97 protein-coding genes, 1 tRNA gene and 1 riboswitch (1 of these 99 cut by a window edge) are annotated in these 115343 nt (G+C 57.0%); of the genes, 43 read left to right on the top strand and 55 right to left on the bottom strand.

Annotated elements, in window-relative coordinates; translation table 11 throughout:
• Nucleotides 1-59: 59 nt before the first annotated feature.
• The 3 genes from H9I52_RS09670 to H9I52_RS09660 all read right to left on the bottom strand — a co-directional run bounded on the left by H9I52_RS09670 (nucleotide 60) and on the right by H9I52_RS09660 (nucleotide 2447).
• Entirely contained in the window at nucleotides 60-1031 is a 972-nt protein-coding gene (locus H9I52_RS09670; RefSeq protein WP_187453691.1) for a helix-turn-helix domain-containing protein, read from the bottom strand.
• A gap of 98 nt (nucleotides 1032-1129) precedes the next feature.
• The gene (locus H9I52_RS09665) at nucleotides 1130-1903 is read right to left on the bottom strand and encodes an SDR family oxidoreductase (protein WP_187453690.1); all 774 of its coding nucleotides are present in this window, start codon (nucleotides 1901-1903) and stop codon (nucleotides 1130-1132) included.
• Nucleotides 1904-1964: 61 nt separating this feature from the next.
• Nucleotides 1965-2447, bottom strand: coding sequence for a cupin domain-containing protein (locus H9I52_RS09660; RefSeq protein ID WP_187453689.1), 483 nt, complete (start codon nucleotides 2445-2447; stop codon nucleotides 1965-1967).
• 373 nt (nucleotides 2448-2820) lie between these two features.
• Between H9I52_RS09660 and H9I52_RS09655 the strand changes: the two genes are divergently transcribed.
• On the top strand, nucleotides 2821-3723 hold the full coding sequence (locus tag H9I52_RS09655; protein WP_187453688.1) for a helix-turn-helix domain-containing protein: 903 nt from the start codon (nucleotides 2821-2823) through the stop codon (nucleotides 3721-3723).
• Nucleotides 3724-3899: 176 nt separating this feature from the next.
• On the opposite strand, the gene H9I52_RS09650 is transcribed toward H9I52_RS09655, so the two are convergent.
• From H9I52_RS09650 to H9I52_RS09635, 4 genes are all read right to left on the bottom strand, one after another.
• Nucleotides 3900-4895, bottom strand: a complete 996-nt coding sequence (locus H9I52_RS09650) for an aldo/keto reductase (protein ID WP_187453990.1) — start codon at nucleotides 4893-4895, stop codon at nucleotides 3900-3902.
• 342 nt (nucleotides 4896-5237) lie between these two features.
• Complete coding sequence (locus H9I52_RS09645; RefSeq protein ID WP_187453687.1) at nucleotides 5238-5984, bottom strand: SDR family oxidoreductase; 747 nt, start codon at nucleotides 5982-5984, stop codon at nucleotides 5238-5240.
• A 103-nt stretch (nucleotides 5985-6087) separates the two neighbouring features.
• The gene (locus H9I52_RS09640; RefSeq protein WP_187453686.1) at nucleotides 6088-6645 is read right to left on the bottom strand and encodes a hypothetical protein; all 558 of its coding nucleotides are present in this window, start codon (nucleotides 6643-6645) and stop codon (nucleotides 6088-6090) included.
• Between the two features lie 55 nt (nucleotides 6646-6700).
• Nucleotides 6701-6916, bottom strand: coding sequence for a hypothetical protein (locus H9I52_RS09635; RefSeq protein ID WP_187453685.1), 216 nt, complete (start codon nucleotides 6914-6916; stop codon nucleotides 6701-6703).
• A 388-nt stretch (nucleotides 6917-7304) separates the two neighbouring features.
• Between H9I52_RS09635 and H9I52_RS09630 the strand changes: the two genes are divergently transcribed.
• Nucleotides 7305-8072, top strand: coding sequence for a glycosyltransferase (locus tag H9I52_RS09630; RefSeq protein WP_187453684.1), 768 nt, complete (start codon nucleotides 7305-7307; stop codon nucleotides 8070-8072).
• Between the two features lie 15 nt (nucleotides 8073-8087).
• On the top strand, nucleotides 8088-8726 hold the full coding sequence (locus tag H9I52_RS09625; RefSeq protein ID WP_139517216.1) for a lipid-A-disaccharide synthase N-terminal domain-containing protein: 639 nt from the start codon (nucleotides 8088-8090) through the stop codon (nucleotides 8724-8726).
• Between the two features lie 88 nt (nucleotides 8727-8814).
• Here the strand turns inward: H9I52_RS09625 and H9I52_RS09620 are convergent, their stop codons facing one another.
• The gene (locus H9I52_RS09620) at nucleotides 8815-9798 is read right to left on the bottom strand and encodes a GDP-mannose 4,6-dehydratase (RefSeq protein ID WP_187453683.1); all 984 of its coding nucleotides are present in this window, start codon (nucleotides 9796-9798) and stop codon (nucleotides 8815-8817) included.
• A gap of 134 nt (nucleotides 9799-9932) precedes the next feature.
• Between H9I52_RS09620 and H9I52_RS09615 the strand changes: the two genes are divergently transcribed.
• Nucleotides 9933-10922, top strand: coding sequence for a glycerophosphodiester phosphodiesterase (locus tag H9I52_RS09615; protein WP_187453682.1), 990 nt, complete (start codon nucleotides 9933-9935; stop codon nucleotides 10920-10922).
• A gap of 39 nt (nucleotides 10923-10961) precedes the next feature.
• Nucleotides 10962-12704: an ArnT family glycosyltransferase gene (locus H9I52_RS09610; RefSeq protein ID WP_187453681.1), complete on the top strand. Its 1743-nt coding sequence runs from the start codon at nucleotides 10962-10964 to the stop codon at nucleotides 12702-12704.
• Nucleotides 12705-12807: 103 nt separating this feature from the next.
• Here H9I52_RS09610 and H9I52_RS09605 read toward each other — a convergent pair whose 3' ends face one another.
• From H9I52_RS09605 to H9I52_RS09580, 6 genes are all read right to left on the bottom strand, one after another.
• The gene (locus H9I52_RS09605; RefSeq protein WP_187453680.1) at nucleotides 12808-13836 is read right to left on the bottom strand and encodes a hypothetical protein; all 1029 of its coding nucleotides are present in this window, start codon (nucleotides 13834-13836) and stop codon (nucleotides 12808-12810) included.
• Between the two features lie 1147 nt (nucleotides 13837-14983).
• Nucleotides 14984-16123 (bottom strand): tetratricopeptide repeat protein, encoded by a 1140-nt coding sequence (locus H9I52_RS09600; protein ID WP_187453679.1) that lies wholly within the window; start codon nucleotides 16121-16123, stop codon nucleotides 14984-14986.
• Nucleotides 16124-16212: 89 nt separating this feature from the next.
• The gene (gene gyrA / locus H9I52_RS09595; RefSeq protein WP_187453678.1) at nucleotides 16213-18777 is read right to left on the bottom strand and encodes a DNA gyrase subunit A; all 2565 of its coding nucleotides are present in this window, start codon (nucleotides 18775-18777) and stop codon (nucleotides 16213-16215) included.
• A 124-nt stretch (nucleotides 18778-18901) separates the two neighbouring features.
• Nucleotides 18902-19144, bottom strand: a complete 243-nt coding sequence (locus tag H9I52_RS09590; protein ID WP_187453677.1) for a hypothetical protein — start codon at nucleotides 19142-19144, stop codon at nucleotides 18902-18904.
• A 43-nt stretch (nucleotides 19145-19187) separates the two neighbouring features.
• The gene (locus H9I52_RS09585) at nucleotides 19188-19898 is read right to left on the bottom strand and encodes an HD domain-containing protein (protein WP_187453676.1); all 711 of its coding nucleotides are present in this window, start codon (nucleotides 19896-19898) and stop codon (nucleotides 19188-19190) included.
• A gap of 108 nt (nucleotides 19899-20006) precedes the next feature.
• Nucleotides 20007-20552 carry an RNA 2'-phosphotransferase gene (locus H9I52_RS09580; RefSeq protein ID WP_187453675.1) on the bottom strand — a complete coding sequence of 182 codons (546 nt, stop codon included), beginning with the start codon at nucleotides 20550-20552 and terminating at the stop codon, nucleotides 20007-20009.
• A gap of 369 nt (nucleotides 20553-20921) precedes the next feature.
• Between H9I52_RS09580 and H9I52_RS09575 the strand changes: the two genes are divergently transcribed.
• From H9I52_RS09575 to H9I52_RS09560, 4 genes are all read left to right on the top strand, one after another.
• On the top strand, nucleotides 20922-21374 hold the full coding sequence (locus H9I52_RS09575; protein ID WP_139517206.1) for an antitoxin Xre-like helix-turn-helix domain-containing protein: 453 nt from the start codon (nucleotides 20922-20924) through the stop codon (nucleotides 21372-21374).
• Between the two features lie 3 nt (nucleotides 21375-21377).
• On the top strand, nucleotides 21378-21842 hold the full coding sequence (locus H9I52_RS09570; protein ID WP_187453674.1) for an RES family NAD+ phosphorylase: 465 nt from the start codon (nucleotides 21378-21380) through the stop codon (nucleotides 21840-21842).
• Between the two features lie 52 nt (nucleotides 21843-21894).
• Complete coding sequence (locus H9I52_RS09565; RefSeq protein ID WP_187453673.1) at nucleotides 21895-23022, top strand: glycosyltransferase family 4 protein; 1128 nt, start codon at nucleotides 21895-21897, stop codon at nucleotides 23020-23022.
• A 504-nt stretch (nucleotides 23023-23526) separates the two neighbouring features.
• Nucleotides 23527-24891, top strand: coding sequence for a L,D-transpeptidase family protein (locus tag H9I52_RS09560; RefSeq protein WP_187453672.1), 1365 nt, complete (start codon nucleotides 23527-23529; stop codon nucleotides 24889-24891).
• A 29-nt stretch (nucleotides 24892-24920) separates the two neighbouring features.
• On the opposite strand, the gene H9I52_RS09555 is transcribed toward H9I52_RS09560, so the two are convergent.
• Together H9I52_RS09555 and H9I52_RS09550 are read right to left on the bottom strand one after the other, a co-directional pair.
• Nucleotides 24921-25298, bottom strand: coding sequence for a cupredoxin domain-containing protein (locus H9I52_RS09555; RefSeq protein WP_139517202.1), 378 nt, complete (start codon nucleotides 25296-25298; stop codon nucleotides 24921-24923).
• A 21-nt stretch (nucleotides 25299-25319) separates the two neighbouring features.
• Nucleotides 25320-27656 (bottom strand): heavy metal translocating P-type ATPase, encoded by a 2337-nt coding sequence (locus H9I52_RS09550; protein WP_187453989.1) that lies wholly within the window; start codon nucleotides 27654-27656, stop codon nucleotides 25320-25322.
• 321 nt (nucleotides 27657-27977) lie between these two features.
• Here H9I52_RS09550 and H9I52_RS09545 point away from each other — a divergent pair, with 321 nt between their 5' ends.
• Nucleotides 27978-28808, top strand: coding sequence for a phosphatase PAP2 family protein (locus H9I52_RS09545; protein ID WP_187453671.1), 831 nt, complete (start codon nucleotides 27978-27980; stop codon nucleotides 28806-28808).
• A 54-nt stretch (nucleotides 28809-28862) separates the two neighbouring features.
• Here the strand turns inward: H9I52_RS09545 and H9I52_RS09540 are convergent, their stop codons facing one another.
• The 14 genes from H9I52_RS09540 to H9I52_RS09470 all read right to left on the bottom strand — a co-directional run bounded on the left by H9I52_RS09540 (nucleotide 28863) and on the right by H9I52_RS09470 (nucleotide 43991).
• Nucleotides 28863-30194 carry a sensor histidine kinase gene (locus H9I52_RS09540; protein ID WP_187453670.1) on the bottom strand — a complete coding sequence of 444 codons (1332 nt, stop codon included), beginning with the start codon at nucleotides 30192-30194 and terminating at the stop codon, nucleotides 28863-28865.
• 130 nt (nucleotides 30195-30324) lie between these two features.
• Nucleotides 30325-30450 (bottom strand): hypothetical protein, encoded by a 126-nt coding sequence (locus tag H9I52_RS23030; RefSeq protein ID WP_262385995.1) that lies wholly within the window; start codon nucleotides 30448-30450, stop codon nucleotides 30325-30327.
• A 53-nt stretch (nucleotides 30451-30503) separates the two neighbouring features.
• Nucleotides 30504-31892: a sigma-54-dependent transcriptional regulator gene (locus H9I52_RS09535; RefSeq protein WP_187453669.1), complete on the bottom strand. Its 1389-nt coding sequence runs from the start codon at nucleotides 31890-31892 to the stop codon at nucleotides 30504-30506.
• Nucleotides 31893-32003: 111 nt separating this feature from the next.
• Nucleotides 32004-33200 carry an FtsX-like permease family protein gene (locus H9I52_RS09530; RefSeq protein ID WP_187453668.1) on the bottom strand — a complete coding sequence of 399 codons (1197 nt, stop codon included), beginning with the start codon at nucleotides 33198-33200 and terminating at the stop codon, nucleotides 32004-32006.
• A 28-nt stretch (nucleotides 33201-33228) separates the two neighbouring features.
• Nucleotides 33229-34479 (bottom strand): ABC transporter permease, encoded by a 1251-nt coding sequence (locus H9I52_RS09525; protein WP_187453667.1) that lies wholly within the window; start codon nucleotides 34477-34479, stop codon nucleotides 33229-33231.
• Nucleotides 34469-35068, bottom strand: coding sequence for an RNA polymerase sigma factor (locus tag H9I52_RS09520; RefSeq protein WP_139517195.1), 600 nt, complete (start codon nucleotides 35066-35068; stop codon nucleotides 34469-34471). Before H9I52_RS09520 ends, H9I52_RS09525 begins: the two co-directional genes overlap by 11 nt.
• A gap of 57 nt (nucleotides 35069-35125) precedes the next feature.
• Nucleotides 35126-35794, bottom strand: coding sequence for an ABC transporter ATP-binding protein (locus tag H9I52_RS09515; RefSeq protein ID WP_187453988.1), 669 nt, complete (start codon nucleotides 35792-35794; stop codon nucleotides 35126-35128).
• A gap of 472 nt (nucleotides 35795-36266) precedes the next feature.
• Entirely contained in the window at nucleotides 36267-37766 is a 1500-nt protein-coding gene (locus tag H9I52_RS09510) for a TolC family protein (RefSeq protein WP_187453666.1), read from the bottom strand.
• 15 nt (nucleotides 37767-37781) lie between these two features.
• On the bottom strand, nucleotides 37782-39029 hold the full coding sequence (locus tag H9I52_RS09505) for an efflux RND transporter periplasmic adaptor subunit (protein ID WP_187453665.1): 1248 nt from the start codon (nucleotides 39027-39029) through the stop codon (nucleotides 37782-37784).
• Nucleotides 39030-39286: 257 nt separating this feature from the next.
• A complete protein-coding gene (locus tag H9I52_RS09500; protein WP_187453664.1) occupies nucleotides 39287-39493 on the bottom strand; it encodes a hypothetical protein in 207 nt (68 codons plus the stop codon).
• A gap of 106 nt (nucleotides 39494-39599) precedes the next feature.
• Nucleotides 39600-40037 carry a hypothetical protein gene (locus H9I52_RS09495; RefSeq protein WP_187453663.1) on the bottom strand — a complete coding sequence of 146 codons (438 nt, stop codon included), beginning with the start codon at nucleotides 40035-40037 and terminating at the stop codon, nucleotides 39600-39602.
• A gap of 2313 nt (nucleotides 40038-42350) precedes the next feature.
• The gene (locus tag H9I52_RS09480; protein WP_187453660.1) at nucleotides 42351-42824 is read right to left on the bottom strand and encodes a hypothetical protein; all 474 of its coding nucleotides are present in this window, start codon (nucleotides 42822-42824) and stop codon (nucleotides 42351-42353) included.
• A 5-nt stretch (nucleotides 42825-42829) separates the two neighbouring features.
• Complete coding sequence (locus tag H9I52_RS09475) at nucleotides 42830-43450, bottom strand: acyltransferase family protein (RefSeq protein WP_187453659.1); 621 nt, start codon at nucleotides 43448-43450, stop codon at nucleotides 42830-42832.
• A gap of 292 nt (nucleotides 43451-43742) precedes the next feature.
• Nucleotides 43743-43991 carry a hypothetical protein gene (locus tag H9I52_RS09470; protein ID WP_187453658.1) on the bottom strand — a complete coding sequence of 83 codons (249 nt, stop codon included), beginning with the start codon at nucleotides 43989-43991 and terminating at the stop codon, nucleotides 43743-43745.
• 51 nt (nucleotides 43992-44042) lie between these two features.
• Here H9I52_RS09470 and H9I52_RS09465 point away from each other — a divergent pair, with 51 nt between their 5' ends.
• Nucleotides 44043-44852 carry a hypothetical protein gene (locus H9I52_RS09465; protein ID WP_187453657.1) on the top strand — a complete coding sequence of 270 codons (810 nt, stop codon included), beginning with the start codon at nucleotides 44043-44045 and terminating at the stop codon, nucleotides 44850-44852.
• Nucleotides 44853-45456: 604 nt separating this feature from the next.
• Here the strand turns inward: H9I52_RS09465 and H9I52_RS09460 are convergent.
• The 3 genes from H9I52_RS09460 to H9I52_RS09450 form a co-directional block, all read right to left on the bottom strand.
• Nucleotides 45457-45529: transfer RNA gene (locus H9I52_RS09460), tRNA-Thr, on the bottom strand.
• A 224-nt stretch (nucleotides 45530-45753) separates the two neighbouring features.
• Nucleotides 45754-48255 carry a DUF349 domain-containing protein gene (locus H9I52_RS09455; RefSeq protein ID WP_187453656.1) on the bottom strand — a complete coding sequence of 834 codons (2502 nt, stop codon included), beginning with the start codon at nucleotides 48253-48255 and terminating at the stop codon, nucleotides 45754-45756.
• A 51-nt stretch (nucleotides 48256-48306) separates the two neighbouring features.
• Complete coding sequence (locus H9I52_RS09450) at nucleotides 48307-48873, bottom strand: YqgE/AlgH family protein (RefSeq protein WP_139517178.1); 567 nt, start codon at nucleotides 48871-48873, stop codon at nucleotides 48307-48309.
• 292 nt (nucleotides 48874-49165) lie between these two features.
• Here H9I52_RS09450 and pdxH point away from each other — a divergent pair, with 292 nt between their 5' ends.
• From pdxH to H9I52_RS09430, 4 genes are all read left to right on the top strand, one after another.
• Nucleotides 49166-49816: a pyridoxamine 5'-phosphate oxidase gene (gene pdxH, locus H9I52_RS09445; RefSeq protein ID WP_187453655.1), complete on the top strand. Its 651-nt coding sequence runs from the start codon at nucleotides 49166-49168 to the stop codon at nucleotides 49814-49816.
• Between the two features lie 97 nt (nucleotides 49817-49913).
• Nucleotides 49914-51239, top strand: a complete 1326-nt coding sequence (locus H9I52_RS09440) for a DUF1015 domain-containing protein (protein WP_187453654.1) — start codon at nucleotides 49914-49916, stop codon at nucleotides 51237-51239.
• Entirely contained in the window at nucleotides 51205-51789 is a 585-nt protein-coding gene (locus H9I52_RS09435; protein WP_187453653.1) for a Maf family nucleotide pyrophosphatase, read from the top strand. The genes H9I52_RS09440 and H9I52_RS09435 overlap by 35 nt, the downstream gene beginning before the upstream one ends.
• Nucleotides 51790-51921: 132 nt before the next feature.
• Nucleotides 51922-52368: a carboxypeptidase-like regulatory domain-containing protein gene (locus H9I52_RS09430; RefSeq protein ID WP_187453652.1), complete on the top strand. Its 447-nt coding sequence runs from the start codon at nucleotides 51922-51924 to the stop codon at nucleotides 52366-52368.
• Nucleotides 52369-52436: 68 nt separating this feature from the next.
• Here the strand turns inward: H9I52_RS09430 and H9I52_RS09425 are convergent, their stop codons facing one another.
• The 4 genes from H9I52_RS09425 to H9I52_RS09410 form a co-directional block, all read right to left on the bottom strand.
• A complete protein-coding gene (locus H9I52_RS09425; RefSeq protein WP_187453651.1) occupies nucleotides 52437-54104 on the bottom strand; it encodes a catalase in 1668 nt (555 codons plus the stop codon).
• 309 nt (nucleotides 54105-54413) lie between these two features.
• Nucleotides 54414-54842: an EamA family transporter gene (locus H9I52_RS09420; protein WP_139517167.1), complete on the bottom strand. Its 429-nt coding sequence runs from the start codon at nucleotides 54840-54842 to the stop codon at nucleotides 54414-54416.
• A gap of 13 nt (nucleotides 54843-54855) precedes the next feature.
• Nucleotides 54856-55251 (bottom strand): DUF4259 domain-containing protein, encoded by a 396-nt coding sequence (locus H9I52_RS09415; RefSeq protein WP_187453650.1) that lies wholly within the window; start codon nucleotides 55249-55251, stop codon nucleotides 54856-54858.
• Between the two features lie 112 nt (nucleotides 55252-55363).
• Nucleotides 55364-56353: an NAD(P)H-dependent glycerol-3-phosphate dehydrogenase gene (locus H9I52_RS09410; protein ID WP_139517164.1), complete on the bottom strand. Its 990-nt coding sequence runs from the start codon at nucleotides 56351-56353 to the stop codon at nucleotides 55364-55366.
• Nucleotides 56354-57010: 657 nt separating this feature from the next.
• On the opposite strand from H9I52_RS09410, the gene H9I52_RS09405 reads away from it, so the two are divergent.
• The 4 genes from H9I52_RS09405 to H9I52_RS09390 all read left to right on the top strand — a co-directional run bounded on the left by H9I52_RS09405 (nucleotide 57011) and on the right by H9I52_RS09390 (nucleotide 63215).
• Nucleotides 57011-58075 carry an NAD-dependent epimerase/dehydratase family protein gene (locus H9I52_RS09405; protein ID WP_187453649.1) on the top strand — a complete coding sequence of 355 codons (1065 nt, stop codon included), beginning with the start codon at nucleotides 57011-57013 and terminating at the stop codon, nucleotides 58073-58075.
• Between the two features lie 69 nt (nucleotides 58076-58144).
• Nucleotides 58145-59680 carry a glycosyltransferase gene (locus H9I52_RS09400; protein ID WP_187453648.1) on the top strand — a complete coding sequence of 512 codons (1536 nt, stop codon included), beginning with the start codon at nucleotides 58145-58147 and terminating at the stop codon, nucleotides 59678-59680.
• A 47-nt stretch (nucleotides 59681-59727) separates the two neighbouring features.
• Nucleotides 59728-61446, top strand: a complete 1719-nt coding sequence (locus tag H9I52_RS09395) for a glycosyltransferase family 39 protein (protein ID WP_187453647.1) — start codon at nucleotides 59728-59730, stop codon at nucleotides 61444-61446.
• Between the two features lie 53 nt (nucleotides 61447-61499).
• Nucleotides 61500-63215: a glycosyltransferase family 39 protein gene (locus H9I52_RS09390; protein WP_187453646.1), complete on the top strand. Its 1716-nt coding sequence runs from the start codon at nucleotides 61500-61502 to the stop codon at nucleotides 63213-63215.
• Between the two features lie 80 nt (nucleotides 63216-63295).
• Here H9I52_RS09390 and H9I52_RS09385 read toward each other — a convergent pair whose 3' ends face one another.
• From H9I52_RS09385 to sdaAB, 3 genes are all read right to left on the bottom strand, one after another.
• Nucleotides 63296-64717, bottom strand: coding sequence for an efflux RND transporter periplasmic adaptor subunit (locus H9I52_RS09385; protein WP_187453645.1), 1422 nt, complete (start codon nucleotides 64715-64717; stop codon nucleotides 63296-63298).
• A gap of 150 nt (nucleotides 64718-64867) precedes the next feature.
• Complete coding sequence (locus H9I52_RS09380; protein WP_139517154.1) at nucleotides 64868-66415, bottom strand: TolC family protein; 1548 nt, start codon at nucleotides 66413-66415, stop codon at nucleotides 64868-64870.
• 99 nt (nucleotides 66416-66514) lie between these two features.
• Complete coding sequence (sdaAB, locus tag H9I52_RS09375) at nucleotides 66515-67195, bottom strand: L-serine ammonia-lyase, iron-sulfur-dependent subunit beta (RefSeq protein ID WP_139517152.1); 681 nt, start codon at nucleotides 67193-67195, stop codon at nucleotides 66515-66517.
• A gap of 208 nt (nucleotides 67196-67403) precedes the next feature.
• On the opposite strand from sdaAB, the gene H9I52_RS09370 reads away from it, so the two are divergent.
• From H9I52_RS09370 to H9I52_RS09360, 3 genes are all read left to right on the top strand, one after another.
• On the top strand, nucleotides 67404-68384 hold the full coding sequence (locus H9I52_RS09370) for a tryptophan 2,3-dioxygenase family protein (protein ID WP_139517912.1): 981 nt from the start codon (nucleotides 67404-67406) through the stop codon (nucleotides 68382-68384).
• Between the two features lie 550 nt (nucleotides 68385-68934).
• The gene (locus H9I52_RS09365; protein ID WP_187453644.1) at nucleotides 68935-70806 is read left to right on the top strand and encodes a CocE/NonD family hydrolase; all 1872 of its coding nucleotides are present in this window, start codon (nucleotides 68935-68937) and stop codon (nucleotides 70804-70806) included.
• A 109-nt stretch (nucleotides 70807-70915) separates the two neighbouring features.
• Nucleotides 70916-72208, top strand: coding sequence for a metal-dependent hydrolase family protein (locus tag H9I52_RS09360; RefSeq protein ID WP_187453643.1), 1293 nt, complete (start codon nucleotides 70916-70918; stop codon nucleotides 72206-72208).
• Nucleotides 72209-72327: 119 nt separating this feature from the next.
• On the opposite strand, the gene H9I52_RS09355 is transcribed toward H9I52_RS09360, so the two are convergent.
• Nucleotides 72328-72930, bottom strand: a complete 603-nt coding sequence (locus H9I52_RS09355) for a DUF2911 domain-containing protein (protein WP_187453642.1) — start codon at nucleotides 72928-72930, stop codon at nucleotides 72328-72330.
• Nucleotides 72931-73162: 232 nt separating this feature from the next.
• Between H9I52_RS09355 and namA the strand changes: the two genes are divergently transcribed.
• The 4 genes from namA (at nucleotide 73163) to H9I52_RS09335 (ending at nucleotide 77537) form a co-directional block, all read left to right on the top strand.
• A complete protein-coding gene (namA, locus tag H9I52_RS09350; RefSeq protein WP_187453641.1) occupies nucleotides 73163-74236 on the top strand; it encodes an NADPH dehydrogenase NamA in 1074 nt (357 codons plus the stop codon).
• A gap of 191 nt (nucleotides 74237-74427) precedes the next feature.
• Nucleotides 74428-74940 carry a hypothetical protein gene (locus tag H9I52_RS09345; RefSeq protein WP_187453640.1) on the top strand — a complete coding sequence of 171 codons (513 nt, stop codon included), beginning with the start codon at nucleotides 74428-74430 and terminating at the stop codon, nucleotides 74938-74940.
• A gap of 101 nt (nucleotides 74941-75041) precedes the next feature.
• Nucleotides 75042-75145, top strand: a riboswitch (SAM riboswitch).
• 369 nt (nucleotides 75146-75514) lie between these two features.
• The gene (locus H9I52_RS09340) at nucleotides 75515-76513 is read left to right on the top strand and encodes a RimK family alpha-L-glutamate ligase (RefSeq protein ID WP_187453639.1); all 999 of its coding nucleotides are present in this window, start codon (nucleotides 75515-75517) and stop codon (nucleotides 76511-76513) included.
• Between the two features lie 4 nt (nucleotides 76514-76517).
• On the top strand, nucleotides 76518-77537 hold the full coding sequence (locus H9I52_RS09335; protein WP_187453638.1) for an LLM class flavin-dependent oxidoreductase: 1020 nt from the start codon (nucleotides 76518-76520) through the stop codon (nucleotides 77535-77537).
• An 83-nt stretch (nucleotides 77538-77620) separates the two neighbouring features.
• Here H9I52_RS09335 and H9I52_RS09330 read toward each other — a convergent pair whose 3' ends face one another.
• From H9I52_RS09330 to H9I52_RS09310, 5 genes are all read right to left on the bottom strand, one after another.
• Nucleotides 77621-78445, bottom strand: coding sequence for an SDR family oxidoreductase (locus H9I52_RS09330; protein ID WP_187453637.1), 825 nt, complete (start codon nucleotides 78443-78445; stop codon nucleotides 77621-77623).
• Nucleotides 78446-78593: 148 nt separating this feature from the next.
• A complete protein-coding gene (locus tag H9I52_RS09325; protein ID WP_187453636.1) occupies nucleotides 78594-79235 on the bottom strand; it encodes a gluconate 2-dehydrogenase subunit 3 family protein in 642 nt (213 codons plus the stop codon).
• Nucleotides 79236-79255: 20 nt separating this feature from the next.
• Nucleotides 79256-80998, bottom strand: coding sequence for a GMC family oxidoreductase (locus H9I52_RS09320; RefSeq protein WP_187453635.1), 1743 nt, complete (start codon nucleotides 80996-80998; stop codon nucleotides 79256-79258).
• 16 nt (nucleotides 80999-81014) lie between these two features.
• Nucleotides 81015-81701, bottom strand: coding sequence for a DUF1080 domain-containing protein (locus H9I52_RS09315; RefSeq protein WP_187453634.1), 687 nt, complete (start codon nucleotides 81699-81701; stop codon nucleotides 81015-81017).
• Nucleotides 81702-81865: 164 nt separating this feature from the next.
• Nucleotides 81866-83158: an MFS transporter gene (locus H9I52_RS09310; RefSeq protein ID WP_410403027.1), complete on the bottom strand. Its 1293-nt coding sequence runs from the start codon at nucleotides 83156-83158 to the stop codon at nucleotides 81866-81868.
• A 574-nt stretch (nucleotides 83159-83732) separates the two neighbouring features.
• Here H9I52_RS09310 and H9I52_RS09305 point away from each other — a divergent pair.
• On the top strand, nucleotides 83733-83996 hold the full coding sequence (locus tag H9I52_RS09305) for a hypothetical protein (protein WP_187453632.1): 264 nt from the start codon (nucleotides 83733-83735) through the stop codon (nucleotides 83994-83996).
• A 71-nt stretch (nucleotides 83997-84067) separates the two neighbouring features.
• On the opposite strand, the gene H9I52_RS09300 is transcribed toward H9I52_RS09305, so the two are convergent.
• Nucleotides 84068-84838 carry a hypothetical protein gene (locus H9I52_RS09300; RefSeq protein ID WP_187453631.1) on the bottom strand — a complete coding sequence of 257 codons (771 nt, stop codon included), beginning with the start codon at nucleotides 84836-84838 and terminating at the stop codon, nucleotides 84068-84070.
• Nucleotides 84839-85070: 232 nt separating this feature from the next.
• Here H9I52_RS09300 and H9I52_RS09295 point away from each other — a divergent pair, with 232 nt between their 5' ends.
• The gene (locus tag H9I52_RS09295; RefSeq protein WP_187453630.1) at nucleotides 85071-85643 is read left to right on the top strand and encodes a hypothetical protein; all 573 of its coding nucleotides are present in this window, start codon (nucleotides 85071-85073) and stop codon (nucleotides 85641-85643) included.
• 147 nt (nucleotides 85644-85790) lie between these two features.
• On the opposite strand, the gene H9I52_RS09290 is transcribed toward H9I52_RS09295, so the two are convergent.
• Both H9I52_RS09290 and H9I52_RS09285 read right to left on the bottom strand, forming a co-directional pair.
• Nucleotides 85791-86702, bottom strand: a complete 912-nt coding sequence (locus H9I52_RS09290; RefSeq protein ID WP_187453629.1) for a hypothetical protein — start codon at nucleotides 86700-86702, stop codon at nucleotides 85791-85793.
• Nucleotides 86703-87057: 355 nt separating this feature from the next.
• The gene (locus H9I52_RS09285; protein ID WP_187453628.1) at nucleotides 87058-89157 is read right to left on the bottom strand and encodes a glycoside hydrolase family 97 protein; all 2100 of its coding nucleotides are present in this window, start codon (nucleotides 89155-89157) and stop codon (nucleotides 87058-87060) included.
• Nucleotides 89158-89386: 229 nt separating this feature from the next.
• Between H9I52_RS09285 and H9I52_RS09280 the strand changes: the two genes are divergently transcribed.
• Nucleotides 89387-90961: an NAD(P)/FAD-dependent oxidoreductase gene (locus H9I52_RS09280; protein WP_187453627.1), complete on the top strand. Its 1575-nt coding sequence runs from the start codon at nucleotides 89387-89389 to the stop codon at nucleotides 90959-90961.
• A 19-nt stretch (nucleotides 90962-90980) separates the two neighbouring features.
• Here the strand turns inward: H9I52_RS09280 and H9I52_RS09275 are convergent, their stop codons facing one another.
• On the bottom strand, nucleotides 90981-91655 hold the full coding sequence (locus H9I52_RS09275) for an RNA polymerase sigma factor (RefSeq protein ID WP_187453626.1): 675 nt from the start codon (nucleotides 91653-91655) through the stop codon (nucleotides 90981-90983).
• Between the two features lie 156 nt (nucleotides 91656-91811).
• Here H9I52_RS09275 and H9I52_RS09270 point away from each other — a divergent pair, with 156 nt between their 5' ends.
• The 7 genes from H9I52_RS09270 to H9I52_RS09240 all read left to right on the top strand — a co-directional run bounded on the left by H9I52_RS09270 (nucleotide 91812) and on the right by H9I52_RS09240 (nucleotide 102220).
• Entirely contained in the window at nucleotides 91812-92213 is a 402-nt protein-coding gene (locus H9I52_RS09270; protein ID WP_139517118.1) for a DoxX family membrane protein, read from the top strand.
• 87 nt (nucleotides 92214-92300) lie between these two features.
• Nucleotides 92301-92669 carry a CoA-binding protein gene (locus tag H9I52_RS09265; RefSeq protein ID WP_139517117.1) on the top strand — a complete coding sequence of 123 codons (369 nt, stop codon included), beginning with the start codon at nucleotides 92301-92303 and terminating at the stop codon, nucleotides 92667-92669.
• A gap of 216 nt (nucleotides 92670-92885) precedes the next feature.
• Complete coding sequence (locus tag H9I52_RS09260; RefSeq protein WP_165699449.1) at nucleotides 92886-95702, top strand: caspase family protein; 2817 nt, start codon at nucleotides 92886-92888, stop codon at nucleotides 95700-95702.
• Between the two features lie 166 nt (nucleotides 95703-95868).
• Entirely contained in the window at nucleotides 95869-99300 is a 3432-nt protein-coding gene (locus tag H9I52_RS09255) for a CHAT domain-containing protein (protein WP_187453625.1), read from the top strand.
• A gap of 319 nt (nucleotides 99301-99619) precedes the next feature.
• Entirely contained in the window at nucleotides 99620-100195 is a 576-nt protein-coding gene (locus H9I52_RS09250) for an RNA polymerase sigma factor (RefSeq protein ID WP_139517111.1), read from the top strand.
• On the top strand, nucleotides 100176-101048 hold the full coding sequence (locus H9I52_RS09245) for a hypothetical protein (RefSeq protein WP_187453624.1): 873 nt from the start codon (nucleotides 100176-100178) through the stop codon (nucleotides 101046-101048). Before H9I52_RS09250 ends, H9I52_RS09245 begins: the two co-directional genes overlap by 20 nt.
• A 29-nt stretch (nucleotides 101049-101077) precedes the next feature.
• On the top strand, nucleotides 101078-102220 hold the full coding sequence (locus tag H9I52_RS09240) for an outer membrane beta-barrel protein (protein ID WP_187453623.1): 1143 nt from the start codon (nucleotides 101078-101080) through the stop codon (nucleotides 102218-102220).
• Nucleotides 102221-102322: 102 nt separating this feature from the next.
• Here H9I52_RS09240 and H9I52_RS09235 read toward each other — a convergent pair whose 3' ends face one another.
• A complete protein-coding gene (locus H9I52_RS09235; RefSeq protein ID WP_187453622.1) occupies nucleotides 102323-103066 on the bottom strand; it encodes a TrmH family RNA methyltransferase in 744 nt (247 codons plus the stop codon).
• A 14-nt stretch (nucleotides 103067-103080) separates the two neighbouring features.
• On the opposite strand from H9I52_RS09235, the gene H9I52_RS09230 reads away from it, so the two are divergent.
• Nucleotides 103081-105579 (top strand): BamA/TamA family outer membrane protein, encoded by a 2499-nt coding sequence (locus H9I52_RS09230; protein ID WP_222940443.1) that lies wholly within the window; start codon nucleotides 103081-103083, stop codon nucleotides 105577-105579.
• 84 nt (nucleotides 105580-105663) lie between these two features.
• Here H9I52_RS09230 and H9I52_RS09225 read toward each other — a convergent pair whose 3' ends face one another.
• Nucleotides 105664-107790 carry a thiamine pyrophosphate-dependent enzyme gene (locus H9I52_RS09225; protein ID WP_187453620.1) on the bottom strand — a complete coding sequence of 709 codons (2127 nt, stop codon included), beginning with the start codon at nucleotides 107788-107790 and terminating at the stop codon, nucleotides 105664-105666.
• A gap of 216 nt (nucleotides 107791-108006) precedes the next feature.
• On the opposite strand from H9I52_RS09225, the gene hemF reads away from it, so the two are divergent.
• Nucleotides 108007-108984, top strand: coding sequence for an oxygen-dependent coproporphyrinogen oxidase (gene hemF / locus H9I52_RS09220; protein WP_187453619.1), 978 nt, complete (start codon nucleotides 108007-108009; stop codon nucleotides 108982-108984).
• The gene (locus H9I52_RS09215; RefSeq protein WP_187453618.1) at nucleotides 108968-109546 is read left to right on the top strand and encodes a phosphatase PAP2 family protein; all 579 of its coding nucleotides are present in this window, start codon (nucleotides 108968-108970) and stop codon (nucleotides 109544-109546) included. Before hemF ends, H9I52_RS09215 begins: the two co-directional genes overlap by 17 nt.
• Nucleotides 109547-109709: 163 nt before the next feature.
• Here H9I52_RS09215 and H9I52_RS09210 read toward each other — a convergent pair whose 3' ends face one another.
• Nucleotides 109710-110300: a riboflavin synthase gene (locus H9I52_RS09210; protein ID WP_187453617.1), complete on the bottom strand. Its 591-nt coding sequence runs from the start codon at nucleotides 110298-110300 to the stop codon at nucleotides 109710-109712.
• A gap of 103 nt (nucleotides 110301-110403) precedes the next feature.
• Nucleotides 110404-111822, bottom strand: coding sequence for a sugar transferase (locus tag H9I52_RS09205; RefSeq protein WP_230471189.1), 1419 nt, complete (start codon nucleotides 111820-111822; stop codon nucleotides 110404-110406).
• Between the two features lie 156 nt (nucleotides 111823-111978).
• Here H9I52_RS09205 and H9I52_RS09200 point away from each other — a divergent pair, with 156 nt between their 5' ends.
• The 4 genes from H9I52_RS09200 to H9I52_RS09185 all read left to right on the top strand — a co-directional run bounded on the left by H9I52_RS09200 (nucleotide 111979) and on the right by H9I52_RS09185 (nucleotide 114742).
• On the top strand, nucleotides 111979-112632 hold the full coding sequence (locus tag H9I52_RS09200; RefSeq protein WP_139517093.1) for a protein-L-isoaspartate(D-aspartate) O-methyltransferase: 654 nt from the start codon (nucleotides 111979-111981) through the stop codon (nucleotides 112630-112632).
• 71 nt (nucleotides 112633-112703) lie between these two features.
• Nucleotides 112704-113381: a hypothetical protein gene (locus tag H9I52_RS09195; RefSeq protein WP_187453616.1), complete on the top strand. Its 678-nt coding sequence runs from the start codon at nucleotides 112704-112706 to the stop codon at nucleotides 113379-113381.
• Between the two features lie 77 nt (nucleotides 113382-113458).
• The gene (locus H9I52_RS09190; RefSeq protein ID WP_139517910.1) at nucleotides 113459-113977 is read left to right on the top strand and encodes an acyl-CoA thioesterase; all 519 of its coding nucleotides are present in this window, start codon (nucleotides 113459-113461) and stop codon (nucleotides 113975-113977) included.
• 27 nt (nucleotides 113978-114004) lie between these two features.
• The gene (locus H9I52_RS09185) at nucleotides 114005-114742 is read left to right on the top strand and encodes a hypothetical protein (RefSeq protein WP_187453615.1); all 738 of its coding nucleotides are present in this window, start codon (nucleotides 114005-114007) and stop codon (nucleotides 114740-114742) included.
• 239 nt (nucleotides 114743-114981) lie between these two features.
• Here the strand turns inward: H9I52_RS09185 and H9I52_RS09180 are convergent, their stop codons facing one another.
• Nucleotides 114982-115343: the end of a TlpA disulfide reductase family protein gene (locus H9I52_RS09180; protein WP_187453614.1), read on the bottom strand. It continues 790 nt past the right edge of the window; the window shows 362 of its 1152 coding nt (coding positions 791-1152); its start codon lies off the right edge, out of view — the gene reads right to left on this strand; it ends in the stop codon at nucleotides 114982-114984.

Genomic DNA, 115343 nt, shown 5'->3' with positions numbered 1-115343 from the left:
TAGCAGGCCCTACCGGGCGCGGTAGACTACTGCCCACATGATGTCCGCTACAATTGCCTTTAAAGGGCGGTCGGAGCCTGGGCGCGGCGGTAGGTAAGCGGCGTGGTGCCGGTGTGCTTCTTGAAGAAGTTGTTGAAGTAAGTGGGGTAGCCAAAGCCGAGGCTGTAGGCAATTTCGCCCACGCTCCAGTCGGTGTGGGCCAGCAGCAGCTGGGCTTCCGTCACCAGCCGCTCGTTGATGTGCGTGGTGGTGGATTTGCCCGTCACCTCCTTGACCATGGCGTTGAGGTGATTCACGTGCACGGCCATGCGCTCGGCGTAGTCGCTGGCCGATTTGAGCACCGGCTCGCGCAGCTGGGCTGTGACAGGAAACTGCACCTCCAATAGGTTCAGAAACAGTGACGTAATGCGCTCGGCCGCATTGGCCGGCGCGTGCTGGGCCGTGGCCGGCTCCAGCAGGGCCGCCTCGTGGATGATAATGGAGAGCTGGTTGCGCAGCAGGTCTTCCTTGTGGGCATAGGCCGACTCCAGGTCGCGCCGCATGCGGGTGAAGGCGTCGGTGAAGTAGCGCGCCTGCTCGTCGGTGAGGGTGTACACCGGGTTGCCTTCCACTCTGTAAAGCACCGTATCCTTCAAACTCACGCCGCGCATGGCCGAGTGCAGAAACGACTCGGAAAAGCAGCTCAGGTAGCCTTGTTGCTCGTGGAAGCCCTCGGGTATTTCCCAGGCGTAGGGAATCAGCCGGTTGGTGAACACCAGCGCGGGCCCGGTGATGCGGAAGCTGCGGGTGGCGTAATGCAGCTCGTTTTCCCCTTCCAGCACCAGCACTACCTTGAATTTGTCGCGGCGGTTGAAGTTGCCCAGGCCGCACCGGGCCTCGTGCATGGTGAGCACCTCCACGTCTTCGCCGAGGTGGTAAGGAGACGGCGAGGAAACGGGGCGGGCTTCGGTTATCGGATTGCTCAGCGCTTTGAGCAGCGGCGGCTGTAGCCCTTTAACTGACGCAGAAAGTGGAGGTTTTGTTGCAGTCATACAAGTAGTTACGGGTAGCTACTCCACCGGTCCGGCAGTGCCAGGCCGGTGGAGTAGCGGGAGTGGTAAGGGAAGATAAATTGGAGTGGTCAGGGTGTTTACCGTATGGTTTGGCCGCCATCCACCAACAGCGCGTGCCCGACCGTGAAGGAAGCCGCATCTGAGCACAGCCACAGCACGGCATTCGCAATTTCTTCGGGCTGGCCCATCCGACCAATCGGCTCTTCCTGGATTACTTTCTCGCGGCCTTCTTCGGTGCCGCCCGTGAACCGGTCCATCATGGGCGTGTCGATGTAGCCGGGGCACACCACGTTGATGCGCAGGTTCTGGGCCGCGTAGTCGAGGGCCGCCGAGCGGGTCATGCCAATGACGCCGTGCTTGGAGCCGGTGTACGCCAGGCTGTTGGGCACCCCAATCACCCCGGCCCCCGACGATACGTTGACGATAGCCCCGCCGCCCTGGGCAAGAATAAGCGGAATTTCGTGCTTGAGGCAGAGATACAGCCCGCGCATATTGGTGTTCATGATTCGGTCCCACTCGTCCTCTTCCAGCTCGGCGGCCGTCGCTTTTTTCTGCTCTACCCCCGCGTTGTTGAAGGCGTAATCCAGACGACCAAACGCCTCAATGGTTGCCGCCAACGCGGCCTGCACGTCCGCCGCCCTGGTTACGTCGCAGCGCACGGCAATGGCCTGGCCGCCTTGCTGCGTCACCTGGCGCACCGTTTCCCGGAGGTCGTCCTCCGTTACGCCGGCCGCGGCAACGCTTGCTCCCTCGCGGGCAAAGGCCAGCGCCGTGGCCCGGCCGATGCCGGTGCCCGCACCGGTGATAAAAATTGTTTTACCGGCGAAGTGGCCTGTTTGATTGGATGCCATCGTGCTGAAAGATGAAGTGGTTTTTAGGGAAAGCGAGGCGGTGGTCAGGCCTCGGGCAAGCTTACTTGAAGCTGTTGTATTCCTGGTCGGTCACGGCCCGGCCCCAGTCCACGATGCCTTGCTCGGTGTTGACGTTGAGGGCAATGTGCGTCATGCCCTGCCGGGGCGAGGCGCCGTGCCAGTGCTCCACGCCGGGCTGGGCCTGCACCACTTCCCCCTTGCGCAGCAAGCGGATGGGCTGGCCCTTTTCCTGGTAGTAGCCTACGCCCTCGGTGACCAGCAGAATCTGGCCGGCCGCGTGCTTATGCCAGTGCGAGCGTGCCCCCGGCGTAAACGTGACGTTGCTGCTCGCGCAGTTGAAGGTTGCATCGTTTTTTACCAACGTGTGCACGTACACTGCGCCCGTGAAGTTGGCCTCCGGCGCCCGCACGCCCTTCGGGAAGGGGCCGCTCAACTGCCCGGCAGGCGCTTTTGGCGTGGTTTGGGCGAAGCTTGTCAAGGCGGTACTGAGGGCCAGAGTGGTGGTCAGGATGATTCGTATCATGGCATGGGACTTTCTGGAAATGGGAAAGTTGAATTCTGCGGTGGCGGGCGATGAAAGGTGCTTGACCACCCCTGCCCACGAACAACGTGTTGATGCACCAGCGCCACAACATCATCGCCAAGGCCGGGAAGCCTAAGCCGCTTCCCGGGGCATCCTTTGCTGGCGGCGGGCACTGGGTCCAAGCTGGTCGTGTTGTCGGTTTACATGACTTTCACAGGACTTTGTAGTGAATACTACAAAGGTATTTGGCCCTAAAAGGGCTATTCTACCCGGGTTACGGTTTTACCTACCAGTTTTACCGCTTTGCCCGCCCGGGCTGGTTTTCGCCGGCCGAAGCGGCTAATTTTGAAGGAGTAACAGCCCGCTGAACGCCATGAAAACCGTCACCAACCTCGACTCCATCCGGCAGTACAATGCCCTAGTCGGCCGGGAAACTCTGCACCCGCTCGTGGGCGTGCATGACTTCACCACCACCCCGGGCGGGGAGCTGCCGACGTCGCTCAACTACGGGTTCTACACGGTATACCTGAAAACGGAGCGGGTGTGCAACCTGCGCTACGGCCGCAGCAACTACGATTACGACGCCGGCACCCTGGTCTTCATCGCGCCCGGCCAGGTCGTGACCGTGGAAAGCGAGAGCGACACCGTGCAGCCCATCGGCCACGCTCTACTGTTCCACCCCGATTTGCTCTGGGGCACTTCGCTCGCGCAGCACATGAAGGACTATGGCTTTTTTTCGTACGAGGTGCACGAAGCCTTGCACCTGTCCGACCAGGAAAGGCTCATCGTGCTGGAATGCTTCCGCAAGATTGACTATGAGCTGCGCCATGGCGTTGATAAGCACAGCCGTAAGCTTATCGTCTCCAATATCGAGTTGTTCTTAAACTACTGCGTGCGCTTCTACGACCGGCAGTTCATCAGCCGCGAGCCCACCAACGCCGGCATCGTCGAAAAGTTTGAGCAGGAGTTGAACCGGTATCTGGCCTCCGAACAGCCGCAAGTCGAGGGTATTCCGTCCGTCGCGCACTTTGCCAGCCTGCTGCACCTTTCCGCCAACTATTTCGGTGAACTCATCAAGAAAGAAACCGGCAAAACGCCCCTGGAATACATTCAGGGAAAGATGCTGGAGGTGGCGAAGGAAAAAATCTTCACGCCGGGCAAGTCGGTCAGCGAAGTCGCCTTTGAACTCGGTTTTAAGTATCCGCAACACTTCACCCGGTTCTTCAAGCAGCAGGTGGGGCGCACGCCGCACCAATACCGGAACTCCTTGAATTGAGGATAGCAGGAAGCCGGAGGAGGGAAGCAGAAAGTGTAACCAAGTTGATAAGATGCAACTGAGGCTTGTCATCCCCGCTGCCGCTGCTGGCCCCGGGGATGACAAGCCTCTGCTGTAATGCGGTGCCTGAGAAGGAATGTGGAAGTACTGGTTGAAAGCCTGAATGCCACTACCGCTTAGCGGTTAATCATCTTCTGTTGGGCTTCGGCGTAGCGGGCGCCCTGCACGGGGATGCGGGCGGCAGCCTGCCCGATTTCTTGCAGGTCGTCGGCCGAGAGCTCCAACTCGACGGCGCCGAGGTTCTCTTCCAAGCGGTGCCGCTTGGTGGTGCCGGGGATGGGCACAATCCAGGGCTTTTGGGCCAGCAGCCACGCCAGGGCAATCTGCGCCGGGGTCACCTGCTTGTCCTGGGCCACGCGGCCCAGCAGCTCCACCAGGGCCTGGTTGGCCTGGCGGGCTTCGGGCGAGAAGCGTGGCACGGTGTTGCGAAAATCCGACTTGTCGAACTCGGTGTGCTCGTCAATCTTACCTGTTAGAAAACCCTTGCCCAGCGGGCTGAAGGGCACGAACCCAATGCCCAGCTCTTCGAGCAGGGGCAGGATTTCCTGCTCCGGCTCGCGCCAGAACAGCGAGTACTCGCTCTGCAGGGCCGCTACCGGCTGCACGGCGTGGGCCCGCCGGATGGCCTCCACCCCGGCCTCGCTCAGGCCGAAGTGCTTGACCTTGCCTTCGGCGATGAGGTCTTTTACCGCCCCCGCTACATCCTCCATGGGCACCGCCGGGTCCACGCGGTGCTGGTAGAGCAGGTCGATGCGGTCGGTGCGCAGGCGCTTGAGCGAGTTTTCCACCACCTGCCGGATGTGCGCGGGCTGGCTGTTGAGCCCGCCCAGGTTCTGGCCGGTGGCCTGGTCGATGTCGAAGCCGAACTTGGTGGCAATGACTACCTGGTCGCGCACGGGCTGCAGGGCCTGGCCCACCAGTTCCTCGTTGGCCCAGGGGCCGTACACCTCCGCCGTGTCGAAGAAGGTGACGCCCTGCTCGACGGCGGCGCGAAGTAGCTGAATCATTTCCTGCGGGTCGGGAGCCGGGCCGTAGCCAAAGCTCATGCCCATGCAGCCCAGGCCCAGGGCCGATACCTGTAAGCCGTTAGTGCCTACTGTGCGTTGTTGCATATCCTTGATTAGCAAAGAGTTAGAAAGAATTAAACGCGCTGCTGTCGGCAGCATGCCTTTTGGGGCTGGTGGCCAGAGGTCAAACCGAGCCCCGCTCATCCACTGTACGATGACGGGGACGCGGTGGTCGAAGAAGGCACTGGCCCTGATTTCCTGCGTGGCAATGGCCGCCAGTTCCTCCGCGCTCAGCCCGAAGTCGAACAGGCCGCACCAACTTGAGGAGGGCGACCGCGCCCCGCAGGAGTAGCCAGCGCTGTACGATTTGCACCCCGCTGCGTTGGTGAGTAGCCGCCCAGGCATTGTTCGTTCAGAGAAACATAGCCTCCCAGGGATTATTTTATTTTAAAGCTCCTGGGATGTTGGTCGAAAGATGACCTCGTTAATGTCTACATCTTCCGGCTGGCTAATGGCAAAAGCAACCACCCGTGCAAAACTGTCCGGGCTGATTCCGACTGCGCCCACATACTCCTGGTTCGCTTGCTGGATGTCGGCCTCCGTGATGTGCTCCAGCAGCTCCGTTTTTACAGCGCCGGGGCAAACGATGGTTGTCCGGATATTATACGGTTTCACCTCCATCCGTAAGCCTTCTGTCAAGGCACGGACCGCATATTTGGTCGCCGAATAAACGGCCGAGCCCGTAAACACCTTGTGGCCCGCCACCGAAGAAGTATTGATGATTTGACCGGACTTCTGGTCTTTCATGTAGGGCAGAACGGCGGCAATGCCATTCAGCACCCCTTTGATGTTGACGTCAATCATTTTATCCCACTCCTCCACATTCAGGCGGTCCATGGGCGACAAGGGCATGATGCCGGCATTGTTTAGGATGACGTCTACCCGCCCAAATTGCGCAACGGTCGCCTCTACCAGGTTCTTTACCTGGTCTCTCTGCGTGACATCCACCGCGCGGGCAAGGGCCTGCCCGCCATTCGACTGAATCTCCTTGGCCAGTTGCGCAATTCTGTCTGCTCTCCTTGCACCTAGTACGACCGTTGCGCCAAGGGCCGCTAAATGCTTCGCTGCCGCTTCGCCCATCCCACTGCTGGCTCCCGTAATGATTACTACTTTGCCTTTGATGTTATTTTCCATGGTTTGTTCTTGTTTTAGGTTAGAATGTTGCTGGATCAATCATGTATGGTACAGCGCTTTCAGTTTCCGTGAATGGCGGGCGTTGCTTACGCCCGCTTAAGAATTAACGCTTGCCCCGCTGCCGGCTCCGCCAGCTTGAATCGAGTCCACGCGTCACGCTTGGCCGCCGGAAGTAATACCGGAAGCAGCGGGTAGGGGCCGGCTGCTGCAGGCGGGTGGCTTCGTGTAAAACGAGTTGCAGGTAGCTGCGGAGCAGCTCCTGTTTAAAAACATACGTGGTCTGTTGCTCCAGCAGCATGCGCTCGAACAGAAGGGTGAGGTAGGCTGCCTGCTCTTCGGGCAACGAGTACGAACACGTGCCTTTGTAGTCAAGCAACGCCCGTGGCAACGCTTTGGGGTCCGCTGCATCCTCGCACTCGTTGACGAAGGCTTCCGTGAACAGGCAGCAGTACCCGGTCTGGCGAGTGGCTGCCGTTTCCGGGGTGCCTACTTTCTGCGGAGCCCCGAAGCACAAGCGGGTGCCGGCCTGTACCGCCTCCTGGTCGGCCCGGTGTAGGTGGCGCGGGCCGGTGAGCAGGTAAATCGTGTACAGGTCGCGTCGGCCACTGGGCTGAACCGGCCCGGTGGCGGTGTCAATGGTGAAAACCTTGAAGCCTCTCATACAGGTAGGCTGCTGGGTGAAGTGTTCCTGGAGGATGGGCAACTGCCGGAACAGTTCAGTAGCCTTGGCTCGCTGTCACGACCAGCAGCTGCCCGGCCGGATGCCGGTGCCAGTTGTTGCGGGCGGCCGGCTTGAAGGTCACGTCCCCGACGGTGCAGTCAGTCGGATTCTCGCCGGCCAGCATGGTGACCCAGGCCGTGCCGGTAAAATACTCAGCCGGGCCACGCTTTGTGCCGGCTGGCGTGCTGGGGTTGTTGGTGGGCTTGCTCATAGTAGTTTGCACATACTCCGCTGCGGTATGCGGGAGTTGGCTATACAAAGGTCTGACAAGCAAGTCCCTGTATAAATAAGCTTTTCAAAGGAGTTCTTATGAATATCAAACAGGTAGGCAAACTCAAGAAACTGGCCCTGATTGCCGTCTGCAATAACCACCTCAGCGAGGGCCGTGTAGACCGGGGAGAAGTGCGCCGGATTGTGCTTACCGGATGATTACCGGACTGGCCAATTGCGGCGGTGCACAGTAGGGAATCCCGCCGGCAGAACTAGGCGAACAAACCGTACTAGAATGGTAGTCGGCTCTGCCTGAAGGCCCTGGGGTGCAACAACACGGCGATTGCCGTGCTTTCTGCCTACCTTGCGCCCCGTTTTTAGCTGTTTCTATGCCTGCTACCCCCGATTACCTGGCCCTGCAATCGCTGACCGTGCTGGTTCCCGTTTACAACGAGGAAGAAAGCCTGCGGCAGTTTGTGGTGGAGATGAACAAATTCCTCGAACAGACGCCGGTGGCCACCACCGTTCTGTTCGTCAACGACGGCTCTACGGACGGTTCGTTGACCATTCTGCGCGAGATCTGCCGCCACGACACGCGCTACGAGTTTATCTCGCTGAGCCAGAACCGGGGCCTTTCGACGGCCATCAAGGCCGGCGTCGACCACTGCCGCACCACGCTCCTCGGCTACATCGACTCCGACATTCAGACTTCGCCGCTGGATTTTCTGAAGTTCTTCGAATTCTTCCCCGAGTTCGACATGGTCAACGGCATTCGGGCCAAGCGGCAGGACACGCTGGTCAAGAAGCTCTCCTCGAAAGTGGCCAACACCGTGCGGCGCACGCTCATCAACGACGGCATTCAGGACACGGGCTGCCCGCTCAAGATCCTCAAAATCGAGTATGCCCGTCGGCTGCCCTTGTTTCACGGCATGCACCGTTTCCTGGGGGCGCTGGTACAGTTGCAGGGCGGCCGCGTCAAGCAGATTCCGGTGCAGCATTTCCCGCGCTTTGCCGGCACGGCCAAGTACAACCTCTGGAACCGCGCCTGGAAACCCTTGGTCGACACGTTCGGCTTCCGCTGGATCCGTTCGCGCTGGAAAAACTACGAGATCGGGGAGCAGCAGCGCGGCGCGGGTGCGCCCGGTAGCCGTGCGTAGTCGGGGGTGGTGAGCATGTCGACGCAAACCCTAGCCCTGGCCATCGGGCTGATTTCGCAGCTGCTGTTTTCGAGCCGCATTGTGCTGCAGTGGGTGCAGAGCGAGCGTGCCCGGCGCGTGTTGGTGCCGACGTTGTTTTGGCAAATCAGCCTCGTGTCGTCGTTTATGATGATCGTGTACGGCATTCTGCGCCACGATCCGGTTATCCTGGGCGCCCAGATCATCAGCTACGCCATTTACATCCGCAACCTGCAGCTGCTGGGCGAATGGCGCAAGCTCCACGGCCTGTTCCGGGCGGGCGCGTACGCGTTTCCGTTGGCCATGCTGGCGTGGTTTGCCGTGGGCAATCAGCATTTTAGCCTGCGCAGCATGCTCGACGCCCGCATTCCGCGGGGCGTGCTGGTGCTGGGCGCGGTGGGCCAAACCATCTTTCTGCTGCGCTTCGTCTACCAGTGGCTGTATTCCGAGCGCAAGGGCGAATCGGTGCTGCCGCTGGGGTTCTGGGTGGTGAGCTTTGTGGGCTCCGTGCTGATTTTGCTGTATGCCTTCCTGCGTGTGGATGCCGTGCTGATTCTGGGCAACGTGTTCGGTACCGTGGTGTACGCCCGCAACATCGTGCTGCTGCGCCGCGAGCAACAAGCCAAGGCCGCATAAGAACGCAGCAACAAGGAAAATCAAAAAGGCCTCTTCACAAGTAATTGATAATCAATTACTTGTGAAGAGGCCTTTTCTTGTTAAAACCTTATAGAAGTTGTGCCTGGTGCGTTTCGGCCAGCCACTGCACAAACTGCCGCAGGCCGTCGGCGAGCGAGGTGCGGGGCTGGTAGCCGAGCAGGCGTTGGGCCTTGCTAATGTCGGCGTAGGTAATGTCGACGTCGCCGGCCTGCATGGGCAGAAACTCCAGCCGCGGCGTGATGCCTACGGCTTTGCCCACTTCCTCAATGAGTTCGAGCAAGGGCACCGGGCGGTTGTTGCCCAGGTTGAGGGTTTCGTACACATTCTCGTGGTCGAGCAAGTACTGCACGCCGCGGGCAATGCCGTCGACGGTATCCAGCACGAAAGTGTAGTCGCGGGCGGTGGTGCCGTCGCCAAATACCGGAATCGGCTGGCCGGCGCGCAGCAAGCGCACGAACTTATGAATGGCCAGGTCGGGGCGCTGGCGCGGGCCGTACACGGTGAAAAACCGGGCATTCAGCACGTCCAGCTGGTACAAGTGGTGGTAAGTGTAGGTCAGCTGCTCGCCGGCCAGCTTGGAGGCTGCATACGGCGAAATACAGGCCGAGAGCAGGTTCATGTCTTCGCGGAAGGGCCGCTCCGGCGTGTTGCCGTACACCGACGACGACGAAGCAAAGAACAGCTTCTTGATGTCGCGCTGGCGCATCCATTCCAACAGCTGCGTGGTGCCGAGGACGTTGTTTTCCAGGTAGGCAATGGGCTGGCGCACCGACGGGCTGACGCCGGCTTTGGCGGCCAGGTGCACCACCACGTCGATGGGGTCGGCGGGCAGGGCATCGGCCAGGGCTTCGGCCCCGTGGCGCAGCTCGACTTCGTGAAACGAGAAGTGCGGGTGGGAGAGCAGCGGCGCCAGGTTGGCGAGCTTGAGGGTGCGGTCGTAGAACGGGTCAAAATTGTCGAGTCCCACGACGCGGTGTCCATCGGAGAGCAGGCGCTGGCACAAGTGCGACCCGATGAAACCTGCGCAGCCGGTCACCAGAATAGAGGGCATAAGCAGCGGTAGAATGAAAGGAAAGAACCCGCCGAGAGGGGGCGGCAAAGGTAGTGCGATTTAACAATCTGGCGTCGGAATCGTTTAGCTAGGGTGGCCGTATAGCTTTTACCTTTTTTATATACCTATCGCGGATGCATTTGTTACCTACGTTATTGGTTGCGGGGCTGTTGTGTGTCGCCGCCGTCCCGACGATTCACCAAGTTTTTCGACCGCCTTCCGCGGCCTCGCAGGCCCGGCGCCTGCTGGTGCTGGGGCATGCCGGCTCGGGGTTTTTTACGCCAATCAATCCCTTTAATGCCTTGCCTCCGAGTAGTTTAGGGGGCATTCAACGCGCCTTGGCGCGGGGCGCCGACGGGGTGGAAGTGGACATTCAACTCAGCCAGGACAGCATCCCGGTGCTCTACCACGACCAGACGCTTGCCTCCATGACCGACGGTACGGGCTGCGTGAGTCAGCAGTCGGCCGCGGCCCTGACCCGGCTCCACTACCGTGGGGGCTGGCCCTACGATTGGTTGCAGCACGAGCAGCCCATTGCCCTCGAAACGTTGCTCGCCACGTTGGCCAAGCGCCGTAGCTACCCGCATTTGCACCTGGACCTGCACGAACTGGACGAGTGTGCCCCGGACGGTGCAGGGTATGCCCGCTCACCGGCCCTGGTCCGGGCATTAGTACGGGCGTTGCAACAATACAACGTGCCCCGCGAGAAAGTCCTGATCCTGACCAACCGTGTAGAAACCTTGCGTTTGTTTCGCGCGCAGTTGCCGGCGGCGGCGCTGGCCCTCGAAATCACCGAAGATTTTGACCAGGGCCTGCCCGTGGCGGTGGCCGAACACCTGCAAGGGGTGGTCATTCGCAAGGATGTGGCCACGCCGGAGCGCGTAACCAAGGCGCAGCAAGCGGGGCTGCAGGTGGTTATCTTCGGGGGGCGCTCGGGCAAAACTCTGGATCGGCTGTTGGCCTGTCACCCCGACGCCATCGAAGTCGATAACCTGGAAGGACTGCTCACCAAGCTGGGCCGGCCGACTTCCGAGGAGGAGCGACTGCCGGCAACGGCCGACGCCGACGCTGATGACGAGAGTGAAGCAGAAGTCGAAGCGGAAGCTAAGCAGCAGATAGACTGATACTTACGCAAATTCTACTGAACCCCATACAGACCGGCATTGGACACTACAACTATTTTTCGCCGCTATGTACCGCGGCAACGCGTGTTCTGGGTGTTGCTCGTCTGCCTGTTCAGCTTCTTTGTGCATTTGGGCGCGCCCGAAGTAAGCCTGATGGAATCCCGCAACTTTGTGGCCGCCCGCGAAATGGCCGCCGGAGGCTCTTGGCTTATTCCGACCATGAACGGGGAGTTGCGCCTGGCCAAGCCGCCGCTCCCAACCTGGGCCGTGGCAGCACTGCTGAAAGTCGTCGGCCCGACCCAGAATCTGGCCGTCCTGCGCCTGCCGGCCGCCCTGATGGCCACGCTGCTGATTTTCTTTTTCTGGGGCCTGGCCCGCGAACTGACCCGGGAGCAGCCGGCCGAAGCCGCGGCTCCCGGTCGCACAGCTTGGCTGGCCGCGCTGGTGCTGGCTAGCAGTCTGTTGCTGGTGACCACGGGCCGGGAAGGGCAGTGGGACATCTTTTCCAATTGCTTTATGGTTGGGGCCCTCTGGCTGCTCGTGCGCGGGCTGAACTCGGCGGGGGCCAGCTACGGCTGCTTTGTGGGAGCAGGTGTGTTGTTGGGGTGTTCTTTTCTGAGTAAAGGCCCGGTTGCTCTCTACGGGTTGCTGCTGCCTTTTGCCGCCTGTTACTGCATACAGCGGCTGAATCCTGCGGGCCGTGCGCGCCTGCGCGCCCATCGTGGCGGGCTGCTGGTGGCCTTGCTGATAGCTGTATTAGTAGGAGGGGCGTGGCCCTTGTATATCTTTGAGCACGTCCAGCCCGCGGCGCTAGCCGTAGCCCAGACCGAAGTAACCGCTTGGCGAGAGCGGCACGTTCAGGCTTGGTGGTACTACCTAAACTTTCCGGTATTTGCCGGCGTTTGGGCCGTAGTTGCTCTGGCGGCCTTGGCTGTGCCGTATGCTCGCCGACGCAGCGAAGCCTATATTCCGTATGTTTTTGCCTTGGGGTGGCTGTTGGTTACGTTGGTGCTACTCAGCGCCGTGCCGGAGAAAAAGGAGCGTTACATGCTTCCCCTGATGCCGCCGCTTGCCTTGTTGATGGGCGGAATGCTCCGCCACTGGGAAACCAGCCGGACGCTGCCCCGCTTGCGTCCGGCCGATGGCGTCTGGCTGCGGGTCTGGGCGGGGCTGCTGTTGTTGGTGTGCCTGCTGGTACCCGTTGCAATGGTGGTCATTAAGTTGCCCGGCTTTGAGCCGGCCACGCTGCGGTTTGGGGCGGCTTTGGGGGTGTTTGGCAGCTTGGCGGTGCTGGTGTGGCGGCAAGGCTGGCAGCGTCGCCAACCCGTGCACCTGACGGGGGCTTCCGCGGCTGGCATGGCGGCGGTTTTGGCGTTGCTGATGCCGGCATACCCGGTCTGGGAAGCTCGGAAAGGCGATGGCTCCCTACGTCACATTTCCGACGTGCGGGAGCGGGCCGACCTGCAGCGCCTGCCTTGGGTGGGGCAGCAGGAAGTGCACATTAAGCAGGTCTGGAATGCTGGCCGGGCCATCCCCACTTGGCACCCCGACACCACGGCCGCAGAGCTGCCGCCGCTTCCAGTAGTGGTTTTCTCTTCTGACCCGCATGTGCTCGAGAAACTGCCCCGCAAATGGCGCGCCCGCCTGCGCAGCGAACGCATCGATAGCTTCTTCCTCGGCCGCACAGCGAAAGACGGCTGGTGGATGGTAAGCTTACTTCAGCGAAAGGTTAATGTAAATGAATGTCAATCAATTAGTTACATTAGTAATTGCACCCGATAGTTTATTAACATAATATTTACACGGATTGTTGAATTGTATTTTTATCCCAACGGCCTCTTCGTGTCCTTGCGCACAACGGGAGGGGCCGTTGGGGTAATTTCACTTACCGAGTGAGCTGTTTGCGGATCTTTTCCAATAGAAAGCCGACGATTTCTAAATCATCAGCGTCCTGGATCTGCAACTGCGTATCTATGCCGGGCCCGTTGATACGGATGGCATAGGCCCGTTCGCTCGTCTGGTCGGTGGAAACGGACGGCGTAAGTGCTCTTTCAGGTGTTGCCGTCTGTTGGGTAGACGCAGGTTCGTTTGTGGTGCCGTTAATCGCTGTAGATGGCGGAGATGGAGCAGCGCGGGTTGTATCCGTAGCATCTGGTGTGGTAAAGACGTTTGCAGGCCCGCCATTGGGTACAAACTCTGGTTTAGTCTCCTGGTCCAGATCGTCGGTGTCAAGTCCAAACAGACTGGAGATCGCATCCCGCGTCCGGCTGCTGGGTACAAGCGGGTTATCAGGTTTTATGCCATTGGTAGAAAGTACTCCTGAATCGGGCGATACAGTTGTCGCCGGGTTGCTTGCACTGCGCGTGGGTTCTGGAGACCGAAAAGCATTGATCGGCATTTCAGTACTGGCTAGTTCTCGACGCGGCTGTTGTTGGGCCAGTTGGTCAATGTCGGCTACTACGTTGCGTTCATCCAGAATGCCTACCATCCGAGCGCCGTCCACGAAGGCTTTGGAAACGTTCTGAGCATTAATTTCTTCGACTCCGAATTCTCGGATCAGCATCACATCAAACATATGGACCGGCAGTTCCCGATTGCGAAACTTCCGGCAGATTTGCGTGAATAAGGGAGGATGGAGGAAGGCCTCGCGATGAAAGATTTTCTCTTCCTGCTTATCGTAGGCGTGTTTGATGCGTCTGAAGAGATTTGTCGTGGTGAGCAACTCTCGCTTGCTGGTTAACAAGCCAAACTTAACGGCTGAGCCTATTATTGCTTTAAATGAACCGCTGACCTTTCTGTTAAGCTTACGTGCACACGTTTCAAGTGCACATTTACCACCGGTGTCATCAACAACTTCTGCTACTTCCCAAGCGCCTATGTAACTAGTGCGGGGGTAGTCTATAGTCTTCGGCATATTATTAGGAGGATGTCTTGTTGGGTATATACGAAATAAAGTGCAACAAGTATATAAACAATAAGCATATAATAGTAGCATAAAGTACAAAAAAGTACAAAATGTTAATTATAATATATACTTTTTTGTACTATCATATACGTACTTATACTTTTTTAACACATCCCTTAATTATACTGCAATATCAATTACTAATTACCTAAAAGATAATACTACCCATACAGTCGGGCGCCTGGGGCAAGCAGTAGGAGCTTTGAGTGATTTTAATGCCGTCTGCAACGCCACTGGCGACACATCTAGATTCTTATAGAACTTTTGCATTTATATATACAAGTGCGGCTAGAAGGCAGTAAATACAGGAGAATGAAAGTTCACGGCAAAGTTTCTGATTCTGATAGACAGGAGGGAACCCAAAGCGCCAGAGTATTTTCTAACCAATATAGAGCTAAACATCTTCGTGAAATTTCTACTAACCGCCGAGGTCACGACTCCGAGGTCACGACTCCGAGGTCACGACTCCGAGGTCACGACTCCGAGGTCACGACTCCGAGGTCACGACTCCGAGATCACGACTCCGAGATCACGACATGGTAATCATAGCGCTGCAAGGACATCTACATGCCATGGGCGGTCCAACAATGAATAGATTCCCAATACTTATCTAACGCAGCCGTCTGTATTGCCCAAGCACACCAGTTGCCGCTTCGACTTCTGACTCAGCGTGGCCACTAGGCATTGATGATGTGATAATGCAACAAAAAGCTTTGACGAGATGATGAGCACTTTAACGAAACCATCTTTGCAAACCAGCAGGAATTACATCTAGCCACAATCGGTGGCGCGCACTTAACAATCTTACATGTCTAGGTTTAACTGCTCTAGATTCTGTGATTTCCGATTTATAACGCGCCGAATTTCAACTGCTTTAAGACACGTGGAAACACAGGGACTTGTCATGCGTCCTAGTAGCTTAAAATCGCTTAAAGCATATATGCAAAGCGTGGAGACCACCGCAAATTGAACAAAGCCATTTGTCTTATAATTTATATTATGTTAAGTAGATCTTCCAAGAAATAGCCCGAACAACGAATTCGGGCTATTTCTTGGGTTTTATACTCCCCCGCTTTCACAGGGTAATCGCACTAATTTATTTAAGCGCGCTGAGCTTGGCGTTCATCTTGTCGGCATCGGCTGTGCGACCCAAGCGGAAATACACTTTCTGCAACGAACTGATCGTGGCACGATCGTTTGGCTGAAGCTGGAGCGCTTTCTCGAAATACGGCACCGAATCCTGGAAGTATTTCTTGCCGTCGGCTTCCAGCTTCTTGCCGGACTTCTGGTACGAAGCCAAGTCCATCTTGCTGGCTTTGGTATACGCATCGGCGGCCTTGTTGTAGTTGTACACGCCAAGGTTAAATTGCGCATCAAAGTTGTTCGGATCGATCTCAACTGCTTTCCGGTACGCAGCGAGCGCTTGGTCGGATTGCTTGTTTTGGTCATAGATCGAACCCAACACCGCGTACAAGTTGGAATTGGTGGGGTCAGCAGCAATGGCGCGGTTGATTTTGTCAATAGCATCCTTGCCACGACCCGCCGTCAGGTCCATGTTCAGGTCTTCCAACAAAAAGGCTTTGTTGTTGGGATATGCCTGCAATGCCTGCTGAATGATTTGCTTGGCTTCAGCATCGTTCTTTTCCTGACGCGCGATCTGCAACAACCGGCCGTACACCTGTGGCGACTTGTAATTCAAGGCCATCAGCTTCGAATAGTTGCTTTTAGCCGAGGCGAAATCCTGGTTGGCTTCGGCAGCATAAGCCGCGTACAAATACGCGGTAGTGTCGGCCGGCCGGATTTGCTGCGCCATCTGGTAGGCTTTTAGGGCCTCGCCGTAGTTCTTGCCGTTGTAGTTTTCCACGCCAGCGTTCAGCGCCGCGCCGTACAGGTTGTCCAGCTTGGCAGTAGCCAATTTGCCGTACTCACCGTCTTTGCCGTCGATTTGAATGGCCTTCTGATAGGATTCAAAGGCAATTTTAGTGCCTTCGCCTGGCTGAAGTGCTTTACCATATATAGGGCTATCCACCATGCCCTGATACACATCGCCCCGGGTATACCAAGTCTTGGCTTTGCCTGAGGTTTTCTCGTTGGTGATGGCCTTGTCGATTTCGGTGCGAGCCTTGTCGAGCGTGCCTTGTTTCTGGAACAGAATGGCATTAGTTACTGCCGAGTTCTGCGCCGAAGCGGTATGCAGCGCGGCAGCAGCCACGAGCGTCAGAAAAATCTTCTTCATAGGTTTTTGCTGAAGAATAAGTAGGGTGAGTGAAAGGAAGGAATTGCTACGCAAACGGCAGAACCCGAAATCGAGTTCTGCCGTGGAAATTAATTTGCGCTAAGGGTCTCTGGATCGGTTAAGGCGGCCAGATCATCGGCTGCGGCGACGTCTACCACTGGCCCCTCCCCGTCCGGATTGCCATTGCCGTTGAGTTCGGCCTCGGCTTCTTTTTCATCGGCCGCGACTTTCGCAACCGACGAGATCTCGTCGCCTTCGTTGATCTTGAGCAACCGCACCCCTTGCGTGGCCCGGCCAATTGTGCGCAGATCGGCTACGCGCAGACGGATGGTGATTCCCGATTTGTTGATGATCATCAGGTCGTCCGTATCGTTGACGTCCTTAATTGTGACCAACGCACCGGTTTTTTCGGTGATCTTCATGGCCCGAACCCCTTTGCCGCCCCGGTTGGTCACGCGGTATTCTTCCAGCTCCGAGCGCTTGCCGTAGCCGTTTTCCGATACCACCAACAGCTCCTGTGACGAATCAGAAATGCAGACCATGCCCACTACGCGGTCCTTTTCGTCGGAAAGCGAAATGCCGCGAACCCCGGCTGCATTGCGGCCCATCGAGCGCACTTTGCTTTCGGAGAAACGCACCGCCCGACCCGAACGCAACGCTACCACCACTTCGCTGTTGCCAGTGGTGAGCTGTACGTCGAGCAGCCGGTCGCCTTCGTTGATGGTGATGGCATTGATACCCGCCGCCCGCGGACGAGAATACGCTTCCAACGGCGTTTTCTTTACCGTGCCCTGTTCGGTGCAGAACATCAGGAACGTATTCTCCAGATAATCAGGATCACGCAACCCTCTGACATTCAGCACACTACGAACAGCGTCTTCACGCGGAATTTCGATCAGGTTTTGGATAGGACGGCCTTTGGCGTTCTTCCCTCCTTCTGGCACTTCGTACACTTTCAGCCAGAATACGCGACCAAGTTCAGTGAAGAACAAGAGGTATTCGTGCGTGGTGGCCACGAACAGGTGTTCCGTAAAGTCATCCTGCTTGGAGGCTGCGCCGCGTGCGCCAACCCCCCCGCGGCCTTGGGCCCGGTACTCGTCGAGGGGGGTGCGCTTGATGTAGCCTTCGTTGGAGATCGTGATTACCATGCTCTCGTCGGCAATCATGTCCTCCATCGAGAAGTCGCCGCCGGCATACTCGATGCCGGTACGGCGGGCATCGCCGTAGCGTTCCCGAATGTCGATGAGCTCGTCTTTGATGATCTGCCGCTGCAACTCGTCCGACGCCAATACAGCGTTCAGGTGGTCGATCAGGCGCATCAGCTCCTCGTATTCCTTTACAATCTTATCACGCTCCAGGCCCGTAAGCCGCTGCAAACGCATGTCGAGGATAGCGCGAGCCTGCACTTCACTCAGGGCAAAACGCGCAATCAACTCAGCACGAGCCACTTCCGGATCTTTCGAACCGCGAATCAAGGAGATCACCTCGTCGAGATGATCGAGGGCAATGAGAAGGCCCTCCAGAATGTGAGCCCGCTTTTGTGCCTCAGCCAACTCGAAACGCGTACGGCGAATGATTACCTCGGCGCGGTGCTCGACGAAGTACACGATCAGCTCGCGCAGGTTCAACGTCAGGGGCCGGCCCTTAACAAGCGCCACGTTGTTGACGCCGAAGCTGCTTTGCAGTTGGGTGTACTTGTACAGCTGGTTGAGCACCACGTTGGGCATGGCGTCGCGCTTCAAATCGTACACGATGCGCATGCCGTCGCGGTCCGACTCGTCGCGCAAGTCGGCGATGCCTTCGATCCGCTTTTCGTTGATGAGGGCAGCCGTCTTTTCGATCATCGACGCCTTGTTCACCATGTAGGGAATCTCGGTGATGATGATCTGCTCTTTGCCCGAAGGCAAGGTTTCAAACTGCGCCTTGGCCCGCACCACAATGCGGCCGCGACCGGTTTCGAACGCCTGTTTTACGCCTTCGTAGCCGTAAATCGTGCCACCGGTCGGAAAGTCCGGGGCCAGGATGTGCTCCATCAGCTCCGGAATGGTGATTTCCGGGTTTTCGAGGTAGGCAATGATGCCATCCACAACTTCCGTCAGGTTGTGCGGCGCCATGTTGGTCGCCATACCCACGGCAATACCCGACGTGCCGTTGACCAGCAGGTTCGGGAATTTGGCCGGCATTACGCTGGGCTCTTCCAGCGAGTCGTCGAAGTTGGGCTGAAAATCAACCGTTTCCTTGTCCAGGTCGCCCAGCAGCTCGTCGGCCAACCGCTTCAGGCGGGCTTCGGTGTAACGCATGGCCGCCGGCGAGTCGCCGTCGATCGAGCCAAAGTTACCCTGCCCATCTACCAGCGGGTAGCGCAAGCTCCAATCCTGGGCCATGCGCACCATGGTATCGTACACGGAGGAGTCGCCGTGTGGGTGGTATTTACCCAGCACTTCGCCCACGATACGAGCACTTTTCTTATAGGATTTGTTGTAAGAGACGCCCAGCTCGCTCATGCCATACAGCACGCGCCGGTGTACGGGTTTCAAACCATCGCGTACGTCGGGTAAAGCTCGGGAGATGATAACCGACATCGAGTAATCGATGTAAGCCCCACGCATCTCGTCTTCAATGTTAATCGGAATGATCTTTTCGCCTTCCGCCATAGGGACAAATGAGTCGGCCGGCGGCCCCCGAAAGGGCCGTTCCGGCGCCGGTGAATGAGTACTACGTTAAGCCTGCAAGATACGCAAAAAAGCCCGTTTTACCTAGTATTTCGCCCGCTTTAGGCTACTTCAGGCCCTTGCTTTTATCGTTCTTGTGCCGGCCGGTTTCCTGCTTGTGTACCTTGATCTTTTCGCCAATTGCGGGGTTCTGTTTTTTGAACCACGGTTGCCCGTGATACTTGGTGCCGTCGTGCAAATGCACCTTGCGCGTGTGGCAGGAAGCAATCGGACAAGTGCGGCACGAAGCCACCGTCAGGAGCAACAGCAGCGGCAGCCCAAGCCGGGTAAAAAGTAAGCGTGATTTCATCCTTCAAAAGTACTAGCTCTTCGCTAGCAGCGTGTAGTGGTTTTTACTTGACCTCGCCGGTGGCAGTGATGGTGGGCTGATTACCAGCCCCTGCACCTACGTCTTCGCTGTTCCATTCACGCAGGAATTGCGCCAGAAAGATTTCCATAAAGCGATGGCGCTCCTCGGCCACGGCGCGGGCCGCGGGCGTGTGCAGGCGATCGCGCAGGTGTAAAAGCTTTTCGTAGAAGTGGTTGATCGTGGGCGCCACATTCTGTTTGTAGCTCGCAAATGACTCGTGCGCAACGGGCGGCACCGCGGGGTCGTGCAAGGGACGGCCTTTGTGCCCGCCGTAGGCGAAGGCCCGCGCCACCCCAATTGCCCCGATGGCATCGAGGCGGTCGGCATCCTGCACGAGTTCGCCTTCCAGGGTGCTCATGGGCGTGGGCACACCGAGGCCCTTGAAGGAAATCTCCCGGATGATGGCTTCGACCCGCTGCATCACGGCTTCCTCCACCGCCAGGCTACTCAACCACTCACGGGCGGCCCGCGGACCGGCTTCCTCGTCGCCGCCATGGAATTTCCAATCGGCTACGTCGTGGAGCAAGGCCCCAAGCTCGGTAACTACCATATCGGCGCCCGGCGTGCTAACTGCCAGTTGGCGAGCTACTTGCCACACGCGCCGAATATGCTCCCAATCGTGGCCGGAACCTTCGTGAAGAAATTTTTGCCGAACAAATTCGGCTGTACGCGCAATGATTTCCTGTGAGTCCAAGGGAAGTAAAGTAAAGGCGATGGTATGCTTGCGCCGCGTCGAGGCTGAACTAGGCGCACCACAAAGCAACGATTCTATCCGCAAATACTTGCCTTCGGCCGGCGGTTACTACGCTTCCCGTAAAAACTCCGGCGGCACTTGGTCCACCAGCCACACGCCGTTGCCCGATTCATAAAAGACAGCTCCACTTTCGTACAGCCCCGCCGCATCCACTACCAAAACCACGGGTTGGCCGCGGCGGCTCGCTACCCGGCGTGCAGTTTCTGGGTCGGGCGACAAATGGACGTGGTGGCGATTCATTTTGCGCAGGCCTTCGCCCCGAATGGCCGGCATGGCGGCGGCTACGGTGCCGTGATACAGCTCGGCCGGTGGCTCAGAAGGCATTAGTTCCAAATCTACCGCTACGCTGTGCCCCTGTTGGGCGCGAATGCGGGTACCCGTTTCGTCATAGGCGAAACGCTGTTTGTCACTTCCCCGCACCAGTTCATCCAGCTGGGCTCGGCTGATAGCCTGACCTTTGCGGATGCAGGCGGCGAGCAGCTCCTCCACTCCTACCCATCCCCCGGCCTGCAAGGCCAAGCCCAACGCTTCGGACCGATGCCGCAAGTGCAGGCTGAGAAATTTGCTGAGGCGAATGGCTTGGGCGGGATTCATGAAGTAAAGGAGGTCATAATTTCTTGTCGAAGCGGCCGTCGGTAACGATCACCGAGTCGCAGCCGGGTTGGATAAGCTTGCATAACCTCAGCGAAAAGCAGGAATGGCAAATATTCCACGCCGGTACTTCCGAAGCGAATCAGCTTTTACAGAAATTGAATATGAATACAACACGCTTTCTAAATATAAATATTTGATTATAAACCACTTATACACACAAGTTCAGACATTATAGCTACTCCTTCTTTTTCACTTACAATGCTTTCCACTCCGCTGAATAACCCGCAACTCGCTATCCCGGAATCTTTCGCAGGGCGTTCGCCGTTCATAGCGTATATTGCCGTCAAATGACGGTTTGAAACTATGCAAATGACAGCGCTTCGTAAAACTCCGGTGGCCAACATGGTCGATTTGATGGGCGGCGGCACCGTGATTCCGCAGCCGGTGCACAACGAGCTCGACTTATTGGCCGTGGCCATCAAAGGCTTGCCGGTACGCGCCCTGCGGGCGTTGCAGCAGCATTTGCGCTTCACCAACAAGGAAATCAGCGCCGTGCTCGACATTTCGGAAAGCACCCTGGCCCGCCGCGAACAGGCCAAAAGTCCGCTGACCCGCGACGAAGGCGAGAAAACCATTCAGCTCTCGGGCGTGCTGCTCAAAGGCCTGGAAGTATTTGAGAACGAAGACGATTTCAACCATTGGCTCTCCACGCCCAACGTGGCCCTGGGCAACATCCGGCCTAAGTCGCTGCTGAGCTCGGCCATCGGGCGCGACCAGGTGCTGGCCGTGCTGTTTCGCATCGAGTACGGCATGTATTCGTAAGCCGTGCTGCTGTACCGCCTGGGCAAACAGGCCCGCATCCGCGACCTTTCGGGCAGCGGTGGGTTGTACGCCCCCGCCCGCTGGCACACCAAGGGCACTCAAATTCTGTACACCTCCGAGCACCTGTCGCTGGCCAAGCTGGAAGTGCTGGCCAACGCCTCGTCGCTGCCCCAGAACTACTACGCCCTCACGCTGGAAATCCCCGACGACGCCTCGGTCCGGCAGGTCACGGTTGCGGAACTGCCCGCCAACTGGCAGGAAATTCCGTATCCGCAGGAGCTGGCCGAAATCTCGCGCCTCTGGATACTGGAAGGCCGCTATTGGCTGCTGAAAGTTCCGTCGGCGCAGGCGCCCAGCGAGTGGAACTACCTGCTCAACCCGCTCCACCCCGACCACGTGCGGCTGCGGATCGTATCGGTGGAGCCCCACCCCTTCGATCCGCGCCTAAAGCCACTGGATGAGCAGTAACTTCTTTTAAATAAGTAATTGCTGCTCAATTAATTACGCAATAGCATAACTCATGAACCTACTATTTTCCGGCTTATTCATTTACCCTGGCAAAGTGGGCGGGGCCGAGAATTTCTTTATCAACCTGGCCAAAGGCTTCCGCGACCTGCCGGCTGCGGACCACGTTACGTTGCTGCTGCAAGAGCAATTTCGCGATTATTTCGAGGCGCAGTACCCTCAGCTAGACAAGCAGTACGTGAAGGTGCCGTTTAACCGTGGGATCTACGAAATGATCTCGCCGCTCGTGCTGGAGTCGGTTCGGAAGGCGGAGGCGGTGTTCTACCCTAACTACGTGACCGGCTTCAACTTCGGGCGGCGGCGCAAGTTTTTCACCACCCTCCACGACCTGCAATACCTGCACTACCCGGAGTTTTTTTCCGCCCCCAAGCGCCAGTGGCTGCGGCTGGCGCACTTGCACTCGCTCTACCACGCCCGCAAGGTGGTCTGCATTTCGGAGTTTGTGAAAAACGACGTACTCGAACGCTACGGCGCCCGCTACGCCGACCGCGTCACGGCCATTCACAACCCCATTGATTTCGAGCGTTTTGAGCTGTATTTCAAGCCCGACTTGATGCCGCCCGCCCGGCCCTTCATCCTGACGCTGGCCGCGCATTACCCCCACAAGAACATCCTGACGCTGCTCAAAGCCTTTCAAATTTTCAACGCCCGAAACCCTGATTTTCAATTGGTGCTCGTGGGGCAAACGGCCGACAAGCTCATCGGCGGCGATTATTCGGCTTATCACCGCCAGATCAACGAAGCCGTGGCCCAAAACCCAAACATCAGCTTCACGGGCTACATCGACAACCAGCGCCTCACCGACCTGATGCGAACGTGCTCGTTTTTCGTGTTTCCCTCGCTATTCGAAGGCTTTGGCATGCCGCCCGTGGAAGCCATGGGCCTGGGCATCCCAACCATCACCACGGCGCGCACGTCGCTGAAGGAAGTAACGCTGGGCCAGGCCCTTTACGTCGGCGACCCCGAAAACCCGGAGTCCTTCGTCGAGCAGATGCAGTTTTGCACGGATAACCTAGCCGAGCAAAAACGCCTGTTTCAGCAACGGGCCCCGCAGGTACGGGCGGCGTACAGCCCCGTCACCATCGCGCAACAGTATCAGAAGGTCTTTCACGAAGAAAAATAACCGTTTTCAACATAAGCATTTGATTATTAACAATTTATACCAAAAACGCCCACTTAAAGCTTTGTTAAGGCCCACCAAAATGACAGATATACAGATCTTTTCTAGGCGTTTGGGCGAAAACAGGGCGGCCGCTCAATCGAGGAGAAATCGTATTGGTTGAACTACAGCCGAAAACGACTGCCCAATCCATTTCTACTCAAATAAGTAATAAGCCAGAAAAAATTAGCTTTTATCTGGTGCTTTGAGTAACTTCTGACATCATTCCGCTCTGACTTTTCCCGACTGCAACCGGACTTCTCGTCTGTCTCCTGCCTATGCTTTAACTGATACTGCTCAGCATTTTCCGACTCTTCTGGCCCTATTCTCATGACCTGGCTAAGAAGCAGTGTGCGGTCTGCTTGTTTACTGGTGACCTTCGTCGGCTGCGCGCTCCCCTTACTGGCTTGGCCAGCGGGAGACGGCGAAAGGCACGTTTCCGGCTCGGCGGCGAGCCTGGCGGAAACGATGCAGCTCAAAAAGCTGCTTGACACGGCTCCCCTGGGGCCCGTCGCGACCTACCAGCGGCTCGGGTTGCACACCGGCTCGGCGGTGCAGGATTTCTACACCCAGCGGCAGTACCAACCCGTCTGGACGCAAGCAGCCGGCTGGAATTCTTCGGCAACGGCCGCGCTTTCCTTCCTCAGCACGGCCGCCGAATACGGCCTGAACCGCGATACCTACGGCTGGTCGCAGCTGAGCGCCCTCCCCGACTCCCTGACGTTGCGCGCCACTGCCGACGAGCGCGCTCATCAGCTGGCCAGCTTCGAGCTTCGCCTCACCGACGCCTTGCTGCGCTATACCCAGCACCTGCACCAAGGGCGGCTACAGCCCGGCACCTTAGCGCCCACCGATCAGGATTCGCTGGCTACGCGCCGCGCCGTGGGGCGGCTATTGCAGGCCCTGGGTAGCCAAGATCTGACCGCATCACTATTGCACGAGCAACCGCAAAGCCGGATGTATGTGCAGCTGCAACGCACCTGGAGCCGCATGCTGCGCGCTTCACCTGCCGACTCCCTGCGGCTGATGAGCGGCGAGCAAACCGAATTTCGGCGCGTGGCCATCAACCTAGAGCGCCTGCGCTGGGAAGCCGCTGCAGATTCGGAGTACGTACTGGTCAACATTCCGGCCTACCGGCTGCAAGTAATCAAGCGAGGCCAGGTGCTCCAGACGCACCGCGTGATCGTGGGCAAGCCCGTCACGCCCACCCCGCTCATCGACAGCCGCATTATTGTATTCGTGACGGCCCCGGAGTGGCGCGTGCCCTACAGCATCGCCGTCAATGAAATGCTGCCGGAACTCCAACGCGATCCGAGCTACCTGGCCGACAACAACTACCGCCTCTACAACTACAAAAACCAACCCGTGAATCCGTGGCGGGTTCGCTGGAGCAAGGTCACGCCCGAAACCTTTTCCTATTCGATTCGGCAGACGTCGGGCCGCCACAACGCATTGGGCGGCGTAGTCTTTTATTTCCCCAACGACCACACCGTGTTTCTGCACGACACGCCGGCCCGTAGCGCTTTTACCCAAACCGAGCGCGCGCTGAGCCACGGCTGTGTCCGCGTGGAAAAACCCTGGCAGCTAGCTTCTTACCTGCTTCGGCGGGACGGCAACGAAGCCGCCCTGAAGCCGGCCCTCACCGGCCCGGACCGCAGCCTGCGCCGCCGATTCGACCTGCGCACCGGCCTGCCCATCCACATTCGCTACTACACCTGCGAAGCCGAAAACGGCAAGCTCGTTCTCTACAAAGATATTTACCAACAAGACGCCTGTTTGCGGGAAGCCTTCTTTACCAAAGACTCTACACCCGACCAGACCGCCATGAAGTAATCACTGATAATCTCCTGATTATCAATGCCTTATTTAACAACGAGCTTGCCGCGCAACATGTGCATGCCGCACGTAAACTCGAAGGTGCCCGGTTGCTGGGGCAGCAACTCAATGGTCGTGGTTTGGAAAGCGGGCAATTCGCGGCGAATGTGAAAATCGGGCAACAAAAGCTCTTCGGAGCAGCTCGCATCTTCGGTGCGGTGAAAATGCAGCTGCACCGGTCGGCCGCGCTCTACCTCAATCACGTCGGGGGAATAGCCGCCTTTCACGGTAATATCGGCCTGCTGCAAGCCGCCCAAGGAAGAAACGGCGCTCACCACCTCGCGTTCGGAGAAGAAAAAATACCACAGCACCAAGCCAATCAATAAGGCCCCAGCGGCCGTCACGAATAATTCGACAGTATCCATATCTATTTGAAAATCAATTTATTACCTATTTTGCTTACCAAAAGTCCGCAACCGCAGCGAGTTTGTCAGCACCGATACTGAACTCAGGGCCATGGCCCCGGCGGCCAGCATCGGCGACAACAGCACGCCGAAGACCGGATACAGCAGCCCGGCCGCGACCGGAATGCCCAGCGTGTTGTAGACGAAAGCAAAGAACAGGTTCTGCCGGATGGTGCGAATGGTCTGGCGCGAGAGTTCAATCGCCGTCACGACGCCATGCAAATCGCTGCGCATCAAGGTGATGCCAGCGGCCTGCATGGCTATATCGGTACCTGCGCCCATGGCCAGGCCAATATCGGCCTGGGCCAGCGCGGGCGCATCGTTGATGCCGTCGCCGACCATGGCCACCACGCGGCCTTCGGCTTGCAGCTCTTTTACTTTATTGGCTTTGTCGTGGGGCAGGACTTCGGCAAAAAAGCGCTTGATGCCCACTTGCTCGGCTACTTTGGCGGCGGTCTGCGCGTTGTCTCCGGTCATCATGACCACTTCCAGCCCCATGCGTTGCAGTTGCCCAATGGCCGCGGCCGAGGTATCGCGCAGGGTATCGGCGACGCCCAGCACGGCGGCTATTTGCCCATTCAGAGCCACGAAAAGCACCGTTTTGGCTTGCTGCCGCAACTCGGCGGCGCGGCTTGCAGCCGTTTCCGTGAGCGCTACGCCTTCGTCGGTGAGCAGGCGCTGGTTGCCGATCAGCACTGTGTCGTTGGCAACGGAAGCCGTAGCGCCTTTGCCTTCGATGGCCCGAAAACCTGTTGCCGGAAAGGCCGCAAGGCCTTGCTCCTCAGCAAAACGCACGACGGCCGCCGCCAAAGGATGCTCCGAAAGCCGCTCAACCGCGGCAATGCGCTGGAGCAATTGCTGGCCGTCGGCGGCAGGCTGCACGGGTACGTAATCCGTGACGCTGGGCTCGCCGCGGGTGATGGTGCCGGTTTTGTCGAGCAAGACGGTGTTCACTTCGTGGGCTTTTTCCAGCGCTTCCGCGTTGCGAATCAGCACCCCCTGCTCGGCTCCTTTGCCCGTGCTCACCATGATGGCCGTGGGCGTCGCCAGCCCCAGTGCGCACGGACACGCAATGATGAGCACGGCCACAAAGTTGACCAAGGCCAACGTAAACCGCGAGGATTCCGGGGCCAGATCAAACCACAGCACGAACGTAAGAATGGCAATGCAGACCACCGTCGGCACAAAAATGGCGCTGACTTGGTCGGCCAGCCGCTGAATGGGCGCCCGCGAGCCCTGGGCATCTTCCACCAACTTCACAATCTGAGCCAGCAGCGTGTCGGCCCCGACTTTGGTGACGCGAAAGCGAAAAGCCCCGGTTTTATTGATCGTAGCGCCGAATACGTTGTCGCCGGCTTGCTTTTCTACCGGCAGGCTTTCGCCGGTGAGCATGGCCTCGTCTACGGCCGAATGCCCGTCGAGCACGACGCCGTCGGTGGCCACTTTCTCGCCGGGCCGGACCAGCACCACGTCGTCGAGCTGCACTTGCTCCAGGGGCACATCAAACTCCTGGTCGCCGCGGATTACTCGGGCCGTTTGGGCCTGCAAGCCCATTAAAGAACGAATGGCCGCCGAGGTTTGGGTTTTGGCGCGCATCTCCAGCACTTTCCCCACCAAAATCAGGGCGATGATCGTGGCCGTGGTATCGTAGTAGACTTCGGGCATGAGGCCGCGCTGCATAAAAAAATGCGGCACCACGGTAGCTGCCACGCTATAAAGAAAGGCGGCACCCGTCCCCACGGCAATCAGGGTATCCATGTTGGCGGCTCGGTGCCGGAAGGCATTCCAGGCCGAAGTATAAAATTCGCGGCCGCTGTAGAGCAATACCGGCAACGTGAGCAGCAGCAGTAAGTAGTTCAGCCACTGCACGTTAACCCGAGCCGACAACGCCGGCCAGAGCATAATCATCGACAAGGGCATGATCACGGCGGTCAGCCCGGCCGCCACCCACAGGCGCCGCTTGAGGCTTTGGTAGGCCGCGGCCTTCTGCCGGTCGATTTCGGCTTGGCGATCGGCCGCGCTGGTGTCGGGCTGGCGCTCGGTTACGCCGTAGCCGGCTTTCTCCACGGCGGCCTTCAGCGTGGCGGGCGTGGCTAGGTCGGGGGCGTATTCTACGGTGGCTTTTTCGGTGGCGTAGTTGACGAGGGCTTTGCGCACGCCCGGCGCCTTCGTCAGCGACCTCTGTACCGCCGCCGCGCAGGCCGCGCAGCTCATGCCCTCTATTTCGAGGGTGGCCGTGGCCTTCCGTTCCGGACCAGCGGAAGCCTGCTCAGGCTTCGGTTCGGTGGGGATTCCGGTAGATATGTCCTGTTGGTTCATCACGAAATTTCCATGTCGGCCGTAACCCGGCCGGTAGTCACAAAGTAAACAACCTGCCCTGCCTGTTGGCCGTGCGGGATTCAGCAGAAGTGTTGCATAATTCTGCCGCTTCTACTGGGAAAAAGGCTGCCATTCGAAATCATATTTAAAAGCATAAATAAATGATTTACAGAAATATAACTACACAAACATGAATCACTGGTTTCGGGTATAAACATCCTTTGCCTTCAAAACAAAATACTTCGCCCAGACATTCCTTTTGCCTCTTCCCTTACTTCTCTGCCACCGTACATGGCCCGCACAAGGGCTTTTTTCTCCCCCATGATCCTTTCTCCGCTTCGCACCTGGGTTGTGTGCCTGCTTCTGCCGCTCACGCTTACCCTAACTCCCGCAACTGTTTCGTTGGCCCAAACGCCGCTGGCCACCCCGGCCCCGGCGGACACGGTGCACAAGTTTGAAAACCCGACGGGCACCTCGGCGGCCGTTTCCAAGCCCTGGTACCGAGGCAAGCTCGTGCGCGCTTCCGTGGTGCCGGCCGTGCTCATCACCTACGGGGCGCTACACGTCAACAGCCACGGCTTCTACACCAACACCCAAGCCAACCGCGACATTCACAAGCTCTTCCCGACCTACCGCACCAGCTTGGATAATTACCTGCTGGTGGCCCCCTACCTGGAGCTGGGCGCCGTGCTGCTGGCCGGCGTCGAATCGCGCGACGACAACGTTAACATCGGCCTGGTCATTCTCAAAAGCGAGCTGATCATGGCGGCCAGCACCTTCACGGTCAAGTACCTGGTGCGCGAGCGCCGCCCCGACGGCTCGGACAATCTCTCGTTTCCGTCGGGCCACACGGCCCAGGCGTTTCTGGCCGCCAGCATCGTGCACACCGAATTGCGCGACAAAAGCCAGTGGTACGGCATCGGGGCCTACACCATTGCTACTGGCGTGGCGGCCCTGCGCATGATCAACACCAAGCACTGGCAGAGCGACGTGATCGCCGGCGCGGGCTTCGGCATCCTGTCGGCCCACCTGGGCTACCTAACCCACCGCAACCGCTGGGGAAGAAAACCTATTGGCCGCGACATTGGCTTCTACCCTGCTTGGCAGCCCGGCGGCATGGGCCTCGGCCTAACCTGGCAGCCGCACCGCTAAGCGGCGGTTCCATCAAGCAAAAAGCCCTTCCGTGTGCTCCGGAAGGGCTTTTTGCTAAGTGGTAGCAAGCACCTTGGGTTCGCTGTCGGTCAGCCAGATGGTGAAGGCGGTGAGGCCGGTAGGCTGGGTTTCGAGGCTAAAGCGGAAGCCGTGCTGCAACAGAATATCGCGGATCATGGTCAGGCCAATGCCCTGCCCGTCGCGCTTGGTGCTGAAAAACGGCGTAAACAAGCGCCGCTGCACGTCGGCCGGAATGCCCGCGCCGTCGTCTTCGATGCGCAGCATGGGCGGATTTTGAGTAGTGCGCACCGTCAGGTTGCCGTTTTCGCCAATCGACTCTAATGCGTTCTTGACGATGTTTAGGATGGCCTGTTCCATTTGTTGCGCGTCCAATCCCACCCAAAGCGGCCCACCAGCCAACTCCCAGTGCCATAATATGTTACGTCGTTCGCACTGCACCTGAAACAGGCGCTGAATGCCGCGCAATAGCTCGTGCACGTCGTGGGGACGGCGCGTGGGCGCGGGCAGCCGCACGAGGTTGGCGAAGTTGGCGATGAAGTTGGCCAAGTGCGTATTGCGATTCACCGACACTTCTAACGCCTCCGTGAAATCGTCGCGATCTTCTTCGCGGAGCTGCGGGGCGTAGTAGTGAAACGACTGCAAAATCGAGTTGATGGCCCCAATGGAGTTGTTGATCTCGTGCGACATCATCCGGATAAGCTTCTCGTAAGCCAGCTTTTCCTGCCGGATCAGGTCCTGGGTCAGCTCTTCCAGCACAATAAAATTGCGGGTAAATCCCCGATCCACGAAGTGCGAGCAGTGCGCCCTATACGTCTGAATACCTGATAGTTGCACCACCTGCGGCTCGCCCGTAGTAAGCGTACTCAGCGACGTTCCCCAGTCGCCGGGCAACTCGCTGGGTTTCTTGCCCAACAACTCCGCAGCCGGCAGCCGCAGGCAGCGCAGGGCCGCCGGGTTCACGGCCTCGATGCGGCCGTCGAAGGTGAGCAGCAGCACGCCGGCGGGCGAGGCTTCGATCAGGCGCTCGAGCAGAAAGCTTTTTTCGTGTTGTGTGACGCGCTCTTGGCGCAGTTCGTCGATCATGCGGTTGTACACGTCAATCAACTGGTCCATTTCGCGCTGGCCGACCGGCACGAACTTCATGGTAAAGTCCTTGGCCTGAATGGCTTCTGTGCCCGCCGCAATCAGGTTGAAGGGCCGCACAAAGCCCCGGTACAGCTGCACAGTGAGCACAATCGAAACGGCCAGAATCAGCTCGGTACCGATAAACAGCACGGGGTTCGTCCGCAGTACCTGCGCGGCCAGCACAATCAGGACGGCGTGAATGATGACAACGAACAGGATGAATTTGGTGCGAAGGGTCATATCAGAAGGCGAATATGCCGCCGAAACCGGCCTTTGCAAGCCGGCAGTGACAAGCCTTGTTTCTTACCCTGGGCACGTTCGAAGTCATTGCCTTTACCTGTCTATCTATAAATACTTGCAATACAGATAGTTACAGCATTAGGGCAAACAACAAGCCCAGCCCTCCGACGGCACCCCAGACCCAGAGCAAGCGAGTGGCAACTTCGTCATGGCGTTCCAACGACCAGTTAGGGATCAAGAGCGAAATGTTTTTCATAGCAGGTAGCAAAGTAGCGGCGAACGTGGCAAAGCGATAAGGTAGCAGGTACCTCACGCCTGCGCAGAATCGAAGGGAATATCGTATTTCTCAAGGCGGCGGTAGAGGGCGCCGCGGCTTAGGCCCAGGGCTTTGGCCACGCGGCTGACATTGCCGTCGTAAAATTCCATGGAGCGCCGGATCATGGCGGCTTCCAGCTCGTCGAGCGTCATGGAGCCCACGGGCGGCAATTCGCCGGCCTCGGCGGCCCGCACGGGCGCTTTGTGGGTTTGGGCCTGAAAATCTTCGGGCCCAAGCTCGTCTTTCCCGCTGACCAGCACGGCGCGCTCCACCAGGTTTTTGAGCTCGCGAATGTTGCCGGACAAGGGCAGCTCGCGCAGCCAGTGCAGGGCGCGCGTGCCTACTTTCAGGGCCGGGCGGTTGTAAGTGGCGCGCAGGTTATCAACGAAGTGGTTGACCAGCAACGGAATATCGTCGGGGCGCTCGCGCAGGGCGGGCAGGCGCACCGTGATTAGGTTGATGCGGTAAAACAGATCTTCGCGGAAGCGGCCTTCCTTTACCAGCTCGGCCAAGTTGCGGTTGGTGGCGCAGATCACCCGGATATCGAGCGAGCGCGGACGCGAATCGCCCAGCACTTCGTAGGTGCGATCTTGGAGCACGCGCAGCAGCTTTACCTGGCTCGACAAGTCCAATTCGCCGATCTCGTCCAGAAAAATGGTGCCTTTGTTGGCCAGCTCGAAGCGGCCCACGCGGTCGGCTTTGGCATCGGTGAAGGCCCCGCGGCGATGGCCGAACATTTCGCTTTCAAACAACGAAGCCGAGATGCCGCCCAGGTTCACTTTTACAAACGGCTGCTGGCGACGGTGGCTGTTCTGGTGGATGGCTTCGGCAATGAGCTCCTTGCCCGTGCCGCTCTCCCCTTCAATCAGCACCGAAGCGTCGGTGGCGGCTACTTGCCCCACATTGCGCAGAATATGAAGCAGTTGCTGATCGGCGCCCACGATGTTGCGGAAGTTATACTGCCGGTCGAGCTGCCGACGCGTGAGCGTGCTGTCGTCGGTTTCGGCGGGGCGCTCGGCCAGGCACAGGATGGTCCGGATGGTCTGGAGCAGGCTGTCGTTGTTCCAGGGCTTGGTGATGAATTCCGCGGCGCCCGCCTTAATGCCTTCTACCGCCAGCGAAATCGAGCCCCACCCCGTGATCAGAATAACCGGCACCTGCGGGGCAATCTGCTTTACTTGGGCCAGCAGCTGCAATCCGTCGTTGCCACTGGTATCCAGCGAGTAGTTCATGTCCATGAGCATGAGCTGAGGCGGCGTGTCGCGCACGACGCGCAGGGCTTCCTCGGGCGTGCCCACGCCCTTGGCCGCGTAGCCGGCCTGCTTCAACAGCAATCCCAGCGAGGTGCGCACAGCCAGGTCGTCGTCGATTATGAGAATCATGGAGAATTGCGGTTGAAATTGCGTAGCGAAGGAAGGAATTTTGGGTTAAAAAGCGAAGCCGTTGGGCCGCACAATAAGGCTGTGCGCGGCCCAACAGGCCTTTTGGGGCGGCTACTCTTCCCGCAGCGACACGGCCGGCTGAATGCCCGCGGCAATGCGGCTGGGTTGAAAAGCACAGATGGCCGTCAGGGAGAAGATGAGCACGGTAGCTACGCCCATGGCTTGCAGGTAAACCGTAGCCGCCACGCCAAACACGCCCAGCAGCGGGAACTGGGCCGCCACCACCACGCCAACGGCCACGCCCAGGGTTGTCACCACGAGCATCTCGCCCAGAAACTGCTGGCTGATGCCGGTGCTCGTAGCCCCCAAGGCCCGGCGCAACCCGATCTCGGCTTTGCGCTGGTTGATGTTGTACCACAGCACCCCGAACAGCCCCAAGGCTACGTTCACAATCAAAAACAGGCACACCAAACCCAGCACACACAGCGGCGTGAGCACAACTTTGAGCTTGCTGATGCGGGTTTTTTCCAGCGGGTCCACGGTCACGGACCAGCCTTTGGTCATGCGGTCGAGGTCTTTTACCAGCTTCTGCTCCAGCACCGCGCCGCTGCCGGGCTGCACGCGCAGCAGCAGCACCGGCACGTTGTAGCCGCCGTTCATCTTAGAGCTCGGATCGGTGATTTCCTTGCGGCTAAACATGGCCGGCTCGTCGGCGGCAAAGTCGCTGCCCGAGCGGTAGCTTTCCACCACGCCCACAATCTGCCACTGCTCCTTGTTGTGCTCATCGGTCATGATTTTGCCGATGGGCGACTCCTCCGCAAACACGGCCCGCTGCATGGCCTTGTTGATAATGGCCGGCGTACGGGCAGCGGCGTTGTCGCGGCGGTCAAACCAGCGGCCTTCCACCACGTTCAGCCCCAACACACGGCGCAGCTCGTCGTCGGCGTCGTAAAACTCGGTGACGGGCGTTTGCTTGTGGTTGTACTGGCGCGTGCCGTTCATGTTGGAAAACGAAAACGGCGTATTGGAGCTAGTCTGCGTTACGCCCACCACGCCCTTGCTGGCTTTCAGCTGCTGCATCACCATCAGCACCTTTTGCTTCAGGGCCGTGGTATCGGTGCCGGGGTTGAGCGTGATCTCCCACACATTGTCGTAGCGGAAGCCCATGGGCTGGCGGTAGTTGTAGAGGTTGTACACCAGCAGGCTGCTCACCACGAAGAGCACGAAAAACGAGAGCATGATTTCCGTGATGAGCAGAAAGTTGGACCGCTTGCGGTTCCAGATCAAGGTAAACAGGTGCCGTATCATTGGAAGTAAGTATCTGACAGTCAAATAATTAGCTAGCACTACCTTTTAGGGCTTGCACCGGCTGTAGGCGCGACATTTTAAAAGCCGGGTACACGCCCGACAACACCCCGAAAACCACCGTTACTAGCAGAGCCCACCCAAACACGCGCAGGTTCAGGGTGAAATGGGCGTAGGAAATGAAATTGGCCTCGCTGATGGCTTCCAGGGCCGCATAAGCCAGCACCAAGCCCAGCACGCCGCCCAGGAGCGTCAGAAAGATGTTTTCGATCAGAAACTGGCCGACCAGCGTGGAGCCCGTCGCGCCGAAGGCCTTGCGCACCCCAATTTCGGAGGAGCGCTCCAGGATGCGGCTCAGGTTGATGTTGACCAGATTCAGGGCGGGCAGCAGCATAAACAGCAGCGTCAGCCCCACGGTCACGGCGTAAAACAGCGCTGTTTTGTCGGAGCTATCGCCCCCGATCGGCCCAAAAAGCTGGCGCGTGAGCGAGGCCAGCAGCGGGTCGGCGTGGGTTACAAGCTTCTTCACGTCGCGGTTCGGAATTGTTACCCGGCTCACAATCTGCTGGTACTCAGTCTCCAGGGCTTCCAGCGGCGTGCCTTCGGGGGCCAGCAGCGCGGCAAAATAATCGCCTTCCAGCACGGGGTTGCGGATGTCGGCTTTGGTCGTGGTCAGGGGCGCCCACACCTCGGCGTAGGAGTTGAAGCGCAGGGCGGGCACGTCGCTGACTACCCCTACCACGCGAAACCGGCGCTGATCGACCACAATGTCGCGGCCGACTACACCCGTGGCGGCGCCGAAATACTGCCGGGCTGTGGTTTCGGTAATGACAACCACCCGGTTAGCGGAGCGCACGTCCTGCGCCAGGTATGGCTTGCCTTCGAGGAAGTGAAAATCAAATACTTCCCAGAAAACAGCATCCGTAAACTTCAGATCTAGGTCCAGCTTCTTGTTGCCGATGTAGGCCGGTGTGGCGTGAAACAGCGAGTACACCGCCACTTTTTCGGGCGTTTTCATCGGGCGCACGTACTTGTCGAGGAAGTACGGGCTGACGGGCGTATTCATCTGGCCGCCGTCCTTGAAGCGTTGGCTCATAAACGAGATGAAAGCCATGCGCTTCACCCGCGACTCGGGAGCGTGAGCGCCCTGAAAGTTGTCGAACATGGCCACCACCACCAGCAGCACCATCAGGGTGAAGGAGATGCCAAACAGGCTGATGAAGGTGAAAAACTTGCGCCGAAGCAGGACCTTCCACGCAATTTTGATATAGCTAAGCAGCATACGATTCGGAGTAAGAAGAGGTGGAAGTGAATTGCAAAGCCTGTAGTTGGCGCTGGAGCAGGGCGCGCGCCTTGCTGAGTTGCGATTTGCTGGTGCCTTCGCTTATGCCCAGCAACTCAGCGATTTCGGCGTGCGAATAGCCCTCAATGGCGTAGAGGTTGAACACCGTGCGGTAGCCGGCGGGCAGCGCCGCCAGCAAGGCCAGCAGATCGGCGGCGGCCAGGTCGCTTTCGGCCGCGGCGGCAATGGGCGCCACTTCGGGGGCGTAGTCGTCGATGTCGAGGTGCAACGGCTGCCGGCGCCGGATCAGGCCCAGGGCTTCGTTGATCATGATGCGCCGCACCCAGCCGCGGAAGCTGCCGTCGTGGCGGTACTGCTCCAGGGCCCGAAACATTTTTACAAAGCCTAGCAGCATGGCTTCCTCCGCCTCTTCGGGCTGGCGCAGGTAACGCAGGCACACGCCCAAAGCCATCGGCGAGAGCCAGTCGAAAAGACGCTTCTGCGCCCGCGGGTTGCCCCGGCGGCAGGCCTCGATCAGCTCGGCTTCGGCATGGCTGGCGCTTAAGGAGGAAGCAGCTACAGGTAACATATTGATAGTTTGATTATTACGGTTTCAACTACAGCATTAAGAAAGCTCCGGGCGGCGTTAGCTAACCTGGCTGCCGTCGAAGAAGCGCACGACGCGCTCGGTTTTCAGGGCCTGCTGCTCGTCGTGGGTCACCATCACGATGGTGGTGCCCTCGCGGCGGTTGAGGCCCAGCAGAATGTCCATGATTTCCTCGCCCATCACCGAGTCGAGGTTGCCGGTCGGCTCGTCGGCCAGAATGATTTCGGGGTTGCCGGCCAGGGCGCGGGCGATGGCTACGCGCTGGCGCTGGCCGCCCGACAGCTGGCTGGGGAAGTGATTGGTGCGGGCGCTCAGGCCTACTTTGTCGAGGGCGGCGTGGGCGCGCTGGCGGCGCTCCTTGCCCGATACGCCGCTGCGGTAGAGCAAGGGCAGCTCCACGTTGTCGATCACCGAGAGGTCGTGGATGAGGTGGTAGCTCTGAAACACAAACCCGATTTTCTGATTGCGCAGGTGCGCCAGCTCGCGGTCGGAGTACGAAGTCACGGGGCGCCCGTCGATTTCGATGTGGCCGCTGGTGGGCTCGTCGAGCAAGCCCATGATGCTGAGCAGTGTCGATTTGCCGCAACCCGAAGGTCCCATGATCGACACAAACTCGCCCTTGCTCACCGTCAGGTTGACGCGGTTCAGGGCGACGGTTTCGATGGTTTTGGTTTGGTATACCTTCTCGATATCCGTGAGTTTGAGCATGGGCGTGGCCAGCGCCGTGGCCTGACGCACCTTCGCGGCCGGATCGAGAAACAGGTCGCTTTGGGCAGAGGTGAAGTTCATGGGAAAATGCGGTTGACGTGGAAGGATGCGGCAAAGGAGGCAGTAAACCGGGAGTGCGGTGTCCGCTTTTGAGCAGGCAAGGCCCGATTTCCTATAGAGGTAGCCAAGCCACGTGCCAAACTTATAAATACTTGATTACCAAGCATTTATATACATATTGCTACTAACGCGATTTCAAAAAATTGTCCATAAACGGACAGGGTGTTCGGAAATGGAGAGGTCGCCGTACGATTTTGAACGCAAGCCCAAAAAATTACCGCGGGCTCCCGGTGCTTTGTGCATCCGGGGCCGGCGGTAGCCTATTCTGGCGGCTTGTTGTCTATGCCGTCCTCTATAAAAACCTGTCCTCCCGAGCCTAAGCAAAGGAGGACAGATCCATCTAACAGATGTGCTAAATATTACCGGCCCGTAGCACCGCCAGCGGCTGCCGGCGCTCAAAATCGTAGAGCGTGAGGGCGCGCAAGCGGTAGTGCGCCACCCAGCAGGCGCGCAGGGCAGCAATGTAGGCGCGCTTGGCCTGGTCTTTTTCGGAAAGCGCTAAGTTCAAGTCCGTGAGGCTGATACGGCCCACTAAGTAAGTAGCGCGGGCAATGTCGTAGCGGCGCTGGGCCAGCGTGTCGGCGCTAGCGGCCAGGCTGAGCTGCTCGCTCAGCGTGCCCAGTTGCGCGGCCTGGGCCACCACGGCCTGCTCGAAGGTCATCTGGTCTTGCTCTACCGTTACTTCTACTTGCTGGCGGTTGAGCTCGGCGGTTTTGATGATGGATTTCTGGCGACCCCAATCCACCAGCGGCATCGAGAAAGTCAGGCGCACCTGCTGCTGATTCTGCAACCCGTTGTAGGTGTCCCACAGACTGGTCGCTTGGTTGACGTACCCCAAATTGGCCTGTAGCGTCGCCTGAAAGCCCGTGGTGCCTTTGGCCTGGGCTACGTCGCGCTCGGCCTGCAACAGCCGACGGCGAAAGGCCAACTGCTCGGCGCGGTTTTGCCGGGCCTGCGCCAGCGCCTCCTCCGGCGATACTGCCAGCGGCGGCGTGGCGGCCGGTACATCCAGCGTGAGTTGGGTAGAGCCGCCCAGCCCGATGTAGCTCTGCAAGTTCAGGGTGGCCGTTTGGGCGTCGAGGCGGGCTTGTCCGCGGGCCTGCCGCGAGGCTACCAAGTTGTATTCGAGCTGCAACAAATCGCTCTGGGAGAGGCGGCCGAGTTGAAACCGCTCGCGGCCCAAGCGCAGCATTTCTTCGTTGGCCTGCACGTTTTGGCTGGCCACGGCCGCGTTTACCTGTTGCAGCAACACATCAAAATACAGCTCCGTGGCCCGCTGCGTGATGGCCTCACGGTCGGCCACGTACTGCCGCTGCGATTCTTCGTAGCGCAAGGGCTCAATCTTGCGGGCCCAACTCAGGCTATTGAACATGCCCAGCGGTTGGGTAATGCCCAGCGCAAACGGCCGGTTGTTGTACATGCGCTGGCCCCCGTTGAAGTTATCGAAGCGCTGCACCTCGGAAGTCAGAAACAGCTGCCCGCCGGTAGGCCCGATGTTCTGGCTCAAAGTCAGGGCCAGGTTGGAGTTATTTTGGCGCACGGCCCGGAAGCCGGTGGTGCCGTCGGGCTGCACGACCGGCGCAATGGCCCGGCTGAAATCCGGTATGGTGCCCAGCAGGCCGAGCTGGGGGCGATAATTGGTTTGGTAGGTGCGCCACTGCCAGTAGCTGTTTTCGCGGTTGGTCTGGGCTTGTTTCACCACCGAAGACTGGGCCAGTGCCAATTCCAGTACTTCGCTCAAACCCAACACTTTACCCGCCGCGCCAGCAGCGGGTGCCGCAGGCCCCGACGATTGGGCCACCGCGCCGGTGGGCAGTAGCGGCAGCAAGCACAGGAGGAGAAATCGTTTCATAGAGCAAGAGGCCGCTTAGTCGTTGAGGGTCAGTTCGGGCGTGTCCACGTAATCTTTCATGTCGGAGAGCACGATCTCCTCGCCGGGCTGCAAACCACTGATTATCTGCACGTAATCGAAATTGCTATCGCCAAAGCGCACGGTGCGGCGGATGGCTTTGCCATCTTTCACCACGAATACCGGTTGCTCTTGCCCGCCCTGGTAGAAAGGTCCGTTCTTGACCCGCAGCACGTTGGGGTGCGATTTGGTCACCACAAACACATCGGTGCGCAGGTTGGCGCGCAGGGCTGGATGGTGGTTCTGGGCCAGCTCGGCGTAGAACGTGATCACGCCCTTGTCCACGGACGGGCTGATGGCGCTGATAGTGCCCCGCAGGTCCGTGTCATTAATGCGCACCACGATGGCATCGCCGAGGTGCAAGGCATCGGCGTACGTATCAGATATCGTGGCTTTTACCCGAAAGCTGCTCAAATCGGCCACGCGGGCCAGCGGGTCGCCCTGGTTCACGGTGGCCCCTACATCTTCGTTCACCCACGTGAGCACGCCCGGCTGCTGCGCGCTGATGTTGGCCTGGGCCAGCTTGCCCGCCAGCTCGGCAATGGTGCGGTCCTGAATGGTCATCGTGAAGCCCAACTCGCGCACGTCGGCGGCGTTGCTTTGGCGCTGGTTGTGGATCTGCTCGCGCAGGCGCTGCAGCTCCAGTTGGGCCACTTTAAGATTGAGTTCGGCCTGCTGCACGTTTTCGCGGGTGCCGCTGCCGATTTTGAGCAGGTACTGCTCGTCGCGCAACGTCGATTGCAGGCTGCGCACCTTCACCTGCTGCACTTGCTCCTGCGACTCCAGATCGTTGAGGCTATGCTCCAGGCCCAGTTGCAGCTTGGTGTTTTTGTTGTGGTTTTGCAGCTGTTCATCGCGCAACTTGGCCAGCGCCGTGTTCGTCACTTCTTTGTCGAGCTCCAGAATGGTTTGGCCGGGCCGGACTTTCGCGCCCACTTGCAGCACCACCCGTTGAATCGTGGATTGGATGGGGCTGGTAAGGACCGCTTCGTGCCCCGGAACGATCAGGCCTGAGGCCGTCAGCGAGGCTTCCACCGCCCCTTTTTCGGCCACGGCGGTCAGAATCTTGGAGCGATCGAGGCGAGGTTTGAGCACGTTGCGAAAGGCCAGTAGACCGGCTACCAGCAGCAGCAACGCGCCGGCTACCAGCAACCACTGCCGGCGGCGACGGCGATTCTGGGTAGCAGTAGAGATAACTCTGTCCATTTTTGTACGGAATAGGTGCGTATTCCCTTCCTATCAGCCAATGGACATGCCAATTGTGTAATAACCTGATAATCAATAATTTATATACGAATCAATTCTTCTTATCACTTCAAAATCTGTCCAGAAGTGGACACTGTGTTCGAAAATGGAAGGCACCGTTTCCGTTCCCGAACCCGGCCCACAGCACGAACTATGGGCATAAAAAAGCCCCGCGGGTGGGCGGGGCTTTTTTATAGGAGGTAGTTGTAGAAATCAACTCAGAAAATAGAACAGTAGCCTTCGCATCCCGCTACCCAGGCCCGAAAGCTGCAAACCGCCGCTTCGTCCTGCTCCGACTCGCTTTCCGTGCGCAGGCTATTGGCGGGTTCCGGCGGACTGACAACGCGCGGGGGCGGCGGGGTTTCCGGTACACGGCGGGGTGCGGTCAATACCGGCTCGACCGCGGGCAGTTGGCTAGGGTTCATGGCAGTAGGGATTAGGTGCTACTCCTGTTAGTATCAACAAGATACGCAAATGCACCCGGTTTTCCTTGCCCTGACTTTTCGCGCTATGACCCTTTGCGCAAGCCGCTTACAACTCTGAGGCCGCGCGGCGATCGCTGGCTTCTTTGTCGGCCTGTTCGCGCTGCAGCAAGGGCTTGCTGAACACGCGCAAAATGGCTTCGCTGCCGTAATACGAGGGCTGCAACGTCATCCGGACGCGCTGGCCTTCCCACTGATAAGTATTTTCCACCACGGCAGCCGGCCCGTAGGCCTTGACCAGCAGGCCAAAAACGCCCTCCACGTTCGGGCGCTCCGACAACGTCACAGTGACTTCGGACAGGAGCCCTTTGTAAAATGTGTAATACACGTGCTGCAGGCGATAAGTACCAAGCAGCAGCGATTCGTTGGAGCGGTCGTAGATTTTGGACAACCCCTTCTTCACAAAGAACTTCAGGTTTTTAAACGACGAAACCGGCTGCTCGAACGTCACCTCCCGAAACCCGTATTTCTCATCCATTTTTGCCATGTTGCCCGCCGGGGTATCCTGTGCTTGGACCGGCATCCCGCACAAAAGCAGGGCAAAACAAAGAAGGGCAAAGTATCTCATGTACGGTGTAAGGGTGATTTTTTCGCTGATTTTAACGCGCCAACTGCCCCTGGGCACAGGCTTGAAAAATCACGTCAGCGGACTGGTTGCAAAAACAAAGCCGCAATCTAAACCCTAATCTGTACAATTAAATTTCCATCTTTTACTTATCCCTCTGTTTGCGCGGCGGACCGTCCTGGGGTTCTATTTTGCAACCAAACAACGTAAGCACTTGGCAGCGACGCAGCACATCTGCCCCTGCGCGGTCGGTCGCCTCATCTAAGTCAGATTCGTCCAGCGCACCACTTTGACCGTCCAGAAATTAATGTGGCTTCTGCACGACTTTTATGGCTTCCGATAATATCGGCACTTCCCGGCGGATGCTTTGCCCGAAGCCTGCATGCAAGAACACCAGCAAACCAACACACAAACAACTTATATACAAGCACTTACCTATGATTGCCCGAAAGGAAATTTCCGTAATTGGGCGGTTAAAAGCACTCTTGCGTTTCAGAACCAGGCAATTTTTACGATATGTGCTAGCCGAGGCAACCAACGGGAGGCAATCCACGAGTAGTAATTTACTCGTTTATTGCTATCCACCTAGTTCTATCCTATATGGCCACCCACCCCCGTCATCCCAAACCTTTTTTTCTGAAAGGATCTGCCCTTGGCTGGCTGTTAGCCATGGCTGCCGTGCTGTTGCTGGCAGCACTTGTCTGGCATTTTGGCTGGTAAATCCACGTTAAAAGGCCTTATCAGAAGCCTTATTGGGTGAAATCTCAAAGGTTCTTGTTACGCCAATAATTCGCGTATTCATTGGGCAACATGCCTCCGGCAACGAATCGGGCGGTAGAAGCTCCATAAGTCTGCACCGAAAAAGCTACAGCGGCTTCCTCCGAAGCAAAAACGTGGCGAACGTCTACATCTGGATCCAGCACAGCAAATTCAGAGGCATTGTGCCAGTCCTCATCGCCTTCGTCAAAAGATTCGACATAAGTCAGCACATACTGATCCTTGTCTTCTTAGACTATAAATGGACACAAAAAGCCCCGCCGTTTCGGGCGAGGCTTTCACTTAGCGGAGTGTTGCGCTTACCAAATATGGACCATTAGCATCGCAGCAACGAATAGGGCTAAGCTAAGAAAGTAGATTTGCCCGAAGCTAACCCTCTTTTCATCTTTTTCCTGTAACCAGCGCCATACAGTTAATGCCCAAAACATTACCCAAGAGCCACCTGCAAGTAGAATTAAATTCATATAGTCTGCTGTTATTTCGCTGAAAGTTACAGCAAAATAAACCGAACATTATCATGAATTTTTCCTGTTTTCTTATTTTACATAAAGTGCGGGCTAAGCGAAGGAAGATGTTAAAACTTTTTGCTTATGCCAAAGAAAAAGCCCCACCCGAAACGGCAGGTCTCTTTGTGCCCTGAAAGAACCTAGCAGCTTTGTACCGTTGTTGAATTAATGTACTTATTGACAAATGCCACGGGAGATCAGAGGATTAATCGGGCTGCGCTTTCTTGCCGCCTTCAATGTGTTGCCATTTCAAGTCGATATGAAAACGCCGTTTTCTTACCTGTATGCGCGCTTCCAGAATATTATCAAGTTGGGCCGCCCGTTGGGCGGCACTGTCTTTTTTGTGTTGAGCGGTTTTGTACTGTGTTACAGCCACTTAAAAAGAAATTCAAACGCCGGTCTTCAAAGGCTGGCGGTATGAATTGACGTTCATGTACAAATACCTGCCCCCTCACCCGTTGTATGCTGCGGGCTTGTTCTTGTTATAGCTGTTGATCAGACCTATGTCGTGTTGCCAAATGCTCTGGTGCTGCTGTTGGACAGTATATTTACCCAGGTATACACACCCACCACGGCGCAAGCTTAGTACAGGGCTTCGGCTGGTCAATAGCCGCTGAAATCTTCTTCTTCTACTGTTCCCCGTGACCTTACCGCTCTCGCTGCGCATCAAGCGCCCCGGCACTTTGCTGAGGTTAGAAAAAGCCTCGCCGTGTCGGGCGAGGCTTCTCAAAAAAAGCAGTGGGAATTTACCAGCCGTAGCGCTGGGTGAGCATCACCAAGCCGGTTAGGGCAAGAAGGGCTAACAGCCAACCTAAGTAGTAGCCAGGTTGGGGCCGTTGGTAGCCGCTGGATTTGCGTCGAGGTCTTCGACAAAGGCGCTTCAGCATGGCGATGATCTCAGGAACGTTCCTGCGAAGATACGAACCAGTCCCTACCTTTGCCACCCCTATCGTTATCGTCTCGTTTTCACCACGCCAGCGACGAGTTCTGGCTCAGCCCGCGGTAGTTTTAGGCGGAGTGCGCGCTTCTCCAGTAGATGCCACGACAAGAAGCCAAGCACATAAGTTATGGGAATGGAGAGGGCCATCATAGTCAGGTGGCCAGGATGCAAGAAGTAGGCTAAAAACTGCTGCACCACAAAGCCCCAGAGGTATACGCCGTAGCTGATGTCCCCAACCTTACGCACGTGCGATAAATAAGGATAGCGCAGCGTACCGAAGTAAATCACCAAGGGCGGAAGCAGAAAAAACTTGGCCACCACCCAGCCATTGACCAATAAGCTAGCCACCAAGGCCAGCAAAAACCCCAGTACCAACCGGTTGCGCAGTTGCTCGCTGGGCAAGGGCAGTAGTGACAACAGGCCACCGGCCGCAAAAAAAACACCTAGTTCAGCAATGCGGTCAGCGCCCAGATCCCAGAAGGGCACTACAATTATCCCGGCCCCCAATTGGTTTGTCCCAGCTGAACCGCTACCCCGGACACAAAAAACGTCGTCAGCACTACAAGCATGGCCGTGCGGTGCTTGCGCAGGAAGTAGCAAGCCCCAAGTACTATATAGAAAAACACCTCGTATTGAATCGTCCACAGCGAACCATTCACATAGCGCGGGAACGGGTTGTGCATAAATACACCGTCGATGAAGTATTGCACCTTGAATACAGCGTTGAAGATCAGGTAGTCTCGCGACGAGTAATGGATCAAATACGGCCCTATGCTTTTCCCGCTGACGAAGAAGGCCAGCAGCACCGTGAGTGCCAGAGTGAGCCACATGGCCGGAAATACCCGCACGGCACGTTTGAACAAGTAGTCCTTCAAACTCTTGCTGGCCAGTAAGCTTTTGGTGATCAGGAAGCCGCTGATAAGTAAAAAGCCGCGTACGCCGATGTAAGATAGGCTGGTCTGGCCATGCGAGACCTGGGCCAAAATATCGGCCTCGGTCACTCCGGTCAGTGGGTAACTGTGCGTAATGAGCACAAACGTGGCAAACAGCAGCCGCAGGAAATCGAAATTGTTACGGTGGCTTGGAAGCAGAGGGACTGGCGTTGCCTGCATTCGCTATAATTTATAAAGGGTCAAAAAGACGAAAGTACGGCAAAACCGACTTGGTACCTCCCAGACGGCCCAATATAGAATGAAAAAGTCCCGCCGTTTCAGGTGAGGCTGGTGCTTTAAATCCAAAAATACTTGCTTTTCTTCGTTGCTTACAATGCACTCCAGCGAAGCCTATTATGCCTTTGCACCCCCGCCGCCCCAAGCCCTTCTTTCTTCAAGGCTCTGTTATCGGTTGGACTCTTGCGGTCTTGGCTGCGGTTGCGTTGGCGGGGTGGCGATTTGGTTAGTAAGGTTAGGCAAACAATTCCGGGGGCTTGCCGCGGATCACATCGACAATGCGTTGGCTAACCGGTCGGGTCTGGTGCGCCGCGTCCACCATCAATCCGTTGGCCACGCTCAGCGTGCTCCAACCCGCTGGCTCTAACCGGAATGGCAAAACACCTACCGCGCCCGCCTCAAGCCCAAAACCCTGTCCAAACCGGCCGGCCTGATTCAGCGGCTGGAAGAGTGGCGCCCGGGTACCCGTCCGGAAGAATTTCAACCCGACAAAGCCGGGCGCTGCATCCTGCTCGAAACCTTCTGCACGTTCTTGGTGGAGAAGGCGAAAATGCGCACCCAGCGCCTCGGCTTGCAGAACAATACCATTAGCACTTACCAGCGCAGCATCCGGACGCTGCTCAAATACGCGGGCTTCGCCTACGACTGGATTGAAGATGATTTCTTAGAAGACGTGGAGCGTGAGCCTCTCACCTACGAAGAGGTCATGCAGCTCTACCGCTTTCAGCCGCTCGAGGTCAAGGAAGGCAGCACCAACTACGCCAGCCGCGAAGCCATCCGGGATGTATTCGTATTCAACTGCCTCACCGGCCCGCGCTACGACAATCTGGCCCACATGAAACCCTCAGACCTCGTGTTGGAGACCTTCACCAGCGAAGACGGCAAAACGTCGCAGCGCGTGCCCATTCTGGAGTATATCCAGCGCAAGGGCCAACGCCTCAAACGAAAGGTCCGGGTCGCCTTAGATCCGGTAGCCTACGAAATCTGGCAGAAATACAAAGGTCGCCTGCCCGTGCCCAGCAACCAGACCATGAACGGCATCATTAAGCAGCTGTGCCGCGCGGCTGGCTTGAAACGAATGGTCACGGTCGTGCGCGGCTCGGGGGCGCGCCGCCTCGAAAGCGAGCTGCCCCTGTGGAAGGTCGTTTCCTGCCACATCGCCCGCTACACGTTCATTACCCTGCAATTCGAAGGCGGGGCCGACGTGGTGTACATCCAGGACTCGGTAGGCCATGCCAGCCTCAACACCACCCGCAAATATTTAAAGTCCCGCGTCAAGGATCGCCACACGTCTACCCTGGCTGCCTTCGACGTGCTGCAGGAACGGGCCGCAAGCGACAAATAGCCGCTCTTTTGAATCTTTCTATGGTGCCGTCCTATGAGTTTGAGCTTACGTTGTCTTCCTCAGTGCAACCAAGCAGCTATGGGAATAAGCGAGCATAAAACACCTAAAGTGAGTAGGAAATACATCGCTATACCGATTAGGACTTGCCAGCCATTTACTGGCTCACGATAGCTTTTCCCAAGTGTTGTTTGTGCTTTTTTGCTCAAATAAAACGCGTTAAAACAGTATAGTAAAGCGCAGAAGAGCAAGAATTGTATTTTCCCCGTGTGATATCCGTAGACTAGTCGAACAACGCTGATCCCTACCACTGCAAAACATATTTCTATGGCGGTTAGCAATAGTAATGCTGAATCGATAGGTTGTCTTGCACCTAATCTGTATAACACTCGGGCAAAAAAAGCCAGACACGGGTACATGAATGCCAGTTAGTTTATATTAAGATTTGGCTGGTCACTGATTTGATGTTGATCAAGCGCTTGATCCATATAAACACTATTGTCTAGCACATCAACAGCAACTTTTCGCCTATACAGTCATACTGACAGTCACACCAATAAAAAAGGCCCCGTAACTACTTGAGTTACAGAGCCTTTATAATTACCTGAGCCCCCAGCCGGGATCGAACCAGCGACCTACTGATTACAAGTCAGTTGCTCTACCAGCTGAGCTATGGAGGCGTAATTATGGCGCAAAACTAAAGCTTCATCCCCAGTATGCAAACCGCGAGACTATATTTTTTGCACGATTCAAGCTTACCGCCTGCTAATCAGCCAGAAAAATTGCTGGATACATTTCAGATTGCTTCTTGTAAAACCGAAAATGCCTTCATAATAGAGAAAGTATTAGGCAACAAAAAGCCCGGCCCCTTCATCAAGGGCCGGGCTTTTCTAGTGAATGCAGACTAACTGCGCACAATACGCAACTGCTTCTTCAAAGCATCGATGCGGCCTTTTGCTTCGTCGATGCGGCCTTGGTACTCTTCGCGGAGCTGGTTGGCATTCTTGGACCGCGCGAAGAACTCGAGGTTTGTTTGCAGCGTGGAGATGTCGTTTTCCAGCTCATTAATCTCGCGGCGCAGCGTTTGCTCTTTGCGGTAAAGCTGCTGCTGCGCGTCAGGGCTGGACTTCAGGCGGTCGATTTGCAACTGAAACAGCAGCTCGTTGCGCTCGGCGTACGACAAACCGGGCACGTGGTCGAGGTACTTGCCCATCAGCGTCTGAAACTTTTCCTCGGCTCGCTCGGCGGCGCCACGGGGGCCGCTAGTGCTTCCGTCGAAGGCGCGCCAGTCGGCTACGTGCTGCCGAAAACCTTCCAAGCTGCCGGGCTGATCAACGGTGAGGGTTGCTACTGCATCGGCCAGGCGGTCGAGGTGGGCGGCTTGCTCCTGCGTTACTTGCTGCACTTGCTGCTCGCGTTGCTTGGCCTCCTGATGCTTGCGCTCAAAAAACGCGTCGCAGGCAGTGCGGAAGCGGTTCCAGACTTTATCGGACTGCTTTTCGGGTACACGCCCAATCAGCTTCCACTCTTTCTGGAGCCGAATGACGATTTCCCGGCCCTCTTCCCAATTGGGGTTTTGCAAAGCCGCTTCGGCTTGGTCGCAAAGCTCCAGCTTGCGCTTGAGATTTCCGTTCTTCTCTTCGTCTAAAGCCTTGAAAAACTGATTCTTACGCTGAAAGAAACCTTTGTAAGCGGCCCAGAACTGCTTGTTAAGCTGCTCGGCTTTGTCGCGGGGCACGAGGCCGGCGGCATCCCACTCCTCTTTTAGCTTTTGCAGCTCGTCGGTTTTAGCACGCCACTCGTTCACGCGCTCCGTCTGGAATTCGTTGAACGGCTTGATTTGCTCCAACAAGGCCGTTTTACGGGTCAGGTTGGCGTTTTCCTGTTCCGAGCGGGCATTCAGGAAGTCCTTCTTACGATCGTGGACTTTCTCAGAAGCCTGCAAAAAGCGGTTCCAGATGGCGTCGCGTTGCTCGTTGGGCACCGGGCCCACGTGCTTCCATTCTTCGTGCAGCTGGCGCAGCTCTTGCAGCGCCTTATTGATGCTGGGCTGCTCCACCAGGGCTTCGGCCCGCTGCACCAGCACTTCCTTGGCTTCTAGGTTGCGGCGGCGGTCCAGCTCCTTCATTTCGAAGAACAGGCCGCGGTTGTTGTAGAAGATATCGAGCAGGGCGTGGTAGCTGTTCCACAACTCCTGTGCGTCTTTCTGGGGGACCGGCCCCGTGGCTTTCCAATCGTTCTGAAGCGCTTTGATGCGCGCCGAACTGTCCTTGGTTTCGGCCGACTCTACCAGCGTGCGCAGTTGCGAAAGCAGGTACTGCTTGTGGGCCAGGTTTTTAGCCCGTTGCTCGTCTTCGGCTTTGGCGTCGCGGGCGCGGCTGTCACGGAATTCCTGCAAAGCCTTGGTCAACTCCTGATGGCCTTCCGGGCCCGAATACGAAAAGGCATCGGCTTCGCCGCCTTCCTCCACAAACCGCTGCCGAGCCGTAGTGCGGTCGGTGGCAATGGAAGTTTCGTACTGCCGGTACAGATCAAAAATCTGTTTGCGATTTTGCCGCGCATCGCTGCGCCGCAACAAGGTGAGCAGGTAGTGCGCCTGGGCCGGCAAATCGAGCTTGGCGAAATCAACGGCCGAGGTTTCGGGCACATATTCTTCTTCCTCTTCGCCGGCGTGTTCGGCCGCGTGGGCAGCTTCTACGGCCCCTTCGTTGTCGGAGGTGGGCAGCGAAGCCAGCGCAACCGGCGCATTGTCAATGTCCTCGGCCGAGTGCAGCGGAAACGCTGCCAGCGTAGTGGCATAAGGCTCGCCTTCGGCTGGCGCCGACGACGACACATCTGCTGTTGCACCCGTCAGGGCCTCGGGCTCCGGCGTTGGCGGGGTTGAGTTTTGCTCTCTCACAGCGGACGGGGCCGCTTCGGCCTCCGACTCCGGGAAGACGGCCAAAGAGTCTGACGCGGAGGTTTCGGCTTCAGCTTCCTGGGCGCTCACCACGCCGGGGTTTTGGGCGCCGTAATGCGCCTCGGCTCGGGCCTGTGGCTCGGAGATAGGCTCACTCACCAACGAATCGGCGGGATGAGCTGCATCATTAATTATAAGCTCTTGATTATCAAGTAGTTGATCTTTTTCTACCTCTTCTGCCGAGGCTTCGGCCGTACCGGCTCCTGCGGGCTCCGGTGCAGACTGGGCGCTGGGAGCTGGGGGCGCGGGGGTTTGGGCGATGGGAGCCGAGGGAGCGTCCGAAGCCGGCGGATTGGCGGGCGCGGCGGGCTCGGCAGGTACCGTGGGTTCGCTGGCGGGATCTTGTTTCGAGCGGATTTCGGCCAAACGGCGTTCCAGAATGCTCAGGGGCGATTCCGAAGCGGCGTCGGAATGGTTGGGGGCAGTGTTATCGTTCTCAGGTAGCATACGTTCAAAGGAATAGGCCCGCCGCAGCGGACAGTAGGTGGCGCGGGAAAGTTAGTTGAGGCGCGGGTCCACGGGGTAGTTCGACAGAACACGGTATCGGCCGCCTTTTTCGCGCAAAATTGACTGCCAGAAGGCATCGTTATCCAAAGTAAATACTTTCCCGGCAGCATTAGGATGCACTATCCAAACATTTTCCCGGACTTCTTCGGCCAACTGCCCTGCCGTCCAGCCCGAATAGCCGGCGTAAAACCGAATATCGTCCGGGCTTAGGGCACCGCTCAGCAGCAGCCCGAGTAGCACGTTGAAGTCGCCACCCCAGTACACTTCCTGGCCCAAAGCAATGGCCTCGGGCACGTCGGAACGGCGGTGCAGATAGTGCAGCGTGTCGGGCTGCACGGGGCCGCCCAGGTACAAGGGCATCTGCCCGATGGGCGACGCATCGCCGTCCGGCAGCTCCAGCACATCGCCGAGCTGCAGGTTGGTAGTGCGGTTGAGCACCAGCCCAAACGAGCCGTCTTCATCGGTGTGGCGGCAGAGCAGTACCACGGTACGCTCGAAGTTGGGGTCGCCCAGAAAAGGCTGGGAAATCAACAGACTGTTATCGCGAAGCCGGGGCATTGTTTTAGGGTTATGGATTGGCAATTTTAAAGGATGAAAGACAAAGTACGTGGCCGCCGCGTCGGCGGCAGGGCGGCCCGAAGTTGGTTGCGGCGCGCTTCTTCCCTACGTTGGCCGACCGGCTCGGGGTTCCCGGTGCCCGTATTCTGTTACCTTGCGCTGCGTTTGCGTATGAATTCTGGGATAAAAAACAGCAGGCCGGAAAGCGCCCTCAGGCTCAATCAACTCATAAGGCTTTCATTCCCAGACCAATTCATAATTTATAGACCTGAATTCATAATTCCAATAAGCCGTGACTGACCCGCAACTAGCCGACCTGCGCAAAACCTACGCCCAGCGCACCCTCACCGAAGCCGACGTCCTCCCCGACCCCGTGCGGCAATTTCGCACTTGGCTCGACGAAGCCTTGGCCGCCCACCTCGACGAGCCCACGGCCATGACCGTGTCCACGGTAGGCAGCCACGGGCAGCCTTCGGCGCGGGTGGTGCTGCTGAAGGGATTGCCCGAAGATGCTGGTTTTCTGTTCTATACCAACTACGACAGCCGCAAAGGCCACGAGCTGAGCGCGCAGCCCCTGGCGGCCATGACTTTTTTCTGGCCCGGCCTGGAGCGGCAGGTGCGCGTAGAAGGCCGCATCGAAAAAGCGCCGCAGGGCATGTCGGACGAGTACTTTCAGAGCCGGCCGCGCAGCAGCCAAGTGGGCGCGTGGGCCTCGCCGCAGAGCCAGCCCATCGCGAGCCGCGAAGAGCTCGAACAGCGCGAAACCGAGGTCCTGAATCGCTTCGGCGCCCAAGATCCGCTGCCGCGGCCGCCGCATTGGGGCGGCTACATTCTGCGCCCCCACCGCATCGAGTTTTGGCAGGGCCGCCCCTCCCGCCTGCACGACCGCATCGTGTACGAGCAGGAAGGCAACGGGTGGCAGCTAAGCCGGCTTGCACCATAATTAATTGATAGTCAACAATTTATAAAAATAATTTCGTTATTCTTCCGCATTGAGCTTCGGGATAACGGACGCGTTTTAACATCTTTTCTGAGACGTTTTGGCTGAAATTCAACCTGTGCGCGGCTGGCGCTACAACGCCGAGCTGAGCGCCGATATCGATTCGTACGTGTCGCCCCTCTTCGACGTCGTGTCGACGAAGCAACGGGAGGCGCTGTACCGCAACCCCCTCAATAGCATCCACTTATCCGTACCGCGCGGCCCCGACCCGGCCGCCGAAGCCCTGCGGCGGCTCAAAGAATGGAAGCAACAAGGCGTACTGAAACAGGACGATTTGCCGGGCATTTATGCGTATTACCAATACTTCCGGCTGCCCGGCACGCCGCACCGCGAGTATTGCCGCAAGGGCTTTATGTGCCACATTCGGGCCTACGACTGGGCTGAAAACGTGGTGTTGCGCCACGAAAACACGCTGCCTACTTCCGTCAACGACCGCGCCGAGCTGCTGGCCTGCACCGAGTTTCAGACCAGTGCCACCCACGGCCTCTACCGCGACGATACGTTTGAGCTGGAACGCTACCTCGACGAGGCCATGCAGGATCCGCTCTACCAAACCGAGGAGGACTACCAGGGAGCCCGCGACGTACTGGCCGTCATTCAGGATGCCCGCGTGATTCGCCGCTTTCAGGAGGTCCTGGCTTCGCGACAGGTGATTCTGGCCGATGGGCACCACCGCTACGAAGGGTCGCTGGTCTATCGGCAGGCGCGAATGCTGGCCGACCCGCAGTATACGGGCCGCGAGCTGTGGCATTTTCATTTGATGTACCTCACCAACTCGGCCGCCGACGACCTGCGCATTCTGCCTACCCACCGCCTGTTGCTGGAGCTACCCGGCCAAGTCAGCGACGAAGAGTTTTTGAAGCAGCTGGCCCGCTATTTTACCGTACTGCCTAAAGACGATGCCTACGATTTGCCGGAGTTAATTGCCGGTAAAACCTGGGCTTTTGGCTTGTATCTGGATGGCAAGGCGTACAAGCTCCGCCTCAAACCCGAGGTACACAGTCAGCTCACCTGGGACACGACCCCCGAAGTAAAAGCCCTGGACCTCACGGTGTTGCACTATTTTGTATTGGAGCGCGTGCTGGGCATAGCCGGCCCCGATGCGCAACGGCAGTGGACGGGCATTGCGTACGTGCGCAACTTTTCGGAGTGCCTCACGCGCGTCGACCGGGGCGAGGCGCGGGCGGCGTTCATCACTAACGAAGTCACGATGGACGAAGTAGAGCGCGTTTGCCATTCGGGCGCGGTGATGCCGCCCAAATCGACCTTCTTTTACCCCAAAACCATCGGCGGTTTCCTGTTTACTTCCATCCGCGACGACGAAAACCAGAATGCCTTCCAAACTACGCTTACTCCTGGCCTCTAACTCGCCGCGCCGCCGGCAATTGCTTACCGAATTGGGCTTGCCCTACACCGTACGGCTCAAGGAAGTAGACGAAAGCTACCCGCCGCACCTGCACCGGGCCGAAGTCGCGGAATATCTGGCGGCGCACAAAGCCGACGCCTACCGCGCTGATTTACAACCCGATGAAGTAGTGCTCACCGCCGACACCATAGTATGCCTCGACGAAGACGTGCTCAACAAGCCCGCCGACGAAGCCGAAGCCATCCGAATGCTGACGCGCTTGCAAGGTCGCGCCCACGATGTCTTTACGGGCGTCTGCCTGCTGGGCGCCGATGGCCGGCAAACCGTATTTTCCGACCAAACCCGCGTGCATTTCCGGGCACTTTCTCAAGCCGAAATCGAACATTACGTTTTGAATTACAAGCCCTTGGACAAAGCCGGCGCTTACGGTGCCCAAGACTGGATTGGGATGGTGGCCGTGACGCGCTTGGAAGGCTCGTATTTTAACGTGATGGGCTTGCCAGTGCACCGCTTGTGGGAAGAGCTGGAAAAATGGGGATTTAAAGCATAACTTACTTCAAAATAATACACTGATAATTAGCGTATTACTTTAAGATAGCACTTCTATCCGATGTTCGTAAAAATACATGTTATACTAGCGCTGCTATGCTTCCCCACATCTTGCTTTTCTCAATATGGCCAGTTGCAAGGACAACTGGTCAGCAGTCAACTAGATAGAGATATTCAAGGTGTTACGATTTTAGTTAAGCAAGACAGTATTGTTGTGAGGGGTGCATCAACTGATAAAACAGGGGCGTTCCGCGTTGAAGGTCTCCATCCTGGCATCTATTCCTTGGCCCTTTTACTGGTTGGATATCGTACGGAAACTGTGGAAAGTGTTTCTGTTTCCAAAGACACGATCACTTCACTCACAATTCCTTATCCAGGTCCCTGCAAATATATATACCCAAATGGCGCATTGCCTGCCTGCGTAGATGGCCACAAGGATCATTTTATTCCGATAGCCTATGGCTTTCCGGGCAAAAGAACAATGAAAAAAGCTAAGCTAGGAGAAGTGCATTTGGGTGGCTGCCAAATATCAGGGTGCGATCCGAAATATTACTGCCCCATACACAACAAGCAACTTTAGCTGCAAAAAGAAAAGGGAACACCAACTGGCATTCCCTTTTCTTTTTGCAAAATCCTACAGATGGAGCCTTAATACGGCTTGGCGTCGTGAGCCATTTCTTCGGCTTGCGCCACGGCTTCGGAGGCTTTGTTTTCGTTGGCTTGCGTTGCGCCTGCCTGACCGCTGCGGGCATTTTGCAGGCCTTCGGCTAAGCGGCGGCCCCAATCGGCGTCGCAGTTGGTGCACAGCTCCACCATTTTGTCGCTCACCTTGCGGTCGGCGTTGGCCAGGGCTCCTACCATGTTGTTAATCAGGTCGTCACGCTCCCAATCCTCGTGCAGACGGTAGCGCTCCCCGGCTTGCTTGAAGTTGTTGGTGCGGTCGATGGTTTCGCGCAACAAACGACCTGTATACTGCGGCGTGTGATCGGGGAAAGAGCGAGGTGCTTCTTTCAGCCCGTTCAACGACGACGGCTCGTAGTTGATGTGGTTGTTCTGGCCCGGCGCCGCATCCACGTGATACGCCATCTGGCCATCGCGCTGGTTGGTGGCTACGTGCTTTTTGGGCGCGTTGATGGGCAACTGCAAGTAGTTGGTGCCCACGCGGTAACGCTGCGTATCGGAGTACGAGAAAGTACGGCCTTGCAGCATTTTGTCGTCCGAGAAGTCGAGGCCGTCGACCAATACGCCCGTGCCGAATGCGGCTTGTTCTACTTCGGCGAAGTAGTTTTCGGGGTTTTTGTTCAGCGTCATCTTGCCCACGGGCAGGTGCGGGAACTGATCTTCGGGCCAGATTTTGGTATCGTCCAGCGGATCGAAGTCTAGCTCGGGGTGCTCGTCGTCGCTCATGATCTGCACGCGCAGCTCCCACTGCGGGAAGTTGCCTTTAGCGATGTTATCGAACAGATCCTGCGTGGCGTGGTTGAAGTTTTTGGCCTGAATGGCTTCGGCTTCGGGCTGGGTTAGGTTTTTGATGCCTTGCAGCGGCTCCCAGTGGTATTTTACCAGCACGGCTTCGCCTTGGGCATTTACCCATTTGTAGGTGTTCACGCCCGAACCCTGCATCTGGCGGTAGTTAGCCGGAATGCCCCAAGGCGAAAACAGGAACGCCACCATGTGCATGGCCTCTGGCGTGTTCGAGATGAAGTCGAAGATGCGCTCGCCGGTCTGGCGGTTGTGCACCGGGTCGGGCTTCTGCGAGTGAATCAGATCCGGAAACTTCATGGCATCGCGGATGAAAAACACTTTCAGGTTGTTGCCCACCAAGTCCCAGTTGCCGTCTTCGGTATAAAACTTCACCGCAAAGCCGCGCGGGTCGCGCAGGGTTTCGGGTGAGTGGCCGCCGTGGCCTACCGTGGAGAAGCGCACGAATACCGGCGTTTCTTTGCCGGGTGTGTTAAACAGTTTAGCGCGGGTGTACTTCGCAATTGGCTCGTCGCCTACTTTGCCGTAGGCTTCGAATACGCCATGCGCACCGGCACCACGAGCGTGTACCACGCGCTCGGGCACGCGTTCCCGGTCGAAATGGCTGATTTTTTCCAGGAACTGATAGTTCTCCAGCGTTGCCGGGCCGCGGTTGCCCACGGTGCGCAGGTTCTGGTTGTTGGTAAGCGGATGGCCCTGACGCGTGGTGAGGGTCTGGGCGCCTTCGCCGGCAGCCGTGCGCTGGTCGTGCGAAGTGCCGGCGCCAGTACTGGCCGTGCCTGTGCCGTCGCCGGTAGCATGTCCGTTCTGAAGGGGCTTCTGGTTGTCGTCCATGATCGTAAGTGGGTGTTGTGTACCACTAATATACTAGCAACCTACGTGAAGGTTTACCCGTTATATAGCACCGTTCTTTTGCGCTTGGCGCTCAAGGTGGTGCCTTTTCATGCCCAAATAGCTAACTATCTTACTACCTGATAGTTAGGTATAAACACGGTCTATGCCTGTATAACAAAATTTTATAGAGCTTATGCTGTATAAAATTGGCTTGCCGCGGGGCTTGAGCAAATGGCAAGTTGGCACGTGCAAGCCGCGGTAACTTATTGCTGTTGAACAGCCTTTAGCTTGCTACGGAGAACCCGAAAATCAGTGGCCGCGCGATAACAGCGCAATGCCGACCACAATTAAGACAAGGCCCACTCCTTGCGGCCACGTCAGAGACTCGCGTAACAGTACCAGACCCAAGGCGGCAGTGAGCAGCACCGAACCGCCCACCAACACCGGCGTGCCCACGGACGAGGGTACGCCGCGGCTGAATACCACAAACGTAAGAATTTCGGCCAGCCCCACCCCGGCGCCCGCCAAAGCGGCCAGCAGCAATCCCTTACTAGTTACGGGCAACGGCTGGCCTTGCAGCTTCAGCTTCAGCAGCCAGGCCGCGCCCAGTCCGGCAGCTACAATTTGCAGTACTACTGCCCCCACCGCGGCCGGTATGTAACCGGATGCCAGCTTGATAAAAAAGTTATACAGCGCCAGGCAAAAGGCCGCCAGCAATGCGAGGAAATACCAGGGCATACCGTTGGATAAACTACTTAAGCCGTTCCAGCAGATCGCGCTGCAAGTGTTGCCAGTCGGCGGCGTTGTCGCTGCCGGCCCAGTGCTCCTGCAACGCCGACTCCTTTAAGATGGCTTTGACCGCGCCGCGCGCCAATTCCAGCAGATCCTCGCTCTCATCGGTATCCATCTTCACGATCACTGGAATCAGATCGACGGGCAAATCCTGAGCGGGCTTGCCCATCACGGCCGCAATGATTTCCGCTGCGGCCAAAGCCTCACTGGCGGCATCGGCGTCGATGTGATCTTCTTCTTCCGCCACGGCGGCGAGCGCTTCCAGCAGAACGGCCTCGTTTGGGTTATCGCGAAAGTCTTCGGCGAAGTCAGCCGCGGCATCGTTGTCGAAATTGTGGTAGCCCCAGGTAGCCATATGCGGGAGTGGTTGGTGAATACTAGGCTGATACGTGAAAACGACAAGCAGTGCTGAGCCTTGTTGCAAGGAAGCAGGTTACTGGTACTGACGGTACTGACAGCGGTGGGCCTTACCTGAATTTTTCCTTCAGCAACTCGATTTCTACCGCGGGCGCAACCTTCTCATACAGAATGCGATACGCGGCCAGAGCAATCGGCATGTTCACCAGCAGCTTTTTGTTGAGCTCGTGAATGCTTTTCACGGCGTAGTAGCCTTCGGCCACCATGTTCATTTCCAGCTGCGCCGACTTCACCGAATAGCCCCGCCCGATCATGCTGCCGAACGTGCGGTTGCGCGAAAACTGCGAATACGCCGTCACCAGCAGATCGCCGAGGTAAGCCGAGGCCGACAAGTCGCGCGGCTGCGGATTAACGGCGTGCACAAAGCGCCGGATTTCTTGCACGGCATTGCTCACCAGCACGGCCTGAAAATTGTCGCCGTAGCCTAAGCCATGGGCAATGCCGCAGGTCAGGGCAATGATGTTTTTCATCACGGCGCAGTACTCAATTCCGTCCAGATCCAGCATGGGCGACGCCTTCACGTAGCGGTTGCGCAGCAGCTGGCAGAAGTCCTCAGCCAAGGCCATGTCCCACGCGCCGATGGTCAGGTAGCTTTGCTTTTCCAAGGCTACTTCTTCGGCGTGGCATGGGCCAGCCACAATGCCCAGCCGCTCGTGGGGTAGCCGAAAACGCTCGGCTACGTAGTCGGTAACGAGCACGTTTTTGCTGGGAATCATGCCCTTGATGGCCGAAATAACGCGTTTGTGCTTCAGATCGTCGCGGTCGAGCTTCTCGAGGGCATTTTGCACAAATGCGGCGGGCACGGCCAGCACCACCCATTCCGCAGCCTCCACCACTTCCTCCAGATCAGACGAGGGAAGCACCTTGTCCAAGTCGAAGGCGACCGACGAAAGGTAGCGCGCGTTGTGGCGGGTACGCAGCAAGTGCTGTACATCCTCTTTGTGGCGCAGCCACCAGCCTACCTGGGCCCCGTTTTCAGAGAGAATTTTGGTTAATGCTGTGGCCCAGGAGCCACCGCCAATCACGGCGATCTTGGACATATAGAAGGGGGTAATTTCTGCTTTTGCAGCCTCAGGGCCAGCGCTTTTAGGTTCTTAACTTTTTCAGCCTTGGTACCAAACTGGCTACTGATCGCCAGAATAGTACGGCCCTCCAGAAAGCATGGGTTTCTATCTAGGCTCCGCTAAAGTACTACCTACGGCAGCATCTCAAAACTTAGGCCGCCGGCTCAGGACACGCCATCTGCCCCACATAAGGCTTTTACCGCTTCTGGTACCAAACAGTTTTGCTCCGCAATCTCACGCCGATCCTCGTACCTTTTTACCCCACCAGAGTCTTCAACAACAATGTATACTGTTCTTTACTAAAGACTTAGAATGTAACTTTTTTTACCATTACAGTACTTTAAAAGCTGGTAAGTATGGCTCTTTCAACTCTTTTTTTCTAAATATAGTTTTATCACAGCTCGGATTAATAGCACTCTAAAGGCTTGTTTGTTCAAAAAATCCTGTAATATCCTCTATACATCCAAAATTTTAGTATCTTTGAAACTACAAGATTGCGCCAAGGATTTTTTGCTTTCCTTAAGGAATGTTTCACAAGGTCTGGGCTCGTTCCGGGCCGGTACATATTTTTACTTGGCTTGCTATTGCTTGATTGCCTAAACTATCAGAAACTACACTGTTAAATCCCTGAATGTGAGAAAGTTACTAGTCACCGGATCGTCGGGCTTGATTGGGTCGGAGGTTGCTGTCCATTTTGCAGAGCGCGGGTGGCAGATATATGGTCTCGACAACAACCAGCGCGCAGTTTTCTTTGGGCCGCAGGGCGATACCCGCTGGAACCAAAGCCGGCTGGCCATTCAGCTCGGCAGCGCGTTTCACCACCACGAGCTTGATATCCGTGACCGCCAAGGCGTCCTGAAGCTTTTAAAAGACATTCGGCCCGATGCTATTGTGCACACTGCGGCACAACCTTCTCACGACCGCGCCGCGGCCATTCCCTTCGATGATTTCGACACCAACGCCATCGGCACGCTCAATTTGCTGGAGGCCGTGCGCCAGGCCTGCCCCGAGTCGCCTTTTGTGCACATGTCGACTAACAAAGTCTACGGCGACCGCCCGAACACCATCGCCCTGACCGAGTTGGAAACCCGCTGGGATTATGCCGACCCAGACTACGCCGACGGCATTGCCGAAAGTTTTTCCATCGACCAGTCGAAACACTCGCTTTTTGGGGCTTCCAAAGTAGCCGCCGACGTGATGGTGCAGGAATACGGCCGGTATTTTGGCATACCAACTTGCTGTCTCAGAGGTGGTTGTCTTACCGGCCCGAATCACTCCGGCGTTGAGCTGCACGGGTTTCTGAGCTACTTGGTGAAATGCAACCTCGAAGGCCGCGAATACAAAGTATTTGGCTACAAAGGCAAGCAGGTCCGCGACAACATTCACTCCCACGATGTGGCCCGCTTCATCGAGGCCTTCATCAATACCCCGCGCGTAGCGGAAGTGTATAACCTAGGCGGCGGCCGCGCCAACTCCTGCTCGATTTGGGAAGCCTTCAAGCTCGTGGAAAAGTTTTCCGGCAAGTCTCAGGTGTACACCTACGTCGATGAAAACCGCATCGGCGACCACATCTGCTACATTTCCAACCTCGCCAAGATGCGGGAGCACTATCCGTCGTGGGATATCTCCGTTTCCCTAGAAGAAACCGTGCACCAGATTTACAAAGCTTCTAGCCAGCGAATAGAACAGCTGAATTAAGATTCTTATATTTCTGATTACCAATCCGTTACAAATACCTGCTCTACCACACCTGCAATCCGTACTAAAATGAACGAAGTAATAGAAGTTTTGGGCAAGCGCGAGCAGTTTCGGGACCACTATTGGCTCAATCGCGATCCCATTCTGAAAGACCGCTTGTTGTGGCGGGCCCAATCGTTCCGCCACCTGATTCATCTATTACCCGGCCAATCCATTCTGGAGCTGGGCTGCGGGCAGGGGTTGCTGACGCCCAAGCTGGTGCAGGTTTCCAGGGGCGAGAACCCAATCACTTCGGTCACTTTTTTAGAAGCCCTGCCCCAAACACCCGAAGAGTCTGATAACGTGGAGTTTATGAGCTTAGCAAACTCCACTGAGCAATTGGAAGGGCGCGAGTTCGACTTCATTATCGCCATGGATTTGCTCGACAAATCCAACTGTTCCTGGCTGCTTCAGCAAGCTTACAAATTGCTCAAGCCGGGTGGCGAGATTATTTTTTATGAGAGCAATCCCTGGAACCCATTCCTGAGAATCAACCGGGTCGTTTCCGGCCTGTTGGGCAAAAAAGACCAACGGCGCCTGATCAGTCGCCCTGATTTGTACGAATTGATCTCCGAAATCGGCTTTGTGCGGGTGTTCTCGGTGTTCAATGACTTTGCCTACGCCCCGCTCACGGCCAACGGCTCGTGGTTTCTGCAGAACATGTCGATTCTGCTGGAAAATATGCCTTTCGTGCGCACATTGGCCGGCTCCATCCTGCTGCACGCCCAGAAACCACCGCGCACCGTACCGCTGCCGACGGTCTCTCTATGCGATCATCCGGAGTTATATAATGCTGTGTCCGTGGTAGTTCCCTGCCACAACGAAGAAATGAACCTCCGGCCGCTGGTGAGCCGGCTCCTGGACCTGTATGGCGATTACCTGTACGAAATCGTGCTCGTAGACGACAACAGCCGTGACAACACGAAGCAAGTGATTACCGAGCTGGCCGAGCAATACCCGCTGATTACGCCGGTGTTCCGCACTCCACCCAACGGCGTCGGCCGGGCCATTATGGACGGGTACCGGGCCGCTACAGGCAAGTACATTTTGTCCATGGACTGCGATTTTCAGCATTTATTGCCCGATCTACGGGATATTTTCGACGGCGCAGCCGAAGGCTATGATGTGGTGATTGGCAGCCGGTTTTCGCGGCGCAGCGTGTTGCTGAACTATCCCTTCCAAAAGATCGCGGCCAACCGCGGGTTTCATTTCTTGGCGCGCATCATCTTGCGCACCAAATTCCGCGACGTAACCAACAACCTGAAATTACTTCGCCGGGAAGTCGTGGAGAAGATGGAGCTAACTCAGCCGGGCTTTTCAATAAACGCCGAAACCGGGTTGCTGCCTATTCTGATGGGATTTACCTTCAAGGAAGTGCCTATTTCCTGGATCAACCGCACGCCCGATATGGGTGTCTCCTCTTTTAAACTAGTGAAAGTAGGTGGTGGCTATTGGCAGGTATTGTACCGGCTTTGGATGAAGAAAATGTTTAAGAATAAAGAATATTATTCTGCTACGACCTTAGGAAAATCAAAAGGCTTAGTAGCAGAAAAAGCAACCTTATAGACTAAATATATCTATTATAATTTTGATGGTTTTACATCAGAAAAGAAATGGAAATTAAAGAAATAAGCAGCAGGGCTCCAAGGGAGCAAGGACTATTAAAAAAATCATTGTCTAATAGTAAAGAATCAAAATTAACGGGCTGGGATTATACAATACTAGTTGCGTCTATAAGTGGGTTGCTATTAAGCTGTATCATTATATCCTCCAAAAAGTATTTTTGGACGGACGAGTTGTTTTCGTACTACATGACGTCGGAGCCCTCGCTGGGGCGCATGCTGGCCGCCTTCCACGACAAGCTCAACAACACGCCCCTGCTCTACTTCCTGCTCGGCTGGGGCTGGGACAAGCTGTTCGGCTCCGCCGAACTCTCCCTGCGCCTGTTCTCCTCGCTGGGCATGGCCGCCGCCCTGCTGCTGACCTGGGCCACGCTGCGCCGCACCTACGCGCTGTGGGCCACGGCCACCGGCACCCTGCTCGTCTTCTGCACGTCACAAGTAATTCTTAATCAGAATGCTGAGGCAAGAATGTACGGGCTATTTCTGGCGCTGAGCGCAATGGCTTTCCTGCTCTACGATAACTTCTACAGAAACACCACAATTTCATATAAATTTCTGATAATCAATGCGTTAGTCCACGTAGCCATTATTCATACGCATCTGTTTGGGGGCTTCTACAGCGGGGCCATTTTGGTGGCTTTTTTCGCCACCGACAGAGTACTGAAACTTTATCGGCCCAAACTTTACCTCTCCATACTACTAAGCTGGATATCAGTTGTTTTCTATCTCCCTTCTTTCCTCATTCAAGCCGATGCCGGCAAACCCCGCACCTGGATTCCGGCACCTGACTTCGTCGACTTATTGGATATCTATAACCTAACCAAGCCTACTTGGATCGGCAGACGCTTTTTACTTTTTATTGCGTTGGTATTGTTCATCTATTTAATAAGAAAAGGCAATATCAAGAAATTAATTAAAAATATAAATATTCCAACTACTGAAATACCTGTTTTGATTTTTGGGTTTTGCTTACTCATCGTTCCAATTGCTATATGGATAATTTCCCTAACCATAAAACCTATATTTTATGATCGTTACATGATTCCTAGTGCTATTGGCTGGGTAATTTTGTTTTCCTTTATCGCCTCCAAAACTGTATTTAGCAAAAAAAATATTTCCGCTATCTCAAAGAATCCTGCGCTTTTATTAGCACCTATTCTTGCCTTAATTTTTACGACTGCGTATCCGATAATATTTGCAAAAGGATTTAGAAAGCAAAACTACCCCGGCACAACAGACATGCTACCTGAGATTGCCAAGAAGTATGCACACCTCCCGAAGGTTGTAACTTCTTCAGGCACTTTTTTAGAACGCAATTATTATGCTCCCGATAGACCAAACTATTTCTTTATTATGGATTGGAAATCTGCAGTTGACCCCAATAGCGGCACCTTCCCTCCGCAATCATACAAACATATGGAGGCCTGGAAACGCAATTTTCCGCAGTTTTTTCAAGACAATGTCGTAAGCAGTGAAGACTTCCTCAGCCACCACGATAACTTTTTGGTAATTGATTATCCTGATTATCTTAAAAGATGCCCATTGAAGCATGCCGGATTGCACGTCACCGATTTATGGACTAATTATTTAGAATGCCCCCAGTGGGTTGAAGTGCGTTTGTTAAACGATAAAAAATACAAAGTAACTTTTCTCAGTAATGAATACTGGTTTTCCATCCTGTTGGTTGAAAAGATAAAACCTAATTTATAGCACATATTAATTATCTTAATCATGGCATCCGGCATCAAATAATCTAGAGGTTAATGAAAGAAAGTATACTCCCCCCTTTAGATAAGAAAACTATTCTGAAGCCTGTTAGCCAAGGTACTTCCATCAATAAGTGGGAATATTTGTTGCTTGGAGCCGCAGTAGCCTCTTTACTACTAAGCTGCGTCATAATATCTTCTAAAAAGTACTACTGGAACGACGAGTTGTTTTCGTACTACATGACGTCGGAGCCCTCGCTGGGGCGCATGCTGGCCGCCTTCCACGACAAGCTCAACAACACGCCCCTGCTCTACTTCCTGCTCGGCTGGGGCTGGGACAAGCTGTTCGGCTCCGCCGAACTCTCCCTGCGCCTGTTCTCCTCGCTGGGCATGGCCGCCGCCCTGCTGCTGACCTGGGCCACGCTGCGCCGCACCTACGCGCTGTGGGCCACGGCCACCGGCACCCTGCTCGTCTTCTGCACGTCCAAGGTGATCCTTAACCAAAACGCTGATGCGAGGATGTATGGCTTGTTTTTAGCCCTTAGCGCTCTAGCGATTTTATTCTACGATACTTATTATAGGAACCAAAAGCTTTCGAATAAACAACTATTGCTCAATTTCTGTGTTCACGCAGCCATTATTCACACGCATCTGTTTGGAGGCTTCTACAGCGCCGCCATTCTACTGGCATTCATTATAACTGACAGACTATTAAATATTTACCGCCCTAAGCTCTATCTATCCATACTACTAAGCTGGATTACTTTCGTCTTTTACCTGCCTTCTTTTCTTATTCAAGCCGACGCCGGCAAGCCCCGCACTTGGCTACCCAAGCCTAATTATCTAGATTTATTAAGTATATATAATATAAAAAACGCAAGGTTCATTGACAAGTATTTCCTAATTGGATTCGTCATGATTATCGCCTTTTTCCTCCTCTTGCAGATAACCAAATCAAAGGCGACATTCATCAGGAATCTAAAAATTAACTATTCTGAACTTCCTATCTTAGTAATAGGGTCGATTCTTATTCTGGTTCCCTTTGCTATATGGGTAATATCCCTAACCATAAAGCCTATATTCTATGACCGCTATATGATTCCTAGCTCCTTAGGCTGGGTAATTTTTATCGCATTTATATTTTCTAAAATCCCCCCGGTACAGGCTGGGATTTCAAAAGAAAGAACATTTAGTATTATCTCTATTATTTCCCTGATATTTATATGTCTACTTATTATTCATCCATTAAGCAAGGCTTATTCCTTTAGAAAACAGAACCGTCCTGGCGCTGCTGATATGACGTCTGAAATAGGGCGTAAGTATGCCTCTCTGCCCAAAGTAGTTACGTCGGCAGGTGGGTTTTTAGAGCATAATTTTTACGCTCCCGATAGACTGAACTATTTCTTTATTCTGGATTGGGAAGCTGCAATAGATCCTAACAGTGGCAATTTTCCCCCTCAAGGATATAAGCATATGGAGGCCTGGAAACGCAATTTTCCGCAGTTTTTCCAGCATAATGTCGTAAGCAGTGAAGACTTCCTCAGCAAACATGACCGCTTTCTGGTCCTCGACTACCCCGACTATCTGAAGAAATGCCCGGTAGATCGTCCGGACAACCGGTTAATTTTCTTGCAGGAAAAAGAAGATATTGACTGCCCACAGTGGGTTGAGCTACGACTATTAAAAAACAAAAATTATAAAGTCACTTTTCTAAGCAACAAGAATTGGTATTCGATTTTACTGGTTGAAAAGCTGAAATCCCCTAATCAATAGCACTTAACAGCTGTCAGCACCAATAAAAAAGCCAGCGCAAAATTGCGCTGGCTTTTTTATTGGTGCTGACAGCTGTTAGCTTAACTCGAAGAATCCTCTTTCAACGCCGCTTTGTTGATGGTCTTGGCATCCTTAACGACTACGGCTGTGCCATCTTTCAGGCTTGTTTTGGAAGCGGGGTTCAGCACTTGGAAAGGGCCGCTCACCACTTCATCGCCAGCTTTTAAGCCACTGAGAATCTCGATGTTGGCGAAGTCGCTGATGCCGGTTTTCACGGTAGTCATTACGGCTTTGCCGTTGCGCACGACAAATACCACCTCCTGTACGTCGGGTTTGGCAGCAGGCTTAGCTGATGACTCCGGAGCAGTTGGAGCGCCCCGACTGACCCGCACGCCTCCACCCTGCTGTGGACTACCCGCACCGGGCAGCAAAGTGCTGTCGATGCGGGTAGTAACGGCGGCTAGGGGCACACTTAACACGTCGTTTTTGCGGTCCGTAATGATGTCAACGGAGGCCGTCATGCCGGGGCGAAACGGCACTACAGTGCGGCCGGCTACGGTACGCAGGAGGTGACGGTACGACTCAGGCAGCAACCGAATCCGCACCTCAAACTCAGTTACCGCTTCGGCCGTTAGGGCATCCTTAGCGGTGTTAGCAATGCTGGTCACGATGCCCCGGAACTTCTCGTCCTTGCTGGCATACGCGTCCACCTCTACCTCTACCGAATCGCCAAGGTTCACGCTGCTCACGTCGTTTTCGTTCACATTCACGCGCACCTCCATCGAATTGAGATTGGCAATGCGCATGATTTCGGTGCCGGCCATTTGCGAAGTACCTACCACGCGTTCGCCTTTTTCCACGTTCAGTTTCGAAACCGTGCCACTTACGGGAGCATATATCGTGGTCTTATTCAAGTTCTTGCGGGCTTCTTCCAGCGAGGCCTGTGCACTAGCCACGTTGCTTTGCGCGGCCCGAATGCTCTGGCGGGCGCTGTTTAGCTCTTCCTGACTGGCATCGTAGGCGGCTTTGCTGGCTTCATAATCGGCCTGCGAAATCACCTTTTGCTTGTAGAGCGACGCGTTGCGGCGGAAGCTCAACTCGGTCTGCCGGGCGTTGGCGATCAGCTGTTGCAGGCGGGCCTGCGTCTGGGCCACGTTGGCCCGCTGACTGCCCACCACGGCTGACTGCTGATTCACCATGGCTTGGTAGTTATCGGGGCGAATGCGCAGCAGCAGCTGGCCCTTCTTGACCGAATCGCCTTCGTGCACATACAGCTCGATAATTTCGCCGGATACGTCGGGCGAGATCTTCACTTCGGTTTCGGGCTGCACCTTGCCCGAAGCGCTCACCTTCTCCACAATGTCGGCTGCGGCGGCCTTCGACACAATCACCTCTTTACCAGCAGGTTGACCTATCAAGCCTTTCTTTTTCGCGACAACAAAGCCCGCTAGCCCTACGGCCAGGATAATCAGCAAAATGTAGAGTAAACGATTGTTTTTCATGCTTGCTAAGGGAGGAGAAACCAATGTACGCTTCGGCGGGAAAGCGCGGAAAGTTAGGAAATGAAAAGCGAGAAACGACAACAAGGCGTGCCAAAGGTCGCCGCGGTACGGCTGGTCCTTCGGCACGCCTCATGTAGCGCGTGTAAGTTGTTAGAGAGCAAGGGGTTTGCCTTGGTAGAAGTCCAGCACTTTCCGGCGGAAGATGAACTCGTATTTGGCCTGAATCATGCTCGACTCGGCGGCCGTCAGGTTGTTTTTGGCGATGTTGAACTCGGTGCCATTGAGCAAGCCGTTGTTGAAGCGAATCTCGGCGTTGCGATAGGCAGCGCCCAACGATTCGGCCTGGCGCTTAGAGGCAGCATACTTCCGCTGGGCAGCCAGGGCATCGGCGTAGGCTTGCTGAATGTTTTGCCGCAAGGTCAGCCGTGTTTGTTCGGCCCGCAGCTCAGCCTGCTTCACCCCGATTTGCGCACGCTGTACGTTGGTACGGGCCTGAAAACCATTAAGAATCGGGATGCTCAGGTTGAACTGTAGCTGCTTGCCCAGGTTGTCCTTGATCTGGTTGCGGAACGCGGAAGGCAACTGCTCATACACCGCCTGTTTGGGCGTCAGCACTGCGTAATTGGTCCGGCCGTATGCCCCTGTGATCGGGTCGCGCTGGAAGACTGGCACCGGCTGGCCCGAAATGGAGTCGCCGGTGGCAATGGGCGTAATACGCGCCGAGGAATAACCAGTAAAAATACCCGCCCCAAACGTTAGGCGCGGATAATAGGCACCGCGGGCCACTTCCACGTTGCGGGACGAGCTTTGCACGCGCAAGTCGGCGGCGCGTACCTGCGGCTGCAGGCCCAAAGCGGTTTGGAAAGTAGCGTTGGGGTCTTCGTTGAACACCGTTTGCTCATCGGGATCGGGCAAATCGGGCGTGACGATGGTCAGCGCGTTGGTAGCGGCCGCATCGAGGTTCATCAGCTGCGCCAGCTGCAAACGGTACAAGTCGCGTTGGTTCTGCGACGTGATTAGGTTCAACTCGTCGGTGGCCTGTTGGGCCTGAATATCAAGCAGATTGCTTTCGGCTACGCTGCCGGCTTTCAGCAGCTTTTCGGTGCGTTCAACCTGTTGGCGCGTGCTGTTGAGCCGTATCTCGTTGGTGCGCGTTAGCTCCTGGGCCAGCACGTACTGCAGAAACACCGACGCCACGTTCAGCGACAGATTATTGCGCGCTTCCTCGATGTCGCCTAGGCTGGCCTGATAGTCTAAGGTATTGCGCTTGATAGCGTTACGCAGCTGAAAGCCCGAGAACAACGTCACCTGCGTCGAAGCCGAAAAGTTATTCGACCGCGTGGTCAGGTTCTGGAAGACGTTGGTCAGCGGGTTGATGCTGGTACCGTAGTTCCAGGATTGGCTGGCGTTGGCGTTGGCCGTCGGCAGCAGGGCGCCCCGGCTTAGGCGCAGCGTGGCATCCGTTAGCTCGGCCGACAGTTGGCTTTGCCGCACGTTCAGGTTGTTTTGGAGCGCATAGTCTACGGCCTGTTGCAGCGAAAGCGGCCCGGTAGGCGTGGCAATGGGCACCGAACCAGCCGGCGGTTGCGCCGGCGACGTGGTCTGGGCGGCTGCGGGAAAGCCCAGGCCCAGCAGCAGCAGCGCACTGGCACTCGCTGCAGCAATTTTATTCCGAAGCGGAGTAGGCATTGTTTTCATGGCGAAGATTCGGTTGCTGGTTGACAGAATGGGAGTGCCAAGGTAAGGCCACGGCCCCAGCACTTTTATATATAGTTGATTATCAATTACTTACAAAAACTAATTAATTGTCGGAATATATATCACCCGGTGCACCCAGCTCAGCTGGCGCAGGTATTCGAGGGTGATGTCCTTCAGGCCCGAGTCGATTTCGATGAACTGCCGCGCCACGTCGTTTTTGCCTTTGCGACTCACAAACATGGTGGCGATGTTGCAATCGTCGTGGGCAATGACCGAGGCGATGAAGGCAATGGAGCCCGTCCGGTCGTCGGCATCCACAATGAGCGTGTGCAGCGAGGCCGAAAAATCCGACGGAAAGCCGTCGACTTCCACAATGCGAATCACGCCCCCGCCCCGGCTTTGCCCGATCACTTCTACTGCGTGGCCCGTGCGCTCGTCGCGCAACTGCAACTTAATGGTGTTGGGGTGCATCGTGGAGGCGTTGCCCACGCTCTGGAATGTGTATTGCAAGCCGGCTTCCTTGGCGTAATCGAAGGCTTCGCGGATGCGCTTGTCGTCGGTGGCAAAGCCCAACAGCCCCGCCACAATGGCACGGTCGGAGCCGTGGCCTTCGTAGGTACGGGCAAAAGAATTATAAAAAGTAATAGTTGCGTGCGTGGGCAAAGAACCCAGGATGCGGATAGCCGCGCTGGCAATGCGCACCACGCCGGCGGTGTGTGAACTGCTCGGCCCAATCATCACGGGACCGATCATATCGAAAATGCTGCTTTTTTCCGCCATAAGACGCGGTAAAGGTAAAAAAAGTGGAGACAAATGCAACACCCAGTAGCTGTTTATACCTACTAGTGATTCCTCCCAAATATTAGCATTTTCTAGTAGATGCAGCTTTGGGGCTGGGGGTTGCCTCGGCCGCCCAATTTGGCGGGTTTTTCGTTCTTTGTGCCCGATATCGCACCATCTTTTCTGTGTGCGCCGAATTACCCCCGCTATGCTCAACTCCCCCGACGAATTCTCACCCGAAATTCTGGCCCAACTTCGCCGCTTGCAGCAGAAATATGCTGCCGACGGACAGGACCTGGCTGCCTACCTCGAAGGGCTGTACTACGCCGACTACGTTAATTACTGGGACTACATCGAGCTCGATACGCTCCTCTCCTTGCAACGCCCGCTGACAACGATCCCCGACGAGCGTATTTTCATTATGTATCACCAGATCACGGAGTTGTACTTCAAGCTCTGTCTCTGCGAATACGAGCAAATCGGGGGGCTGCAACAGCCGACGGTGGGCGAGCTGGTGCTACGCATCGGCCGCATCAACCGCTACTTCGAGAATTTGATCGACTCGTTTGATGTAATGGTCGATGGCATGGACAAGCAGCAGTTCCTGCAATTCCGCATGGCCCTGATGCCGGCTTCGGGCTTTCAGTCGGTGCAGTACCGCATGATCGAGATTGCTTCTACCTCCCTCGACAACCTCTTGGACAAGGAAAAGCGCCGCCTCTTGGGCGAAGCCGCCGCCTACGACGAGCTGATGGGCTGCATCTATTGGAAAGCTGGTGCCACTATCGAAGAAACCGGCGCCAAAGCCCTCACCCTCATTCAGTTCGAAGAAAAATACACGCAGCAGCTCACTGCCCACGCCGCCGAATACAAAGACCGTAACGTGTGGAGCGTATTGCAGCGCTTACCACTTGAAGATCAGCAACATCCGCGCCTGTTGCGCCAGCTCAAGCAACTCGACGTGAACGTAAACGTCAACTGGCCGCTGATGCACTTCAAATCCGCGGTGCGTTACCTCGAGCGCGACCCGACCGCCATTGCGGCCACCGGCGGCACTAATTGGAAAAAGTACCTGCCTCCCAAGTTTCAGAAGCGCATTTTCTACCCGCAGCTGTGGAGCGCGCAAGAAATGGAGGATTGGGGAAAAGGTTGGGTAGAAAGCATTTTGGAAGATGTGCGATCAAAATAATACAGATGCCGCAATTGTGTCTGCTGGCTAGGGGCTCTGCCTCACACGATCAGACATAGTATTAGAAAAATGAAATTGATAAAAGCACTTCTTATAATCAGTATACTATTTTACTCCTGTGATTCTAGCGAGAGCATTAGACGAGAAACCCGGCAGAGTATAACAGCACATAAAGCGTTTATACATAAGCTAGCTTTTAGCGGCCATATTAGGGAGAAAATCCATTGCAATGAATGCCGAAATAATAAATACCAATTTATTATTTTATTAAAAGAGATTAACCCTAAATTTATTCCACTTGGCGACCTAAGTTTTCAGCCATATTATCTTTTTAATTCAAATAATCAATTAACAATAAGTGTTGTTAATACCTTTTATAATCATGCTCACGTAGAGGGATCTATTGAAAAACATGCCAATACAGATTATGTATTTATAGGAAATCAGAAGTTCAAGTTAATAAGTGATGAGGAATATGAATGGTTACCTAATTGAGTCCTTATTTGTCTCTACATTTCTGCTCAACTAATCCCTCCCACCCAAGCCCTTCATGAAAAAACTTGTATTTCCGTTGCTGCTGTTGCCTTTCCTAGCGCCGGCGCAGGCCGTAGACTCGACTTGGTTTGTGCAGCATTACACCAAAAAGGAAGTCTACATCCCGATGCGCGACGGCGTGCGGCTGTTCACGACCGTGTACGCGCCCAAAGACCAGGCCGAGAAGCACCCCATTCTGATGAAGCGCACGCCCTATTCCTGCGCTCCTTACGGTGAGAAGGACTACTACCCCTACTGGCGCATCTACCAAAAAGAATATGCGAAGGAAGGCTACATCCTGGTGACTCAGGACGTGCGCGGGCGCTGGATGAGCGAGGGCCAGTACGAAAACATCCGGCCCTTTAACCCAAATAAAAAGAAGAAGGAAATTGACGAGGCCAGCGATTCGTACGATACCATCGAGTGGCTAGTAAAAAACCTGAAGGGCAACAACGGCAAGGTCGGCGTCTTCGGTATTTCGTATCCGGGCTTTTATTCCACGATGGCGGCGGCCAGCAACCACCCGGCGCTGAAGGCCGTGAGCCCGCAGGCGCCGGTGACCAACTGGTTTATCGGCGACGATTTTCACCACAACGGCGCTTTCTTTCAGATGGACGCCTTTGATTTCTATTCGGCCCTGGGCGGCGGATTTGGAGCGCCGCACCCCAAACCTACCGCCGTAGCGCCGCATTCGGTGGGCTACAGCATCCACGACAACTACCGGTTTTACTTGGAGGAAGGCACCCTGGCCAACCTGGCCAAGCGCATGGGCGACAGCGTGAGCTATTGGAAAGACCTGTACGCCCATCCCAATTACGACCAGTTCTGGCAGACCCGCGACGCCCGCAACGCCACCAAAAATCTCAAACCCGCCATGCTGTGGGTGGGCGGCCTCTTTGACGCCGAAGACAACTGGGGCGCGTGGAACGCCTACCTCGCCGCCGAAAAAAACAACCCCGGCAAGGAGTTCAATAAGCTCGTGATGGGCCCGTGGTTTCACGGCCAGTGGTCCACCAACGACGGCACGCATTTGGGCAACGTGCAGTTTGGCTCCAACACGGCCGAGTGGTACCAGCAAAACATCGAAATTCCCTTCTTCAATTTCTACCTGAAAGGCAAAGGCAGCGCGGCCAACATCGCCGAAGCCAACATCTTTTTGTCGGGTGCCAACAAGTGGACGACTTTCCAGCAGTGGCCCCCTAAAGAGAAGCAAGACAAGGAGTTATACTTACAGAACAACGGTGCCTTGAGCTGGACCCAGCCCAGTAACGCCGAGGGCAAGAGCGACTACGTCAGCGATCCGGCCCACCCCGTGCCCTATACCGAAGACGTACACTTCCGCCGCACGCGCGCCTACATGACCGACGACCAGCGGTTTGCCGCTCGCCGGCCGGATGTGCTTGTCTTCCAGACCGATACCCTAACCAGCGACCTCACCGTAACTGGCAACGTAGTGGCCGACCTGATGACGAGCATCAGCACCACCGACGCTGATTTTGTGGTGAAGATCATCGACGTGTTTCCCAACAAGTTTTCCTATTCGGCGGCCGACCTCGACAGCGGTTATCCGCTGGGTGGCTACCAGATGCTGGTGCACGGCGAAATCATGCGCGGACGCTACCGCAACAGCTACGAGAAGCCCGAAGCCTTCGTGCCGAACAAGATCACGGAAGTGAAATACAAGCTCGGCGACATTGCGCACACCTTCCAGAAAGGCCACCGCGTGATGGTGCAGATCCAGAGTTCGTGGTTTCCGCTGGCCGACCGCAATCCGCAGAAATTCGTGGACGTTTACCACGCTACACCCGCTGATTTCCAGAAAGCGACCATCGATATTTTCCACAACAAAACGGCCAGCAGCAAAATCATCTTGCCTGTTTTACAATAGTCTGATAATTACATAGTTAAATAAATAGGCCCGATAGGGGCTGAAGGGGCGCGATAGTTTGCGTTGCTTCAGCCCCTACCTTGCTTATAGACCGCAGCACCAGACAGTTATGCTCAAACGCTACTCCTCCTTTTTGCTCCTGACCGCGCTGGCCATGAGCTTGGCCGTGTCTTCGCAGGCCCAGGTAAAAGCTTTACGTTTTGGCCGGTTAGTCGACGGCCGCGGACACGTCTTGCAGGATGCCGTTGTGCTGGTAGAAGGCGAACGAATAGTGAAGGTAGAAACGGGCGCCAGCGCCGTACCGGCCAATGCGCAAGTCGTTGATCTGCGGGCATATACCGCTATTCCGGGAATGATCGACGCGCATACCCACATGACGTTTTACTGGGACAAAACGCCGGGTTCGCGGCCGTGGGCTCAGCTTGGCAGCCTAGGGCCGGCCGTGACGGTGTTTTTGGCGCAGGAAAACGCCAAAAAGACGCTCGAAACCGGCGTTACGACCGTCCGCGACTTGGGCTCTTTCGACAACATGGACTTGGCCATGCGCGACCTCATCAACCGGGGCGCCATGGTGGGCCCGCGCATGTTTGTGGCTGATTATGGGCTGCACATCAACAGCTCGCCTTACAAACCCGGCGCCACCCCCGATCCCGGCCAGGCCGACGGCGTGGAGCAAGTGCAACGCGTGGCCCGGCAGCAACTCGCCTCGGGTGCCGACTGGATCAAAATGTACGGGTCTACGGGCAGCGACCAGGACGTAACCGGCTTTCAGACATTCACTTACGAAGAGATGAAAGCTGCCGCCGACGTTGCGCACAAAGCTGGCAAGCGCATTGCCATTCACACCTACGGCCCCGATGGCGCCCGCGACGCCGTGCGCGCCGGCGCCAACACCGTGGAGCACGCCACCGACATGGACAAAGCCACCATCGCCGACATGGCCCGCCGCGGCACGATCTACGTCCCGACGGTCGATCACAACCGATATTACGTGGCTCACAAAGAGGAATTTGGCTACGATTCGGCCGTCGTCAACCGCCTGAACAAGTACATCGCCCGCAACTTCGAAACGCTGCGGCAAGCCGTGAAAGCCAAGGTCAAAATCGGGATGGGCTCGGATGCAGTCTTCACCGGCTTTGGCGAAAATACCCGCGAGCTGGAGTGGTTTGTGAAAGCCGGCATGACGCCGGCCCAAGCCCTTGCCACCGCCACTACCACGGGCGCCGAGATGCTAGGCCTGGAAAAGAGCCTGGGCGCCATTGCCCCGGGCTACTACGCCGATATTGTGGCCGTCGCCGGCGATCCGCTCACCGACATCAACGTGGTTATCAACGGCGTCAAATGGGTAATGAAAGGCGGCCAAGTCGTTGTTGACAAGAATTCCGGGGTCTCAACCAAATAATTGGTAATCAATTGTTTATAGAATCACCTTTTTCCATCTTCATTCAACACAAAGCGACCCGGCAGGCCCTACCTAAGTAGAGTTTGCCGGGCCGCTTTGGTAGAGCTAAGGCGCTGGTGTTACATTGTTGATTTACCAGCGCTGGACACCGTAAAATCAACTTCTGTATTCTCCCACAGCATCGAGACCTTGCCTGATTTGTCGAGGTTGATGGTGAAGACTTCCGTGGGTTGAGCGGTCTTCTTGGGCTTTACTTTCACGCGCAGGGCGTCCTGGGCAGCATCGTATTTGAAGGCGCCCCACTGGTCGGCGGTCTTGTTGAAAATGACCGTCCACTCGGTTTCGCCGGGGATGGTAAACAAGGCGTATTTGCCCGCGGGCAGCGCCTGGCCTTCAATCTTGACGTCTTTGCTCGTCTCAAACGTAGTGGCTTCGTTGGCGCCAGTGCGCCACACCTTGCCGTAAGGCTCCAGTCCGCCAAAAATCTTGCGGCCCTTCATTGAGGGGCGGCTGTAGTCGATGGTGACGTTGGCAGCACCCACCATCGCCGACACCTTAGCGGGCGGACTGGGGCGCTTGCTTTTGTCTTCCGGCGCCTTGGTCGTCTGGGTTTGGGTGGTTGTCGTTTGGGTAGTGCTGGTTTGGGCGTGGCTCTGCACGGAGCCCAGCAGCAACGCCGCCGAGAAAGCAGCCAGCCATAATTTTGCGGTTCGGTTTTTCATGCGCGTGGTGGGGTAAGGTTTGAGATGAGCTAAAGAAGCAACGCAACGCTTCTTTTGTTGCTGAAAGTATCTGATTTTCTTCACTTTTGCTCGCGTCGCCACTGGTGAGCGGGTCGCTGACCGCCGATGTTGGAAACTTTCCGGACGGCAACGGGTAATACCAGGCAATCAGCACTCATTCGGGCGCGGGAGTGCCGGTTAGTGGCTACCGCGTTTCTTATTCCTTCCTTTCATGGCAGCAAAACTTTTCAGCCCCCTGCGCCTGCGCGGGCTTGAGCTTAAAAACCGCATTGTAGTGTCGCCGATGTGCGAATATTCCAGTCAGGATGGCTTTGCCAACGACTGGCATCTTGTCCATTTGGGTAGCCGGGCCGTGGGTGGCGCCGGACTTATTATTTTCGAAGCCACGGCCGTGTCGCCGGAGGGACGCATCACCCCCGACGACCTCGGCATCTGGAAAGACGAGCACATTGAAATGCTCAAACGGATCACGTCCTTCATCGAGTCGCAGGGCTCGGTGTCGGGCGTGCAATTGGCCCACGCGGGCCGCAAGGCCAGCACCAGCAGCCCGTGGAAAGGCGGCGTGAAAGTACCGGAAGACCAAGGCGGCTGGCAAACCGTCGCGCCCAGCGCCCTTCCGTTTTCCGATGCGTATCCCATGCCAGTAGCGCTCGACGAAGCCGGCATCCAGAAGGTGCTCGACGACTTCCGGGCCGCGACGAAACGGTGTTTAGAGGCGGGATTTAAAGTCATTGAGATACATGCCGCCCACGGCTATCTGCTACACGAGTTCTTTTCGCCCCTGAGCAACCAGCGCACCGACCACTACGGCGGCTCGTTTGAAAACCGCATCCGGTTGCTGCTGGAAGTCGTGGCAGCGGTGCGTGAAATCTGGCCCACCGACCACCCGCTGTTTGTGCGCATCTCGGCCACCGACTGGACCGAAGGCGGCTGGTCTATCGAGGATTCCGTTGCGCTTGCCAACGTCTTGAAAACCAAAGATGTCGACTTGATCGATGCCTCTACCGGCGGCAATGTACCCAATGCCCGCATTCCGGTCGGCCCCGGCTACCAGGTGGAATTTGCCGCCCGCATCCGGCAGGAAACCGGCATCCCGACCGGAGCGGTCGGCATCATCACCGACGCCCGGCAAGCTGAAACCATCCTGGAGAACAACCAAGCCGATCTGATCATCATGGCCCGCGAGTTTCTGCGCGACCCGTATTTCCCGCTTCACGCGGCCCAGGAGCTCGGCGCGGACGTGCCGTGGCCCGTGCAATACGAACGGGCCAAGCGCCATAAGTAACTGACTACAAATCACTTATCAACTTAAATCAGTCATCACTTCGCTAAACGTCCGTCCTTCTCCTGCTGTGCTCAGAAGGATGGGCGTTTGTTTAATAGCGGGCAAACATATTTATTGCGAGTCGCAGTAATAGCAACAGCATCTTAGCCTCAGCGATAATTATTGCATTGAAGCATCAAAGCCTATTTCACATGGAAGAATTTTTATCTGCACCAGAAATTAAAAGAGTTAAATTTTTAGGGCTTTATCAAGCCTTAAGCGGCGCTTTAGGTATATTTATAACAATTTGGGCACTGGCTCAGACAGAAATAATCACTGGAATTGTTCTCGCAATGATCATTACAATGCTAAGTTTTTATTCTTTTTCTATTTATGCGGGCAAATTACTGATAAATGATAGATACGAAGGACTTTTGATTTCAATGATCAATCAATCGATTCAGGTTCTCAATCTTTCGTTTGCGGGAATGTCATATAAATTTGTATCAGGTTCGGCTTTCTTTATTAATATAGATTTAACAAAGAGCTTATCAATAAAATTTGAATTTAATTTCCCTACTTTCCTTTTGAGTTATAATAGAAACTATGAATTATCTGTTTTCGGCGTAAATATCGTTGCGATTATTCTGCTGTTATCCCTTAATAAAATAAGAGAAGGAATAAAGGAAAAACGTCAGCTTCAAGTTGCTCAATCAGCTTTGTAATTTCCACAATACGGTCGAGCTTTAGGATTTCCTGTTTGCATTGTAAGCTGTCGGCAACCATCTTTGCAACCATAACGTCAAAACCCGGTTTTTTCGGGGATGATTTATACAGAAGAAGGGAGAGATCAGGCTCTGTGAACTTCTAGCAACCTACCTTGAGCTAAGGTGCTAATTCCTGCCTAAAATTGTTTAGGAACTATAAACCAGCGCTTTACATGCAAACCCCAACGGTTTTTTCAGTTGCCTCTCCCCTCGCCCGAACCCAACACGCGTTGTTCGGCGGAGACTTCTTCGTTTCTACAGCTTCCTGTTGCTGTTGTTGTTAACTCTGCCATTCCAGTGTCGGTTGGTATAGTACAGGCTCCTCTTTACAAGTGCTAAGCAGCACGGACTGAGCCTTTTGTGGCCCTTTGCCCCGCACAGGTTGCAGCCAAAACCAGCGCCCGACAAAACTTTCCCGCTGGAAATTTCCTTCTACTCCTTTCGATACGAATTCTTTATTTATCTAACTAATTGACAATCAGTTAGTTATATAAATACTCTCCTGTAATTTCTCAGATTACCAACTACCTATATGTCCACTTACTCTTCCGAAAAGCCGATTGGCATTTATTACGAGCATCCTGAGTGGTTTAAGCCGCTGTTTGCCGAGCTCGACCGTCGGGGCATTGCCTACGAAAAGATTGATGCCGCCCACCATATGTTCGACCCTTCCGAAGAGGAAAGCCGCTACAGCTTGGTGGTCAACCGGATGAGCTCGTCGGCTTACCTGCGCGATCATGGGCAGGGCATCTTCCATACGGCAGGCTTCATGACGCATCTCGAGCGGTTGGGTGTGCGCGTAATCAACGGAACGGTGGCGTCGAGCATCGAAACCAACAAGGCTCGCCAACTCTCGCTTTTGACGCAGTTGGGACTGAAATACCCCAAATCGCGGGTGGTAAACCACGTTTCGCGCATTCCGGATGCGGCGGCTGAGTTGCAGTTCCCGCTGGTGGTGAAGGTCAACATCGGCGGCAGCGGCGCGGGCATCATCCGCTTCGACACGCCGGAAGGCTTGCAGCAGGCTGTGGAAGCCGGCAGCATTGATCTGGGCATCGACCAAACGGCTCTGGTACAGGAGTTTGTGGCGCCGCGCGGCGGCCACATCACCCGCGTAGAAACCTTGGATGGCAAGTTCCTCTACGCCATGAAGGTGTTCACGACGGGCGAAAGCTTCAACCTCTGCCCTGCCGAAATCTGCCAGATTCCGGACGAGATCACCGAAGGCGACTTCTGCCTCACCGAAGCGCCCAAGAAAGGCATTCAGGTAGAAGCAACGACTCCACCGGCCGAAGTGATTGAGGCTGTGGAGCGCCTGGTGGCTGCGGCCAAAATCGACGTGGGCGGCATCGAATACCTCGTAGACGACCGCAACGGCGACGTGCTGTTCTACGACATCAATGCCCTCTCCAACTTCGTAGCCGACGCCGTGAACGTGGTGGGCTTTGATCCCTACGCCCGCTTCGTAGACTACCTGGAGCAAGAACTGGCTAAGAAGTCGGAATCTCAACTCGCCACCCAAGAAGCTTAGAATCATGCAGTTCGGATATTGGCTTCCCATATTTGGCGGTTGGTTGCGCAACGTGCCCGACGAAGGCATGAGCACTTCCTGGGACTACGTGCGCCAGCTGGCCCAGCGCAGCGAAGAGTGGGGCTATAGCCTCACGCTCATCGCGGAGCTTTACTTAAACGACATCAAAGGCCAGGAGGCGCCGGCCCTGGAAGCCTGGTCGACGGCGGCAGCGCTGGCGGCGGTGACGAAGGAGTTGGAAATCATGGTGGCCGTGCGGCCTACTTTCCACAACCCCGCGTTGCTGGCCAAGCAAGCCGCCAACATCGACCTCATTGCGCCGGGTCGCTTGTCGCTGAACGTGGTGTCGTCGTGGTGGCGCGACGAGGCGACCAAGTACGGGCTGCACTTCGAGGAGCACGACGATCGCTATGCCCGCACCAAGGAGTGGCTCGACGTGCTGACCGGCGTGTGGGAAAAAGACCATTTCACCTACGAAGGCAAGTACTACAAAGTCACCGACAACGTACTACAACCCAAGCCGGCCAAAAAGCCTTTCCTGTACGCCGGTGGCGAATCGGAAGCGGCTAAAAACCTGATTACCACCCAGTGCGACGGGTACGTGATGCACGGCGACTCACCCGAGCAGATCGGCAAGCGCATCGCCGACATGCGCCGCCGCCGCGAGGAAAAAGGCTTGCCGCCTATGAAATTTGGCGTGGCCGGCTACTCCATCGTGCGCAACTCGGAGCAGGAAGTGAAGCAGGAACTCGACCGCATCACCAACGTGCAGGCTTCGGCGGCTGGCTACGGCAACTACCAGCAGTGGCTGGCGGGCACGCAACTAGAGCAGCAAGTGTCCTTGCAGGATTACTCGGTGTCGAACCGCGGCCTGCGCACCGGCCTTACCGGCACGCCCGCCCAAATCCAGGATCGCATCGCGGCCTTTGAAGAAGTGGGCGTTGATTTCTTCCTGCTCCAGACCAGCCCGCAACTGGAGGAAATGCAGCGGTTCTCGGAAGAGATTATCAATGTATTAGCTTAAGTATTTCATAATCAGATACTTACAAAAAAGCCCCGACTGCTATAGCAGTCGGGGCTTTTTTGTGGAGCTCGAATGGGGTAAGGTCATTCCGCCAAGCCGAAATTCTTCTGCGTCATCGCCAGATACGCTTCGTCGGTCATGTTGGCTTTGGCGCCCAGCACCTGTTGCGCATCGGCACCGGCGATGTAGCGCAATTGGCCCGAGCCGTCGGTGGCGGCGGTATAGATTACCTCGGCGATCTGCTCGGCGGTGGAAGCATTGCCGCTGCGGCTGCTGAAGGCATTGAGCACGCTGCGTACCTGCCCGGCGTAGGGGTTGGAGTCGTCGGCGGGGTCGATGGTCATTTGGAGCGAGCGGGTGGCAAAATCGGTGGCTACGCCGCCAGGAGCCACTACTTTCACCTGAATGCCGAACGGCGCCAGCTCAAACCACAACGACTCCGAGAAGCCGTCGAGCCCGAATTTAGTAGCGTGGTACAGCGAATTCATCGGAAATGCCGTGCGCCCGCCCACCGATGTGATGTTGATGATAACACCCGATTTTTGCGCCCGCATAAGCGGCAACGCGGCCCGCGTGACCGCAAACACACCGAATACGTTGGTCGCAAACTGCGTCTGAATCTGCGCATCAGTAGCCGCCTCGAAGGGCCCGACCAAGCCGTAGCCGGCGTTGTTTACGAGCACATCGAGACTGCCGAAATCCTGGTGGGCCTGCGCTATTACGCGGGTTACGGCCGCGCCATCAGTTACGTCGAGCGCGTACACGCGCACACTAGGCAGGTCGTCGAATTTCGCGTCGGCGGGGTTGCGCATGGTGGCGGCTACCTGCCAGCCGTGCTGGGCAAAAAGGCGCACGCACGCCGCACCGATGCCCGTAGATGTGCCGGTGATGAAAACGGTTTTAGCCATGAGAATAAGCTGAAAATGAGGTAGTACTGAGCGATGTAGACTCGGCCCTAACAAAGACGCACCACCGCGGTCAATACTTCATCTTGGTCCAATTCTTCTGATTTTTCAAATCCGGCATTGACTATTGCGCCACGCGGCACGTGTCGGGTTACACGTGTTCCATGCCGTATTGCTTGAGTACGTCTTCGGGCACGCCGGTCCATTTGTTCGGTGAATTACCGACGTAGCCAAGATCGGCGATGCCCATTTTGCTGGTAAAGAAGCCGGAAGCGGTCAAATCGCGCATCCGATTAAAAAACGTTACGCCCTGCTTCATTTCGCGCGTGGCCTTCAGCGGATATGCAATGGCCGTTACCATTTCGAGTTGCTGCGGCGGGGTGCAATCCACAAAAGCACGGTTGAACCGGGTTAAGCACTGCACATCAAGCCAGCGCAGGCCACCGCGCATGGGCACCTGGTGCTCCGGTATATCCTTGACTATGAACTCGATAAAGTCAGGCACTTTGGCGTCCGAGGCGCTCCCCGACTTCTCGTCTTTGGGAATGATGATATCAGCCAACACCGTGATCGTGGCCATCTCGTGCGGAGTAAAGAACTTCTCGGCGTGCAGCTTCTTATCTCGCTCTATCTCAAAGGCTTCCCTGCCCGCAACTCCCGCGTCTGTGGGCGTGGGCGTGGAAGCGGCCGGAGCCTCGGTCGTTTTAGGTGAATCGTTCTTGCAGGCATCGACCAGCAAGGCGGTCGAAAGGGTAGCTAAGCCTATGGCTTTCAGAGAGTCGCGTCTTTTCATCGGTGGGTAACAATCAGGGGTTACACGTTCAGCTTTTTTCTTTGCTCCAAGATGTACTCGCTCGTGCGCATGGAGAGCGCCAGGATGGTCCAGGTCGCGTTTTTGTCGCCTTGCTGCACAAACGGCGACGCATCGACCACAAACAGGTTTTTGCAGTCGTGGGCCTGGCACCACTTGTTCAGGGCCGATTTTTTGGGGTCGTCGCCCATTCTGACCGTGCCCACTTCGTGAATAATGCGCCCCGGCGCTTCGAGCCCGTAATTGGTTTCGGGCCCCTGAATTTTCGACGTGATGATGCCCCCCATCGCATGCATAATCGATTGAAACGTTTCCTGCATGTGCTTGGCCTGCTTGACTTCGGCATCGGTCCATTTGTAGTGAAACTTCAGGACGGGTATCCCGAATTTATCCACCACGTCGCGGTCGATTTCGCAGTAATTATCTTCTCGGGCAATGGCAGTTCCGCGGCCCGCCATGCCTACCTGGGTGCCGTAAAAGCGCCGGTAATCGTCTTTTAACGAAGCACCAAAGCCGCCGGCGTCTTTCATTTTTCCGTCGCGGCCGGGCACCAGACCGTTTAAGTTCTGGATGCCGCCGCCAAACCCATACGACGGCATGTGCATCCCGCCTCCGTATTCGATGTGATAGCCGCGGGGGAAGTCCAACTTCTTGTTATCCAGCCACCAGGGCGAATAAATGTGTACACTGCCGGCGCCATCTTCATTGTAGCGCTTCCGATCCAGTAGCTGCGGTAAAAACCCGCCCAAGCTGGCGCCGGTCGAATCGTGTATGTATTTACCCACGATGCCGCTGCTGTTCGCCAACCCGTTCGGATGGCTTTTGGAAGTAGAATTGAGTAGTAAGCGAGCCGTTTCGCCGGCACTGGCCCCCAGCACGACCAGCTTGCCCCTTACTTGGTACTCCTGCAAATCATCTTTGTCCACGTACGATACGCCGGTCGCGAGGCCTTCCTCATCGGTTAGCACCTCGCGCACCATCGCGTTGGTGATCACTTTCAAATTCCCGGTTTTCATAGCCGGAATAACCAAACACGACGACGAGGAAAAATCGGCGTAGATTTTACAGCTACGGCCGCATTGCCCGCAATAGAAACAGGTGCCGCGGTCTTTGTTGTTGGGCAAGCTTTCGGTCAAAACCGATCCGCGGCCTGGAATTACCTTCACACCCGCCTTAGCAGCTCCTTGCTTGATAAACAGCTCATTAAGGCGCGGTTTGGGCGGCGCCATAAAGATGCCGTCCGGTTCATTTTCCAATCCCTCAACCGTCCCGTAGATCCCAATCAGGCGGTCCACTTTATCGTAATACGGCTTGACTTCGTCGTACGTGATGGGCCAGTCGTCCGTGAGCCCATCGATGTGGTGACTCTTGAAGTCGTTGGGCCCCATGCGCAGGGAGATGCGCCCCCAGTGGTTGGTGCGGCCGCCCAACATGCGGGCCCGGAACCAGTTAAACTCCGTTTTATCTTTGGTGGTGTAGGGTTCGCCTTCCAGCTCCCAGCCGCCGTAGGCGGCGTCGAAATCGCCAAATGCCCGAGTGGTCGAGGCCCCACGGCGCGGCGATTCGTACGGGAATTTGAACTGTTGCGCGTCTTTGGCCGGATCGAAAAACGGCCCGGCTTCCAGCATCAGCACCTTCAAACCGGCGTGCGCCAATACGTAGCCGGCCATGCCGCCCCCGGCACCCGACCCCACCACGATAGCGTCGTATACCGTACCGGTTTTCTTAATTTGGAATTCGCTCATAAATCAGGCAAACAGATTAAAGCAGTTCGATTTTTATATTCCGAAACGATACCGGATGGCCATGATCCTGCAACGCGATGTGGCCTTTGGGATAGGCGGCAAAGTTTTTCCAGGTCTTGAATTTACTGTTCTCAAGCAGGGCTTTCCATTCGGCGCTGCCCATCTGCGTATCGACCACTTTTGCGCCGTTCAACCAGAAAGTCAGATGCCCGTTTTGCTTGCGTAATTTCACCAAGTTCCACTGGCCGGCTGGTTTCACTACGTTTTGGGCTGGGGCCTTCATATCATACAACGAGCCGGCCCGGTGGGTGGCTTTTTTGTTGTCTTCCGCGCTTTTATCGTCCAGAATCTGCATTTCCACTCCGGTTTCGTAAGTGGCTTGAAACGCAGGATCTTCGTGCACGCCAAAGATGATTCCGCTGTTTCCCCCTGCGGAGATATTCCACTCAAGGGTCAATTCAAAGTTTTCGTACTCGCCATCGGTTACCAAATCGCCTTGGCCTTCTGCTTTGGGGTTTAACTGCAGCGCGCCCTGCACAACCGTCCAGGCAGGTTCGGCTTTGGGCTTCAGGTAGGTATGCCAGCCCTTGGTGGTTTTGCCGTCAAACAACGACTGCTGTTTTGCCCCCGAGGTAACACTCTGACCATGAACACTTTGACTAATCAACACCACTGCCAGCAGATTGAGAAAGGAGAATTTCATAGGTTGGATAAATGGTTTTAGGGCTTAGTAGGAAGGATTCAGGTGAGGGCGGAGTCGAGCCGAACCGGCCGGTCGGGGTACAGGCATTCGCCTTCGAGCCGACCGGGGCAGGCGCCAATATATTGATTCCCAACAGGAAAGCGAAGGCTGGGGAGGCCTACTGTTCAGTCGTGGGTGATGCGCGAGGTGTGCTTGGTATCGGCCATGCGCAGATACACGATCAGGGAAATCACGGCGCAGAGGGTTACGTACCAATAGAACCAAGCTTCAACCCCCTGATCCTTAGCCAGTAACGCTACGTATTCGACCGTTCCGCCAAAGATGGCCACGGTGAGCGCGTACGGCAGGCCCACGCCCAGCGCCCGGATCTCGGTCGGGAACAGCTCGGCCTTCACCACGGCGTTGATGGACGTATAGCCGCTCATGATAATCATGGCCACGACCAGCAGGCCAAATGCGCCCCAACTCGTGTGCGTTTGGCCCAGCAGCGTCATCAAGGGCACGGTGCCCAGGGTGGCCCCTACTCCAAAAAACAGCAGCACCGGCCGCCGGCCCACGCGGTCGGAAATGGCGCCCATGAGCGGTTGCAGCACCATGGCTACGGCCAGCGTCCAGAAGGAAATCAGGGTGGCTTCGGCCTTGGTGAAACCGGCCGTGTTAACCAGGAATTTTTGGGTATAAGTCGTGAAAGTGTAGAAAACGATGGTGCCGCCCAGCGTCAGGCCCACCACCGTGAGCACCTCGCGTGGGTATTGCAGCAACACCCGCATCTTGCTGATTTTCTGATTATTAACAATTTCATTTTGGGGCACTTCAGTTTCTTCCTGCTTCACAAAAGCGTCCGTTTCCTCCATGTGCTGCCGCAGGTACAGGGCCACAAGGGCCGCCAGCGCCCCGATCACAAACGGAATGCGCCAGCCCCATTCGTGCAGCTGCGCGTCGGTGAGCACTTTCTGTAAGGCCAGCTGCACGACCAGCGCCAGCAGTTGCCCCGCAATGAGCGTTACGTATTGAAAACTGGAAAAGAAACCGCGGTTCTTGCGGTCGGCCATCTCGCTCAGATACGTAGCGGAGGTGCCGTATTCGCCGCCTACGCTTAGCCCCTGCAACAACCGCGACACGACCAGCAGCACCGGCGCAAACACGCCAATACTGGCATACGCCGGCGTGAGCGCAATGAGCAGCGAGCCGGCGCACATCAGCAGCACAGATAGCAACAAGGCTGCCTTACGGCCGTGCCGGTCAGCATAAAGACCTAGCAACCAGCCACCTAAGGGGCGCATCAGAAATCCCACTGCAAAAATGGCGGCAGAGTTGAGCAGTTGCGCCGTTTGGTCGCCTTTGGGGAAAAAGGCCGGCGCGAAGTACAGCGCAAACGCCGAGTAAATGTACCAGTCGTACCACTCGACCAAGTTGCCCACCGAGCCGCTGAAGATGGATTTGATGCGCGAGGCCATCGTGCGCTGCGGCGGGCGGATTGAGGTCGTTAGGTCCGGCATGGGAAAATAGAAGTGGTTGGGAAACGTAAGCTAGCACGGCAACCGGAGAAGCGCGCAAAAGCGACGCGTTTTATCAGCCCTTGTACCTCAATCGCGCATCGGTTGTTCACTAGAAGTAGCGAGGTAGCACTTCGCGTTGTTATGCCCCTAGCATGGAAAGGTGATTTTTGTAAATAGAAATAGCTTGGTACTTTTCCGGGGCATGTCCGATACGCTACCCTATGTTAATCTCCGTTTCCCAGAAACCCGACAAGCTGGCAGAACGCCGTTTTCTGGGATTTGTCTAACTCGTGTACCTTTCAGAAAAGCAAACCCCTCACGAAAGGGTACAATGGTTAGTCTTCTGTTTATACAAGCCGCCATGTTGTGGCTGCTGCTGGCGCTCGCGCCACTGCTCCACGCCGCACCAGTGGCCCCGCACACCCGTATGCGCCCGCCCGGCCCCTGCTATCAGGTGACCCGAATCGATTCCGTGACGGAACTGATCAGACTCAGAGACGCCGACTCCTTGACGAACTACGAGGGGGTATATGTGATTTACGCCACAAACAACCACCACACCTTCAAGATTACGTCTCCCCGCAGGCGGGCTTCTTACCACAAATGCCTCGTGGTGGGCGGGTGCTATCGCTTTCAGCTCACGTCTTGGTTTGCGCCACAACCCAGCGAGCCGACGGATCTGTCACAAGCAGGGGGGGTGGTCGTCAACGGCGTCGCCGTGGACCGAGAGCCCGCCACCGGGGACGACCTTTTTTTCGATGATCGGTTGGAAAATCTTTGCTTTACAAAGCGCTAAGATGACAGTATTAAACATAAAACGACTTATACGACTGGTATGCTTCCGTATTCTGGAGTGTGGGTGTCTTTTCAGCGACCTGCATAAACCGTATCTAAGAGCGCATTCAGCGTCTGTTGCGTCTGATCACACCGGTCAGCGGCGGCCAGCGCCATCCAGTGCTCGGGGGGGGTGAAACGCGCCAAAAGCATAGATTGCTTGGCGTAGTCCGTCGTGACCGGGCAGCGGTTCGCCCTGGTTAACACCGTATCCAAGGCCCGCACCAGGTCGGGGTTTGCGAACTTTCCCTGGCGGGTAAGCCGCCAGTTCCGGGAATCGAGCTGGGCAAAGGCGTAATAGGTGCCCCCCTGCGGGTGAGCGAAAAGCACATACGTTGTAAAGTCGTCTTCCCCGATGAGTTCATAGTCGAGTAGGTAGACGGCACAACCCGGTGCCTGCGGCCCGAAGGGGGCGGTGGTTCGGAGGTAGCGGAAAAAAGCGCTCCACTGCCGCTGTAAGCGCGCCGTGTCCTGCTGCAACATGTTTCGAAACACATAGCTGGCGGCCGATTTGGCCGCTACCGCATTGGTGGGGTGGTGCTGTTGCTGGGCGAGCGAGCGGGTCAACGCCTGGGCTAAGGCAGCCGCCTGCGCAGCCGAAAACAAGGAGGAGGTGGCCACCGGGCGACAGCCGGGCCGCCGCGCGGTTTCGGAATTGCCTTGGCAAGCGCCCAGCAAGAGGAGAACACCCAGGACACCCAGGGCCCAGAAAAGGCGGGCACCCCGAGGAGCAGACGTGGCCCGGGTTGTTTGGGCTCCCCAAGGGCGTGTGTTGGAAGGGGCAACGTTCAGGTAGGGGAACATTCTGTTAAAGTAGACAGAAAGAAGAACGCAGTATGCCTTGCTGAGTAGCCAACTTCTTGGCTTTGTCGCTAAACATAAGACTAGTTATAAGCACCTTCCGGAAAAATGGCAAATTTTACGCCCTTGTTCGCGACGTCCCAGGATGGTAGTTTGCCAAGGTTACACTCCTTTGCCGGATGCTTCCCTGCTTCCCAAGGCGGTCGATGGCCTCTCGCAAATACTTTCGTACTGTATGCTTACTACTCTTGTTGAGGGCCGCCCAGAAGCCACGATTACGTTGACGCAAACGACTTACCTGCACCTGCAGGTAGACGACGTGGCGTACCGCGTCGACTTCCTCGACAAAGTAGAATTTCGATTAAAACCGGGTGTACGTGGGGTCCTGGCTCATCATACGCGGCATCCGCTACTGCTCGATTACAGCGAACCCCAAGCCACGGTTTACCTTACTTCCCGGCCTCAAGATCCCCCCGCGCTGTTGCGCGACCTGCACCGCGCCGTGGACAGCGCGTCTCACCACTGGCGGGAGTTGCCTCGGTATCTCTTTGGCTGGAGTACAGCCAATGCCCTCGCCTCTCTCGAGAAGAATTTGACCGACGGGAGCGGGCTGGTCGTGGAACGAGCCCCAGCCTCCATTGTGCGGGCGGTTGTGGGGGCCTGTGACCAGCACGGCGCAGCCACGTATTTATGGGGCACGCTGGAAGCGCCGGCGCCGGCGAACCCTTACAGTGTACTGTTTATTGGATCGTGTTACGTTGTAGCTCGGAATTTTCAGGTTCGTGCTGTCAAAAAAACAGGTGAGTAAGCTCGCCCGATAAGGACCGATAAGCGGCGGGCTTATCGGCCTTATACTCCCTGGATAGGGTTCGATAAACCCGGCCTTATCGACCCTCATTTCGGACTGTATTGGAACAGGCCTGTTCAGCAGCATCGTCTGGTTATACCGCGGCGCCTACTTGGGCACTAGCAATTCCGCCGCGATGCCAAAATTCGCCCAATCCCACGCCTTGATCAGTTTGTGTGAGTAGTGGCGCCGGTTGACGAGCATCAACATCGACAAGTCTGGCAGGTGGGTCAGGGGCTGTAAATCGCCGTCTACGACCCTCGTTCGGGGGCCGTACAAAGCCAGCGCCTTTAAACTCGTCACGCGGCCCAAGGGCGCCAGGGACTGAATGGCTCCCACGTTCAACAACAGGATTTCCAGGTGCGGCAAGTTTTGCACGAAGGCCACCGACCCCACGTCTTTGTAGCCGTCGATGTTCAATCGCCGCAGGTTCGTTAACCCCGCGATGGGGGCGAAGTCCGACACCCGGTAGCAGTTCAGCAATTCCAATACCTGCAAGTGGCCCCGCAGCGCCTCCAGAAACCGAAGATCCTCCACCGAGGAATCAGCCAGCGTTAAACGGGTGAGCGTCCCCAACTTCGCTAGCCGATCGACCTCGCCTTTTTGAAGGCCGGTGAGGGACAGCTCCTCCAGGGCCGGGGCGTCAAAGATCGACTGGACGCGGTGGTTGTAGTGGAGGAAGCATTTCTTCAAGTGCGGGAAGTTGCTAAAGTCGATGGCCTCGGTGGGTGTTACGTTCAGGCTCAAGGCTTGCAGCGCGCTGTGGCATTCGAGGGCCGCAATGCCCGCGCTGTGGTGATCGATGATGTCCACGGTGGACAGGCTGGGGAGGTCGGCCAGAAAGCGGTAGGATTCGCTCTGCCACCCGCGTGCGTGGTTTAAGTACAGGTGCTGGACGTGGTGGGCCTGGATGAGGTCGGCGAAGCCGTCGACCCACCGGCCCGTGATGAGCAGCCCTTGGGAAGGGCGGGCGAAGGGCTCTCCGGTGTAGGGGTCTTTATCGAGTAGGTCGTAGTGCATGCAGAGGCTTTGGGTGCGTTGGGCAGCGGGACTGCGAGGCGAAAGTACCCACGCGCAGCGAAGCACGCCCCGCCTCGTTTGTTGGTCTGTCTTCACCCCGTTGTCAAAACGACAACGTCACCACGAGCACAGGTTGCAATTTGGATAACGGAGGTTTCGAGCCAGAACGCAAAACGAAGCCCCGCTGCGCGGCAAACGTCCTGTCAGAATCCTAATGCATTGCTTCTGCAACCGGCGCGTTGGGAGGTGTATAATCCTCAGATGGCGCGTATAACTACTTTTATAATAGGCCGAGGCCGTTGTGGGGGTTCATCGCGCCCATGTTTTTCTTGTGAGGTTTGCTTTCCGTGTAATGCTACTTCGCAACAGGCTTAAAACTAATGGCTGCACCGCCGCCGGGGGCCAACTGTAGCTTGAGCGCCGTGCGGCTGTTTACCGATTGCTGCCGAACTTGATAAGCCGCAGGGTTCTTCTGCCAATCGGCGTCCTTGGCATCGGCGTAAATGGTGGCTACGTACTTGGTGCCGGGAGTCAGGAAATTTAACTTCACCGTCTGCTGCCGTGCCTGCTCGTCGGTGATGGCGCCTAAGTACCAGTCTTCCTTGCCCTTAGCCTTGCGGGCAGTCACGATAAAGTCGCCGGGCTCGGCGGCCAGAATGCGCGTGTCGTCCCAGTCCACGGCCACGTCTTCGATGAATTGGAAAGCGTCGAGGTGCTGGTTGTAGTTTTCGGGCAGGTCGGCCGCCATTTGCAAGGGGCTGTACATGGTCACGTACAAGGCCAGTTGCTTAGCTAAAGTGGTGTGTACCTGGCGCTTCGGGGCACTGGCCGCGTAGCCTTGGAGCTTGAAGATGCCGGGCGTGTAGTCCATCGGCCCGCCCATCAGGCGCGTAAAGGGGAGGATGGTTTCGTGCTCGGGAGCATTGCCGTCGCTGAAGGCGTTGAACTCGTTGCCGCGAGCGGCTTCCGAAGCCAGCCAGTTAGGATACGTGCGGTGCAGGCCAGTCGAGCGCACGGGCTCGTGCATGTCCACCATGATGTGGCTCGCCGCCGTTTTTTGCGCCGTGTGCACGTAATGATTAACCATCCATTGCCCGTCGTGGTGCTCGCCACGCGGGATGATGCGGCCCACGTACCCCGTTTTCACCGCGTCGTAGCCGTGCTCGTTCATGAAGCGGTAAGCAGCGTCCTGGCGCCGCTCGTAGTTGGTCGCGGAGCCGGAGGTTTCGTGGTGCATGATGATTTTCACGCCTTTGCTGGCCGCGTAGTGCTGCAACTCATCCACGTTAAAATCTGGGTAGGGCGTCACAAAGTCAAACACTTCCTCTTTCCAGTTGCCTACCCAATCTTCCCAGCCCACGTTCCAGCCCTCAACTAACACGCCCGGGATGTGGTGCTGGGCGGCAAAGTCGATGTAGCGCTTCACGTTGGCCGTAGTGGCGCCGTGGTGGCCGTTGGGCTTCAGGCGGCTCCAGTCGGTGCCGGCCAGCTTGATGTTGCTGGAGTCCGAGTAGTTCCAGGAAGCGCGTCCCACCTGCATTTCCCACCACACGCCCACAAACTTCTGCGGCTTGATCCAGCTTGGGTCCTGAATCTGGCTCGGCTCGTTCAGGTTCAAGATCAGCTTCGAGGCCAACACCTCCGGTGCCTTATCGCTGACCACGATGGTGCGCCAGGGCGTGTGCTCGGGTGCCTGCAAATAAGCCATCGCCCCCGTGACGGCAGGCACCAAGTCGCTGGTGAGGCCGAAGGTTTTGGGGTCTACGGTGAGCATCATGGCCGGGTAATTCACCAGCGCCGCCTCGTGGATGTTCACGTACAGCCCGTCATCCGACTTGAGCATCAGCGGCGTTTGCACGCGGTAAGGCGCTGCTTTCAGCTGAATGACCTCAATGGGCGTGGTGTTGATCTTGCTCAGGCGAGAGGTGGTATAAGTATACTCATTGGAATCGTAGTCGCCCGGAATCCAAAACGCTTTGTGGTTGGCGGGCAGGTTAAATTCCGTATGCTCGGCCGTCACGGTGAAGTACTGCAGGTTGGCCTGCCTTGGCCACGCGTAGCGAAATCCTAGCCCGTCGGCAAACACGCGGAACACCACGTCGAGTAGGCGGCGCGGCGCGGCTAGCTGCCGCAGATGCACCGTGAGCTGCCGGTAGTGGTTGCGAATGGTTTTGACTTCGCCCCACACCGGCTGCCACGTTTCGTCTACGTCCTTGGTTTCGCTGCCTACCACTTCCATCTGGCCCTCAAAGCCTTGGCCATCCGCCAGCGCAACACCCAGGCGGGAGGGTTTGACAACTACCTTCGAGCCGTAGCGCAAGGTGTAAGTGGGCTGCCCGTCGGGGTTCAGGGCAAAGGTTAAGCCGACTTGGTCTAGCTGGGCCGTCAGTGGGGCGCGCTGACCTACGGCTTGTAGGCTGGCCAGCAGCAAGGCGGCTACGAGCAACTGCTTCATTAAGGTAGAAATTGGAGTGCGGCAAAAGTAGGCAAAGCGCCCGGCTTTGGTTGACAAGGCCCGCAGCGCATATTAGTCCGTTGCTGACCCTAAGTATGGTTCTCGGACGCGCCTTGCAAAACGTTCATTTGTTCTTTCCCGACGAGCGCGTGCCACCATGCGGAACGCCGCATCTATCTTTGTTGTCTGAATACCATTCGGTCTGAAGGCTAGCTCCCTTTCACCCACTATGCTCGACAAGAAAGAAATTGAGGTGCTGCTTCCGGCGGAAGTGGCCTACGACGAGTACGCGCGCTACGGCGCCCTGCTCGATGCTGCGGGTTTGCAGCCCGGCGAAGCCGATTTTGTGCACCTGCGCCGCCGTTCCATCGATGCCCGCGGCCGGCAACCGCTCGTACGGCTGCGGGCGGATGTGTGGCTCACCCCGCCTCCTGCCGAATTATTCGGCCCCTGGTTTCAGTACCCCGATGTCAGCGGCGCGCGACGCACGGTGCTTATTGTGGGCGCGGGTCCGGCGGGGCTGTTTGCAGCGTTGCGAGCTATCGAATTGGGTATCAAGCCGATAGTAGTGGAGCGCGGCAAAGATGTGCGCACCCGTCGCCGCGATTTGGCTGCTTTAAATAAGGAGCATCTCGTCAATCCCGATTCCAACTACTGCTTCGGCGAAGGCGGGGCCGGTACGTATTCAGATGGCAAGCTGTACACGCGCTCTACCAAACGCGGTGACATTCAGCGCATTCTGCGGCTACTGGTGCAGCACGGCGCTACGCCCGACATTCTGGTGGATGCTCACCCGCACATCGGCACCAACAAGCTGCCCTCCGTGGTGGCAGCCCTGCGCGAATCGGTGCGGCAAGCGGGCGGCGAGGTGCATTTTGATACGCGGGTGACCGACCTGATCTTGGATAAAAATCGCCTGCGCGGCGTCGTGACAGCTACCGGCGAAGCGCTTGAAGCAGATGCCGTTATCCTGGCCACCGGCCACTCGGCCCGCGACATTTACGAGCTGCTGCACCGCCGCGGCGTGCGCGTCGAGGCCAAGCCGTTTGCCCTGGGCGTGCGCGTCGAACATCCGCAGGCCCTCATCGACCAAGCCCAGTATCGCCGCGCTGACCGCGGCCCGCTGCCGGCGGCTTCTTACGCACTGGTGCACCAAACCCAGGTGAAAGGCAAGCAGCGCGGTGTGTTTTCGTTTTGCATGTGCCCTGGCGGCTTCATCGTGCCGGCGGCCACGGCCCAGGGCGAAGTGGTGGTGAACGGCATGTCGCCGAGCCGCCGCGACTCGCGGTACGCCAACTCCGGCATTGTGGCCGCTATCGAGCTGGAAGACATGGACTTACGGCAGCATGGTGCTTTGGCCGGCTTGCGGTATCAGCAGGAAATCGAGCAGCGCGCCTGCGCCCTGGCGGGCCATACGCAGCTGGCTCCAGCTCAGCGGTTGGGCGATTTTCTGAAGAACAAGCTCTCATCCGAGCTGCTGGAAACCTCCTACCAACCCGGCCTCACCCCCATCCGCATGGACGACGTGCTGGGTGCCAATCTGGCCGAGCGCCTGCGACAAGGCTTCCAGAATTTCGGCCGCAAAATTCCAGGTTATGCCACCAACGTGGCCCAGATTGTGGGGGTAGAAAGCCGCACGTCGGCGCCGGTGCGCATTCCGCGCGACCCGGCCACGCTGCAACACCCCGAAATTACGGGCCTTTTCCCCTGCGGCGAAGGCGCGGGCTTTGCAGGCGGCATTGTGTCGGCAGCCATGGACGGGGAGCGTTGCGCAGAAGCAATGGCGGCGCTATCTATTTCATAAATAATTAATAATCAAGTATTTACAAAATAGATAACGCGTTCGTCTCGTTGAGCCGGGCCAACACAGTGTGCACCATTTGGTCGCAGCGGTGCCCCAGGTAGGCGAACGTACGGTGCGGATCAAAACTGCCCAGCCGGGCACGTAGCTGTGCGCGGGCCCGCAGCAGGCGCACTTTCACGTTCGTCTCCGTAAGCCCCAGGCTCTGAGCCGTTTCGGATACGTTCATGCCTTCCACGGCGCGCAGCACAAACACGCTCCGGTACTTGGCGGGCAGCTCACAAACGGCGGCTTCCAACGCCTGGCGCAGCTCGTCGTTGAGCACGGCTTGGAGAGGCGTACGCTCGTCGGGCTGGGCTAATTCGGTTGGGTTGGGGGCGGTATCCAGGTCTACGAAACGGCGCTGGCGGCGCTGGCCCATCAGGCATTCGTTCAGTAGAATCCGCGTAAGCCAGGTGGCAAAACTGGCGCGACCTTCAAACTTGCTCAGGTGCTCGTAGGCCTTCACCCAGGCATTCTGCATGGCTTCTTCTACGGCCTCGGCATCGCCCAGCACGGCAATGCCGGCGCGGTAGAGGCGCTGGTTGTAGCGGCGCATAAGCAGCTCAAAAAGTTGCTTTTCGCCGGCTAACACGCGGCCAATCACGTCAATATCGGGGAGCGGAGCGTAGGGCATGGCGGCAAGGGGCGGAAGCATGACGAATTAAGTTAAATACTTCTTTGCGAAGCAGTTAGACAATGGATGCACAAGCGAGCGGTTTGGTTACAAAACCTGAAAAACCCGAATTTTCTGTAACCTCCGGGCAGGCTCGGCATCCAATGGCAACAAACTACCACTCAACGTTTTACTGCCATGCAAACCGATCTTCACCTTCCAGCTTCCTCCTCCCGGGTTGCGGCGCCTTCTGTTACGCAGGTGCTGCGCATTACCTATGGCCTGGTGCCCATCGTGGCCGGCCTCGATAAGTTTACGAACCTGCTCACCGACTGGTCGGCGTATTTGGCGCCGAGCGTAGCTACGCACCTCCCCTTTTCGGCCCACACGTTTATGATGCTGGTGGGCGTCATAGAGATTGGGGCGGGCCTTCTGGTGCTGTTTCGGCCCCGCATCGGGGCTTGGGTGGTGATGGCGTGGCTCGTGCTCATCGCCCTGAATCTGCTCATCAGCCGTCATTACGACGTAGCCGTGCGCGACTTGGTGATGGCCGTGGGGGCATGGTCGTTGGGGCGGCTCAGCAACGGAGCGCCTTCCTAACCTCACGCAATAGTGCTAAGCAAAGGGAACCAGACCACCGCGAGCGCGTTTCGTATAAAGAGTAGTACCTTCTACTTTGCACTCGCGATGAAAAAAAATAAGAAAACCGTAGTGATCGGCGCCAGCGACAACCCGGCCCGGTACTCATATAGAGCCGTCAACATGCTCAAAAGCCACGGCCACGACGTGGTGCCTGTGGGCATTCGCAAGGGCCAGGTCGCTGGCCTCGACATTCACCTCGACAAACCCGAACAATCGGAGGTAGACACGGTGACCTTGTACGTGGGCCCGCAAAACCAGCCCGCCTGGTACGATTACATCCTGGACCTGAACCCCAAACGCATCATTTTCAACCCCGGCACCGAAAACGACGAGCTCGAGCGCTTGGCGCAGCAACGCGGCATTCGCACCGAAGAAGCCTGCACGCTGGTGATGCTCTCGGTAGGCAACTACTAGCGCCGAGCTTCCGCCCGTACTTGTTGAACCGCTGCCCCGGCCGGGCATCACATAATCATGTGATGCCCGGCCGGGGCAGCGGCGTTTCCAGCGTTCTGAGCGCGACCAACGGCCGATCTCATTTGTCAATATTTTAATTAATCTATTTTCAATTTATCTTCCAAATGCCGTCCCGAACCGGAATGGATAATGCTCATTTTTAATAAGTTATCCGCCATGCCTACCCGTTTCAAACAACTGTCCCTGGCCGAGTTCATTGCCGTGCTCGACCGCTTCCCCTTCACGCGGCACATCAACGCCGTGCACATGCACCACACGTGGCGCCCCAACCGGGCGCAGTACCAGGGTTTGGCCAGCATTGAGGCGATGTGGCAGTACCACACCCAGCACAACGGTTGGTCGGACATTGCCCAGCACATCACCATCGCGCCCGACGGCACCATCTGGACGGGCCGCAACTGGAATCTGGCGCCGGCCAGCTCCTCAGGGCACAACGGCAACTCGCTGGCGGGGCCGTTTATGTTTGAGATGATCGGCGACTTCGACAAAGGCCGCGATCCCTTCGACGGGGCCCAGCGCAACACGGCCCTGCACGTGGTGGCGCACGTGCTGCATAAGTTTAAGCTCCCGAACGAGGCCCTGCACTTTCACAACCAAATGTCGGTCAAAACCTGCCCCGGCAGCAGCATCAGCTACGCCAATACGCTGGTGGAAGTGCAGAAGATCAGGGCGACGCTGGGCACCCGCACCGTCAATTTTGGCGCCGTAATCGACTCCGAGCGCATCGAACGCGCCCTCGAGCTGCTGCGCCGCGTGCCCATTGCCAGCCACACCCGCCGGCTGGGCGCCGAAGCCCTGGCCGAACCCGCCGAAGAAGGCATGAGCCGGCAGGAGATGCACCACGTAACCGATGCCCCGGAAACAACGACCAGCCGGAACGCGCCTCTCCGCGAAGCGCTGTCGGAAGCGCAGAAGCGTCGCCTGCGTCCGCACGTCATCAACCTCGACCAGGGCCACTTCTCGCCCGACGGCCTCTACACCACGCGCCCCGCGGACGTGGACGCCATTTTTGACCGGTACTTGGAGCAGGCCCTGCAGGAAGCCAAAGCCGCCAACCGTCCCCTGCAGATCATGCTGTACGCCCACGGGGGCTTGGTATCGGAAAAATCGGGGCTGCAAAGCGCGCTGCGCTACATTCCGTGGTGGCTGCAAAACCACGTCTACCCGCTCTATTTTGTGTGGGAAACCGGCTTGTGCGGCACCTTAGGCGCCATCATCCGGAGCGTCGGCTCGCGCGAGGCGGCCCGCGGCATCACCGACCTCACCGACCGCATCGTGGAAAAATCGGTGGGGCCGCTCGGGGGCCAGCTCTGGAAAAACATGAAGGACAGCGCCGAATGGGCTGCGGCTGCCGACGGCGGCGCCCGCTACGTAGCCCTCAAGCTCAAGGCCTTCTGCGATGCCCACGGCAACGACGTCCGGACGGGCGCCTTGCAGCTGCACGCGGCCGGACACAGCGCCGGCTCTATTTTCCACGCCCATTTTATTCCGGTGGCCCTGCAACTGGGCGTGCCCGCTTTCCGCACGCTGCACCTGCTGGCGCCGGCCATTCGGGTAGATGAATTTAAGCGCCATCTGGCCGCCCACGTGGGCAAAGGCATCCAGCACCTGACGCTGTACACCATGCGCGACGCGCTGGAGCTGGCCGATACCTGCTCGCTGATTTACCGCAAATCGCTGCTCTACCTGCTGTACTACGCCCTCGAAACGGCCCGTGAAACGCCGATTCTGGGGCTCGACATCTCGCTGCACGCCGACGCCCAACTCCAGCAGCTGCTCGGCCTCAGCGGCACTCCCACCCCCAACGCCGAGGTAATCTGGTCGAAAACGTTGGAGCCCACGCACCGCAGCTCCAGCACCTCGACCTCGCACGGCGGCTTCGACGACGACGCCCCGACCATGGAAAGTGTGCTCCGCCGCGTTACCAACCAAGAACCCGTCGCGCCCTTCCCCACCACCCGCGAGCTGGTCGATCCGTGGCACGAGCCCGTCGAGCTGCCCGAAGAGCTGGTGCTGCTGGCGCAGGTGCAGGCCGAAACCAAGGTACCCACGCCGAAAAAACCCGCTAAACCGGCGCCGCTCATGCCGTTGCCAAGCAGCAACGGTCATGCCCGTCAGCGCGCCCTGTGCATCGGCATCGACGAGTATGCGGCGGCGCCGCTCAGCGGCTGCGTGGCCGACGCCCAGAGCTGGGTACAGACGCTGCAGAAGTTTGGCTTCGAGACGGCCACCTTGCTGGACAGTGAAGCCACCCGCGCCAACATGCTCGACCGCATCACCAAACTGGTGAACACCAGCAAACCCGGCGACGTGGTCGTGATTCAGTATTCGGGGCACGGCACGACGCTGAAAGACCTCGACGGCGACGAAGAAGACGATGGCCGCGACGAAGCCCTGTGCCCCTACGACTACGCCACCGGCGCGTTCCTGCTCGACGACGACTTGCGGGCGGTGTTCCGTCGCGTGCCGACCGGCGTCAACGTGACGTTGTTTATGGATTGCTGCCATTCGGGTACCATCAGCCGGTTTGCGACCCTAGAGCCCGTGGTCACGGCTCCCTCCAACTCGCGGCCTCGGTTTATGCGCGCCACTCGCGACATGGAAGCGGCGCACGAAGATTTTCGGCGTACACTGGCCAACAACGGCCTCACCTCGCCGGCCGACGGCAGCCGGGCGCATATGCGCGTGGTTACGTTTACGGCCTGTCAGCCCATCGAAGTAGCGTATGAAACCGACGGCAGCGGCGACTTTACCAACCGGGCCGTGCGGTTGCTGAGCAAAGCCACGACGGGCGTCACGCACAAGGAGTTTCAGCGGCAGGTCACGCGGGCCTTCGGGGCCAAGCCGCGCCAACACCCCACTCTCGACTGCACCGACGACGCCTCCGGCTACGCGCTGCTTCAGCCCGTGCCCAGCGTCAGCAGCAAAGTGGTAGCTCCGAAACCCGCACGGCGCAAAAAGCAGCTCGGCTAACTTCTTACCCATTTATATAACGTGTTTATAATCAATATTTTATAAATTATTCATTCGTATTATTATTTATAATTTATTCCCAGACGATTTCCAGGTCCACAACCAGCTAAGGCGATGAGTTGCGGGCCTGGAAATCGTTGTAACTGCCGACGAAGCCGGTCTTCCTATGTCGAAAAGCAATGGCGCAGCCCCCGATGGTCCGCAAGAGGCGGCCTTGCCGCGGCGGCGCGTGCGGGCCACGCAGCGCAAGCCCAAACCCGTTCGCCCCGACGCGAAGGCCGAAGTAGGAGCGCCGCCCGCTGATCCGCCCTTCACCGTGCCCGCTTTGCTGAGCCAGGCCGTAACCGTGGAAACGCCCCTGCCGCCGCCCTTGCCGGCGCATCTGCCCCCGCCCGTTACCGCCGACCCGGCCGCCGTGGCCCGCATTGCCAGTCTGAGCTGGGCTGCGCTGCAAAAAGAGCTGCTGCTGCCGGCCGAACCCGACTCGCCCAAGGAACTGGCTTTGCAAGCGTATTTCGGCGAAACGGAGCTTTTCAGCCTGCGCGAGCTAGCCGGCGGCATCCGTGCCATCACCCCCGTAGGCAGTCCCGGCAAAGCCTTGGCCGACGTCATTTTTCTGCCAGGCATCATGGGTTCGGGCCTGAGCCTGACCCACCGGGGAAAAACCCAGCCGTTCTGGATCAATCTGTTGCGCATTGCCAGCGAAGGCATTGGCAGTTTGCAGCTTCCCTCAACGGGCGACGAGGTAGCGGCCACCGACCCCGACCACCGGACGTACTCGCGCACGCTGCTGGCTTTATCAGCCAACTGGAATATGCACCCGTTTGGCTACGATTGGCGCAAAGATCTGGGCGAAGCCGCCGACCGGCTGGCCCACTACATCGAGCGGCGCCTCGCCGACCGGCCCGTGCACATCGTGGCCCATTCGATGGGCGGGCTGGTGGCCCGGCTGTTTATTGCCCGTTACCCCAAGCTCTGGGACGCCATGCGTGGCCCCGACGGCGACGGCGGCAAGCTCATCATGCTGGGCACCCCTAATTATGGCTCTTACGCGATGGTGCAGGTGCTTACGGGGGCCGAAAAACTGGTGCGGTGGCTCGCCAAGCTCGATCTGCGCAACAGCCTGCCGGAGGTGGTCAAGATTCTGAACACCTTCGAGGCCACCTACCAGATGCTGCCGGCCCCCGAAAAGCTCGCGCCCGAACTGGCAGCGCTTTACCAGTCAGGCACGTGGGGCGAATTTCCGGTGCTGGCTTCGCACCTGGATAAGGCCCAGAATTTTCACCGCGAGCTGGCCGCCGCCAGCGCCACCATCGACCCCGAACGCATGGTGTACATCGCGGGCTGCAACCGGCGCACGCTCTATAAGCTCGACATTGTGGCGCCCGGCGAATTTCGCTACCACGAAACCCTCGAAGGCGACGGCCGCGTCCCGTTTTCGCTGGGCCTGCTGCCCGACGTTACGACGTATTACGTCGACGAAGACCACGGCAGCCTCCCCACCAACCGATTGGTAATCAAGGCTATACACGAGCTGCTGGTACACAACCGAACCTCGGCTTTGCCCCAGCACCCCGTCATTACGCGCAGCATTACCGCGCGCGACGGCTATTGGCACCGGCCCATCGGCGAAGATCTGGTGGGCACCAAACTGGAAAACCTGGCGAAACGGGTGAAGTCGGGCGTCAAGCTGCCCGAAGAAATTGCCGAGCAGCAAGCCGCCGAAGAAGCCCTGTTGCGGGCTGCCCTCGGCGAAGAGTGCCCTACGCGCCGCCTCGACTCGCTCCGCGACCAGCCCACCACCCGCAGCCAGAACCCGTGGCCGCTAACCGTGGCGCTGGTCTACCAGAAAGTAACGGAGGTAGCCACGCCGGTGCTGGTGATGGGCACCTACCGGGGCGCCCCGGCCACGCGCCGCCTCGCCCAAGTCGACGAAGCTCTCGAATACTGGATTAGTCAGGCCAACGACCACGCCATGCTGGGCGGTGAGCTGGGCCAAATCTCCTTTATACCAGCCCGTTACAAGCGCAAGCTCAAGGCCAAGGCCGTGCTGCTGGTGAGCATGGGCGAAGAAGGCCGCTTCACCCACCACGACCTGCGCTACCTCATGAACAACGTGGCCACGGCGGTGTCGTCGTTGGGGTACCCGCGCTTTGCCTCCGTAGTGCTGGGCACCAAAGCCGGCACCATGAGCGAAGAGCGGGCCTTGCTGAGCTTGCTGCAAGGGGTGTGCGACGCCATGCAGAATCCGTCGGAGGTAATGCCGGCCAGAGAAGCTAACCGTGTATCGCATCTGACCCTGATCGCGCGCGATGAAAAGCAATTTGCCGACCTGAGCGTGATTCTGGAAAACGTGGAGCACAGCAAACTCATTGACGGACTGGATGTTACGTTTAAACCCGAAAACTTCACCACGCCGCCCACGCCCGCACCCGATGCCATTGGCAAATCGTCGCCCAAAGGCGTCATCAACTTGCCTTCCGACGAAGCCGGACCGCGCATTACCATCGAGCGCGACGGCTCGCGGTTTCGGTTTTCGGCCTTGGTGAAGGGTGCCGTAATTCCGGTGCGCGAAGTGGATGTGCAGGCCTTTTTCCCAAACAGCCTGTCGGGGCGGCTCATGGACTCGGTGACGCGCGAAGAGCAGGAAACCTACGGCCAGCTGCTGACGACGACGCTGTTTCCCATTGATTTTCAAGAGCTTCTTGCTGAGCCACTTACGTTTATCCTGGACCGCGAAACGGCAGGCTTGCCTTGGGAAATGGCCTGCTTTACGCACGAGCGGCGGCCGGGAACGCAATACTTCGGACCGCAGCTGCTGCTTACGCGCCAGTTCCGGACCATGCTCTCGCCGAGGCCCGGCCTGCCCCCGCCCCGCAACCAGGATTTGCGCGTGCTGATCATTGCCGACCCTGCTCCCGAGCCCGAATATCAGCTGCCGGGCGCCCGCCGCGAAGGCCGCGCCGTGGTGCAGATGCTCAGCCGCATCAAGCAGTATTCGGGCCTCGACATCGACGTGGTGGAGCGCATCGGCGACGCCGAGTGCGACCCGCTCGAAATTCTGGCCCTGATTCTCAACGGCAACTTCGACGTGGTGCACTTCGCCGGCCACGGCGTTTTCAATGCCGACCACCCATCGTGCGGTGGCTGGGTATTTGGGAAAGACCGGTTTCTGTCGGCCCGCGAGATTTTTCAGGCCCGGCAAGTGCCGCGGCTGGTGTTTGCTAACGCTTGTTTTTCGGCCGAAATCAACCAAGGCCCGGCCCTGACGGCCGAGGAGCTGAACCGCAACCTGGCCGGCATCGCCGAAGCCTTTTTCGAGCGCGGCGTGCGCAACTACCTCGGCACCGGCTGGCCCGTCAACGATGCCCAGGCCGAAGAGTTTGCCACCGAATTCTACGCCCAGGCCCTACTGGGCTTGGCCGCCGACAAAATCACGGAGCTTTCCCACCTCGGCGAAACCGGCGAGGCCAATCCACGACCGTTGGGCTATGCCATCGCTGAAGGCCGCAACCGCATCGCACACCGCGGCGGCTCGACGTGGGGCGCCTACCAGCACTACGGCCAGGCCAACGACGTGTTATTGTCGTTGTCGTAGCAAGTTGCTCGGCTCCGTTACGGCTCCTGTACTGGCTATGCGTAGCTGGTGCAGGAGCCGTTTTTGTGCCTGGCACCATCGCCGATTCCCCATCTGACGCTTCTGGCAGCGGATCGCAATCGTTTAACGGAGCGCAAATGGGCGGCTACGAAGAATAGAAGTCAAATATTTGTAAAAACACAAATTATTGATTATCAATATATTATAAAATTGCACGCGCCACTCTATGCTTTTTTCTGATCTTCAGGCAACGGTCATGCAACCAGACCCATCTACCCCATCAAAGAGCCTGCTATAGTTCCTTTTTACTTTCGCCACCGTGACCGACGCCGATCTCATAGCCGCTTGCCGCCAAGGCAGCAGCCGGGCCCAAAAGCTGCTCTATGAGCGCTTTGCGGGCATGATGCTGGGCGTGTGCATTCGGTACCTACGCCACCGCGAAGACGCCGAAGAGGTCATGCTCATGGGCTTCGTGAAGGTGTTTCGGGCCTTGGACCAGTACCGGCACGAAGGCAGCTTCGAAGGCTGGATTCGCCGGATCATGGTCAACGAAGCCCTGGGCCAATTGCGCCGCAAAGAGCCGCTGCACCTAGCCATCGACGACTATTCGGCCGATGTAGCCGTAACCGCTGCCGATGCCGAGTCGCAGCTAAACGAAGCGGACCTGCTGGGGCTCTTGGCCGAACTGCCCGCCGGTTACCGTACGGTGTTCAACCTGTACGCGCTGGAAGGCTATTCGCACCCCGAAATCGGTGAGTTGCTGGGCATCTCGGAAGGGACCAGCAAATCACAGCTCAGCAAGGCACGGGCCATGCTCCAGCGCCGTTTGGCCGCCGCAAGCGCGTCGGCTTCCAACTCTTCACCGAAAGAATATTATGCAACCGGAAGATATTGATAAGCTGTTCCGGGATCGGCTCCAGGGCCACGCGCCCACGCCGCCCGCCTACCTCTGGGATCAGCTGGAAGCCGAGCTGAAACCCGCCGCCAAAAAGCGGCCCGTACTATGGCTTTACGCTGCGGCAGCCGCTATAGCGCTGCTGCTCGTGGCGGGCTATGGCCTGCTGATGCGTGGCCCTGCAACCAACTCACCCATAGGCACTTTGGCCACTACCAAGCGGGCTGCGCAAGCCCCCACCAGCACTCCCGACAACCTTACTACCTCTTCTTCCAACACGCAGGCAACCCCCACTCCACAAGCTGCATCTAGTCCATCAGAAGCAGGTTCGGAAGCGCTAGTCGCCACCACTCCGGCTTCGGTTGCTCCTTCAGAGTCGGCGCCGGCGGTGCACACGGCCCGCCCTGTAGGGCAGCAACCCGCCGCCCGCCGCTCCGTTGCCTTGGCTCACGCCACCCGGCCTACATCTGCTAAGAAACTGAATACCAACGCGCCCGCCCAAGCCGTTGCCGTGAACACCCCCGCGCCAGCGCGTCCGGAGCGCCCGGCCGTGGAGCCCACGGCAACTCCCGAAGCTGCGCAACCCACCGCACCGGCCCTCGTTGCTGCGGCCGCGCCAACCGGCCCGATTGTGGTGGAAGTACGCCGTGGCGATGCCAAAACGCCCGGTGCCTCGGCCTACGCGGCCAACGATACGGGCCGCCGGCCCCGCCTGGGGAACTTGCTCCTGAAAGCCGGCAAAAAAGTAGGCAACGCGGTCCTCGACGGCCGGCAGATCAACCTGCCCAAAGTGGAACTACCTGAAGTCGTGACGGCGCAGGTAGAATCCTGGACCAACACCGCCCATCCTTAGTCTTGCACGCTCCTTTTTCTTCCTTCGTTATGAAACGTCTCTTCTCGCTGCTGGCCATCCTGTTGCTGTCAGCCCTGGCTGTTCCTGCCCTCGTGCACGCCAACAACCGCCCTGCCAAATTCGACACGATCGTCGTAAAAATGCCCAACCAGGCGACCTTGACGCTGTTTGTCAAGGACAAAGCCCAACTCCGACAAATGCGCGCCTACAAGCTCGATTCGCTGATGGTGATGCTCGACAAGTACATCACGCAAGCCGAAGTCGCCAGCAAAAACTCCAAGGATGAGCAGGTTACGATGGAATTCTACCCGGCCAAAGACAACCCCGGTAAAGCCGTACCCGAACAAATCCGCGTGACGGTTCACAACCGCCAGAAATCGGGCGACCACGTTGAAGTGCGGCTCGGTCCGAGCTTCGGCATGGTCATCGACGACAACGACAACGATGACAACGTGAACATCCACATCGGCCGCACCGAAAGCACGGAAAACAAAGATTCGCTGCGCAAGGTGAAATCGGAAGAACACTTCAACCGCGCCTACCACAGCACCTTCACGATGGATCTGGGCCTCAATGCCTTGGTCAACCGCAAGCCGCAGCTCGATGCTCTGGGCCAGGAACAAACCTACGACTTGCGCCCTCTGGGCTCGCGCTACATCAGCTTTCAGTGGCGCCAATCGTTGCGGTTGGGAGCCAAAGGCAGCCCGCTGTACCTGGTTTCCGGCCCCGAACTGGCCTTTAACAACTACATGTTCGACAACAACCGACAGATTGTTTTGACCGATACCCGCACCGAGATCACGACGGTGACCACGCCCGCCAACCGCAACCTCGAAAAGAGCAAGCTGGCCACCACCACGATCAACCTGCCCCTGATGGCGCAGCTCTATTTCCGCGATCAGAAAGGCCATGATGCCTTCCGGATTGCTGCTGGTGGCTTTGCCGGTTACCGCCTGAGCAGCCACACCAAGCTGAAATACCAGGAGGACGGCGATACCAAAAAAGATAAGGTTCGGGGCAACTACAACCTCGAAGACTTTCAGTACGGTCTGCAAGGCATGATCGGCATCCGCGGCCTTGACTTCTTTGTGAAGTATAACCTCAACGAGCTGTTCAAAGACAGCCGCGGCCCTCAGGCTCAGACGCTTAGCTTCGGCATCACGTTCTTGTAAGCCGCCTCAACTCACCGAACGGAGCAATACTTCGTTGCACAAAAAAGGCCCGCTGAATCGCTTCAGCGGGCCTTTTTTTATAACTGCATATGCATCAATTACTTACATATGACGGTAAAAATTATCCAGCAAAATGGCTGCCGACACGGCCACGTTCAGGCTCTCGGCCCCGCCCACGCCGGGGATGTGCAGGCGGCGCGTGAGGTGCGCTTCTACCTCCGGACGCATGCCATGCGACTCGCTGCCCATGATGAGCACACCATTTGGGCTGAGGTTTAACTTGTGCACGTTATCTCCTTCTAAATCAGCACCGTATACTGCTACGTCTTTTGGAAGCGATGCCAGCCAATCGGGCAATTCGCGCTGCCAGATCGGGACGCGCGTAAACGACCCCATGGTCGCGGCCACCGTTTTGGGCGCCCACGGATCGGCGCAGGTATCGGAGCACACCACGCCTTGCAGGCCGTACCAATCGGCCAGCCGAATGAGCGTGCCGAGGTTGCCGGGGTCGCGCACTTGGTCGAGGGCCAGCAGCAGGCCGTGGGTGGTGGGCCGCAAAGGAGGCTCTTCGGGCAGCCTTGCAACGGCCAACGCCGTATTGTTGGTCGAAAGCGTGCCCAGGCGCGTAAGTTCTTCTTCTGACACGACCTCAAGGGGAATGGAAGCCGGCACGGACGGAATTTTTGCAGCAAACTCCGCTGTCAGGAACAACCGTTCGGTCAGAAGTCCAGAACTTAGCAGCTCTTGCACGCTTTTGCCGCCTTCCACCAGGAAAGCGCCGTGCCGGAGCCTAAACTTCTTCAGGTGCAGCGCGTGCACGTATTTCGCTACTGCTTTTGAAACCATATTCGCTGCTAACTATGCCCTTCAAGCGGGCCACTTCGAAGACTAGGATATTGGCGGTCTGGCTGTTGGGGCTGGCACAGGTAATGGGCTGCTCGCCCACGAAGCTGCTGGCGCCCAAGCAGAACCTGCTCACCCGCATCAAGCTGGAAGGCGTGAAGCAGGCCGATGCCGAACGCATCCTGACGCTGTACCAGCAAAAACCCAACTCGCGGTTTCCGCTGCCAAAGCTAGCAATCTACCAGTTGGGCTACAGCTTTTATCATCCCGAAAAGATCCAGCAGCAGCTGGATGCCGAGCGCACCAAATGGAACGAGCGCATCCAGGCGGCCCGCCCCGATTCGGTGAAGATAGGCAAGCTGGTCAGCAAGCGCGAGCGCCACACCCAGCGCCACCAGCTGGCCCTCGAAAAAGGCAATACTATTATGCGTTTGGGCGAAGCGCCGGTCATCTACGACTCGCTGCTGACCCAACGCACCACGGAAGAAATCGCGACGTTCCTGAAATCCAAGGGCTTCTTCCGCAGCGCCGTCACTTCGACCGACACTGTAGAAGACCGGCGCGTAACGGTCACGTACCGCGTTGCCGAAAACGTACCCTTTCATTATTCGCAGCTCGATTACGAAATCCCCGACACGGCCGTCGCGCGTCGAGTGTTGGCCAGCCAGCCGAGCTCGCTGCTGCACGTCGGCAACCAATACGACGAAGAAGTCATTGACCAAGAGCGCTCCCGCATCGAAACGCTGCTCAAAAACGCGGGCTATTTCGACTTTCGTCAGCAGTACATCACGCTCGAAGCCGATACCAGCTTCGCACCGACTACGGTGCGCCTGCGCACCCTGATTGCCAATCCGCCGGGTCAGGGCCGCTTGCACCGCGTGTACACCATCCGAAAGGTGAATTTTCTGACCGATGCAGGCGTGGTTCGCTTTGGCCAGGTCCGCGATTCGGTGGTGCGCGACTCGGTGTATTATCTGGCTTTCAAGCACAAGTTCAGCACCAAAGTTCTCGACCAGAAGCTGGCCGTACGTCCCGGCGAAACCTACAGCTTGGCCAACACCCTGCAAACCCAGCGGCAGCTTGGCCAGCTGGATGTGTTCCGGTTCAATACCGTCAATTACCGCCGAGTGCGCGATGCCGCAGCCCTCGATTCTACCTCCGGCCTACTCGACGCTATCGTAAATGCTTCACCAGCAAAGAAATACCAGGAAACCACCGAATTCGGTGGCACCTACGTCGCGCAGTTGCCCGGCCCTTTTGGCAACGTGCGCCTGAAAATCCGCAACGTATTTGGCGGGGCTGAGCGCCTTGAATTGGGCCTTCGGCTCGGCTTCGAAGGACAATATAGCCGCATCGGTGCCGTGCAAGGCATCACCGATAACTCGGTGTATACCACGCAGGTAGGTGCCAACGCCAACTTGCTGCTGCCCCAGTTTCTGGTGCCGTGGCGCGCCAACCGCTACCTGACGCGCTTCAACCCCCAGACGCGCATCAACACGTCGTACACTTACGTGATTCGGCCCGAGTACACGCGCACGAATCTTGAAGGCACGTACGATTACATCTGGCAGCGTTCCCCGTATCATCAATACGTGCTCACCCCCCTTGATTTGAGCATCGTGAATACCGTGCGCATCGATCCGGTATTTCAAAATGTGCTCGATTCGCTGGCGACCCTGGGGTCGCCGTTGCGGCAGAGCTTCAGCCGCCAGTTCGTGCCCAGCTTTAACGCCACTTCGCTGTATAATTCCAACGATTTCAACGAGACGCGGGATGCGTATTACCTGCGCATGTTTGCCGAGGTCGGCGGGTTGACCAAAGGGCTCTACGAGAATTTCCTGCGGGACAAAACCCGTTTGAGCGTGTACAACTTCGCCAAGTTCAACGCCGATTACAGACGCTATTACAAGCTCTCGGGCAAGACCTATGTTGTGTACCGGCTCAACGGCGGCATTGTCAGTGCGCTGAGCAAAAGCGCCCCCACCGACCGCAACGGGCTGCCGACCGAAGGCGCCTCGGCCTATATTGTGCCCTACGATAAGTACTTTTTTGCGGGTGGCAGCTCCAGCGTACGTGCCTGGAAACCACGGCGTTTGGGTCCCGGCTCGTATACCTCCACCAAGCTATCCGACCCAAAAGATCCCACCAGCCCGGAAGTCCAGAACTTTGACATCGAGCAGCCCGGCGAGGTGCTGTTGGAAGGCAGCGTCGAATACCGCTTTCCGCTGTACAGCTTCATCAACGGGGCGCTGTTTACGGACTTTGGCAACGTGTGGGCTCTGCACAAAGACAACCGCAAAGGTGCTGATTTTCAACTCAATCGCTTTTACCGCGAAATAGCCGTTGGCTCGGGCCTTGGGCTGCGCTTCGACTTCACCTTCCTTATTCTGCGCCTCGACATTGCCACCAAAGTCTACGACCCGACGGCCTTGGGTCGCAACAAATGGCTGATTTCCAACTTCAACTTCGGCAACAACCAAACGGCATTCAACCTCGGCATTGGCTATCCGTTTTGAGTTGAACCAGGCTTGATACAAAAAATACCGCCTGAGCTTCAGGCGGTATTTTTTGTATCTCTTTATCAATCAAGCAGTTGCAAACTAGTACTCCAAGAGCTCTCTTACGGCTGTGGCCACTTTTTCGGCGTTGGGCAGCATTTGCCGTTCCAGTTCGACGTTTAGGGCAATAGCGGGCAGATTGGCGGCTCCCAGTGTGAATACCGGTGCGTCTAGCTGCTGAAAACAAGTGCGCTGAATGCGCCCGGCCAGCGACTCGGCAAAGGAGTTCAGGAGAGGTTCTTCGGTCAAAACCAGCACTTTACCATGTCGGCGGACGGCCGCTTCTACGGCCTCAAAATCCAGTGGGTTAAGTGTGCGCAGGTCGAGAATTTCAACTTGCCCCGGAACCTGGCGGCTGGCGGCTTTCGCCCAATGTACGCCCATGCCATAGGTAATTACCACGCAGGTTTCGCCTTGGGCAAGCTTCTCGGGGTCAGGGTGTTGTGCGATGGCTGCTTTGCCCAACGGAATGACGTAGCCAGCAGCCGGCTCAATGGTTTTGGCATCTTCCGTGCCGGGCACTTTGCTCCAGTACAGGCCCTTGTGCTCCAGCATCACCACGGGGTTCGGATCGAGGAAGGCGGCGCGCATTAAGCCTTTCATGTCGGCGGCGTTGCTGGGGTACACCACTTTAATGCCGCGGATGGTTAGCAACGTGCTTTCAATCGAGCCCGAATGGTACGGGCCACCGCCGCCGTAAGCGCCAATTGGCACCCGGATCAGCGACTGCACCGGAAATTTGCCGTTGGTCAGGTAGCACGACTTCGACAGCTCCTCGACTAACTGATTGAGGCTGGGCCAGATATAATCGGCAAACTGAATTTCTACGATGGCCTTCGCGCCCACCGCCGACATGCCGGCCGTGCTGCCCACGATGTAGGCTTCCTGAATAGGCGTGTTGAACACACGCGCGTCGCCGTATTTTTTGGCCAGCAACGCCGCCTCGCGAAACACGCCGCCCAACTCGCCACCTACGTCCTGTCCGTAGAACAACGCCTCCGGGAATTCGCGCAGAATGTCATCAACGGCGTGCAGGGCCGCGTCTACCAGCGTGGTCTTGGGTGCCCCAGCCGGGGCTCGCTCGCCCGCTTCTTCGGTCACGAAAGGCGGAGCAAACTCATGGTCGGCGAAGGTGGAGGGTTCAGGATCAGGAGCCGTCAGCGCACGCTCGTAATCGCTTTTAACCAAGCTAATAGCTTCATCGCCAATCTGTTGCAACTCTTCTTCGGAAGCCACACCTTGGTCGAGAAGCTGCCGGTGAAAGCGCGGCAACGGATCGTTGGGGGTGTGTTGGGCCAGGTTATCGCCGCGGTACCATTCGCGGCGTACCCCACTGGTGTGGTGGCCCAACAACGGACATTTGGCATGCACCAACACCGGCCGACGCGTGCGGCGCACGTAGTCGAACGCATCGGCCATACCGGCGTACGAGGCCCCAAAATCGGCGCCATCTACCCGAAGTCGCTCCAGGCCTTTGAAGCCAGCAGCAAACTCGTAGGCGTCCATCGCGCGCATTTCACGGCTGGTAGCCGAGATGCCCCAGTCGTTGTCCTGCACCAGATAAATAATGGGCAACTGATGCAGCACGGCCATTTGCAGGGCTTCCGAAACTTCCCCTTCCGTCATGGCGCCGTCGCCGATGGAGCACACCACAACCGGTTGCTGATCAGCTGTTTGCAAAAGGCCCTGTCCTTCCAGATAATGCAACCCGTGGGCCATGCCGGTGGCCGGAATGGCTTGCATTCCGGTGGCCGAGCTCTGGTGCGGAATCACGGGAAAGCCCTCGCGACGCAGTGAAGGGTGGCTGTAGTATGTGCGGCCGCCGCTAAACGGGTCGTCGCGCTTAGCCATCAGTTGCAGCATCAGTTCATAAGGCGCCAAGCCGAGGCCGAGCAGCATGGCGTCGTCGCGGTAATAAGGCGTTACGTAATCGGTGGGGCGCAAATGAAAGGCAGTAGCCAGCTGAATGGCTTCGTGACCGCGGGCGGTAGCGTGTACGTACTTGGCCGTCACGGCTTTATTCTCTTCGTAAAGGCGCGCCAGCTCGTCGGAGGTGCGCATGAGGCGGTAGGCCCGAAGCAGCGTGGCGCGGTCGGGCGCGTGTGGGCTGTCGGCTACGGGGTGAGCAGCAAACTCGGCTTCAACGCCGGGGGTGGTTGAGTTGGGCATGCGGGGTGGAAATCTTAAACAGCGAAATTACGGCATTGCCAGCAGATGCAACGAATCTGAAGGCCTTAGGTCCGTCCAAGCAACCTTGGTTTGGCACAAATACGTAGCAGGGAAAACAGTATCTTTGCCCATTATTTATCAGCCGCGTCCCTGATTTATATCAGTTTTGATCTGGCAGTGAGGTTCTTACTTCGCCCCACCAAATCATAACTTCTCATGGACGCTCCCCTCACTACCTCTGCTCCTCTGTTGGTACCAACTGCCCCTTCCTCCTTCCGCGAATCTGTAGAACACTGGATGCGCGATTTTCAGCTCCGTTTGTGCGCGCAGCTGGAAGAAACCGACGGGGGCGCCACCTTCCAAACTGATGCTTGGGAGCATCATGCCGGCGGTGGTGGCCGCACCCGCGTCATTCAGAACGGCAACATTCTGGAAAAAGGCGGCGTGGCCTTCTCGGCCGTCTGGGGCGAGATGAGCGCGGCGGCGGCCAAAACCCTGCTGATGCCCGACCCGCGCTTTTTTGCCACGGGCGTTTCGGTAGTGCAGCACCCGCGCAGTCCGCGCCAGCCCATTGCCCACATGAACGTGCGCTACTTCGAAGCCGGCGACGGCCAGGCGTGGTTTGGCGGCGGTCTCGACCTGACGCCTATTTACGTCGACGAGCGGCAGGCACGCCGGTTCCACGAGCGTATTTTTGCAGTGTGCGAGCGCCACAACTCTACCTATTATTCGCGCTTCAAAGCTTGGGCCGACGAATATTTCTACCTGCCGCATCGGCAGGAAACCCGCGGCATCGGCGGCATTTTCTTCGACCGGCTGACAGTAGGCAAAGACGGCGACCGCGACGAGCTTTTTGCCTTCGTGCAGGACGTGGGGGATGTATTTGGCCCGGCGTACACTGAAATTTTGAGCGAAAACCGCGATTTACCTTTCACGGAAGCGCAAAAGCAGTGGCAGCTGATCCGCCGCGGCCGCTACGCCGAATTTAACCTGGCCATTGACCGGGGCACGCGCTTCGGCCTCGAAACCGGGGGGCGCACCGAAAGCATTCTCATGAGCCTGCCGCCCCAGGCCGAATGGTACTACAACCGCCAACCCGAACCCGGCTCGCCCGAAGCTGCCACGCAAGCTTGGCTGCGCAAAGACGTGGATTGGCTCGCCACCCCCGCTCCACTCCTTGATCGAACAGCTTAAATCCCTGGACAACTGGCTGTTACTGGCCATCAACAATCATCACGTTGCCAAACTGGACAGCCTGATGGTGTTCTTTTCTGAACGTACCGTCTGGTTTCCAGCGTATTTTGTCATGCTTATCGCCCTGAGCTACCTATTTCGGCGGCAGGCGTTGCTTTTATTGCCGTTGCTGGGACTGAGTGTGGCCTTGGCCGATGCCGTTTCCAGCCGGATTTTCAAACCGTATTTCGCCCGTCTGCGCCCTTGCCACGATCCGGAGCTGTCGGCGACGCTGAATCTGGTAAACGGCTGCGGCGGGCAGTTTGGCTTTCTTTCCTCGCACGCGGCTAACGCATTCGCCCTCACCGTGTTCCTGTGGATTGTGCTGCCCAAACGGTTTCAAGTGGTCAAATGGCTCACGCTGATCTGGGCCCTGCTCGTGTCGTATAGCCGCATGTACCTCGGCGCCCATTACCCCAGCGACGTGGCAGCCGGTGCCCTGCTGGGTGCGCTTATGGCGTGGGGTTGTGCTACGCTTTACAAGCGAGGCAGTTTGCGCTGGTGGTCGTCTGGCCCAATATAAATGCTTGATTAACAGATATTTACAAAAAGACCTCCTGCGTTTGCAAGAGGCCTTTGTTGTGCTAAATCGGAAGCAAATCAGCTCGTTTCACGCTTCCTTGCCTGATACCTTCGGCTCAGACTGAAGCATTTAACTACAACTTATTTATTATCAAGTGTTTATATTACTTACCCAGCAGCTTCGCGACGTACTTGCCCACAATGTCAAACTCGAGGTTGACGAGCGTACCGGGGTGTAGGTCCTGAAACGTAGTGTGCTCGTAAGTGTACGGGATGATGGCCACCGAAAAACCGTCGTCGGTGCTGTTGAAGCAGGTCAAGCTTGTGCCGTTGATGCAGATCGAGCCTTTTTCTACCGTTACGCGGCCGGGGCCGGGCTCGTGTCGGAAACGGTATAGCCAGCTACCATTTTGATCTTCCACGCTTTCGCAGACAGCCGTCAGGTCGACGTGGCCTTGCACGATGTGGCCGTCGAAGCGGCCGTTGGCGGCCAGGCACCGCTCCAGATTAACGCGTCGGCCGGGCTTCCACTGCCCCAGGTTAGTCTTTTGCAGGGTTTCGTCGATGGCCGTCACGACGTGCGTACCCGCCTGATTATCAACGGCCACCACGGTAAGACACACGCCGTCGTGCGCCACACTCTGGTCAATCTGCAATTCGCTGGCGAAGGGCGACTGCACGATAAAATGACGGTTGGTGCCTTCGGCTTGCACATCGGTGATGGTGCCGAGGGCTTCTATGATTCCAGTGAACACGTTACAAAAACAGGATTAACAATGACCGACCGGCAATGCGCCAGCCGGATTCAGCGGATAAAACAGCGTACGGCGGCAACAGTTTTGGCAGAAAGCCGTGCGCTTATTTCCCGCGGCCTTCGATAATGATTTTCAGGGTGTACAGGAGCACCCGGAAGTCCATGGCCAGGCTCATATTTTCGATGTAGAGAATGTCGAATTTGAGGCGCTCGACCATTTGGCTCACCGTTTCGGCATAGCCATATTTCACTTGCCCGAGGCTGGTGAGCCCCGGCCGCACGCGGCGCAGGTGCCGGTAGTGGGGCGCCACTTCCACAATTTGATCGATGAAAAACTGCCGTTCGGGGCGCGGGCCTACCAAGCTCATGTCGCCCTTGAGCACGTTCCAGAATTGCGGCAACTCATCCAAGCGCACGCGGCGCATAAAGCGGCCCCAGGGCGTAATGCGCGGGTCGTTGTCTGAAGAAAGGGCTGGGCCGAGTTGCTCGGCGTCCACCACCATCGAGCGGAATTTGTAGATGAGAAAAGGCTCGCCGTGCTTGCCGATGCGCTCCTGGCTGTAGAACACGGGCCCCGGCGACGACAGCTTTACCATAACGGCCGTGAACACGTACACGGGCCAGGCCAGCAGCATAAACAAGGCCGACAGCACCACATCGAGGATGCGCTTGGTGACGGCCTGCCACACGGGCAGCAAGTCGTGCTTGATTTCGATGAGCGGCGTCCCGAACAGGTGGTTCACTTTTACCGACCCGAGCAGCATCTGGTACAGGTCGGGCAGAATGCTCACGCGAGCCGGGGTATCTTCCAGCAGTGTCAGGATTTCCTGAATCAGGCGGTGTTCCGAAGGCTCAATGGCGATGACTACCTGCTCAACGTAGAGGTCCCGGATTTGAATGGGTAAGTCTTTGTACGACCCGTGCGCAGGCAGTTCGGCCGCCAGATCGGAGTCCATGGAATCACCCACGGGCGTAAACCCGATCAGCTTCAAACCCAAATGTTTGCTGGTGCGTTTTAACTCATAGAACGTGTCGCGGGCCAGGGCATTCGACCCTACCAATAGCGTATTAAACGAAATTACGCCGCCCCGCACCAGGCGCTGCACGCTTGTTACGGCCCACGTCCGCAGCACGGCCGTGATCAAGAAGTGCAGCAGAAAATACGCTGTAATGGTTTTATAATACAGCTTATAATTACTAATTCCTTGATCGTCAAGCAGTAACGAGAAGAAGATCACTAGTGCTCCTAGCACCGAAACCCGGGCCAACCGAATAATTTCGCCCAGCCGCGATTTGCGAAACACATCTTGGTACTCGCCAATTAAGGCATAGAGGGCCGTCCAGAATCCGGCGATCATGATAGCCGACCCCGACAGGTAAAACAAGGCCCCGCCCGTGAAGTGGTAGCCTTCGTTGATTTCGCGCAACAGGTATTTACGCAGCAAAAAGAAACATACCCACGCCAGCAAGGCGGCCCCAAAATCGGCAGCTATCAGCTTCAGCTTTTGAACGGTGCGAATCAAGGGTGTGAGGGAGAAGCCGGTCGGGTGGGTTATGTTCGTTCGAAATGGTAGTTTCGCAGCGGAAACGCTGCTAAAAGCCTGTTTTCGGTGCCGCAGCACGCCCGCAAAGGTAGAGCAATAAACGGAACCTAATCAGCTCGCCTCCCTGACTTACTCATGCACGCCGACAGTTACCGACACCGTGGCCAGCGCCGCGCTCTTGTAGAGGAGCTGCGCCGTAAGGGCATTCGCGACGAGCGCGTACTAGCTGCCGTAGCTAGTGTGCCCCGCCACCTGTTTTTTGAGCCGGCATTTCAGGAACACGCATACCAGGACAAAGCCTTCCCGATTGGCGAGGGCCAGACCATCTCGCAGCCATACACGGTGGCCTACCAAACGGAGCTGCTGCACCTGCGCCCCCACGACCGGGTACTGGAAATCGGGACGGGTTCGGGCTACCAATGCGCTGTGTTGCTGCATCTTACGCCCCACGTATTCAGCATCGAGTTTAACACCGTGTTGTTTGAGCGCACGCGCCGCCGACTAGCCAGCATGCACCTGCACGCTCACCTTTTCTGCGGCGACGGCTCGGTGGGACTGCCCGCCCACGCTCCCTTCGATAAGATCCTGGTTACGGCCGGCTCACCGACAATTCCGCGGGTGCTGCTGAGCCAGCTACGGGTGGGCGGCGCGCTGGTCATTCCGGTGGGCAACGAGCGCAGCCAGCGCATGATGCGCGTGGTGCGCGAGAGCGAGGATGAGTTTTCAAGCGAAGAATTCGAGGAATTCCGCTTCGTGCCGTTGCTGGGCCGGGCGGGTTGGCAGAAGTGACGTTTTTAGCTATGGTTATACCTGAATAGCAGCCACGCTCAAAACTACAAATGGTTATTAATCAATAACTTATGAAAAATATCTTTACTTTATGTATCTTATTACTGCTAACTGCCTGCTCCTCCTCTATATCTTCTAATAAGACGGAAGCCTTTTGGCTATGGTTTGTAGAAAATAGGGCAGAATTTGAGCATCTTAATGAGGCTACTCGAAACGAAAAAGATGAAAAGCTTAATCAGCTTCTCGAACAACTGCTCAAAATCGATGACGGCCTTGCTGTGGAGGTTTCAAATGAATCTCAAGGTGTCCGCGATCTGGTGATTTCAGCGGAAGGCGATAAAGAAAAGTTTCCAGTGGTAAAGGAGATTGTACAAACGGCACCTTTCATCCCTGGTTGGACTGTAACGGCCTTCCGCCAACGGTCGGACGATGACTTCACTTTGCAATACCGCTCCCTCCGATTTACTCCTTCCGATATGTATTTCTACCCAATTGCAGAAGGTGATTCGCTGGATTTAATCATCTACAGCAAAGGCTTAAAAAATCACAATCCTGACACGGTTGCTTTCTATGGATTGATAGCTATGGACAACGTATTGGGCGAATATGATTGTGTGATGAAAGTTCGGCATTATGACTTTCAGGATTTGGTCGATGAGAAGGATAAAAGCAATTTGAAGCCCTTGAAGGATCTACCTGACTATGTGGATTCTTTCCATCGAAACAACCAGCGTAACAAATCTCAGTAGCTAGTTTCGCTTCCTGGAAAAGCCCACTTGCCACTGTCCTATCTTTGCGCTCTCTTTTAGCAGACCTTTCCCTAATGATGCGCAAACAGAAGCCCGTTAAAGACTCGTTCGTAATTATGACCGAGCTGGTGCTCCCCAACGATACCAACACGCTCAACAACCTGATGGGCGGCCGGATGATGCACCTGATGGACATTGCAGCCGCTATTTCGGCCCAAAAACACTCCAATCGCATCGTAGTTACGGCTTCCGTCGACAACGTATCGTTCCGCGACAGCATCCGGCTGGGCAACGTTGTGACGCTGCAAGCCCAGGTAACGCGCGCCTTCAGCTCCAGCATGGAAGTACACATCGACGTATGGGCCGAAGACATTCCTTCGGGCACGAAAGTAAAATCCAACGAGGCCTTTTTCACCTTTGTGGCCGTCGATCAAACCGGCCGTCCCATCGACGTGCCCGAAGCCGTGCCGGAAACAGAAGACGAGATTCGGCTTTATGACGATGCGCTGCGTCGCCGGCAACTGCGCCTGGTACTGGCCGGCCGCATGAAGCCCACCGACGCCACCGAACTACGCGCCCTCTTTGAACTGGAATAAACCCCGCAACCGCTAATCAACCCCGCTGTGGAACAGGATTCGCTGGCTTTTTTCGAGAACTTTTACACCAACGTGACGCTGTACGTAGTGCCGGAGCCAGGCGCTACTTCCACACCAGCGGCCGTGTCGGCAGCGCCGGCTACAGCGCCTCCCATTGCGGAGACGCCAGTGCGTGTTGTTCCTTTGCCACCAGCCAAGCCGGCTGTTGCGCCCGTTGCAGCTACTCCGGCACCACCGAAGCTGCCGTCGTTGTCGGATTTAAAGTTACCGGCAACGCCAGCGCCGGCGGCCGTTGCGCCCGTCTCTCCTTCACAACCGCCGGTTGCACCACCCGATTCGCCGCCGAAACGCACCGCTCCCCCGTTATCCGAAACCCCCTTCACGACCTTGGGCAGCAACCCCGCCGGCCTCGTCATCTTGGTGCGCATGGACCCCGAGCGATTCCGGCGTCTGCCCAAAAACGTCTTTCTGAACAACATGCTGAAAGCCATCCGTATGATTGTGGAAGATGCGGTGCTGATCAACGTAGAGTCGCATTTGCCCGTGGAGCTAAAAACCCTTCGTCAGCATTTGGCTGCTACTCAGATCATTGGCTTCGGCAAAAACCTGCTCGACGTCGCCATCAACAAGACACAGCTTTACGAACCCGTTATTTTGGCTGGCGATGCTGGCTATCTACCCGCCGCCGAAATTGAACTGATTGAGGAAGACAACAGCCGCAAAAAACTGCTCTGGCGCGCTATGCAACGCATGTTTATGAGCTAACTACTTGATCTACAACGTAGTACCTAAAGCTAGTTCCCCTCCTTTTTCAAGGAGGGGTTAGGGGTGGTAAAGCTAAAGCTAGAATTTAATCCTTCTTGCTTATTCAACGATTGAACCACCCCTAACCCCTCCTTGAAAAAAGGAGGGGAACTAGCTCTTGACCTAGCCTCGTATCCACAAAAAAGGCCTGCTTCCCAGCAGGCCTTTTTTTTAATTCATTGGTTAACATGGTTACAAACTTACAGTTGTTTACCGCCCAGCAGCGAGGCTAGCTTATCATCCAAGGCTTCACCACGTAGGTTCTTGGCGATAATGCGTCCTTGTGGATCGAGCAGCACCGATTGCGGGATGGATTTTACGCTGTAGGTCTGGCCGGCAGCGCTTTCCCAGCCTTTGAGGTCCGAGACGTGCGTCCAGGTCAGACCGTCTTTCTCGATGGCTTTCAGCCACTTAGCTCGGTCCTGGTCGAAGGAAACGCTGTAGATCTCGAAGCCTTTGCCTTTAAATTTGTTGTAGGCCTTTACTACGTTGGGGTTTTCCTGCCGGCAGGGTCCGCACCAGGATGCCCAGAAGTCGATAAGCACGTACTTGCCGCGTAAGC

This window comes from Hymenobacter sp. BT491 (genome assembly GCF_014349165.1).
GTDB classification, from domain to species: Bacteria; Bacteroidota; Bacteroidia; order Cytophagales; family Hymenobacteraceae; genus Hymenobacter; species Hymenobacter jejuensis.
This window is presented reverse-complemented; position numbering and strand designations above follow the sequence as displayed.

Excerpts from the sequence above, each read along its gene's own strand:
- H9I52_RS09635 (WP_187453685.1), bottom strand. The coding sequence starts at position 6,916 with ATGAGCAAGCCCACCAACAACCCCAGCACGCCAGCCGGCACAAAGCGT.
- H9I52_RS09395 (WP_187453647.1), top strand. The coding sequence starts at position 59,728 with ATGGAAATTAAAGAAATAAGCAGCAGGGCTCCAAGGGAGCAAGGACTA.
- H9I52_RS09605 (WP_187453680.1), bottom strand. The coding sequence starts at position 13,836 with ATGCCGAAGACTATAGACTACCCCCGCACTAGTTACATAGGCGCTTGG.
- H9I52_RS09640 (WP_187453686.1), bottom strand. The coding sequence starts at position 6,645 with ATGAGAGGCTTCAAGGTTTTCACCATTGACACCGCCACCGGGCCGGTT.
- H9I52_RS09235 (WP_187453622.1), bottom strand. The coding sequence starts at position 103,066 with ATGGTTTCAAAAGCAGTAGCGAAATACGTGCACGCGCTGCACCTGAAG.
- H9I52_RS09425 (WP_187453651.1), bottom strand. The coding sequence starts at position 54,104 with ATGGACGACAACCAGAAGCCCCTTCAGAACGGACATGCTACCGGCGAC.
- H9I52_RS23030 (WP_262385995.1), bottom strand. The coding sequence starts at position 30,450 with ATGAAAAACATTTCGCTCTTGATCCCTAACTGGTCGTTGGAACGCCAT.
- H9I52_RS09400 (WP_187453648.1), top strand. The coding sequence starts at position 58,145 with ATGAACGAAGTAATAGAAGTTTTGGGCAAGCGCGAGCAGTTTCGGGAC.
- H9I52_RS09360 (WP_187453643.1), top strand. The coding sequence starts at position 70,916 with ATGCTCAAACGCTACTCCTCCTTTTTGCTCCTGACCGCGCTGGCCATG.
- H9I52_RS09530 (WP_187453668.1), bottom strand. The coding sequence starts at position 33,200 with ATGATACGGCACCTGTTTACCTTGATCTGGAACCGCAAGCGGTCCAAC.
- H9I52_RS09225 (WP_187453620.1), bottom strand. The coding sequence starts at position 107,790 with ATGCCCAACTCAACCACCCCCGGCGTTGAAGCCGAGTTTGCTGCTCAC.
- H9I52_RS09510 (WP_187453666.1), bottom strand. The coding sequence starts at position 37,766 with ATGAAACGATTTCTCCTCCTGTGCTTGCTGCCGCTACTGCCCACCGGC.
- H9I52_RS09625 (WP_139517216.1), top strand. The coding sequence starts at position 8,088 with ATGTCGACGCAAACCCTAGCCCTGGCCATCGGGCTGATTTCGCAGCTG.
- sdaAB (WP_139517152.1), bottom strand. The coding sequence starts at position 67,195 with ATGGCGGAAAAAAGCAGCATTTTCGATATGATCGGTCCCGTGATGATT.
- H9I52_RS09435 (WP_187453653.1), top strand. The coding sequence starts at position 51,205 with ATGCCTTCCAAACTACGCTTACTCCTGGCCTCTAACTCGCCGCGCCGC.
- H9I52_RS09560 (WP_187453672.1), top strand. The coding sequence starts at position 23,527 with ATGCAGCTCAAAAAGCTGCTTGACACGGCTCCCCTGGGGCCCGTCGCG.
- H9I52_RS09660 (WP_187453689.1), bottom strand. The coding sequence starts at position 2,447 with ATGATACGAATCATCCTGACCACCACTCTGGCCCTCAGTACCGCCTTG.
- H9I52_RS09420 (WP_139517167.1), bottom strand. The coding sequence starts at position 54,842 with ATGCCCTGGTATTTCCTCGCATTGCTGGCGGCCTTTTGCCTGGCGCTG.
- H9I52_RS09520 (WP_139517195.1), bottom strand. The coding sequence starts at position 35,068 with ATGTTACCTGTAGCTGCTTCCTCCTTAAGCGCCAGCCATGCCGAAGCC.
- H9I52_RS09535 (WP_187453669.1), bottom strand. The coding sequence starts at position 31,892 with ATGATTCTCATAATCGACGACGACCTGGCTGTGCGCACCTCGCTGGGA.
- H9I52_RS09550 (WP_187453989.1), bottom strand. The coding sequence starts at position 27,656 with ATGAACCAACAGGACATATCTACCGGAATCCCCACCGAACCGAAGCCT.
- H9I52_RS09455 (WP_187453656.1), bottom strand. The coding sequence starts at position 48,255 with ATGCTACCTGAGAACGATAACACTGCCCCCAACCATTCCGACGCCGCT.
- H9I52_RS09410 (WP_139517164.1), bottom strand. The coding sequence starts at position 56,353 with ATGTCCAAGATCGCCGTGATTGGCGGTGGCTCCTGGGCCACAGCATTA.
- H9I52_RS09390 (WP_187453646.1), top strand. The coding sequence starts at position 61,500 with ATGAAAGAAAGTATACTCCCCCCTTTAGATAAGAAAACTATTCTGAAG.
- H9I52_RS09525 (WP_187453667.1), bottom strand. The coding sequence starts at position 34,479 with ATGCTGCTTAGCTATATCAAAATTGCGTGGAAGGTCCTGCTTCGGCGC.
- H9I52_RS09475 (WP_187453659.1), bottom strand. The coding sequence starts at position 43,450 with ATGCAGGCAACGCCAGTCCCTCTGCTTCCAAGCCACCGTAACAATTTC.
- H9I52_RS09325 (WP_187453636.1), bottom strand. The coding sequence starts at position 79,235 with ATGAAAAGACGCGACTCTCTGAAAGCCATAGGCTTAGCTACCCTTTCG.
- H9I52_RS09330 (WP_187453637.1), bottom strand. The coding sequence starts at position 78,445 with ATGGCTAAAACCGTTTTCATCACCGGCACATCTACGGGCATCGGTGCG.
- H9I52_RS09580 (WP_187453675.1), bottom strand. The coding sequence starts at position 20,552 with ATGAATCCCGCCCAAGCCATTCGCCTCAGCAAATTTCTCAGCCTGCAC.
- gyrA (WP_187453678.1), bottom strand. The coding sequence starts at position 18,777 with ATGGCGGAAGGCGAAAAGATCATTCCGATTAACATTGAAGACGAGATG.
- H9I52_RS09265 (WP_139517117.1), top strand. The coding sequence starts at position 92,301 with ATGAAAAAAAATAAGAAAACCGTAGTGATCGGCGCCAGCGACAACCCG.
- H9I52_RS09370 (WP_139517912.1), top strand. The coding sequence starts at position 67,404 with ATGCTCAACTCCCCCGACGAATTCTCACCCGAAATTCTGGCCCAACTT.
- H9I52_RS09365 (WP_187453644.1), top strand. The coding sequence starts at position 68,935 with ATGAAAAAACTTGTATTTCCGTTGCTGCTGTTGCCTTTCCTAGCGCCG.
- H9I52_RS09500 (WP_187453664.1), bottom strand. The coding sequence starts at position 39,493 with ATGAACCCTAGCCAACTGCCCGCGGTCGAGCCGGTATTGACCGCACCC.
- H9I52_RS09280 (WP_187453627.1), top strand. The coding sequence starts at position 89,387 with ATGCTCGACAAGAAAGAAATTGAGGTGCTGCTTCCGGCGGAAGTGGCC.
- H9I52_RS09290 (WP_187453629.1), bottom strand. The coding sequence starts at position 86,702 with ATGCACTACGACCTACTCGATAAAGACCCCTACACCGGAGAGCCCTTC.
- H9I52_RS09230 (WP_222940443.1), top strand. The coding sequence starts at position 103,081 with ATGCCCTTCAAGCGGGCCACTTCGAAGACTAGGATATTGGCGGTCTGG.
- H9I52_RS09655 (WP_187453688.1), top strand. The coding sequence starts at position 2,821 with ATGAAAACCGTCACCAACCTCGACTCCATCCGGCAGTACAATGCCCTA.
- H9I52_RS09630 (WP_187453684.1), top strand. The coding sequence starts at position 7,305 with ATGCCTGCTACCCCCGATTACCTGGCCCTGCAATCGCTGACCGTGCTG.
- H9I52_RS09670 (WP_187453691.1), bottom strand. The coding sequence starts at position 1,031 with ATGACTGCAACAAAACCTCCACTTTCTGCGTCAGTTAAAGGGCTACAG.
- H9I52_RS09310 (WP_410403027.1), bottom strand. The coding sequence starts at position 83,158 with ATGGCCTCGCGCATCAAATCCATCTTCAGCGGCTCGGTGGGCAACTTG.
- H9I52_RS09505 (WP_187453665.1), bottom strand. The coding sequence starts at position 39,029 with ATGGACAGAGTTATCTCTACTGCTACCCAGAATCGCCGTCGCCGCCGG.
- H9I52_RS09295 (WP_187453630.1), top strand. The coding sequence starts at position 85,071 with ATGCTTACTACTCTTGTTGAGGGCCGCCCAGAAGCCACGATTACGTTG.
- H9I52_RS09275 (WP_187453626.1), bottom strand. The coding sequence starts at position 91,655 with ATGCTTCCGCCCCTTGCCGCCATGCCCTACGCTCCGCTCCCCGATATT.
- H9I52_RS09320 (WP_187453635.1), bottom strand. The coding sequence starts at position 80,998 with ATGAGCGAATTCCAAATTAAGAAAACCGGTACGGTATACGACGCTATC.
- hemF (WP_187453619.1), top strand. The coding sequence starts at position 108,007 with ATGGACGCTCCCCTCACTACCTCTGCTCCTCTGTTGGTACCAACTGCC.
- H9I52_RS09620 (WP_187453683.1), bottom strand. The coding sequence starts at position 9,798 with ATGCCCTCTATTCTGGTGACCGGCTGCGCAGGTTTCATCGGGTCGCAC.
- H9I52_RS09615 (WP_187453682.1), top strand. The coding sequence starts at position 9,933 with ATGCATTTGTTACCTACGTTATTGGTTGCGGGGCTGTTGTGTGTCGCC.
- H9I52_RS09650 (WP_187453990.1), bottom strand. The coding sequence starts at position 4,895 with ATGCAACAACGCACAGTAGGCACTAACGGCTTACAGGTATCGGCCCTG.
- H9I52_RS09355 (WP_187453642.1), bottom strand. The coding sequence starts at position 72,930 with ATGAAAAACCGAACCGCAAAATTATGGCTGGCTGCTTTCTCGGCGGCG.
- H9I52_RS09565 (WP_187453673.1), top strand. The coding sequence starts at position 21,895 with ATGAACCTACTATTTTCCGGCTTATTCATTTACCCTGGCAAAGTGGGC.
- H9I52_RS09270 (WP_139517118.1), top strand. The coding sequence starts at position 91,812 with ATGCAAACCGATCTTCACCTTCCAGCTTCCTCCTCCCGGGTTGCGGCG.
- H9I52_RS09345 (WP_187453640.1), top strand. The coding sequence starts at position 74,428 with ATGGAAGAATTTTTATCTGCACCAGAAATTAAAAGAGTTAAATTTTTA.
- namA (WP_187453641.1), top strand. The coding sequence starts at position 73,163 with ATGGCAGCAAAACTTTTCAGCCCCCTGCGCCTGCGCGGGCTTGAGCTT.
- H9I52_RS09340 (WP_187453639.1), top strand. The coding sequence starts at position 75,515 with ATGTCCACTTACTCTTCCGAAAAGCCGATTGGCATTTATTACGAGCAT.
- H9I52_RS09190 (WP_139517910.1), top strand. The coding sequence starts at position 113,459 with ATGCGCAAACAGAAGCCCGTTAAAGACTCGTTCGTAATTATGACCGAG.
- H9I52_RS09385 (WP_187453645.1), bottom strand. The coding sequence starts at position 64,717 with ATGAAAAACAATCGTTTACTCTACATTTTGCTGATTATCCTGGCCGTA.
- H9I52_RS09555 (WP_139517202.1), bottom strand. The coding sequence starts at position 25,298 with ATGGATACTGTCGAATTATTCGTGACGGCCGCTGGGGCCTTATTGATT.
- H9I52_RS09255 (WP_187453625.1), top strand. The coding sequence starts at position 95,869 with ATGTCGAAAAGCAATGGCGCAGCCCCCGATGGTCCGCAAGAGGCGGCC.
- H9I52_RS09245 (WP_187453624.1), top strand. The coding sequence starts at position 100,176 with ATGCAACCGGAAGATATTGATAAGCTGTTCCGGGATCGGCTCCAGGGC.
- H9I52_RS09450 (WP_139517178.1), bottom strand. The coding sequence starts at position 48,873 with ATGCCCCGGCTTCGCGATAACAGTCTGTTGATTTCCCAGCCTTTTCTG.
- H9I52_RS09515 (WP_187453988.1), bottom strand. The coding sequence starts at position 35,794 with ATGCTCAAACTCACGGATATCGAGAAGGTATACCAAACCAAAACCATC.
- H9I52_RS09300 (WP_187453631.1), bottom strand. The coding sequence starts at position 84,838 with ATGTTCCCCTACCTGAACGTTGCCCCTTCCAACACACGCCCTTGGGGA.
- H9I52_RS09285 (WP_187453628.1), bottom strand. The coding sequence starts at position 89,157 with ATGAAGCAGTTGCTCGTAGCCGCCTTGCTGCTGGCCAGCCTACAAGCC.
- H9I52_RS09335 (WP_187453638.1), top strand. The coding sequence starts at position 76,518 with ATGCAGTTCGGATATTGGCTTCCCATATTTGGCGGTTGGTTGCGCAAC.
- H9I52_RS09645 (WP_187453687.1), bottom strand. The coding sequence starts at position 5,984 with ATGGAAAATAACATCAAAGGCAAAGTAGTAATCATTACGGGAGCCAGC.
- H9I52_RS09495 (WP_187453663.1), bottom strand. The coding sequence starts at position 40,037 with ATGGCAAAAATGGATGAGAAATACGGGTTTCGGGAGGTGACGTTCGAG.
- H9I52_RS09195 (WP_187453616.1), top strand. The coding sequence starts at position 112,704 with ATGAAAAATATCTTTACTTTATGTATCTTATTACTGCTAACTGCCTGC.
- H9I52_RS09315 (WP_187453634.1), bottom strand. The coding sequence starts at position 81,701 with ATGAAATTCTCCTTTCTCAATCTGCTGGCAGTGGTGTTGATTAGTCAA.
- H9I52_RS09590 (WP_187453677.1), bottom strand. The coding sequence starts at position 19,144 with ATGAAATCACGCTTACTTTTTACCCGGCTTGGGCTGCCGCTGCTGTTG.
- H9I52_RS09600 (WP_187453679.1), bottom strand. The coding sequence starts at position 16,123 with ATGAAGAAGATTTTTCTGACGCTCGTGGCTGCTGCCGCGCTGCATACC.
- H9I52_RS09665 (WP_187453690.1), bottom strand. The coding sequence starts at position 1,903 with ATGGCATCCAATCAAACAGGCCACTTCGCCGGTAAAACAATTTTTATC.
- H9I52_RS09200 (WP_139517093.1), top strand. The coding sequence starts at position 111,979 with ATGCACGCCGACAGTTACCGACACCGTGGCCAGCGCCGCGCTCTTGTA.
- H9I52_RS09240 (WP_187453623.1), top strand. The coding sequence starts at position 101,078 with ATGAAACGTCTCTTCTCGCTGCTGGCCATCCTGTTGCTGTCAGCCCTG.
- H9I52_RS09415 (WP_187453650.1), bottom strand. The coding sequence starts at position 55,251 with ATGGCTACCTGGGGCTACCACAATTTCGACAACGATGCCGCGGCTGAC.
- H9I52_RS09540 (WP_187453670.1), bottom strand. The coding sequence starts at position 30,194 with ATGACCCTTCGCACCAAATTCATCCTGTTCGTTGTCATCATTCACGCC.
- H9I52_RS09260 (WP_165699449.1), top strand. The coding sequence starts at position 92,886 with ATGCCTACCCGTTTCAAACAACTGTCCCTGGCCGAGTTCATTGCCGTG.
- H9I52_RS09380 (WP_139517154.1), bottom strand. The coding sequence starts at position 66,415 with ATGAAAACAATGCCTACTCCGCTTCGGAATAAAATTGCTGCAGCGAGT.
- H9I52_RS09545 (WP_187453671.1), top strand. The coding sequence starts at position 27,978 with ATGATCCTTTCTCCGCTTCGCACCTGGGTTGTGTGCCTGCTTCTGCCG.
- H9I52_RS09575 (WP_139517206.1), top strand. The coding sequence starts at position 20,922 with ATGACAGCGCTTCGTAAAACTCCGGTGGCCAACATGGTCGATTTGATG.